The 115,343-nt window shown below is 62.2% G+C and carries 90 protein-coding genes and 1 pseudogene (1 of these 91 running past the window's edge); 39 read left to right on the top strand and 52 right to left on the bottom strand.

Features of this window, described 5'->3' with window-relative positions:
* The 4 genes from tssM to AC1VWL_RS00440 all read right to left on the bottom strand — a co-directional run.
* On the bottom strand, positions 1-2,054 hold the 5' portion of the coding sequence (tssM, locus tag AC1VWL_RS00455) for a type VI secretion system membrane subunit TssM (RefSeq protein ID WP_482985358.1). 1,672 nt of this gene lie to the left of the window's left edge; only the first 2,054 of its 3,726 coding nucleotides appear in the window; the start codon lies at positions 2,052-2,054; its stop codon lies off the left edge, out of view.
* A 16-nt stretch (positions 2,055-2,070) separates the two neighbouring features.
* Positions 2,071-3,456 carry a hypothetical protein gene (locus tag AC1VWL_RS00450; protein ID WP_482985357.1) on the bottom strand — a complete coding sequence of 462 codons (1,386 nt, stop codon included), beginning with the start codon at positions 3,454-3,456 and terminating at the stop codon, positions 2,071-2,073.
* Between the two features lie 80 nt (positions 3,457-3,536).
* Positions 3,537-3,797, bottom strand: a complete 261-nt coding sequence (locus AC1VWL_RS00445) for a PAAR domain-containing protein (RefSeq protein WP_303749871.1) — start codon at positions 3,795-3,797, stop codon at positions 3,537-3,539.
* Positions 3,798-3,898: 101 nt separating this feature from the next.
* Complete coding sequence (locus AC1VWL_RS00440) at positions 3,899-4,783, bottom strand: M15 family metallopeptidase (protein ID WP_482985356.1); 885 nt, start codon at positions 4,781-4,783, stop codon at positions 3,899-3,901.
* A gap of 198 nt (positions 4,784-4,981) precedes the next feature.
* On the opposite strand from AC1VWL_RS00440, the gene AC1VWL_RS00435 reads away from it, so the two are divergent.
* A complete protein-coding gene (locus tag AC1VWL_RS00435; protein WP_482985355.1) occupies positions 4,982-5,737 on the top strand; it encodes a hypothetical protein in 756 nt (251 codons plus the stop codon).
* 139 nt (positions 5,738-5,876) lie between these two features.
* Here the strand turns inward: AC1VWL_RS00435 and AC1VWL_RS00430 are convergent, their stop codons facing one another.
* The 19 genes and pseudogenes from AC1VWL_RS00430 to AC1VWL_RS00340 all read right to left on the bottom strand — a co-directional run bounded on the left by AC1VWL_RS00430 (position 5,877) and on the right by AC1VWL_RS00340 (position 29,234).
* On the bottom strand, positions 5,877-6,542 hold the full coding sequence (locus AC1VWL_RS00430; protein WP_482985398.1) for a DUF6708 domain-containing protein: 666 nt from the start codon (positions 6,540-6,542) through the stop codon (positions 5,877-5,879).
* Positions 6,499-6,894 carry a hypothetical protein gene (locus AC1VWL_RS00425; RefSeq protein ID WP_482985404.1) on the bottom strand — a complete coding sequence of 132 codons (396 nt, stop codon included), beginning with the start codon at positions 6,892-6,894 and terminating at the stop codon, positions 6,499-6,501. The genes AC1VWL_RS00430 and AC1VWL_RS00425 overlap by 44 nt, the downstream gene beginning before the upstream one ends.
* A gap of 141 nt (positions 6,895-7,035) precedes the next feature.
* A complete protein-coding gene (locus tag AC1VWL_RS00420; RefSeq protein WP_482985354.1) occupies positions 7,036-7,770 on the bottom strand; it encodes a putative type VI secretion system effector in 735 nt (244 codons plus the stop codon).
* A gap of 130 nt (positions 7,771-7,900) precedes the next feature.
* Positions 7,901-8,136: pseudogene (locus tag AC1VWL_RS00415) on the bottom strand (IS3 family transposase); the annotation flags it as partial.
* Positions 8,137-8,562: 426 nt separating this feature from the next.
* On the bottom strand, positions 8,563-9,669 hold the full coding sequence (locus AC1VWL_RS00410; RefSeq protein ID WP_482985353.1) for a hypothetical protein: 1,107 nt from the start codon (positions 9,667-9,669) through the stop codon (positions 8,563-8,565).
* Between the two features lie 114 nt (positions 9,670-9,783).
* Complete coding sequence (locus AC1VWL_RS00405) at positions 9,784-10,773, bottom strand: hypothetical protein (RefSeq protein ID WP_482985352.1); 990 nt, start codon at positions 10,771-10,773, stop codon at positions 9,784-9,786.
* Between the two features lie 257 nt (positions 10,774-11,030).
* Positions 11,031-11,942: a DUF6708 domain-containing protein gene (locus AC1VWL_RS00400; RefSeq protein ID WP_482985351.1), complete on the bottom strand. Its 912-nt coding sequence runs from the start codon at positions 11,940-11,942 to the stop codon at positions 11,031-11,033.
* A gap of 2 nt (positions 11,943-11,944) precedes the next feature.
* On the bottom strand, positions 11,945-15,424 hold the full coding sequence (locus AC1VWL_RS00395) for a T6SS effector BTH_I2691 family protein (RefSeq protein WP_482985350.1): 3,480 nt from the start codon (positions 15,422-15,424) through the stop codon (positions 11,945-11,947).
* Complete coding sequence (locus AC1VWL_RS00390; RefSeq protein WP_482985349.1) at positions 15,421-16,392, bottom strand: DUF4123 domain-containing protein; 972 nt, start codon at positions 16,390-16,392, stop codon at positions 15,421-15,423. Before AC1VWL_RS00390 ends, AC1VWL_RS00395 begins: the two co-directional genes overlap by 4 nt.
* 3 nt (positions 16,393-16,395) lie before the next feature.
* Positions 16,396-19,125, bottom strand: a complete 2,730-nt coding sequence (locus tag AC1VWL_RS00385; protein WP_482985348.1) for a type VI secretion system Vgr family protein — start codon at positions 19,123-19,125, stop codon at positions 16,396-16,398.
* A gap of 126 nt (positions 19,126-19,251) precedes the next feature.
* Positions 19,252-19,602 carry a hypothetical protein gene (locus tag AC1VWL_RS00380; RefSeq protein WP_303749862.1) on the bottom strand — a complete coding sequence of 117 codons (351 nt, stop codon included), beginning with the start codon at positions 19,600-19,602 and terminating at the stop codon, positions 19,252-19,254.
* Positions 19,603-19,623: 21 nt separating this feature from the next.
* On the bottom strand, positions 19,624-22,374 hold the full coding sequence (tssH, locus tag AC1VWL_RS00375) for a type VI secretion system ATPase TssH (RefSeq protein ID WP_482985347.1): 2,751 nt from the start codon (positions 22,372-22,374) through the stop codon (positions 19,624-19,626).
* Positions 22,375-22,440: 66 nt separating this feature from the next.
* On the bottom strand, positions 22,441-23,526 hold the full coding sequence (gene tssG, locus AC1VWL_RS00370; protein ID WP_482985346.1) for a type VI secretion system baseplate subunit TssG: 1,086 nt from the start codon (positions 23,524-23,526) through the stop codon (positions 22,441-22,443).
* On the bottom strand, positions 23,490-25,325 hold the full coding sequence (tssF, locus tag AC1VWL_RS00365; protein ID WP_481533815.1) for a type VI secretion system baseplate subunit TssF: 1,836 nt from the start codon (positions 25,323-25,325) through the stop codon (positions 23,490-23,492). Before tssF ends, tssG begins: the two co-directional genes overlap by 37 nt.
* The gene (gene tssE / locus AC1VWL_RS00360; protein ID WP_481533814.1) at positions 25,325-25,816 is read right to left on the bottom strand and encodes a type VI secretion system baseplate subunit TssE; all 492 of its coding nucleotides are present in this window, start codon (positions 25,814-25,816) and stop codon (positions 25,325-25,327) included. Before tssE ends, tssF begins: the two co-directional genes overlap by 1 nt.
* 120 nt (positions 25,817-25,936) lie before the next feature.
* Positions 25,937-26,434 (bottom strand): Hcp family type VI secretion system effector, encoded by a 498-nt coding sequence (locus AC1VWL_RS00355; RefSeq protein ID WP_057628616.1) that lies wholly within the window; start codon positions 26,432-26,434, stop codon positions 25,937-25,939.
* Between the two features lie 146 nt (positions 26,435-26,580).
* Positions 26,581-28,071: a type VI secretion system contractile sheath large subunit gene (gene tssC, locus AC1VWL_RS00350; RefSeq protein WP_482985345.1), complete on the bottom strand. Its 1,491-nt coding sequence runs from the start codon at positions 28,069-28,071 to the stop codon at positions 26,581-26,583.
* A gap of 3 nt (positions 28,072-28,074) precedes the next feature.
* Positions 28,075-28,575, bottom strand: a complete 501-nt coding sequence (tssB, locus tag AC1VWL_RS00345; RefSeq protein WP_313172269.1) for a type VI secretion system contractile sheath small subunit — start codon at positions 28,573-28,575, stop codon at positions 28,075-28,077.
* 32 nt (positions 28,576-28,607) lie between these two features.
* A complete protein-coding gene (locus tag AC1VWL_RS00340) occupies positions 28,608-29,234 on the bottom strand; it encodes a tetratricopeptide repeat protein (protein WP_482985344.1) in 627 nt (208 codons plus the stop codon).
* Between the two features lie 239 nt (positions 29,235-29,473).
* On the opposite strand from AC1VWL_RS00340, the gene tssJ reads away from it, so the two are divergent.
* The 5 genes from tssJ (at position 29,474) to AC1VWL_RS00315 (ending at position 37,679) form a co-directional block, all read left to right on the top strand.
* Positions 29,474-30,085: a type VI secretion system lipoprotein TssJ gene (tssJ, locus tag AC1VWL_RS00335; protein ID WP_482985343.1), complete on the top strand. Its 612-nt coding sequence runs from the start codon at positions 29,474-29,476 to the stop codon at positions 30,083-30,085.
* A gap of 224 nt (positions 30,086-30,309) precedes the next feature.
* A complete protein-coding gene (gene tssK / locus AC1VWL_RS00330; protein ID WP_303749854.1) occupies positions 30,310-31,644 on the top strand; it encodes a type VI secretion system baseplate subunit TssK in 1,335 nt (444 codons plus the stop codon).
* A complete protein-coding gene (icmH, locus tag AC1VWL_RS00325; protein WP_481533811.1) occupies positions 31,644-32,435 on the top strand; it encodes a type IVB secretion system protein IcmH/DotU in 792 nt (263 codons plus the stop codon). The genes tssK and icmH overlap by 1 nt, the downstream gene beginning before the upstream one ends.
* A 103-nt stretch (positions 32,436-32,538) precedes the next feature.
* On the top strand, positions 32,539-37,038 hold the full coding sequence (gene tssI / locus AC1VWL_RS00320; protein ID WP_482985342.1) for a type VI secretion system tip protein TssI/VgrG: 4,500 nt from the start codon (positions 32,539-32,541) through the stop codon (positions 37,036-37,038).
* Positions 37,035-37,679, top strand: a complete 645-nt coding sequence (locus AC1VWL_RS00315; protein ID WP_482985341.1) for a DUF7738 domain-containing protein — start codon at positions 37,035-37,037, stop codon at positions 37,677-37,679. The genes tssI and AC1VWL_RS00315 overlap by 4 nt, the downstream gene beginning before the upstream one ends.
* A gap of 212 nt (positions 37,680-37,891) precedes the next feature.
* Here the strand turns inward: AC1VWL_RS00315 and AC1VWL_RS00310 are convergent, their stop codons facing one another.
* From AC1VWL_RS00310 to AC1VWL_RS00235, 16 genes are all read right to left on the bottom strand, one after another.
* The gene (locus AC1VWL_RS00310) at positions 37,892-38,488 is read right to left on the bottom strand and encodes an imm11 family protein (RefSeq protein ID WP_481533808.1); all 597 of its coding nucleotides are present in this window, start codon (positions 38,486-38,488) and stop codon (positions 37,892-37,894) included.
* 15 nt (positions 38,489-38,503) lie between these two features.
* Positions 38,504-43,033, bottom strand: a complete 4,530-nt coding sequence (locus AC1VWL_RS00305) for an RHS repeat-associated core domain-containing protein (protein ID WP_482985340.1) — start codon at positions 43,031-43,033, stop codon at positions 38,504-38,506.
* An 18-nt stretch (positions 43,034-43,051) separates the two neighbouring features.
* Entirely contained in the window at positions 43,052-43,183 is a 132-nt protein-coding gene (locus AC1VWL_RS00300) for a hypothetical protein (RefSeq protein ID WP_275452865.1), read from the bottom strand.
* Positions 43,180-44,796 (bottom strand): hypothetical protein, encoded by a 1,617-nt coding sequence (locus AC1VWL_RS00295; RefSeq protein ID WP_482985339.1) that lies wholly within the window; start codon positions 44,794-44,796, stop codon positions 43,180-43,182. The genes AC1VWL_RS00300 and AC1VWL_RS00295 overlap by 4 nt, the downstream gene beginning before the upstream one ends.
* Before the next feature lie 18 nt (positions 44,797-44,814).
* Positions 44,815-47,061 (bottom strand): type VI secretion system Vgr family protein, encoded by a 2,247-nt coding sequence (locus tag AC1VWL_RS00290; RefSeq protein WP_482985338.1) that lies wholly within the window; start codon positions 47,059-47,061, stop codon positions 44,815-44,817.
* Between the two features lie 462 nt (positions 47,062-47,523).
* A complete protein-coding gene (gene recJ, locus AC1VWL_RS00285; RefSeq protein ID WP_482985337.1) occupies positions 47,524-49,251 on the bottom strand; it encodes a single-stranded-DNA-specific exonuclease RecJ in 1,728 nt (575 codons plus the stop codon).
* Positions 49,244-50,167, bottom strand: coding sequence for a phosphoglycerate mutase (locus AC1VWL_RS00280; RefSeq protein WP_481533803.1), 924 nt, complete (start codon positions 50,165-50,167; stop codon positions 49,244-49,246). Before AC1VWL_RS00280 ends, recJ begins: the two co-directional genes overlap by 8 nt.
* A 2-nt stretch (positions 50,168-50,169) precedes the next feature.
* Positions 50,170-50,634, bottom strand: a complete 465-nt coding sequence (greA, locus tag AC1VWL_RS00275; RefSeq protein WP_481533823.1) for a transcription elongation factor GreA — start codon at positions 50,632-50,634, stop codon at positions 50,170-50,172.
* An 8-nt stretch (positions 50,635-50,642) separates the two neighbouring features.
* A complete protein-coding gene (gene carB, locus AC1VWL_RS00270) occupies positions 50,643-53,885 on the bottom strand; it encodes a carbamoyl-phosphate synthase large subunit (protein ID WP_482985336.1) in 3,243 nt (1,080 codons plus the stop codon).
* Between the two features lie 54 nt (positions 53,886-53,939).
* On the bottom strand, positions 53,940-54,500 hold the full coding sequence (locus tag AC1VWL_RS00265) for a DUF2059 domain-containing protein (protein WP_482985335.1): 561 nt from the start codon (positions 54,498-54,500) through the stop codon (positions 53,940-53,942).
* Positions 54,497-55,627, bottom strand: coding sequence for a glutamine-hydrolyzing carbamoyl-phosphate synthase small subunit (gene carA / locus AC1VWL_RS00260; protein ID WP_482985334.1), 1,131 nt, complete (start codon positions 55,625-55,627; stop codon positions 54,497-54,499). Before carA ends, AC1VWL_RS00265 begins: the two co-directional genes overlap by 4 nt.
* Positions 55,628-55,864: 237 nt before the next feature.
* Positions 55,865-56,596 carry a 4-hydroxy-tetrahydrodipicolinate reductase gene (gene dapB, locus AC1VWL_RS00255; protein ID WP_482985333.1) on the bottom strand — a complete coding sequence of 244 codons (732 nt, stop codon included), beginning with the start codon at positions 56,594-56,596 and terminating at the stop codon, positions 55,865-55,867.
* A gap of 51 nt (positions 56,597-56,647) precedes the next feature.
* On the bottom strand, positions 56,648-57,154 hold the full coding sequence (locus AC1VWL_RS00250) for a hypothetical protein (protein WP_482985332.1): 507 nt from the start codon (positions 57,152-57,154) through the stop codon (positions 56,648-56,650).
* 264 nt (positions 57,155-57,418) lie between these two features.
* On the bottom strand, positions 57,419-57,673 hold the full coding sequence (locus AC1VWL_RS00245) for a DUF6587 family protein (protein ID WP_482985331.1): 255 nt from the start codon (positions 57,671-57,673) through the stop codon (positions 57,419-57,421).
* The gene (gene feoB, locus AC1VWL_RS00240) at positions 57,673-59,529 is read right to left on the bottom strand and encodes a ferrous iron transport protein B (protein ID WP_296252137.1); all 1,857 of its coding nucleotides are present in this window, start codon (positions 59,527-59,529) and stop codon (positions 57,673-57,675) included. Before feoB ends, AC1VWL_RS00245 begins: the two co-directional genes overlap by 1 nt.
* A complete protein-coding gene (locus AC1VWL_RS00235; protein WP_296252135.1) occupies positions 59,526-59,774 on the bottom strand; it encodes a FeoA family protein in 249 nt (82 codons plus the stop codon). The genes feoB and AC1VWL_RS00235 overlap by 4 nt, the downstream gene beginning before the upstream one ends.
* 124 nt (positions 59,775-59,898) lie before the next feature.
* Between AC1VWL_RS00235 and AC1VWL_RS00230 the strand changes: the two genes are divergently transcribed.
* From AC1VWL_RS00230 to yeiP, 5 genes are all read left to right on the top strand, one after another.
* On the top strand, positions 59,899-60,687 hold the full coding sequence (locus AC1VWL_RS00230; protein ID WP_482985330.1) for an enoyl-CoA hydratase-related protein: 789 nt from the start codon (positions 59,899-59,901) through the stop codon (positions 60,685-60,687).
* 48 nt (positions 60,688-60,735) lie between these two features.
* Positions 60,736-61,629: a hydroxymethylglutaryl-CoA lyase gene (locus AC1VWL_RS00225; RefSeq protein ID WP_282270784.1), complete on the top strand. Its 894-nt coding sequence runs from the start codon at positions 60,736-60,738 to the stop codon at positions 61,627-61,629.
* Positions 61,626-64,211 carry a sensor domain-containing protein gene (locus AC1VWL_RS00220; protein WP_482985329.1) on the top strand — a complete coding sequence of 862 codons (2,586 nt, stop codon included), beginning with the start codon at positions 61,626-61,628 and terminating at the stop codon, positions 64,209-64,211. The genes AC1VWL_RS00225 and AC1VWL_RS00220 overlap by 4 nt, the downstream gene beginning before the upstream one ends.
* Positions 64,212-64,477: 266 nt before the next feature.
* Positions 64,478-65,248, top strand: a complete 771-nt coding sequence (locus tag AC1VWL_RS00215) for an SDR family NAD(P)-dependent oxidoreductase (protein WP_296252128.1) — start codon at positions 64,478-64,480, stop codon at positions 65,246-65,248.
* 140 nt (positions 65,249-65,388) lie between these two features.
* Entirely contained in the window at positions 65,389-65,955 is a 567-nt protein-coding gene (yeiP, locus tag AC1VWL_RS00210) for an elongation factor P-like protein YeiP (protein WP_282270790.1), read from the top strand.
* 166 nt (positions 65,956-66,121) lie between these two features.
* Here yeiP and AC1VWL_RS00205 read toward each other — a convergent pair whose 3' ends face one another.
* From AC1VWL_RS00205 to AC1VWL_RS00190, 4 genes are all read right to left on the bottom strand, one after another.
* Positions 66,122-67,240, bottom strand: coding sequence for a two-component system sensor histidine kinase NtrB (locus tag AC1VWL_RS00205; protein ID WP_482985328.1), 1,119 nt, complete (start codon positions 67,238-67,240; stop codon positions 66,122-66,124).
* Positions 67,237-69,120 carry a DUF7844 domain-containing protein gene (locus AC1VWL_RS00200; protein WP_482985327.1) on the bottom strand — a complete coding sequence of 628 codons (1,884 nt, stop codon included), beginning with the start codon at positions 69,118-69,120 and terminating at the stop codon, positions 67,237-67,239. The genes AC1VWL_RS00205 and AC1VWL_RS00200 overlap by 4 nt, the downstream gene beginning before the upstream one ends.
* Entirely contained in the window at positions 69,120-69,419 is a 300-nt protein-coding gene (locus AC1VWL_RS00195; RefSeq protein WP_282272621.1) for a DUF2388 domain-containing protein, read from the bottom strand. Before AC1VWL_RS00195 ends, AC1VWL_RS00200 begins: the two co-directional genes overlap by 1 nt.
* 166 nt (positions 69,420-69,585) lie before the next feature.
* Positions 69,586-70,974 (bottom strand): FAD-binding oxidoreductase, encoded by a 1,389-nt coding sequence (locus AC1VWL_RS00190; protein ID WP_482985326.1) that lies wholly within the window; start codon positions 70,972-70,974, stop codon positions 69,586-69,588.
* A 204-nt stretch (positions 70,975-71,178) separates the two neighbouring features.
* Here AC1VWL_RS00190 and serA point away from each other — a divergent pair, with 204 nt between their 5' ends.
* Positions 71,179-72,420: a phosphoglycerate dehydrogenase gene (gene serA, locus AC1VWL_RS00185; protein WP_482985397.1), complete on the top strand. Its 1,242-nt coding sequence runs from the start codon at positions 71,179-71,181 to the stop codon at positions 72,418-72,420.
* Between the two features lie 226 nt (positions 72,421-72,646).
* Here serA and AC1VWL_RS00180 read toward each other — a convergent pair whose 3' ends face one another.
* Positions 72,647-73,231, bottom strand: coding sequence for an NUDIX hydrolase (locus AC1VWL_RS00180; protein WP_482985325.1), 585 nt, complete (start codon positions 73,229-73,231; stop codon positions 72,647-72,649).
* A 149-nt stretch (positions 73,232-73,380) separates the two neighbouring features.
* Here AC1VWL_RS00180 and AC1VWL_RS00175 point away from each other — a divergent pair, with 149 nt between their 5' ends.
* The 6 genes from AC1VWL_RS00175 to AC1VWL_RS00150 all read left to right on the top strand — a co-directional run bounded on the left by AC1VWL_RS00175 (position 73,381) and on the right by AC1VWL_RS00150 (position 79,405).
* Complete coding sequence (locus AC1VWL_RS00175) at positions 73,381-74,856, top strand: amino acid permease (protein ID WP_481533789.1); 1,476 nt, start codon at positions 73,381-73,383, stop codon at positions 74,854-74,856.
* Positions 74,857-74,934: 78 nt separating this feature from the next.
* Positions 74,935-76,380, top strand: coding sequence for an amino acid permease (locus AC1VWL_RS00170; protein ID WP_481533788.1), 1,446 nt, complete (start codon positions 74,935-74,937; stop codon positions 76,378-76,380).
* A gap of 262 nt (positions 76,381-76,642) precedes the next feature.
* A complete protein-coding gene (locus tag AC1VWL_RS00165; protein ID WP_282269952.1) occupies positions 76,643-77,290 on the top strand; it encodes a methylthioribulose 1-phosphate dehydratase in 648 nt (215 codons plus the stop codon).
* A gap of 28 nt (positions 77,291-77,318) precedes the next feature.
* The gene (locus tag AC1VWL_RS00160) at positions 77,319-77,873 is read left to right on the top strand and encodes a 1,2-dihydroxy-3-keto-5-methylthiopentene dioxygenase (RefSeq protein ID WP_296253868.1); all 555 of its coding nucleotides are present in this window, start codon (positions 77,319-77,321) and stop codon (positions 77,871-77,873) included.
* 131 nt (positions 77,874-78,004) lie between these two features.
* Complete coding sequence (gene mtnC / locus AC1VWL_RS00155; RefSeq protein WP_481615764.1) at positions 78,005-78,703, top strand: acireductone synthase; 699 nt, start codon at positions 78,005-78,007, stop codon at positions 78,701-78,703.
* A gap of 192 nt (positions 78,704-78,895) precedes the next feature.
* Positions 78,896-79,405, top strand: a complete 510-nt coding sequence (locus tag AC1VWL_RS00150) for an MgtC/SapB family protein (RefSeq protein WP_282269961.1) — start codon at positions 78,896-78,898, stop codon at positions 79,403-79,405.
* A gap of 139 nt (positions 79,406-79,544) precedes the next feature.
* Here AC1VWL_RS00150 and AC1VWL_RS00145 read toward each other — a convergent pair whose 3' ends face one another.
* A complete protein-coding gene (locus AC1VWL_RS00145; protein ID WP_482985324.1) occupies positions 79,545-80,702 on the bottom strand; it encodes a metallophosphoesterase in 1,158 nt (385 codons plus the stop codon).
* A 564-nt stretch (positions 80,703-81,266) separates the two neighbouring features.
* Complete coding sequence (locus AC1VWL_RS00140) at positions 81,267-83,084, bottom strand: DUF885 domain-containing protein (RefSeq protein WP_482985323.1); 1,818 nt, start codon at positions 83,082-83,084, stop codon at positions 81,267-81,269.
* 219 nt (positions 83,085-83,303) lie between these two features.
* Here AC1VWL_RS00140 and AC1VWL_RS00135 point away from each other — a divergent pair, with 219 nt between their 5' ends.
* The gene (locus AC1VWL_RS00135; RefSeq protein WP_296250587.1) at positions 83,304-84,572 is read left to right on the top strand and encodes an amino acid permease; all 1,269 of its coding nucleotides are present in this window, start codon (positions 83,304-83,306) and stop codon (positions 84,570-84,572) included.
* Positions 84,573-84,725: 153 nt separating this feature from the next.
* On the opposite strand, the gene AC1VWL_RS00130 is transcribed toward AC1VWL_RS00135, so the two are convergent.
* From AC1VWL_RS00130 to AC1VWL_RS00105, 6 genes are all read right to left on the bottom strand, one after another.
* On the bottom strand, positions 84,726-86,363 hold the full coding sequence (locus tag AC1VWL_RS00130; RefSeq protein ID WP_482985322.1) for a family 43 glycosylhydrolase: 1,638 nt from the start codon (positions 86,361-86,363) through the stop codon (positions 84,726-84,728).
* A 114-nt stretch (positions 86,364-86,477) separates the two neighbouring features.
* Positions 86,478-87,974: an efflux transporter outer membrane subunit gene (locus tag AC1VWL_RS00125; protein WP_482985321.1), complete on the bottom strand. Its 1,497-nt coding sequence runs from the start codon at positions 87,972-87,974 to the stop codon at positions 86,478-86,480.
* 10 nt (positions 87,975-87,984) lie between these two features.
* Positions 87,985-89,130, bottom strand: a complete 1,146-nt coding sequence (locus tag AC1VWL_RS00120) for an ABC transporter permease (protein ID WP_482985320.1) — start codon at positions 89,128-89,130, stop codon at positions 87,985-87,987.
* A 2-nt stretch (positions 89,131-89,132) separates the two neighbouring features.
* Positions 89,133-90,254 carry an ABC transporter permease gene (locus AC1VWL_RS00115; RefSeq protein ID WP_482985319.1) on the bottom strand — a complete coding sequence of 374 codons (1,122 nt, stop codon included), beginning with the start codon at positions 90,252-90,254 and terminating at the stop codon, positions 89,133-89,135.
* Positions 90,254-92,014 carry an ATP-binding cassette domain-containing protein gene (locus tag AC1VWL_RS00110; RefSeq protein ID WP_482985318.1) on the bottom strand — a complete coding sequence of 587 codons (1,761 nt, stop codon included), beginning with the start codon at positions 92,012-92,014 and terminating at the stop codon, positions 90,254-90,256. The genes AC1VWL_RS00115 and AC1VWL_RS00110 overlap by 1 nt, the downstream gene beginning before the upstream one ends.
* The gene (locus AC1VWL_RS00105) at positions 92,014-93,012 is read right to left on the bottom strand and encodes an HlyD family secretion protein (RefSeq protein WP_481614684.1); all 999 of its coding nucleotides are present in this window, start codon (positions 93,010-93,012) and stop codon (positions 92,014-92,016) included. Before AC1VWL_RS00105 ends, AC1VWL_RS00110 begins: the two co-directional genes overlap by 1 nt.
* Before the next feature lie 110 nt (positions 93,013-93,122).
* On the opposite strand from AC1VWL_RS00105, the gene AC1VWL_RS00100 reads away from it, so the two are divergent.
* The 20 genes from AC1VWL_RS00100 to AC1VWL_RS00005 form a co-directional block, all read left to right on the top strand.
* Positions 93,123-93,809 carry a TetR/AcrR family transcriptional regulator gene (locus AC1VWL_RS00100; protein WP_482985317.1) on the top strand — a complete coding sequence of 229 codons (687 nt, stop codon included), beginning with the start codon at positions 93,123-93,125 and terminating at the stop codon, positions 93,807-93,809.
* A 151-nt stretch (positions 93,810-93,960) separates the two neighbouring features.
* The gene (locus tag AC1VWL_RS00095) at positions 93,961-94,230 is read left to right on the top strand and encodes a flagellar biosynthetic protein FliQ (protein ID WP_282269983.1); all 270 of its coding nucleotides are present in this window, start codon (positions 93,961-93,963) and stop codon (positions 94,228-94,230) included.
* 4 nt (positions 94,231-94,234) lie between these two features.
* A complete protein-coding gene (gene fliR / locus AC1VWL_RS00090; RefSeq protein ID WP_296250570.1) occupies positions 94,235-95,026 on the top strand; it encodes a flagellar biosynthetic protein FliR in 792 nt (263 codons plus the stop codon).
* 170 nt (positions 95,027-95,196) lie between these two features.
* Positions 95,197-97,317 (top strand): putative bifunctional diguanylate cyclase/phosphodiesterase, encoded by a 2,121-nt coding sequence (locus AC1VWL_RS00085; protein ID WP_482985316.1) that lies wholly within the window; start codon positions 95,197-95,199, stop codon positions 97,315-97,317.
* Between the two features lie 230 nt (positions 97,318-97,547).
* Positions 97,548-98,678, top strand: a complete 1,131-nt coding sequence (gene flhB / locus AC1VWL_RS00080) for a flagellar biosynthesis protein FlhB (RefSeq protein WP_482985315.1) — start codon at positions 97,548-97,550, stop codon at positions 98,676-98,678.
* Complete coding sequence (flhA, locus tag AC1VWL_RS00075) at positions 98,675-100,783, top strand: flagellar biosynthesis protein FlhA (RefSeq protein ID WP_482985314.1); 2,109 nt, start codon at positions 98,675-98,677, stop codon at positions 100,781-100,783. Before flhB ends, flhA begins: the two co-directional genes overlap by 4 nt.
* A gap of 152 nt (positions 100,784-100,935) precedes the next feature.
* Positions 100,936-102,768 carry a flagellar biosynthesis GTPase FlhF gene (gene flhF, locus AC1VWL_RS00070; RefSeq protein WP_482985313.1) on the top strand — a complete coding sequence of 611 codons (1,833 nt, stop codon included), beginning with the start codon at positions 100,936-100,938 and terminating at the stop codon, positions 102,766-102,768.
* Positions 102,755-103,639 carry a MinD/ParA family ATP-binding protein gene (locus AC1VWL_RS00065; RefSeq protein ID WP_282271271.1) on the top strand — a complete coding sequence of 295 codons (885 nt, stop codon included), beginning with the start codon at positions 102,755-102,757 and terminating at the stop codon, positions 103,637-103,639. The genes flhF and AC1VWL_RS00065 overlap by 14 nt, the downstream gene beginning before the upstream one ends.
* Positions 103,636-104,385: an RNA polymerase sigma factor FliA gene (locus AC1VWL_RS00060; protein WP_481510679.1), complete on the top strand. Its 750-nt coding sequence runs from the start codon at positions 103,636-103,638 to the stop codon at positions 104,383-104,385. The genes AC1VWL_RS00065 and AC1VWL_RS00060 overlap by 4 nt, the downstream gene beginning before the upstream one ends.
* A gap of 13 nt (positions 104,386-104,398) precedes the next feature.
* A complete protein-coding gene (cheY, locus tag AC1VWL_RS00055; protein ID WP_282271267.1) occupies positions 104,399-104,791 on the top strand; it encodes a chemotaxis response regulator CheY in 393 nt (130 codons plus the stop codon).
* Entirely contained in the window at positions 104,791-105,411 is a 621-nt protein-coding gene (locus AC1VWL_RS00050) for a protein phosphatase CheZ (RefSeq protein WP_282271265.1), read from the top strand. Before cheY ends, AC1VWL_RS00050 begins: the two co-directional genes overlap by 1 nt.
* A 3-nt stretch (positions 105,412-105,414) precedes the next feature.
* Positions 105,415-107,280 carry a chemotaxis protein CheA gene (locus AC1VWL_RS00045; RefSeq protein ID WP_482985312.1) on the top strand — a complete coding sequence of 622 codons (1,866 nt, stop codon included), beginning with the start codon at positions 105,415-105,417 and terminating at the stop codon, positions 107,278-107,280.
* A 240-nt stretch (positions 107,281-107,520) separates the two neighbouring features.
* Positions 107,521-108,261, top strand: a complete 741-nt coding sequence (locus AC1VWL_RS00040; RefSeq protein ID WP_296250550.1) for a flagellar motor protein — start codon at positions 107,521-107,523, stop codon at positions 108,259-108,261.
* A 3-nt stretch (positions 108,262-108,264) separates the two neighbouring features.
* Positions 108,265-109,212 carry a flagellar motor protein MotD gene (motD, locus tag AC1VWL_RS00035; protein ID WP_482985311.1) on the top strand — a complete coding sequence of 316 codons (948 nt, stop codon included), beginning with the start codon at positions 108,265-108,267 and terminating at the stop codon, positions 109,210-109,212.
* The gene (locus tag AC1VWL_RS00030; RefSeq protein ID WP_482985310.1) at positions 109,212-109,994 is read left to right on the top strand and encodes a ParA family protein; all 783 of its coding nucleotides are present in this window, start codon (positions 109,212-109,214) and stop codon (positions 109,992-109,994) included. Before motD ends, AC1VWL_RS00030 begins: the two co-directional genes overlap by 1 nt.
* Positions 109,991-110,971 carry a chemotaxis protein CheW gene (locus AC1VWL_RS00025; protein ID WP_482985309.1) on the top strand — a complete coding sequence of 327 codons (981 nt, stop codon included), beginning with the start codon at positions 109,991-109,993 and terminating at the stop codon, positions 110,969-110,971. Before AC1VWL_RS00030 ends, AC1VWL_RS00025 begins: the two co-directional genes overlap by 4 nt.
* A 332-nt stretch (positions 110,972-111,303) precedes the next feature.
* A complete protein-coding gene (locus tag AC1VWL_RS00020) occupies positions 111,304-111,612 on the top strand; it encodes an STAS domain-containing protein (protein WP_282272997.1) in 309 nt (102 codons plus the stop codon).
* Complete coding sequence (locus AC1VWL_RS00015) at positions 111,609-111,974, top strand: response regulator (RefSeq protein WP_038688521.1); 366 nt, start codon at positions 111,609-111,611, stop codon at positions 111,972-111,974. The genes AC1VWL_RS00020 and AC1VWL_RS00015 overlap by 4 nt, the downstream gene beginning before the upstream one ends.
* A gap of 36 nt (positions 111,975-112,010) precedes the next feature.
* Positions 112,011-113,972, top strand: coding sequence for a chemotaxis protein CheA (locus AC1VWL_RS00010; RefSeq protein WP_482985308.1), 1,962 nt, complete (start codon positions 112,011-112,013; stop codon positions 113,970-113,972).
* 297 nt (positions 113,973-114,269) lie between these two features.
* Positions 114,270-115,343: MCP four helix bundle domain-containing protein (locus AC1VWL_RS00005; RefSeq protein ID WP_482985307.1), on the top strand; the 1,074-nt coding region annotated here is incomplete at its 3' end.

The raw sequence follows: 115,343 nt of genomic DNA, 5'->3' as shown, positions 1-115,343 counted from the left end.
AATACGCGTTCCATCGCCGGCTGGCCCTTCATCACCTGCGACAAGGCCTGGCGTGAATCGGTGACCAGCGTCACCTTGTTCTGCACCTGCGGCCAGCCCGGCTTGCCTGCTTGCGCCACATAGAAGGTCATCAGCTTCTCAGCAGCCCGGACCATTTCCTCGCGGCTCATCTGCCCACGATTGGCTTCCAGCCAGTTGCGCCAGAACAGCGTCAGTTGCTGCGACAGATGTGCGCCTTCCACGTACTTGGGATTGCCCAGCATCAAGTAGGTCTTGAGCGCGTTATAGGCGTCGTTGGTGCTGGTCGGCGATGCGTTCTGGTACAGCGTCTCGCTCTCCGCAGCCCCAGCGTTGGCCTGGCCGAGCTTGTCGCGTTCGGCAACCACCTGCCCAAGATAGTTCTCGAGGTTGGAAACGGTGGGCGCCAGCATTACCTGCTGCATGCCGTGGTTGTACTCACGCAGCAGCTTCTCGCGGATCGCGTCGCCCTGGTACAGGCCGAGGCTGGTGGTGATGCCGCCTTCCTTCTTATAGCGGTCCAGCTGCTCCATGCGGTCCTGCAACAGCAGCAGCGCATCGACGCGGGACTTCAGATCCATGCGGTCCTTCTGCACGCGCACGGCCTGGTCCAGATCCTTGGTGGCATTGGCCACCAGCTGCGCATTGGTGGTGTAGGACCAGGTCCACAGGCCAAGCCCGAGCGCCAGCACACCCACCGCGCCCAGGAAAACGCCGTAGCGCAGGCGGTTCTGGTGCGGGCTCGCGTACTGCCGTACCAGATCGCGGTCGGCAAAGATCACCTTGCGGAACAGGTCCTTCAGGAAGAAGGCGGTCTGCCCGCTTGGTGCCTCGTCCACGTTCGAACCGCGTTGCAGGCCAAACTGCCTGCCCACGCGCTCGGACGCATGGTGGACCGAGCGACCCTCCTGCAGCGCACTGCTGAAGTAGAAGCCACGGAACACTGGCTTGAACTGATAGGGATTGTCTTCGAACAGCGTGGCGATGAAGGTCCGCAGCGCTGGTTTGATGCCGACGAACTCCAGCGGCAAGGACAGCAGGCCCGGCGATACTTCGCGCCCGCGCTGCATCGCCATGTGGGTCAGGCTCATTTCCTTGATGCCGTCGGCCAGCTCGTCAAAATGCTTGTCGAAGGCCGTCAGTGCATCACCCTGCTGCAGCACATCGGCCGGCAACGTCGCGCCCCAGACGTTCTCGCGTTCGCCTGGATCCAGATTGCCAAAGAACTCGCTGAAACCGGCAATCAGGTCGGCCTTGGTGAACAGCACATACACCGGCGCGAACACTTCCAGTTGCTCGGTGACTTCCTGCACACGCTGGCGCAGGTTCTTGGCCAGCTCCATCGCGAACTCTGGCTTGCTGCCAGACAGCTCGGCAATGCTCACCGCGATGATGACGCCATTGATGGGTGCGCGCGGACGGTTCTTCTTCAGCAGCCCGAGGAAGGTCAGCCACTCCATGCGGTCTTCGGTACTCACCGAATAACGACCGGCCGTATCCAGCACGATGCCATTGGTGGTGAAGTACCAATCGCAGTTGCGGGTACCACCGATGCCCTGGATGACATTGCTGCGGTTATCCTCGAACGGGAACTGCAGCCCGGAGTTGAGGATCGCCGTGCTCTTGCCTGCTGCCGGGTTACCGATGATCACGTACCAAGGCAACTCGTACAGCGCAGCTTTGCCTTTGAGCATGCCCATCCGCGAGGACTTGATCTGCTTCACCGCATCCAGCATGCGCTTGCGCAAGGCTTCGGTATCAGCACGCTGCGACGGTTGCGCGTTGGCCACAGCCTTGTCGGCCTCGCCCTGCACCATCGCCTCCACACGCCGCGCCGCGCGCCGCGCCATGATCCGCTTGATGATCCAGACGATCAGCGCAATGACCAGCAGCGCTGCAAGCACGATCGCCGCCCATATCCCGATCTGCCTGGCCTCGGCCTCACCGTATTTGGCCAGCCCAGCGGCGCCGATAAGACCAATCACCATCCACAAGCGATAGTCGCGCAGGTAGTAGCTGAAATTGCTCAAACTCATGCAAGGAATCCAGGGTTCAGGAGACTGCCGGCATTGCAACCGCCAGCGTCGGGGAAGGAAGCGGCTCTACGAGACCAAACAACCGTTGCTGCGCGTCGGCAACGCCCAGCAACACAACTGCCTCGGACTGGCGCTGCAACTGCGCTTGGGCCAAGGCCAACAAGGCGACCGGCAACACCGGGCCGAGTTCACCAGAGCACAATGCCAGGGCAAGACTCTGTGAACTGAAATCAAGATCAGGGTTGATCGCAGCCGTGACTGCCGCTGTATCAACCAGCGATTCAGGGCGTTGATCGGAATCGTGCAGCACGAACTGCACCCGCGCCGCATCGGCAAGCAAAGGCTGCAACCACTGCGATGCCGCGCTGGCGAGCTGACGTCGGAGCTCTGCAGGACGCGCGCCGTGAACCGGCTCCAGCCGCTCAAACTGCGGCCGCCAGAAACGCGCTGCGCCCTCACCTGCAAGCTGACTGCTGGCCAGCAACACACCAGCGGCACCCTCGCCCGGCACATGACCGTCGGCGTGTTGCGCGGTTGCAAGCAGGCCGCGCGCCAACCAGTTGTTGATGACTGCAGCGTCTATCGCCGAATAGCAGGAAGCGAGCAAATGCCAGCGCGGCGTGCCCGAGCTCAAGGCATCCACAACCCGCTGCAGATGTGGCCACACATCACCGGAGCGCTCGAACACGCTGATGCGCACATCAAACCGCCGCGCATCCAACCCGGCCTGCAGTGCCTGTTCTTGCAGCCATGTCTGCGCCCAATGACGCAGACCGTCCGACCAGGAAGGCGAAACGACGAGCTCTACGGTAAGGACATTCTCGACCCGATCTTCTTCGCGCCGGCGCAGACCAGCAATCACAACTTCTTCACCACCAACAATTGCCGGCATCGCGCCATAAGCCGCGTCGAGTAATTGTTCGAGAACGGGCTGCAACAACGCCATCGCGCGCCGCTCATGGGCAGCGGTATCAATCGTTCCTTCGCGCTCGGACAACACTGCCCACTCGTCAAGACCAGCGACGGCACTCACACGAATCGGAAGATTGTTGGCGTCGCGGAAACGCGTGTCCAACTGCGGCCGTGGCAACGCCGAGGCGACGGCCAACACCGCGTTCGCATCGTTGCCCGCAGGCAAGTGAACGCTTCCTGCGGTGATTGCCACCGAGGAAACATGCGTGCTGTTGGACTCAACTGCTGCAGGTGCGGCCTCTTCGGCATTCGCGCCTGCTGCAACCGCCTTGTCAACGCCACGTGAAAGCATGCCGCGCAGCATGTAGCCCGCACCGCTCAACCCCACCGGCAATACGCCGAGGTAGGCGAGCATCTGCATGCCATTGGGGGTGGTGCCACTGCTACGCCAGTACATGATGGCCGCCGCCCAGGTGGCGACAAAAACCATCATTACGCTCCCCGCGTTCTTCAACCATCCTGCCATCAGTCGCTGTGCTCCATGCGCTGCTCCTGTACCGCGTGTTGCGCTCAGCCCAACCCAGTGCTGCTCTGTGTGGCCATCAACGTGGCCCCACATGCAGTGCGATCTCCGTCACGTGCTACAGGCTGCCCGTCGATTACGACGGTAGCGTCACCACTGATGATTGAAGTTGCCCCGTGCACCGCGCAGATGGCGCGGTCCCCGATGCGGGAAACTGGCTTTCCATTCACGTCTGTCTGGGCAGTGCCAGACACCACGCTACCGCCATGACTTAACTTGTCGCCGACAACGATAAACGGTCGTGCCATGCATCACACTCCTTGATTCGCCGTGACCCGGTCTTTCCATCGCCCCTGTCCAACGGCGACCCGAGTCATCACCGGCGTACGATACCAGCACTTGTTCGCGCTTATAAGCCTTGGCGTCGCAGTTCATCACGCTTCGCGTTGCGTGCCACCTTGCATCGCGCCGTGGCCTCTACGTGCACATAGTCCTTGATGCTGCGCCAGTTGCCGCCCCAATCCAGACCTGCCTGTTCAGCAAGCTCACCGTACAGAAAATAACCGCGGCGGGTCCACGGATCTTCCATGTCCCATTGCAGACGTCCGTCACGAATTGGCGCACTGTCCACACCCAAACCGTACTGGTGACAGCTTTGCCAGGCGCCTGCACGAGTCGCCTTGCCACCGGCCATCAACTCGGCCTGTCGCTCGGGGCTGCGATAGCCTTCGATCAACACCATCTCGTAACCATACTGACGGCGCATGACTTCGTAGATAGCCAGAACGCGTTGCTGCAGATCCGGATCAATCTGGTTCCATTTGCGATCAGCAGTGACTATCTCTGGTCGCAGGCGGCGAATTTCAGTTGTCGTGAACACTTCCGGCGGCGGCGCAGGCGGCGGCGTCAAGCGCTCACCGCGCAACAACTGCGCAACCATGGAACCGGACTCGGCAAGATCATCACCGCGGAAATCAGACAGCACCACTGTCTGTCGTGACATCAGAATTATCACCGGAGGGATACACAGCAAGCCTATCGCGATGGCCAGCACGGGCCAGTGACGACGCAGCGTGCCACGTACACTCACAACTTCTTCACGAACCCCACTGCGTACACGCGCAGCACCTGCGCCAGCGCGACTGCCTGCACGTCCCGCCCTTTGTCGCACTGCAACCCAGCGCGCCCGCAGACGCGCAAACACCGGACCCAGCGACTCAGGGAACAACAGGCCCCAGCAAAGCAACGCAACAAGCAGCAACAGCACAATGGCTACAACGACAATTACAGTCACCGGTCCTCCATGACGACAATGCTGGTTGACGCATCGAGAGGCTTACTCTACAAATGCGCGTATTCGTTTCGGCACTAGCCGACTCAAACCAAGGGCTGGAAGCACTTGAATAATGGCGGAATAAATCGGCCGAGTCTGCTCTCAGGGGGAGCGCAGAACAACGGCCCGGCACCGAACACGGGCCGCATTCTCGCAGACATGGAAGGTCGACAGGTTGCCGCATCATCGCGCGCCACCAAAGACCACTCCCCCCAAAGCCGGCGCGTCTGGTTGTGGGTTGGTGCGGGTTGCGCACTGCTGCTTGCATTCACAACCGCAACACTGTGGTGGCTCTCAAGCAGCACCACACAGGACGATGCCGAGTACTCGTTGAACCCTGACGCAGTTCCAGATTCGTCTGCAACTTCTGTCACCGGACACCCGGACGCACCCGCAGCTGCAGGCAGCAATGGCGCCGCGATGATTGTTGATGCACCGGACACCACGGACGCAAACAGCCGCAATGCAGCCACACCGACGCAGGCGTTGCCTGCGACAGCAAGTACAAGTTCAAGTGCAACGACTGCAGCTCCTGCAAGAGAAGCGCGTGCGCAGCGCGCACCAGCAGCTGCACGCACTGCTGCTGGCAGCAGGACGCAGGATGAAAACCTGCTCGGCACGCTGCTGGGCATCATCAAGGAAGAAGAAAGCAAGAAGAAGAAAGCTGCTGCAGCGCCACAGCCTCAGACCATGGACGATCTGATCGCGAAGATCGAAGCAGACGACAAGAAGCGTGCCGATGACGAACGCGTCGCATTCGAGCAGGTGGCAACGCGGAAGACTGCTTCAACAGAATCGACCATCCAGACCCAGCTGCGTGCCTGCCCTGGTGCGAACACCACCAAGGGGCTGGAGTGTCGCGCGAAGATCTGTGCAGGGGTGCGTGGGAGGGATCCTGCTTGTCCTGCTATGTGATGGCGTGTGTGCTGCGCTTGGGCATCGACGGGAAGTCAGCAATTCCCGAACGACGCTGACTCAGCCATCGGGAGGCTCTACACTGCTTCTCAACGAGCCCGCCTAGGCGGGCTTTTTCTTAAGCGAAGCAGGCATCGAACTACAAGGGGTCTGTACCGCCCCTTCCGCGCTTCCGCTCACGATGAAGCTGCCTCATTCTCGCCACTACGTCCGGGCGCTCACCAAACTGGTCGATGTACTCAGGCTCTTCCCAACGCCCCTCGTCATTTGGATCAAATCTACTCTCCGCAACGGTCGCGGGCGAAAAATGGGGCGTCGCACATGTTGCCATAACCAGCCAACGACTTAGCGCCAATACCCCATACCAAGGAAACAGGAAGTGCCTTAAGGGAAACAACGACCTGCCAAGCAAGAAGCAGGTCCAGCGATATGAGTTCCTAAAGCTGTTCTTCATGGACAGCGTAACGATCTTATCCGACTCGTGAGCAACAGCATAATCGGGCCCGCCGTCCATGTACCTATTAATAAATTCCCAACGACCACGAACTCGCGAAGGATCGTCAGTGAAAGTCCCTACAGTAAACGTATCTACGATGATCCTATTTTTATCTAAAATATGGCAACGAAGGTCGCACAACTCCTTGTTTTGATTGCCCCAACCCACAAAGAAGAAGAGACGTTCACTTCCCCAAGAAACAACAATCTCGCCATTCGCGCCGTTATTCCTAAAAATATGAACCTTCTTCGTCAGCCTATTGAATCTAATCGGATAATAACGGCATGCAAATAAGTCGTGTCGAAGCACCAGGTTCCAAAAAAAAAAAAAATACCAACCCGCCCACCAGCAATAGAAATAGAACCACAACCGTGAACTCGGTCAATGTTGGATTCACCGGAAAGACCAAAACCACGGCACAAATAGCAACAACGGCAATGAAAAGGCTAAGAGCACCTGCGGCGAATGTCGGGATGAAGCCTTTCATTGAAAAGGTTCGATCCACGAAGTCCGCATATGTCGAGTTAAGGGATATCAGTGATGCGGAGTCATCTGGATGGAAATCACCGCTCACACCCCGAGCAAGATGCTCCTTCTTCTCAACACTGAGTATCCCTCTCTCAGTCTCAAATTTTGGATACCAACCTGTCAACATATCCACTCACTCCATATGCGCGTAAATCTCCATCCGCTGCTTGCATAACTACCAATACAGCATTGAAATTGACGCCCCTCGATCATTCATAGGAAGACCGCGATCGATTGTAGAATATTCAATTAGCAATACTGCTTCTGATGCCGATTAATAGCGAAAATAGAAAGGACCGAGCGCTGGCGGATCATTCGGCCGAATTGAAATCATAGTCTTCTTGCGCAAATTTATTTCCTCAGGGTTCTTCCAACCAACCGAAGTGAAAACAATCTCCGCCATCTTCACAAACGGAAGATACTTTCTTGAAACATTCCAACCAATAAGTGAAAAAATAGCGACAACCGCCAAAATCACCACGCCAATAGTTACGATCAGCATAGGCAAATCCCCTCCACCACCTAGAACCCAGAAAAAAGTTAGCACGACATTAGTGACGATAACGACAGCCAATGACATCCACAGCAAACCCCTGATTGTGGTCTTAATATGCGCCGTTCTACCGGACACAACGTGAGGGAAGAGAGCGATGATCCGGTCACGTGGACGAAGCACGGCGAATGCTCGCATGTAGCCATCGGCCTCTTCCGCCACCACTTCAACCTCATCTCCATCCTGAAATGGGTTCCCCCATAAAACCGCACGCACTTCCTCATCACCCAACTGAAAAGTCAGCGCAAAAGCCTCCTCGCGCATCTCTTCCATAGACATAGCCACCATCCCAGCAGCTAGCCCGCTCAATCCGGCAGCAGCTGCCAGCGTTCCGGCAAGCGCACTGCGCTTTTGCAACTCCTCCCCCAGGAACGCGTCAACCGTTGTTACTTCAACTTCAAGGTTGCGCATGGTGCCAACCAGAACTCGTACCGATGACGCCGCTTCAGTGTTCATCTTTATCCTCCACCGACATCCCCGCCCCGCTGATCGAAGTGCAGCGCGCAACCAGAACTTGCGCCGGAAGGATTGCTAATTTCCAAGTGATTCGTTATCCACGGCCTACGGTCAGCCGACAGCGGGGCGCCCCCCCCCAAAGCGCGTCGAACATGAAGTCGATCGACCAACTACCGTCGATATGCTCACCGGCCACCAACAGCATCGGGTGTCGATTTGTAAGACGCTTCTTCCCTCGCCGACGCTGATTGAGCTTCATCAGGCAATACACACGCCAGACGCGTTTGTGATTCCAGACCAAACCGCGGCGATGAACCCTTGAAACAGCTTGCCGAATTTGCCCGGACATCTCCAAGAAAGCCTGGATCAAGTTTACGGGCAGGCGACACCTCGCCCCAAACCTCAACCGTTGTTCCCTTTAATGCCATCATCACCTTTGCAGCCCACAAGTTTCCCGTCAGAATAACAATTAGCTCTTGGCGATCCGGTGCGCTGGACGGGCCCGGCGAGCAGTTCGTTCTAGGCGAATTTGCTCTTGCGCATCGGAGGTCTCCTTGGGGCTAGTTTGCCCGGACACCTCCAAGAATGCCTTGATCAAGTTCACGGGCACGTGACAATTTCTTTGCTAGGCCGAGGCCGTCGCCTATTACGACGGTACTACATTTATTTTTTTGGCCATCAGTGCCTTGTGATATGACCCTCCATTACTAGCATGGGACATACGAACTCGAACTTGGCATGCTCGGCTCCAACGTTGCGGAACTGCTATGCACTAACATTATCAAAACAGCTCTAGTTGTTCACCATATCTGCACTATCGGCCCCAAAAATAAACATAGCGGACTTCAGCGCTATTGCACCCCACAACACGCCACCAGACATCATTGAAACCCAATAAAGAAACTTCTCCGCAGGTTGCAATCGCGATGGTGCTTTGATCTTGTCCTGAAGCGATGCCGGCATTGGCTCCGCAGTGCCATCGTGTGCTTTCCCAATCTCGCTTATATCAAATCGCAGAACACGACCGGTGCGCGTACCTGCAATTGTTAACACTACCAAAGGCCAGAAAATTGCCGTCCACAGGGGAGTAAGCACCCACATCCAACGACGGGACGCTTCAGAGCGTTCATCCCAGCGCGGGACACCAATCCAACCGTTAAAGAAACCGTAGCGGTATGCGTCCCAGAACCTAGGGCGGACACCTGGAATCAAATGTATATCAGGCAAACCTTCCCAGTCACCCTCCATATACCTCGCCAAGAACTCATATGTAGCCAAGCAATCGTATAAACCCAGTGCGTTCTGCAACAAAATTTGCCGGCGGGCATTGCGTCCGTCTTCAGTAGGCTCAATTAAATGAACATTACAGGACGTTGATGCGCCCACAGAACTTACGCTCGTCACAGGTTCAATGTAGGGCCTAAGACGTTCCCAATCGGCCTCAACACGAACACTGCCCTGCAACTGAACAACCTTACGTTCTTTACGAAGCGCTAATAGCGGAAAGCCAATCACCTGCCGCCTCAACGATTTGATGACTGCAACATTTCCAACCCCGAACAGGATAAACCCAAGCACGCAGGCCGCTGTTATAAACCAGTCGCCACTTCCTTTTCCTACCATCGCCAGGAATATCCAGCCACCAAAGAACAACATCGTCACCGATAGCAACATGACCAAAAGAATATGAATTCCATTAGCCGCACTTGCCGATGTCCCTGCAGAATTCAATAATGCGAATCCCTCATTGATATCTAAGACGAGGTCGAAAGATCTTCCGTATCGCCCCTTTACCGGCAGGGGATACATCGCTCCTCTGCCTTGAACAAACAACGGCATGTCGTGATTAACGTCGACCCTGTCCGCCGGCTGAGCTAGGGCGCGAGACATAGTTGTCATTCGGAATGCATCATTGCAATCAACCCAATAAGTAGGCCTAGATAACTCGGAACGTTTTATCGACGACCAACGCCTCAGTGCATTCCGAATCAGATCAGGAGCCAATCCTCTTACTCACTCAAACATGAAAGACAGCATGGCCAATGTTAGAGCACACCACAGAGCCCCACCAGAGACAACAGAGAGGCGATAGAGAAATCGCTCATCCTCCGCTAGTGGAAGAGGCGCCTTGATTTTCGAACCAAGTAATTCAGCGACGACACCCGACGAATCCAGACCAGCAAGTGCAACCTTTTCATCGCTAAATCTTGGCAGACTGCCCATCCTGCTGCCGAGGATAGTCAGCATAACAAGCGGCCAAAATATTATTGTCCAGAGGGGCGTAAATATCCACATCAGTCTCCGAGAGGCTGATGATCGATCCCGCCAGTGCGGAACCCCTATCCACGGATTAAAGAATCCGTACCGATAGGCATCCCAGAAAGCGGGGCGCTCAGCCGGTAAAAGATGAATGTCCGGCAATCCATCCCAATCGCCTTCCATGTATCGCGCCAAGAACTCATATGTTGCCAGACAATCGTAGATACCCAGAGCGTTTTGGAGCAGAATCTGACAACGCGCACTACACCCGTCCTCAGCGGCCTCAATGAGATGAATATTGCATGACGTTGATGATCCAACTGAACTAATGCTGGTAACAGGTTCAATATACGGCCTCAACTTTTCCCAGCTTGCCTCGACCCTCTTTTTCCCTTGCAACTGCACGAGCAAACCCATTTTTCGACTTATCAGAATTGGGTAAGTGACAGGCGATTTTATTGCAGTTCGTACCAACGCAACTATCACCCAGACCAGAAGTGCAGCCACACCTCCCGAGAAGAGGACGATAAATAAACTCGCACCACTACCTTTCATAAGCTCAAAAATAACCCACTGGCAAAGGACTCCGGCTATCAGCAACAACATCAGAGAGAGCATAATGAGCCCACCATTTGCCGCACCCACCGATCCCCCGCCGGGATTAAATCTGGCCGCGCTCTCGTTACCGGCCAAAACCAGATCACTCGAACGTCCATACTTGCCTTTAATCGGCAAAGGATACATTGGCCTGCGCCCCGGAACGAAAAGAGGGCTCCCTACCGTCAGATCTACCCGCTCTGCGGCCAACGCCGCACTGCGCTCATTCGTAGCCATACTGCATCTACCATAGCTATCGTCTTTTTCAACCCATTCGGCGCGGGAATTATCAAAGAGGTGTTGGCTCCGCGATAACGACAAAAAATTCTGAAAATCTGAGGGAGTACTGCTACTGCAACATTGTGCGGACCGCCTGAAATCTATGCTCGCAACCGTAATGGTAATCACTGGCTTCGCTTCGCCTGGACCAACTGGTCAATTGCATCTTGGTCCAAGGCGGGGCCACCAGCCTCTTCGATGATCTCTGCAGGAAATTCTGGAACGCGAGATAGATCAGTTGCGCGCAACTTGTCGCCTGGCTGTAGCGGGGGGCCATCTTCTTCCATGTACTGCCTGATGTGCTCCCATAGCGCCAACTGCGTGCTGTCGAAACCGTTGGATTGAACACCCAGTTGGATCAGCTGCTCCACTTCGTTCGCAGTGCCTTGACGAATAGCAAGCAGGCCGAGTTCAAAACCCTCCGATGCAAGATTCGCTCCTCGGAAGTAGATATAGTTGTAGATGCGCGCTCGAATCTGATCATCCCATCTGTATGCTATAGGTGTGCCATGAGAGCCGTTCTTCCAGAATCTAAAAAAACCTCCCTTTAGATACGGAAGGATATAGACCAACTTTGTTTTTTTGTTAAATAGCACCGGATCATCCAGCGAGTTCTTTGTCGCTAGGCGCCAAAAATAGGTCCCGAAGCAAAAAAGAAAATATGACGGAAACCCAAAAAAAGCCAGCGTGAACAGAAGATCAACTGTTATAGGGATTTCGACCTCCACCAGCGCCATCAATAACAAAACAAAAAAAACGCCCCCAATTGCCCACATAAAATATGCGGAAAGTCTCGACCAGCCAACACTCTTAGCGTATTCGCCACGAACGCTACCAATCTCCAGGCCTTCAGGATAGATTCGCAGTACCGCATCGAACGCAACAGGATCAACATCAAGCGGCACCGAATGATCCAGCGGAAGAATACGATAAGGCGCACGTCGCGCATGCGCGTTATCTTGCGAAAGCGCAGAACTAAATACCACCTCAGGCTCTGCCTTACTCCAAACCTCAACTGTTGTTTCCTTCAAACCCATATTCAACCCCCACCGTCGATTAACTTAATCTTAAACCCGTTATCGATGGCATCCTCTCCATCTCTATCCAATCCCCGCACCCAAACAATTGCGTGAGCGTCCTTATATTTAAAAGTTGGGACCCCACACGCCTGAACCAGCTCGAACAATGCATTTTCTCGTTTCTCGCTTCCCACCTGAATCACTTCATCTCGAATATCCAGCACGTCCGGATACTCGCTCGTCAGTACGCCTAGACTCCCCCCCTCAGACATATATGCGCCAAGCAATGCTATACCCCTACCCATACGTTCCGCAGCGTATACGCCAATGTAGATGTTTACCGATTTCCGCAATTCTTCGGGCATGACAACCCTAACCCAGCCCTCGCGCGCGCCGCCACGCTTGCTGCGATCCTTGTCATTGATCATATTCCAAATAAGCATCCATGGCGTCGCGTTTGCGAAAATTCCTTTGCCGCCTGGACTATTTATATCCGTGAGCAATCTTAGCTCGAACTCAATCTTCACGCCCGCTTGCAGAAGATCTAGCTGGACCTGCTCAACTTGCATATTTCTAAACCCACCGCTACCACCAACTCCCCAGAAAGATCTAGCCCCCCACTCTTCCATGGGAGAATCTTTGAAGTAATAGTAGACGAAAGTCAGTCCGATACCGACAAGCGCGAGAATCAGCCCCCAACCAGTCATGCTAATTCCAAGGATCGTCGCAGAAGAGCCAACTGCAGCAGCCCAAGCCGCCGCGCCTGCGCCGAGCAGAACCAAGGACTGTAGGCCCAAAATGCCAAACGAGGCACTATCCCCCCTGGTTCTCGCAATGTTTGCTTTAACTGCGTTCACAACAGCGTCAACAAACGACGCTGCCGCAACCAATCTACCTGCCAACATCTTCATATTAGCCGCCAGCAGGTCCTTGCCTTGTGCCCGGTAGATTTGTTCCTGCAAAGTGAGTGCAGCCCCGGCGAATACAACCGCTCCGGTCAAAATACCAATTACCGCATCTACACGTTCCGCCCCGTTGCCCTTGGAAAACTGCTCATAATTCTTCATTATCGAGAATATCGAAAGCACTCCAGCGCCGCCAGCCATAACCGCGGTCCCGTTAGTAAGAACCTTGGTTGACGCACCTGCCAACCGGGCCAAAGTGCTTCCCGATATATAGCGCACTGCTTGCGTCCAACTTGCAGTTGCAACGCCAGGCATCAGACGGATGGCATAATGTGCCGCTTGACCTCCCCGACGAATCGTACCGGTCAATGCTACTGCCTTTAGAGCGTTCGCCTGCGCCCAAGCTTCCATCTCGCGAGGCGCCTTATCCACCCACAAAAAAACCTCGACGATAGTGTCGGCCGCCGTAGTTGCACCCATGCTTTTCAACATACTACCGAAATTGACAACAGCAGCTCTATTCGCGCTTGTTATATGGCCCGCTGCAATAGCGGCGTCTTGAACATCGATCATCATACGACGCCAAACGCGTAGCGCCTTATAGAGTGGCATGGTGACGCCGACCAGCGTAGCACTTGCCCGACGCGCTCCGGCATTGCTCAACACAGATACCAGCGTCGACATTCGAGCCAAAGCTGCTGGCGCGAGCCTTCCACTCAATTGCAGAACACAGGCGACACCACCTGTGATTGGAAGCAACGCCGATACGTAGCCAGCAGCCAGTATGCGTAGCGCATTAGCTGACTTACCTCCCAGTTTCACCCATCCTGCAGCCCCAGGGTTCTTGGCCAACTCCTCTATGTTATCTAGGACGTTACCCATCAAGCCGTAATGGCCGTCGCGCTTTTCGAGCCATTCCTTGAAACCCTGAGAAGTATTGCCAAGCAATGCCCGAAGTAGAATGTTCTCCTTCAGATCTGGGTTATCACTGAGATACCGAGCATACCAATCGGCACCCTTGCCTCTTCCAAGATCGGAAGCACCCGAGTCCACAGCTTGCGTACCACTGTTTCCGGTGATGTGCCCACCCGCGAGGATACGCGCCGTAGTAGCTGCGTAGAAAAACCCGCTAAGCGCGTCATTCTCGTCGAAATCATATCCATACAGAAATTTTCGTGGCGAGCAATCCAGGCAATCAAAATGATCGCCCTCCATCGCCAACAAACCGTCAGAGTCCCTGCGGACGTGAGTTTGGTACGCTTCCAGGAACGAGAGATACTCTGGCTTTGACTTACTTCCACGTAGTTTGTTGCGCAATTTTCGACACTGCTCCTCCGCTTGTTTGACGGGAGAAGGGAGGCGAACCGTACCCGGAACAGAATAGTCTGGCAATGGCGGCAAGCCTCCACCAGGAGAGATTGAGCTCCCCTCCAGAAACTCCGCCTCTGGCGGAAGCATCTTGGCGCCCTGCATCTGATTGAATACATCGTACATCATTGCCGTCTTGTCATATTTCGAATAACCGGCGTCTTCGTACTCCTGTTGCTTGCGCGCTCCAGCCTGTCTCAGGCTGGCCATCACACCCTCAACGCTCAAAGCCGACTTAAGCATCCAATCCGCTTTTTCCGCATCACCATCCGCCCTTCCTAAAACATATTCAGACGCGCTCTTGAAGTGCGTGGTCCGTAAAACAGCAGTTTCATGACTGACACCAACTATGTCGTCAACCATGACCATCAACAAATCAGACTCTGCGTACTGATTACCTCCGCGCGACAAAGTGGTCTTTGCAGCATCAATGAGATCAAAGGCGTTCTCAGATCGTACCTTACCTGTTTTCTGACCTGGCACGTTGAGCTCAAAGGCTAACCCACTGGCTGATCGGGGCGTCCACCGCTTGTGTGGATTGTTCTCGTCCGCCAGCGAACCAAAGCTGACGGCATAGTCATAAACAAATCTACTTACGGATTCACCAGTGAGCGGGAGCGATATATCGCACGCGGCAGACCGGGCATTTATGCATACCATCCGCTGACTTCGTAGCTTTTCGTCCTTTGCGTAACGCTCCAGAACTTTGGGCGCCCAAGGACTTTCACTAAACGCAAGCCATACCCGGCCAGTATTCTTTGCATCAGGAATAACAAACAGCATTGCTGCTGCGTAACCTTCGGTACGCTGGCAGGAAAAGGCTGGAACATCACCTATACCCACCAGTGGAATTGGGGAAAGCTGTGTTGGCGTTAAATAGCCCCCTTCATCCACCAAATTCACCTGCCAACCATTCTGCGCCTTTATCTCTGGGGTATGTGGCCGCTCATAAAACGCGTAAAGATAGCCTTCGCGAAGCGTACGCGCAGCGTAATCAAGATATTTCAGCTGTGGCATACCTAGACGGCGCAGCATTGGCGCAAGATGACCTTGAATAGGTGCCAAATAGGGTTTGGCGACAACACCCGGTCTCACCACAAGAATCGGCAACCCCGCCTTCACACAAGATGGACATCCACCTTGGTTGCATCGGCTACCTGCGCTTGCCGCCTGAGCGGCTTTAGCGCTGTAGGTCATTATAGGTTGATTGCCAATATCCATATTCATGATCCTAATTTGTTTTCCATTTCATATGAACGCCCAGCGGATGCTATCCCACTCAAATCGTTCTTGATTCGCTCCCAGCCGTCCGGATCGGGAATTTCGGCTAAAACATCCATCAATGGAATCTGTTCTTCTATTGATCTTCGCAATGACGCCCGGACCGTTGGATGGATTGCAAGGCGAGGATGGATCTGCAAGGTATAGGCAGCAAGAAGTAACACATCTTGATTCTCAGACAGCCCGGCACTGATAGCGCCATTAAGTGCTGAGCGCACCCTACCAAGGTAATCCGGAGGTAAGTCTTCGACGATGCTTCGCCAACCGCGCAACATTTCCTGAATCTGCTGGCACTGACTCAACTCAAAAATTTGCGCCTCAGACACTTGCAACGCGCAACGCAGGAGGCTCCGACTACTCTCTGCAGCTGGGCGAACCAAACTCCTCAGGTGTCCGCGCCTGTCGACCATGTGCCACCTTGATATCGGCCCCAACAGAACGGACTTCTGCGCAGTGTTGAATACCTCCCAAGCAAGCTCAAGAACCCGCCGATCACAAAGGCGAAATACCCCGGCCTTACTGAGACCACCGCCACGCTGTTCCATCATGGCGGCGAGATGCTGCGCCAAAACCTCCAAAGTCACGTCCGTCTCCAACCAACCCGAGACAGTCAAACCATTGGTCGCTTCTGCAACTTGGTACCTTTGCTCCGAAAGCGCTACGTCCAACGCTAGCCCGAGCAAATCGGAATCTTCCGATCGGATGCGAAAAAGAACTGGCGTACGTCCGATATCGTTATATGCAGGATGCTTCAAGCGAACATACGCGCTGTCGCAGCCACGCGTCTTGAATACTTCTTCATCCAAACCGGAACCAAGGAACCGATCGAACAGAACAACAATCCCTCCGGTCGCCTCAACGGCGCGCTCAGCGAGAAATCTTCTAATCACTTCACCTTTCAACTGTTTGCCCATAATTCAGATAAACGCTGCGCCAGCGGCTGCGGCAGCGTCGTCCTTGGTTGGGCATGCTTTCAACTCAGCCTTGGGTAGCGACTGAACGTCGCTCGCACTAGCCGGCCCCACCCAATCCCTCTGGCTAGCTTTGAACTCAATCTTCCCGGGCGCACCCAGCTCGATATTGTCACCTTCAATCCGAATGTAGGCACCAGCCGCAGTGGCCAGCAGATGCTTGCTCGGCGCTGCCATCTCGACATCGGCTTCAGTACTAGCGATGCGGACATTGGTCTTCGCAGCGATCGTGGCCTGGTTCTTGTGCGCCCTTGCGCTGACTTTGCCTTGTGCTGCGTGCAGGGCGATGCCGCGCTCCTGGTTGGGGCTGTCTTTCCTGCCCTCGCTGCCCACTGTGTAGAGCACCAGACCTTGCGCGACTGCCAGGCTCAGCGAGCCCTGCGTCATCCAGTTCAATGCGACACCACTGCTCAGCAAGGTGTGGGTACCGCTTACCCATGCTTGATCGGCCGGGGTCAGGCTCATCACGCCGGCTACGCCGCTGCCGAGTAGTACGGGCGCGCTCCAGCCAGGCGCTTCGCCATCGCCACCATTGATGCTGCCGGCGCTGCTGCCACTATGCGTTGCTTTCAGCTGTTCCTGCAGTTCGGTCAGGGTTTGATCGATGGGCAGTTCGGCTGGATCTTTGGGCAGCTGCGCAGTCTGATCAGTTGCGGAGTCGGCGAGACTTTTGAGCAGGTCGTGGCCTTGCTGCAACTGTGCGATGGCTTGTGGTGCAGCCATCTGCGGCGTGCCTTCCTCTGTTGTCAGCAGCAGGCCACGACCGGCACGCAGGCTGCCGTGTGCTTGGGTTGAAAGCTCGACGCCGAAACCGCGCTCGCCTTCGCGCACGTTGTCGTCGCCACCTTTCAGGTGGCCGAGGGTCAAGGTGGTGTCGTGCTGCGTTGTCGACAGCTGGGCGCGGCCCTGCCCCGGCGTGTCGTCGAAGCGTAGCTGCTGATAGCCGCCGGTGCCGCTTTGGCTTTCTGCCAGCGCCTGGCTCTTGAAGCCGGTAAACACGGCGGCGTGGTCATTGCCTTCGAACCATGCGGCGGCATTGCCAGTGGCGTTGGCGCCACCGCTGTTCAACTTGTTGTGCTGTGCGTCCTGTTGGCCGCGGCCGTTATAGAGCGCGCCAACAATCACGGGGCGGTCGATATCGCCTTCCAGGAACGCGACCAATACTTCCTGGCCGCGCCGCGGCAGCACTACGCCACCCCAGTTGTCGCCGGCCCACGGGGTCATGACGCGCACCCATGTCCAGGCGTTACCGCTGGCGGGCGCGTTGTCGTCGCCGGCCGGGTGCGCCAAGCCGTTGCTGGCATTGCCGCCTCGCTGCCACGGGAACTGCACTTTGATGCGGTGGTCGCGGTCAGACAGCAAGGGATCGCCATCACTGACCACAACTGCACTCAAGGTGCCGGTCACGCTGGGGCGCGGGTGCAGGTGTACGCCATGCCCATCTTCGGTCTGCGGACGGTAGATGACCTCGGCCGGAATCACCGCGAACTGATTGTCGTAGAAACCTGTGTTGATGTCATTACGGCCTGCACCATTACGGATGCCCGCCAATGCCGTTGGCAGCTCCAGGGCGCGCTGGTTGATCGGCCCCAACGTCTGCTCGAGTGCATCGAATACATCAGCATCCAGGTTATTGCGGGCCTGGTGTCGTACCGAGATACAGAGGAATGCGGCGTCCTCGGCCACCTGCGGGTGCTGTGACAAAGCGAGCTTGGCGCCCGGCGCAAGTGCGCGCCACTGGCCGCCGCCTTCAATCAGGTGCGAGCGCACGCGCAGTGCATCCAGATGCTGTTGCGCGCGACGTTGCCCGCGCGCATTGTCCTGCCAGCCATAAGGCCCGCTGGTGTCCTGGTCAACCACACCGAGGTCGGCACCCTGCTCTGCTTCGGCGCTTGCCTGGCGACGCTCAAGGCTGCGGTAATCCCAGGTTGCCCGCTCCACCTTCGGCGTGCACCAGCTGCGAGCTTCCTGCCACTGCTGGATGGTATCGCTGCGTTCGCTTTCATTGCTGCGATGGAAGCGCACGCTACCGAGATCGGTAACGTCATGCGCGTGATCGGCCAATACCAGGGTGTGTTTGCCGAAAGCTGCCGCATCCGGGTCGCCTTCATGCTCGAACCAATAGAAGATGCCTTCTTCGGCCAGCAGCCGCTGTACGAACGCCAGATCGCTCTCCTGGTACTGCGTGGTCAGGCTGCGCTTGGCGTATTGGCTGGCATCGTTAAGCACCCAGCGCCACTCGGGCGCCAAGCCGCCGTAGTCGGCGAAGATGTCTTCGATGATCTCGACCACGGTCTTGTCGTGGAATACGTAGCTGTCCACGCGCTGCGACAGAAATGCCAACCATGGTTGCAGGCGCAGGCGATAACGGGCGAGGCCGCCATTGCTACCAATCCGTTCGGCGGCGGTGATGCGTCCGTGCAACGGTCGATGATTGCCGTCGGCCTGCTGCAGCTGGAGCAAGGCAGGCTTGCCGATCAGCGGCTGCAATTGCAGGCCAGCATCAACGGATAGCGCGGTGATCGTCCATTGAAAGCCGATACCGTCGATCTGCTCGACGCCATCCAGGGTTTCCGCAACCAGCACGTCGCCGCCCAGCGCGGTATGCAGCCGCAGGAAGCGCTGTGTCTGTGCGGGCCCGGCCAGGGCTGCCAATACGTTGTTTACCAAATCCATGGTGTTGATCTGCCTTCATGGGCTGTAGTGCGCACTACGGCCCGGACTGAAAACTGCTGGATGCATCTGTTTGTTGCCATCCATTCCGGTACCCGCCAGCACCGGAATGGCGTTGTTACCGTTGCATCAAGCGACCTGCGCGATTTCCTCAAGGCGCAGACGCACGCCTTCGCTGACCTGCAGGCGATAGTCACGCCCACCAGCGGAAATAAGCACCTCACGCATATTGCTCACCAGCTGCGGCTTGCCGACCGGCGCGCTATCCATGTGGATGCGCCAGGAGCCACGGCTGATCTGGCCAGCCACAATGCGTGCATCCTGGCGCGCTGCCGGCACTGCAGTTTCGAGCAGTTCGACGATGTGTTCCGGGCGCAGGCGATTCCATGCGCGCACGCGGTCGAGGTCGCGCCCCAGGCCCAGCTCGAGGCTGTCGCAGTGGTTCAGTGCTGCCTGGCGGTCAAATCCGAAAAATTCCATGCTGTTCTCCTTCTTCCGTAATCAAGAAACTTTGTACTTGAAATCGCCCTTCTTGCCGGCGCTGACTTTGATGCTGTTGATGCGGGTGCCTTCGGCCATGGCAGTCAACACGTTCTCCGCAATCTCCGGCAACAAGGTGCCGTTGAGAATGTGATCGACATTGCGTGCGCCCGAGTCCACCTCGGTGCAGCGCGCCAGTACAGCTTCAACCAGACCTTCGTCCCAGCTGAAGCTGGCCTTGTGGTTTGCGCTGACGCGGTCACGAATGCGGCCGAGCTTGAGGCTGATGATGCGCACCAGCACGTCATCGCTGATCGGGTAATACGGCACCACCTTCAAACGACCAAGGAAGGCCGGCTTGAAGCTGCGCATCAGGATCGGCCGCAGGGCTTCGGCAAGTGCGTCTGCGGCGGGAATTTCTTCTGCCGGCTTGTTCAGGCAGGACTGCATGATCTGCGAGGAGCCGATATTGGAGGTGAGGATGATCAAGGTATTGCGGAAGTCGATCTCGCGGCCTTCGGCATCATCCATCACGCCCTTGTCGAACACCTGGAAGAACATTTCCAGCACGTCCGGATGCGCCTTCTCCACTTCATCGAGCAGCACCACGCTATACGGGTTGCGGCGCACAGCTTCAGTCAGCACGCCGCCTTCGCCGTAGCCGACGTAACCCGGCGGCGAGCCCTTCAAGCCGGACACGCTATGCGCTTCCTGGTACTCACTCATATTGATGGTGATCAGCTTGCGCTCACCACCATACAGAATGTCGGCCAAGGCCAGCGCGGTCTCCGTTTTGCCCACGCCGGAGGGCCCGACAAACATGAACACGCCGCGCGGCTTGTTCGGGTCTTCCAATTTCGCGGTCGCGGTACGCACGCGCTGGGCGATGGCGTCGAGCGCGTGATCCTGGCCGATGACCCGTTCTTCCAGCAGGCTGCCCAACGAGCGGATGGTGCGGATCTCATCCTTGACCATGCGACCAAGCGGCACGCCGGTCCATGCCGACACGATCTCAGCGACGACGGTGCCATCCACCTGCAGCGGAACCATCGGGGTCTCGCCCTGCAGGTCACGCAGCTCCGCCTGCAACTTCGCCAGCTCTGCATGTTGTGGCGAGAGCTCACGCGTTGACTTGCTGCGCTTGCCAGTTGTTCTTGCGACAGCGACGTCGGCCTGCTCGTCCGCGGAGGAATCCGCATCACCCTCGCCCGCCAGGCCTTGTTCAAGCTGCTGGCGCAGCGCTGCAACCCGCCCGGCCAGTTCGCGCTCGACACTCAAACGCTGCTCATTACTGGCAAGCACAGCCTGCGCTTCAAGCTGCTGCGCCTTCAGTTCGGCAAGACGCTCCTCATGCAAGGTGCTGCCGCCGGCAGTCTCGCGCTGCAATGCAGCCAGCTCGGCCTCGATCCGATCCAGGTGCTTGCGAGTGTCTTCGATGATCGCGGGCGTCGCGCTCTGCCCAAGTGCGACCTTTGCACAGGCGGTATCGAGCACGCTGACGGCCTTGTCCGGCAGCTGGCGGCCGCTGATGTAGCGGTGCGACAGACGCACGGCTTCGGTCACGGCTTCATCCAGCACGCGGATGCCAAAGTGCGCCTCCATCAGGCTGACCATGCCGCGCAGCATGGCGGCGGCCAGCACTTCGCTGGGCTCCTCCACCTTCACTACCTGGAAACGACGCGCCAAGGCGGCGTCCTTTTCAAAGTATTTCTTGTACTCGCTCCAGGTGGTGGCGGCGATGGTGCGCAGCTCGCCTCGCGCCAGGGCCGGCTTGAGCAGGTTGGCGGCGTCGTTCTGGCCAGCGGAGCCGCCGGCACCAATCATGGTGTGGGCTTCGTCGATGAACAGGATGATCGGGTGCGGGCTCTTCTTGACCTCATCGATCACGTTCTTCAGACGGTTCTCGAACTCGCCCTTGACGCTGGCACCGGCCTGCAACAAGCCCATGTCCAAGGTGTGCAGCTCAACGCCTTGCAGCACGTCGGGAACATCCTTCTCAGCAATGCGACGGGCAAGGCCTTCGACGACGGCGGTTTTACCGACGCCAGCCTCACCGGTGAGGATGGGATTGTTCTGGCGGCGGCGCATCAGGATGTCGATAACCTGACGGATCTCGGCATCACGGCCGATCACCGGGTCGATCTTGCCGTCACGCGCACGCTGGGTAAGATTGGTGGTGAACTGGTCCAACGCGGGAGTCTTGGACAGGCCGCCCTTGGCCTCGCCCGGCACTGCATCCGCATCTTCGCCAGCACCTTCGCCCGTTGCCGAAGCATCAGCGAAGCGAACGGTCTGTGCTTCCTGCGAGCCTTCGGTCAGCTTGGCAAAATCGTGCTTGAGCTCTTCACGCTTGAAGCGCACGAACAACTTGGAGCCGCGGTAGGCCAGCTGCGCTAGATCCGGCTCGGTCAGCAGCGCCAGCAGCAGGTGGCCACTGCGGATGCGGGTGGTTTCCGAATCCAGCGAGGCGATCAGCCAGGCGTGCTCGAACAGGGCCGGCAGATGCTGGGAGAACACCGGCGTACGCGTATTGCCTGTCTTGAACTGGCCGATCTCGTCGCTGAGATCGCGCTCGAGTGATTCGGGGGATATGCCACTGCGTTGGGCGATCAGCACGAAGTCGCTCTTGGGCTGCTCCAACAAGGCGAGGAACAGATGTTCCAGATCCACCTCGTAGTTCCCACGCGCCATGCACAGATTGGCTGCACGCTGGGTCGCCTGACGGCAGGTGTCGTCCAACTTGCTGATAAGTGTTTTGAGGTTGATGCTCATTCGGAACCACGCACTCCCTGCTGAAACCGTTCAATTACCGGCAGCGTCATCGCTGCCGGCGCCTCGTTATTGCAATGTATGGATGCCATAGGTGGTGTCGTCGCGCGCGCCGTCCTGCCCGCGTGTACACATATAACTGTCCCAACCCAAGCGCGCTCCTGTTCCCAGTGCGCTGCCTTGGACGTCCTCGGCACGCAGTACCAATCGAACTTCGTACTCGAGCGTCCCGCCGGTAAGCAGCGACAGCCACTTGGCCAAGGCCAGGGCTGCAGTTCCGCCGGGCAGGAAATCGTCAAATGCCGTCTTCGACAGCGGGCCGATGCGCAGGCGCAGGCGTAGATCCCGCTGCCAGACGCGATCACCTGCCAACGCGCTGGCACCCAGTACGGCATTGGCTTGCCCCAGACGCGTCGCCTGCCCTGCCGGTACGCGGTACCAGGCGCCGACGAACTGCTGCACTTCGAGCGGCACCTGGAAGTAGTCCGAGAGCACGCGCTGCATCAGCGCTGCAGATACCGGCCGCTGCCGGATCGCGCCCGCGTAGTACGCCACTGCCTGATCGAAGATGTCGCCTTCGCCGTCATGCAGCCGGTCGCGCAGCTCGTGCATACCCATGCCGAGTAGCGACAGCACCAACGGCAGAAAGCGCTCGCGCCGGTCCAGCTCGTACTGCAGCGCCAGCCGGTGCTTCTTCCAGGCCGCGTAATGCAGCGCTACGGCGCGGGTTGAGAAAATATCGAGGAAGGCACGTGCGGTGCGATCGCGCTCGTACAGCTCGCGGATCTGCAACGTTTCGGTGTAATGCAGCGGCAATGCACCGGAGGTGCCGAGCAAGCCCATGAACTGCGGGGTCAGATGCACTTCGCCCAGGGTTTCGGCAGCCAGCGCCTGCTCGATGTCTTCACGTTCCTGCAGGCGATCGCCGGCGAGCGAGTACACCTCACCTTCGGCAGACAGCTCGGTCGCAGGGAAACCCAGGGACAGGCTGTTGCGGAAACGCAACCGCATCGGAATTGCCTGCCCCGATTTCACTCCTTGTCGCTCGAACACCTGCTCAAGCAGGCGCACCGCCTGGAAGAACTCGAAGCGGTGCGGCTCGGCCAGCAGCTGCTGGGCTACGCCAGGATCGATTCGCCGCTGCGCGCTTCGCATCGGACGATCTCCTCCCCGCTGTCGCCGGAAATCAGCACCAGTCGGGTAAAGCTATTGGCATGCACATACAGTGCGAAGAAATGATCCATCACCTGCGCGAATGCAGCCACGCCGGTGCCGACAAAATGGGCCTCATTGATGGTCAAGCGGATTTCAAGACCGCGTACGACAGATGCGAACTGGCGACCGGACATCCAGGTCGTCGCCGGCACCTGCTCAAGTGCAAGAATGCCGTCCACCTGCCGTGCGGAAACATTGCTGCCAGACAGGTCGTACAGGCGCAGCATTTCCTTCAGCGCTGCCAGGCCGCTGCCACTCAGGGACAGCTGGTTCAGCGACAGATGCGAGATCAGGCGCCATTGCGCACTCCGCCCGTGGCGGAAGCGCAGTGGTCGGGTTGGCTTGCGCAGCAATGTGATGGCCTTGGCAGGGCTGCCGCCTTCGATGCTCAAGTCGCCACCCGCCACGCCATAGGCGAGCTGATGCGGTAGATCGCGGTTGCTGCAGGTCAACTCCAGGCTGACCGTATCGGTCTGCGGCAACACCGGGTTGAAAGAGAGATCGACGAAGCTGATCTCCATTTCGAAACCGGGGCTTTGCCTTGCAATGTCTTCGTCGTGGCGGGCGACCCAGTATTGCCCGGTACGATCCGGGTCTTCGCCGTGATGCAGCGAGTAGAACGGACGGAACTCATGGATGGCCTCGCCCTGCGGTGTCTGCCGGATACGGTAGACCGAATCGATGGAATGCACTTCAAAGGCATAGGCACGGCGTGCGTCCGCCAACACCGGATAGTTCACCGTGCGATGGGTGACCCGGATCGGCTCACCGTTGATCTTGAACAGATTGACGATGGGCGTGCAGCCCAGCCGCACGTTGTGCAGGCCGATGTCCTCCAGCACCATTGCATTGGCCCGCTCCTGCTGCCCGGCGGGCAGGATCAGGTGCAAGGTGAAACGGCGGCTGGCGCCTGCGCTGGTGGCGGTCAGGTCCAGGTCGACGAAACCGAACTTTTCCGGGTAGCCGAACAGTTCTGTCAGCAAGCGATACGCAGGGTGCGAACGCGCCGGGAAATCAATCAGCGCTTCGCTGTCAGCAAAGCCAACCGGGCTGATCGGCACTGACTCAAGCCGACGCCAGCGACCATCGCCGTCCGACTCAACATACGCGGCCTTTACACCGAGCAGCAGTGCGTCACGCAAGGCGGCGCGCACCGACGGCTCCCCATCGAGGAACAGACGCAGTTTGTCGGTGCCCAACTGGGCGAACCCAAGCTGATCGGAGAGCAGATTGAAGCTCAGTGAGATTTGCCCCCCACTACCGCTCGGCAATGCGGTTGCCATGGGCGCGTCGGCCACCGCCCGATAGGTGACGGCGGAGATACCGATGGGTGCCAGCACCACATCGTAACTGGTGCGGAAATCACAAGGGACGCCGCGCACCGCGCGGCTCTGCAAGGACGTGCCGCGCGGAATCCGCACCGGTGCGCTCAGCTTGGAAGCGACGCCGTCCATATCGAAATAGGCGATCGAGCAGGCCGGGAATGGTCGCAGGTAGTGCGGGTACAGCACATCCAACAGCGCGTCGGTGAACTCAGGGTAGTCGTCGTCGATACGCTTGGATACGCGCGCACTCAATAGCGCGAATGCCTCGATCAAACGCTCAACGTGCGGGTCCTGGCTGCCATCTGCGGACAACTGCAGACGGCCGGCGATCTTGGGGTAACGCTCGGCGAACTCGCGGCCATAACGGCGCAGGTAGGCCAGTTCGCGCTCATAGAAGGGCAGCAGATCCTGCATCAGAGCGCCTGCTGGGTGCGACGGGCGCGGGTAACCTGGTACTGCAGCGTGGACGGCTGCAGCATCGCGTCGAAACTTACCGGCTCGCGCGCAGGCTCGAGATCCAGCAGCGCATGAATGGTGAAATGCAGGCCACCGGCGAACTGGTTGCCGGCATCAAGCTGCACATTGACGTTCTTCAAACGGCGCTCATGGCGGCCGACCGCCTGCTCCAACGAGCGGCAGATGGCGGAACGGTCATAGGCATTGGCAAGGCTCATCGCCGAGAAATCGGCAAGCCCATAGGTCAACAGGGATTGGCGGCAGTTCGGGAACTCCGCCATATCGCTTTCCTGGAAAGCGGCGCGCGAGTTCAGCAGCCCCTCCAGGTCACGCGCAATGGACTCCTTGTACTGCTCCAGCGATACGGACTTGAAGATCGGCCCGGCACCCGCACTGCGCGGGTTATCGTCAAACAGCTTTTCCAACAGGCTGGGTTCGAGTCCCTTCATCGTTGTTTCCGGTAGCTGGGCATCCGTGCGTCAAGGCAGCGATGCAACTGCAGGGCCGTTCCTGGCCTTGCCGGGATTGAGACTGCGATGGCGCTTATCGCGCCATCGCAGAACACATCATCAAACGGTGTAGTTCGGGATGTTCTTGGTTGCGCTCCACTGTGCCACGGTCTTGCCACCAACTCCGCCTTCCGGCTTCTGCTGCTGGTAAGTCCACTTGATTGCACCGAAGCTCAACTGAACCACTTCCTGCGGCATACCTTCCTTGTCAACCGTGGTGGTGACGCGGTGTACCAGCACGTTCAGCAGCTCGACCAGGTAGTAATTGATCGCGTTGCCGTCCTTGTCCGCACGCATGAACTCAACGCGTGCCTTCGGGAAAGTGGTGCCGTTTGCGGCGGCCTGGTTAAGGGCCGTGGAAGCGAGATCGATCGACTTGATGATTTCGATCGGCGACAGATTCACGCGGGCTGCCGTGGTACCACCGGAGGTGGAGGCAGTGGCCGAGCGAGGCTGCAGCAGATCCTGCGAGAAGGACTGGATTTCAATCCAATCCTTGTGCTTGTCGTCGTGCGACTCACCCTTGATGGTGTCAATGGAAAGAAAAGCATGTTGCATATCTGGTCTCCTAAATTCCGTTCTTCCGTGAGATTGTTTGCCGGGCGGGGGCCCGGCGGTTGAGGGGGGCTTCGCCCTCTAGAAATGTGCGCCGCCGCTAGGCAGGGACCGAGGTCCCTACCCGACGCTAAAGCAACATCAAAACGTTACGACTTCTTTGCCGACGCCGGCAGTTCAGCAACAAGACGCAACGAAACAGACAGCTCATCGAGCTGGAAATGCGGCCTGATGAAGGCCACAGCACGGTAGACACCAGGCTTGCCCGGCACTTCCGAAACCTGCACAGATGCTTCGCGCAACGGGAACTGCGCCTTGGCTTCCTGGCTGGCGTTGTCGTCCAACAGTACGTATTGGGCGATCCACCGGTTCAGGAATTCCTCGACGTTGCCCGCGGATGCGAAGCTGCCGATCTTCTCGCGCATCATCGCCTTCAAGTAGTGAGCGATACGCGAAACCGCGAAAATGTACTGCAGCTGTGCAGACAGGATCGCGTTGGCATTGGCCGAATCGGTGTTGTACTTCTTCGGCTTCTGTGCCGACTGCGCACCAAAGAAGGCGGCGTAGTCGGTGTTCTTGCAGTGCACCAGCGGCATGAAGCCGAGGTCACTGAGTTCTTTTTCACGACGATCGGTGATGGCGACTTCGGTCGGGCACTTCAGCGCCACTTCGCCGTCATCGGTGCGGAAGGTATGCGTTGGCAGGTCTTCGACCAGGCCGCCACCTTCAACACCGCGAATCGCCGCACACCAGCCGTAGCTCTCGAATGCCTGGGTCAGGCGTGCACCGGCCGCATAGGCGGTGTTGCACCACAGGAACTTGCTGTGATCGGCGGCTTCGATCTCTTCAACGAAGTTGAAGCCTTCAACCGTGGTGCCGTCCTTCGGGTTGTACGGCAAACGACCAAGGAAGCGCGGCAGCGTGAGGCCAACGTAGCGGCTGTCCTCGCTCTCGCGGAACGACTTCCACTTGGCGTACTCAACCGTATCGAACACCTTGGCCAGGTCGCGCGGCTTGCCCAGGTCGGTGAACGACTCCAGGCCGAACATGCCTTCACTGGCGGCAGACAGGAACGGCGCGTGTGCAGCGGCTGCCACATGCGACATCTGCTCGATGAAGTACATGTCTTCCGGCTGACGACCAAGGAAGTAGTCACCGATCAGGGCACCGAACGGCGCACCACCGAAGGTACCGAACTCCTCCTCGTAGACCTTCTTGAACAGCGCGCTCTGGTCGAAGTCGATGGCCGACTTGAAGTCCTTGACCAGATCCTTCTTCGGCGAATTGAAGACCTTGATCTTCATGTTCGGGCCGGTGGAGGTCTGCGAGCACAGGTAGTGCAAGCCGCGCCAGCTGCCTTCCAGCGCCTGGAACTCCTGGGCATGCATCACCGCGCTGAGCTGCTCGGAAATGATCCGGTCAATCTCGGCAATACGTGCATCCAGGGTCAGGTTCAGGTTGTCGGACACCACAACCGTACCTTCCATCACTTCCTGCGCCAGCGCAGAGATGATGTCCTTGGCACGCTCATGCTCGGTCCGCGACTTGGCGACCTTGCTCTTCTCTACGATCTGGTCGAGCAGATCGATTTCTTCGGTAACCGCGACAGGCGCGGACAGTTGACTGGCTTCAGACGCCATCGCTTATTCCTCCTTCGCCGCGCCGAGCTTCTTGAGCTGCTCGGTGTTGTTGAGCACGTCGGTCAACAGGTCCTCGAGCTTTTCATTGCCCGCCAACTTGTTGCGCAGATCAGCCAGCTTGGTGCGCGACTCGAGCAAACGGCGCAGCGGATCAATCTGCTGCACCACCGACTCCGGACGGAAGTCTTCGATCGAGTTGAATTTCAACTCGACGCCGAACTCGCCACCGCTCTCGCTGATCTTGTTCGGTACGCGATAGACCGCGCGTGGGCCGGCCGCTTCCATCACCTCGTCGAAGTTGTCGAGGTCGACGTTGACGAACTTCCGGTCCTTGACCTTGGGCAGCGGGTTTTCCGGCGTACCACTGAAGTCACCCATCACACCGACCACAAACGGCAGCTCTTTCTGCTCGATCGCGTCGCCCTTTTCCACGTCATACGTAAGCTGCACGCGCGGCGGCCGGATCTTCTGCAACCGCTTTTGAACGCTGTCCTTCTTGGCCATGAGTGTCTCCTGACTGGTCCTGTTGATCCGGCTTAGTTGCCAATGTTCTGGAAGGGGTCCGCGCCGTTGTCACGCGCCGGACGCGCCGGTGCAGGCTGGGCGGCTGCAGGCTGTGCGGCGCGACGACTCGCTCCCGTTGAACGTGTTGCCTGTCGCGTCGCACGCGGCTTCGGCTTGCCGGTTTCAAGAATGGCGTCGCCCATGGTGCTACGCAGCGTGGTCACCAACGTCTGCGCTTCACGCTGCGCCGTTTCCGACGCCAACGCACCGCGCCCATCCAGGCGCTGCAGCGATTCATTGGCAATGCGGAAGCCAGCGACGGTCAGAACGCCGTCGGCAACAAGGTCATCAGGATCACGCTGCAATACTTCTTCGGCAGCGACGATCGCGCGTGCATAGCGATTCTGGTCGAACTGCAATTGCGCAATGCGTACCCACGGCTCCTTGCGCGTTGGATCAGCTTTCGCTGCAACCTCAAACGCACTGATCGCTGCATCCGCACCCGCGGTAGCGACCTGCGCCTCGGCATTCGCCAACGTTACATCGAAAGGAATTTCTGCTGCCTTCTTTGGTGTCGATGCACATGCGCCCAACCCCGACAGCAGTGCCAACGCCAAAACCGAACGACGTGTTGCCGCCCCAAACACCTTCACATCCATAGTGATTCCTTCGTCGAAATAAGTTCCTAAAGGGAGCCGCATTTCCGCCGATACAACTTGCGGGAATCCAGTCCCAGCGGCGGCAGTGTACATTCGCAAATGCGCGTGGGTATAGTTATTTTCAAATCCGCGATTTGTTTTCTCTAGACATTTCCTTCACATCGTCGTGCTGCACTTGCACCGACATGTCGTCACTTCCCCGCTGTTTTCTTGGCGCCCATCACTAAATGAATGCGTACATGAGCAAACTTCCGCGTGTGGTTTCCGTCACAACTTTCGTCCTTGTTAGCACCATTGGATTAGGTGGTTGTGCGTCCGGTGGCAAGTTGAGCAAGGCGATGGACAGTACACTGCAAGCCGTTGGGCTGCGTGAAAGCAAACCTGAGAAACCCCCTGTAATACCGCTGAAAATCTACGCTGGGACAAATCTCAATGCTGGCAATGACAAGCGCGCCAGCGCTGCCGTGCTGAAGATCTATCACCTGCGCAGTGCACAACGCTTTGAACAAGCCACCTTCAATTCTTTCCTTGACCAGGCCGGTGAACAGACCGCGCTTGGCGCGGACCTTCTTTCTGTGAACGAAGTAGTACTGACACCGGGTGTACGACAGGAATTGTCCGAACAACTCAGTGATGGCACCGCTGTCATTGGGGTCGTCGCGTTGTTTCGTTCACCTGCAGAAGCACGATGGCGCATGGCCTTTGATGCACGCAACAAGACTCTTCCCAATGATGGCCTGACAATCGGCGTACACGCATGTGCACTAACAACTGATAGCGCAGCTTTAAGCTCACGCATCTCAGGTGATCCAAGCAGCCTGGCTTCCATACGCTGTGCCGGTGCTCGCTGAACGACTGTGCGTTTTTGCTGTAACCACAACATTGCAGCGCAGGCATGCGCTAGTATCTGCCGCGCTCGAACCACAAGATGTGACGAGAATCAGGATGTGAATGGAGTTTTCACATCAAGCTGCGAAGCTGCCGGTGCAGTAGCAATGCACCAGAGGGCAAAGAAAGCCTGAAGCAACGCGCCAACGAAATTTCCAAGGACTGAAATGTGGCTTACGTAAGCAGGATGTCGAAGGTCTTATGGGGTGAAGGTCTGTTCCTTCGCCCGCAGCACTTCCAGCGTCAAGACGCCTATCACGAGGCGCGCCTACAAGACCTGTCCCAGACATTGCATCCCTATGCCTGGGGCGCCCGCCGCGTGCGCTTTGATACGCATGCACTGACAGGCGGCACGCTGCGTCCCCTAGATCTATCCGCGGTATTTCCTGACGGCGAAAGCTACGATGCTCCGGTACACGACGGCCTGCCGGATGCTGTATCGCTGCAAGATCTTCCACCGGGGATACAGTCAACGATTGTGTATCTCGCATTACCGCTATTGCGTGATGATGGTCGCAATTGCGCTGATGCAGAAGGCACCGCGCTTGCGCGCTATCGGCAGGCCAACCGGGTTTCGGACGACTTGTTCACGGATGCTGCCGAAGCTGAATTGGCATATCTCAGCAAAGCAGTGAAGCTGCTTACCGACGACCAGCCCAAGGATGCCTACGCAACGGTTCCTGTTGCGCGCGTGCGCAGGACCTCGAGTGGCGGCTTCGAGCTGGACGACGAGTTCATTCCTCCGTGCGCACAGTTGCAGGCGTCGCCATTCCTGCATCGCGAACTGCGTTCCGTGCTGGATGCACTGCAGGCAAAGGTCGACGCGCTTTACGGCCTGCATCGGCAGACCTCGCAGAACATCATTGAGTTCCGCTCGGGCGATATCGCATCGTTCTGGCTGCTGCATACGATCAACTCTTCGTTCAGCGCACTGGCGCACCTGCTGCATCATCCGCAGCTGCACCCGGAACGCCTGCATCAGGAGTTGCTGCGCATGGCCGGTGCGCTACTTACCTTCTCCAACACCTACCAGCTCAACGACCTGCCGGTGTATCGCCACGATCAACCGGAGGCATCGTTCCGCAAGTTGCTGGAGATCGTGCGTGCCTTGCTGGAGACGGTGATCTCCACGCGCTATTTCAAGATCGCGCTGAACGAAATCAAGCCGTCCTATCACCTGGGCCGGCTCGACTCGCAGCGTATCGATGGCGAGGCTTCGTTCTACCTTTCGGTATCGGCATCGATGCCGGCACAGGACCTCATCCAGACCGTCCCGATCCGCTTCAAGATCGGCGCGCCGGATGACGTCGAGAAGTGCGTGCTCTCCGCCCTGCCTGGCGTGAAACTCACACACGCGGCGCAGGTTCCTGCGGCAATCCCGGTACGACCGGGCAGCCACTATTTCGAGATTGATCCGCGCGGCGCGCTATACGAGCGCATGCTGAAATCACAGTCGCTGATGATCTACGTCCCGGCCGGCATTGCCGACCTGAAGCTGGAACTCGTTGCGGTGACCACCTGATGAACTCACACCTGCCACCAACCCCGGGCCCGATGCCGTCACTGACCGGCAACGCTGCCATGGCCAGCAACACACCGATCTCGACAGCGCCGCAAAGCCTGCAGGATCTGATGTCCGACGGCTTCTACCTGCTGTTGCTGCTGAAGCGCGGCCAGCTGCCAAATGACGCTGAAGGCTTCGTGCAGACCGTGCAGAAGTTCCTCGACAGCGTCGAGCGCAATGCGATGCGCCTTGGCATAGCAGCTGAAGATGTGTACGCCTCCAAGTACGCGTTCTGTGCGGCCGTTGACGAGGCCATCCTCTCGCAGCCTTCGGCACTGCATGAAGTATGGGAGCGAAGCCCGCTGCAGTTGCGCATGTTTGGTGAGCATCTTGCCGGTGAGCACTTCTTCGAAAAGCTTGAGGAGCTGCGTCGCCAGGGCGGTCCGCGCCTGCCGTCGCTGGAGGTGTACCACTACTGCCTGCTGATGGGCTTCGAGGGCAAGTACCGCCTGGAAGGCACCGAGAAGCTCGGCTATCTCACTGCGCGGCTGGGCGATGAAATCGTCTACCTGAAAGGCAAGCGCCACGGTTTCGCGCCGCATGCGCTACCGCCGGACAATATCCGCAACCAGCTGCGGCGGGTGATTCCTCTATGGCTGCCCGCTGCGGTAGTTGGCTGCGTCGGTGTGCTCGCCTTCATTGGCCTGCGCACCTACATGGCCCACGACACCCGCCAACAGCTGGCTGCTTACAACAACGTTGTGCAGATGCCAGAACGCACTGCACACATCACGATCACTTTGCCATGAGCCTGTCGATATGGACGTCCCGAGCTCCTCGTTGTCTACCGCGCTCGCCGCGATCTCACATAACAATCGGCTGATCAAGCTACAAGCACCGAATGAAGGTTTGGTGGTTGAACGTTTCGAGGGCGAAGAAGCCCTGTGCGGCGATATGCGCCTGCAGATCGACTGCCTCAGCACCGATGCGTATCTGCAGACGGACAGTTGGTTGGAACAAGCACTGACCCTGCAACTGCAGCTACCCGATGGTTCACAGCGCCAGTGGAACGGGCTGTGCACCGACGTAGCGCAGCTCGGCAGCGACGGCGGCCTGGCGCGTTACCAGCTCACCCTCGAGCCCTGGACTGCACTACTGCGCTTGCGCCGCAACGCGGTGATCTTCCAGGAGCTGGATGTACGTGCGATCTGCGGGCAGATATTTGATGATTATCCGCAGGCAGCGTATCGCTTCGACGTCGAATCAAGCCTGCCACAGCGCGCCATCACCACCCAGTATCGCGAGACCGACTGGGAATTTGTCAGTCGGCTGTTGGCGGAAAGCGGGCTTGCCTGGCGTATCGAGCAGAAACAGGATGGCGACGGCGCCCATACCCTGGTCATGTTCGATCCACAGGCCGAACTTCCCGATATCGGAACGGTGCGCTTCCATCGCATCGCGGCCAGCGAGTCCAGCGATGGCATCACCCATTTCGGCGAGCAGCGGAAATTGGTGCCAAACAGCAGCACGGTTGCGAGCTGGCATAGCGACAAACTTACGGCCATTGCTGCACAGGCAAACGCTGAAACTGGCGACGTTCCATCGCTCGAAGTCTATGTGCAACCACGCGCCGGCCGCTTCAATGAATCGAGCTGGGCGCAAAGCGAGGCGCAGGCAAGGCTGGATGCGCTGCAGCTTGCACAGGTTCTTTACAGCGGCAGCAGCAGTGAACGGCGCATGGCTGCCGGTTCCCGCTTCGCGCTATCCCAGCATCCGCAACACGAAGGCAGCGAGTTCCAATTGCTGGTCGTCGCTCATACCGCAGTCAACAACCTCGACAGCGGCATCGCCGAACTGCTTGGCAACAGCGCGCTTGAGCGCGGCAGCTACCGGAACCATTTTCTTGCAACTGATGCCAGCGTCCCGGTGCGTGCGCTGCCGCACGATCGCCCTGCCCTGCACGGCCTGCAGACCGCACGCGTCGTTGGCGTCGCCGATGCCGCTCTCAGTCCGAACCGCGAGCACCAGGTACGTGTCCAGTTCTCGTGGCAGCGTGGCAGCACGCCCAATGCGGGTGGCCTGAGTGAAACAGGCAGTGCGCAGGCCGGACACGCTCCCGGCGATCAAACCAGCGGCAGCTGGGTCTCGGTTGCCGAATGGGTTGCCGGCCCCAACTGGGGCACTGCATTCCTGCCGCGTATCGGCAGCGAGGTACTGGTCGAATTCCTGCACGGCGATATCGACCAACCACGCATCACCGGCCAGCTTTACAACGGCAACGTAGCACCGCCGTTTGGCGGCGGCATCGATGAGAACGCAAAGCATCCCGGCGTTCTCAGCGGTGTGCACACGCGCGCGCATGACGGCGGTGGCAGCCAGCAATGGATGATGGACGACACACCCGGACAGTTGCGCACGCGCCTGCACAGTTCGCTTGCCGACAGTCGCCTGGAGCTTGGCTACCTGGTCCAGCATGAGGACACCGCGCGCGGTGCACTGCGTGGTGAAGGCTTTGAGCTGGCAACACAAGGCTGGGGCAACGTACACGCCGCGCAGGGCTTGTTGCTTTCCGCCAGCACACAAGAGCGCGCTGCTTCCACGGTAATGGACAACGCCGAGGTTGTTGCGCAGCTGAAAGGCGCAGAGCGTAGTCTTGAGCAGATGCAGCAGACACTGCAGCAACAGCAGGTGCCCGGGCTCAAAGCCTGGCAACAAACCGGTCAACTGCGCGAGCAGGTGGATCCAACTGCGGAAGGCAGCTTCAAGTCCGTGGTAAACGGTCAATCGCAGTTCAAGCCCAGCGATGGCCGCGCAGCTGGTGATCAACCGGTGGAGCGTTTCGCCAAGCCAGTGCTGCTTGCCGAGGCGCCGAACCATATCGCATGGACCACACCAGCAAGCGCGATTGCCTTCGCCGGGCAGAATCTGCAGCTCACCGTGCAGCAGGACCTGCATGCAAGCAGCGGCGAAACCATTGCTGCGGTTTCAGGCGGCCAGGTGTCGCTGTTCGCGCAAGCTGGGCCGGTGCACTTGATTGCCGCCAACGGCCCGGTCAGCCTGCAGGCCAACGATGGCGAGCTGGAACTGCTGGCTGATCAAGCCATCACCGTTACCGCTACGGACCAGCGCATCGATGTGCTCGCCAAGAGCAAGGTCGTGCTTCAAGCCGGCAGCAGCGCGATCACGCTTGAAGGCGGCGACATCACCTTCAGCTGCCCGGGTGAGTTCAAGGTCAAGGCCGGCGAGCATCCGTTCAAGAGCGGCAGCAGTGCATCGCCGCGACTGCCGCCGCTGCCTGCATTCAAGATCAATCCCGATCCGGCACGAAAGATCGAAAGCACTTTCGCCTACGACCAGCTGCGCAGTGCTGCCGAGAAGTCCACCACCATCGAATTCGTGATGATGATGGCACCGACATTCGGCTTCGACATACCTGCCAGAACCTATATGAAGCTGCAGGAGGCATTGAAGGGCGGCAGTTTCCCACAACCCAAGCACGAAGTGCTCAGCGGCGGTCCCTACCCTGCCGACTACGACAACAAGAAGCGTGTCATCCGCGTACATGCCTCGGCGGCTGATCAGGCATCGACGTCGATCGAGGCCTCACGCGAATTGCTGGCCGTACTTCTGCACGAATTTGGTCACCACGTCGACAACGTGCTTCGCAACGACCTTGCGGAAAAGGACGCCAGCGGAAAACCGAGCATCGCCGGCGACAGCGCACATGAAGAAGGTACGAGCATGGCGTATCGGTTCGCCTTCTTCGATCTCGAAGGCAGCCATGAAGCAACCTACGCCGACTATACTTCGCCCGAATTCAGCGGCCCGCTGAAGGTCAACTATGCCGAAGTGCAGGCTGCACTGCGACAGCAAGGTCCGGTTGCCGCCCAGGACAACCAGTCCCACGACGGTCGTTACGAAGGCTTCAGCGCAGGCGATGGCGAGAACCACGCCAAGAACCCGGGGCAGTCATTTGGCCACCGCTCGATCGAAGCCGTGCTGGGCAGGGTCGGCTTCAGCCGCAGGGACCTGGCGGCGATCTACTTCGGCAACTGGCTACGCGACTATTCGCAGCTGCTGGATCCGAAGATCGTACGCCCGCCGAACATGCCGAAAGACCTCGGCAAGTATATTTCCCGCGAGGCGCTGACCAAGATCGTCGACATCCTCGCCGGCGGCGAATTCCACGAGCTGCGCTACCGCGACAAGGCGCATTACGAGGTCACGCCTGCGCGACTTGGCGTCTACCGTCCCAGCGAGCACATCGACAACCCAAAGAACATAAAGCCCGATCCAGCCGATCCGAAAACCATCGACAAGGACTTCGAACCCTGGGTCACTGCCAACAGCCCGCTGCTTGGTGTCGACAAGAACACATCGCTGAAGCGCTACATCAGCAGTTCCAGCGCCTTCATGGCTTCGGAACTGAGGCAGGCCATTTCCCTGGGCCGCACTGCCGACGGTATGCGTCACTTTGGCTCCGCGCTGCATGTGCTGGAGGACTATTTCGCCCACTCCAATTTCTGCGAACTCAGCCTGCGCAAGATTGGGCACAGCAACGTGCTGGTCTGGACGGGCAAGGCGGACTGCAAGCACACCTACCCGGTGGTTACCGGCATGTTCGGTTCCACCGACGTGATTGCCAGCCTGGCCGAACCCATCGCGCACAAGCTGTTCAGCGTGGAGAGCTGGGAATTCAAGGCCAGCAAACCAGGTGACCGCTCGGACAGCGAGAAAATCATGCTTGTCCTGCTTTCCGAGCAGAGTGACCAACGCTACTACAACGCTTTCCAGAATTTCCTGAAACTACGCGATCGCATGCTCAACATTCCAGGCCACGAATACCTGGAACGCGCCGGCTGGATCGCCTCGGCACCAATGCGGTTGATACTGAACAGCTACAACCTTGTCTACCAGCAGTTGCTGCTGCTGATCGGCAACAGCGTCGACGATGCCCAGACCATGTTCGACTCGGACCCGAACAAGAATGGCTCGACCGATCCAAGCCATTCGCAGTTGGCCAAGGATCACGACGTGCATCCACTGCATACCCTCGCAGCGAAGCTGGCCCAGCAAGCAGTAACCGAAGTTGGCAAGGCCATGCTTGCTCGCTGGAACGGGAATGGGCTCTGCGATCCTGTGAAAATTGCACAGGACTACCTGGTCCACCCCTACGACAGCAGCTGGCAATGCCCTCATGTCTCGGCCTGGGCCAAAGACCATGCGGCCAATATCCGCAGGGCTGCATCGGCGACCGAGATCGAGCACCTGCACGAAGAGCATGGCAAAGATGCACTCGAGGGTATCCGCCGCGTTGGCCGCTACGGCACCGACAGCTGGGATTACATCACCAAATTCTATGAAGATCTTTTCGGCGAGAAGAACCAGGTCAAAGGGAGCGGCAAGAAGTGAAGAAGCGCGCACTGGTCACCGCACTGCTCGGCTTGGCACTCATCGGCTGCGATGTCAGCTCATCGCATGCAGTGTCGTCGAAGGCCACAAGCACCGCGCCGGCCAGCACCGCGAAGCCCGTACTTGAAACCACGCCAACGGGCCTGATTTACCAAAGCAAGGCGCTGGAGCTTGGCGCACCAATGAGCGCGTGGATCCAGGCACTGGGCCCAGACCATCGAAGCACGCAACCCAACCCCAGCCTGACGGTTCTGGTCTGGGACAAGCTCGGCATCCGTGTCTATCCCGACAACGCCAAAGAGCCCAACGCCAGCATCGTCACCATCGTCCTGAATCACATGGACAGCGAAGCAGCCGGCTTTGAGGTACCCGCGCCCGGCACCGAGCTGGAACCACGGAGCGTCTTCAACCAGACACTCTCTTTGCAAGGGCTGCCGATCACCAACCGGACCACGGTACGCGAGCTACGCGCTGCCGGTGGTGATGTCTGGGATGTCAGCTGCACCAAAGGCGTGGCCACCTGCTTCACCCACCGCACCGATCTTGCAGCGGACCAGCTGTCCATCGCCTTTGCGGTTGATGGGCGGATCGAAGACAGCGTGATCTACACAGTGGAACTGCAGATGGCAGATAAGCGATAACCACGCAATCGGCGTTGGCAAAGCGCTGGGAAGTCGCTACTGCATCATGCCGACAAAACGCTCGACGGCAGCTTGGGAACTGAACACCGTTGACCAAGGCGACGCCAGCGACTGGCCATGGAAACAGATACACCTCCACCCGCCCCTTCTTCACCATCTCTAGCGCATCAATGCTGCGAACGGCGATTCAAGGGCAGCAGGCGTCTACAGCCTCAATCCCAGAAGTCACTCTTGGTATACGACGTGATTTCTTCGAAACCCATGCCTTGCAAGCCAGCATCTTCACACGCCGCACGAAACAACGCGTTGCACACCAAGGTGTGGCCGAGATCCAAGCAAAGAAAGGCCGCACTTCCAGGCACCTTTTTCTCATCGACAACAAAACTCTCAATCGACTCCAGGACCGGCGCATCCGGAAAATACTTTTGATACAAGACTTCGCCAGTCGCCAGGTCTTTCTCGAGCTCATAGCGAGAACGATCCAAGTCGATGACAGAAGCCCACGCGGACCATCTTAAATAGAAGTATTTCTTAACCGACGATGCGCCATCGGAAAGCACTACATCCACTGGAACGGCATCAACGCCAACATCAAATTTCCGGCATATCTCGACAAACTGCTCCGACGCCATCCAGTTCAGGTCCCAGTAGTCGAAGTTCAGAAACTTGTGCTTGGCTTCGTAAACATATCCGACCTCAAATCCGGCATTTGACAGATCCGGATCGAACGCATTCCACGCCCAAGGCTTGTTCAACTTCCCTTTCAAGACTACAGGGCATCCAACGTTGTCAGGAATGTAACGAACCATGTAAAGCATAATCAATCACCCCATCCTGCATGCATTTGATAGCGCGCGTGCCACCTTGCCGCTTTCAATATCGGCAAAAGCCCGCGACTGAACATTGCGAATACCTAACAAAAGCTGCATATCCGACAACTTTCCACTCTTCCAAGCGGTATTCAGCTTATCAATTTTTGCGGAGATATCGGCGGTATACATGTCATGATTACTCCAGTGCCCTACCATGCCTGTCCTTTTTGAAAGACTCTCAGAGCCCGGCATATGTATGCCATTTGCAGCGCCATTTCTATCAAAGCCCATCGACTCCAGGTGATCAAACATATCCTTGAAGGCGGGATTGTCCATCACCTCCTCAGGGATTAGATGATGCGCCTGCATGCCATCACCGACCCTGCCACCGATATTTCTGTCGAGCTCGGTACTCCCCCCCTTCAGGCCAAGTGGATCGGCCCACCTCAGCGTATTGACTGCGTACTCATATATGTTGATACCGCCGAGTATCCTGATGGGATCCTTCGAAACAAACGCGCAGATGTCAGAGGAAAAGTATCTATGCCTGGCATACGCAAGCCCGGTCTCGTCATCGTGGTACTGCCCTTGCAGGCCAATCCGGTTGGCTACCCGGCCATGATAGGTGCCTGACGAACCGCAAGTACCAGAGCCTGCGGACCAAGCAATGGCTCCGAACCTGTCAATCAGGGCATGCGGAGCTCCATTCGGGTCACATTGGTAGATGTAGACCCGGTGCAGCCCCTTTCCCACCAGAACCGACCCACTGTCTGGACGGGATCCCACTACCATGGCTACGGGCGCGGATTTGGAGTTCTCGACTCTACCAATACGCTGTGGCGTCGCCAAAGACATCCCCATCGAACGCGACGGCCCCACCCCAACAGGGGGACCAAGCTCCTTGGCTCTCGCCCCCAGAACCATCCCACCCAATCGACCAATCGATGATTGATCTATCGATGGACCGATTTGCGCTCGTTGTTCCAATGACGTAGACGAATCGACAGCGTCAATTTCGCGGATGGCGCCCGCCTTGATCTCGGCCTGAGCGACTGGTGCGAGCCCATCGTTGGCCGCTTTGCCAGGTTCAATCAGGGCCAGGGGAACAAACGATTTGGCGCAGTAAACATACTCCCGCACCCGTTCATGCAACCTGGAGAGCTGCTGCTGTCGCGCCCTCACCTCCACCAGACTTGCAACATTTCCGACCCAGATCGGTGCGACCTCATCTTCATCGTTGGCCTGCTGGACTTCGCCCAGCAACGCGTCACCATCCCAGAAGAACCAGGTTGTGCAAGCCTGATTCCGTTTGAATACCCGTCGCCCAAGGGGGTCGTATCCATAGTTGGTCGTTACGTGATTCTTTGTACTTTCAGCAAGCCGATGATTCGCATCCCAGACAAGAGTGAGATCATCCGATCCACCTTGCGGACTCCCCCTGCGTACCAGGTCACCGCCCCTATCGAACACATAGTGCACTCCCTGATAGGTCCCCTCGCGCGTCCATGTTCCTTGAGCGTCGCTTTCACTACCCACGATCCTGCGCGCTTGCACCTGTTTGATCTCTGTCCGCAGACGATCACCCGCCGGATCAGTGAAAAATCGCTCTATCTTGCCCTTTGGATCGGTGTGCTGCAGCAGCCGCCCAATGACGTCGTACCGATACTCGTCAACGCCTTGGTCACTGTCATTGCGCCGTACCAGGTTACCGCTTCGATCGTAGTCGTAGCTTGTTTCAAGCAGCGGCGCCGCGTCCTTCAGGATGGACTGGGAGGTCATCAGGTTGCGACTGTTGTAGCTGAAGTTGCGCAGCAGATGCGGACTTAGTACTTCCTGCGTAATCCGACCCAACGCATCGCGCTGCATCAGGATTGGCGACTCATCATTGATCGCGATCGACACCGCTTGATCGAGAAGATCGTAGACAATCGCCACACAGTTGCCGGCGGAAGTCCGCCGCGAAACGCGATTTCCAACCTCGTCGTATCCATAGCTGACCTTGAAGCCGTCCTGCAGCTCCTCCAGCATTTTCCCGGCAGGATCGTAGCGTCGCCTTATGCTTCTCGCCGGATTCCGCAGCTCAATCAGGCGTCCGATCTTGTCGTAGCCGAAATGCTCCTGCACCTGCCTTCCTGGATGCCTTACATCGAGCATTGTCTTGCGGACGATGCGCCCCAGCTTGTCGTTTGAGAAAGAGATCCGCTGCCCAAGCGCATCCACCACGCTTTTGAGGCGCCCCGCCGCATCGTAGTCATAGCGGCGCTCCTGACCCCAATAATCGACCTCATTGACGATACGTCCAAGCGCGTCGCGTACCAGCTGATAGGACTCTCCGCGCTGGTTGATCACCGCGATCAGTTGTTGCTCGCTATCGTAACGGTACTGCACGCTATGGCCATCAGCCTGCATGCGGGTAGACACCTGCCCGACACCCACATACTCCAGACGAGTCTCCGTACCCGCCTCGTCGACGTACCGGATCAACTGGTCTTCAGCATCGTACTCGCATCGAATGCTGGTTCCTTCTGGAGCTCGGACAACCAACAGGCGACCCTTTTTGTCGTATTCGTAATGATTGGTCTGCCCTAGCGCATCCACCTGTTCCAAAAGATTGCCAAGAGGGTCGCTTGCATAGCGCGCTTCGGAGCCGAGCGCATCAATCACCGCACAGACCAGACCGTGCCGATCGTAACGCAACCGTGTCATCGCCTGCCGGGCATTCTGCTGGGCTAGAAGTTGACCTTTCGGGCTGTACTCGAAGCTTGTTCTCGCACCGAGTGGATCCACCTGTGCCACCAGCTTGAACTTATCGTCGAATTCCTGCTGCCACGTCGCGCCGTCTGGGGTCCGCAGAACAACCATGTTGTCCAGCGGATCATAGTCAAACTGAAAGCTGCTTCCGTCTGCCCGTGTCAGGCAGCACAAGTTGCCGTGTGCATCGTAAGCGAAGCCCGTGCGCAGGCCTTCCGGATCCGTGACCGCGACCGTGCGGCCGAAATCATCGTACTCGAAGAAGGTGACGCCATCGAGCGGATCAATTTCGCACAGGGGCAGCTGGTTTTCATCGAACTTGATCACACTCAGGTGGCCGAGCGAATCAGTCACGCGCGTCTCGCGCAGCAGTGCGTCGTACTCGAAATGGTAGTTGTACAGGCCGCCATCGCCCCAGGAGTGCACTACCCGCCCCTGCGCATCGAACGCGTAGTAGAACGACAGCCCGACCCGGTCCGTGTGCTGCACCAATCGATGCTGTTGATAGACAAATGTACGCGCCGCACCCAAAGCGTCCAGCGCTGCAGCCAGATCACCTTCACTGCTGTAGCGGTAACTCACCAGCGGATGCACCAGCCCGGTTGCCGGGTCGTGCAGTGCCATCCGCTCTATGCGGCCATGGCGCGTATCCACGTCGATGAAGCGGCCTTGCAGGCCGTCGGCACCGCTTTCGACGATACGTACCAGATGGCCATCATTGCGTTCGAAGCGCCAGTAGTTGCCACTGGCGTCTTCGATGCGTTCCAACGCCAGCAGGCCATGCACTGGTAGCGCAGCAACGCCACTCCGCAGGTCCCCGCCGAACACATATTGCAGCCCGCCCTTGAAGCGCACCCGCAGCTGACCGTTCTGGCGCAGCAGGCGCGCACCATCCACAAGATCGAGTATCGCTGCCGCTTCACCATCAACCGGTGGCAGCTCGGGGAAGAACGCCACCTGCCCCGGCCCCGACATCCATACCGACCCATCAGCCAGCACTTCCAAGGTGATATCGGCAGGCGTCTGCCAGCCGATACCACAGGCACCGCCACGCCCGATCTGGGCGGAGCTGTAGCTGCGCTGCCATGCGAACGGCAGACGGCCTGGAATATCAAAATCCTGGTGACTGATCACGACGCTGCCGTCACGTATATCTACCGGCTCGGCGCGCAGGATCTTGCATTTAAGCGTGCCAGACGGCAGATGCCCCCACTTTCCTTGACGCCACTTCTTGAAGGCATCCATCTTGCCCTGGAAGAATTTGCTCTTGCGCAGCTTGCCCAATCCGGCAAACGCGGCGCGGAACGCCATCGCTGTCCACGAAATCGTTGGCGGCCCGCCGACTGTCACGCTGCTGGGAATGGCCACGTTCAAACCGGTCGGCAGGGACATCGCGCGCAGCGGTTTCTTCGGCTTCTTCATCCGGAAGGGATTGATCATCCCGGCCAGGTTGCAGTCCAGCACCGGCATCGCCAACCGGGAGAACGGTTCGCCATCCGCAGATACGGTGCGGCTACCCATGAAGATTTCTTCGCCGTCGAACTGCGGACCCATTGGTGCAGCCAACGGCGGCGCCCAAACGCCGAGCGGAATGTGTACGTCCAGCCCGCCAGTTCCGGCGGTGGCGCGATGCACACCATTGACCTTGATCGTCGAGCCGATAAACGGGATGTAATCGAAGGGATCCAGCACCAAGCCGATATGCGGCGTTGGCAGTGGGCTTGGCGGCACCGCATACATGTGGATGTCGATGCCCAACTGCGGATCGAGGTGTTTGGCGGCGATGCTCATGGCAACACTCCTTGTCGCTCAGATCGCGCGCAGCAATGCACGCAGGAAGGCTTTGACCTCGTCGCGATAGTCGGCACTGATCCAGGCCACGACGATGATCCCGATCACGATGGCCACCGCCATCACTGCTGTTTTCCTGCTTGGCGTCATGCCAGTGCTGCTCCTACCGTTGTTGATGCGTCACGTGTCACAGCCGATGGCTGCAGTAGTGTTGATGGATCGGGCAGTGGCTGCATTGCCGGCGGCTCGCTCCATACCGGCACTTCATGGTCGAGCGGATGTTCGATCGCGGGAATCCCGTTCCAACCGGGGTCCAGAAAGTCGCGCCCCACCGCAACAATCTTGCGGAAAAACTCATCACCGGCCTGGATCAACCGCTCACGTTCCTGCTGGGCGCGATGGAATCCCTGCTCCAACGCTGCGTCCAACTGCACCTCGATGGCGTCGAGCGCAGCGCGTGCGGGCCGCGGGCCCAACGCCATGGCGTTGCTCTCGGCATCAACAAACACCTTGGTACTGGCCTGCACATAGCCTGCCGAAATCTCCTGCAGCTTCTCGCAGCGTCGTGCGTCCTGCAGCAACAGCAGATCCCACAATGCCTGCGGCAAGGTCGTCGTCTTGCGGTCTGCCGGCGACAGCGGCTTTGCGATGCGAATCGCTTCCAGCAGCTCGGTGCGCGCGATTTCTTTGTTACCCGCCTGCAACTGGCACCAACCGGCCATGCGCTGCCCTTCCAGCTGGAACATGGGATTGGGGATACTGGCAGCCGACGCCGATGCCTGTAGATAGGTCTGTGCGGCGCGTTCTGGCTGCTTCGCAGTCAACCAGCAACCGGCTTCGCCGAACCAGCTCTGCATCACCAGATCCGCGCCTGCGGCATTGCCGCCTGAGCGGGCACTCTCAGCAGCGCTGCGCGCAGTGCGGTAAGCATTGATGGCATTGGCGTGGTCGCCGTGCTTGAGCCAGCTGCCCGCCACCATCATCTGCACTACCGATTGCTGGTCGTGCCAGCCGCTGCGTGACGCCAGCGCCTGCGCGCGATCGGCGCGGGCTAGCACCTGTGCGGGGCTACCGCGTTCGATCAGCAGCATCAGGTCAGCAAGCAACTGACGGTACAGCACCTCTGGGCCGCGTCCACTCGCCTGCGCGGCGGTGTCACGGGCAATGGCGAACATATCGACGCCGCCGCCGATCAAGGCAGCCGTGTCACTGTGTTTCTCCAGCAGTGGCTGCCAACGCGGATCTTCCTGGGTGTCGACCAACACCAATCGCAGGCGCTTGCCCGGGCCGGCGCTGAGTGCCGCCGAGACCCAGCGCTCAAAGCCGTCACCCGGGGCTTGGCGTTCTGGTTCCAACACTGCCGCCATCAGGCGCATATGGTCACCATGATGCGCAACAAAGCTCTCAAGCACCTCGACCACGCCGGAAGCCGAGTCCGGGTGGGTTTCATTGGGGCCGCGCCATCCAAGTGAAACACCCTGCTCCCGCAGTTCATCCTGACTGCCGAGATAGCGCTCCAACAAGTCCTGCTTGATCTGCCGGCTGTAGCGGAAACCGAGCTCGTAGCGCGCGTCGATACGCAGGAAATAGTCCGGCGTATTGCGTCCTTCGTCGTGCCGCTGCATCTCGAAGAATGCAGCAAGCAGGCGGCTTGCGTTGGCTGGCAAACGCCATATCAGCAATCGCCTGGATGGATCGGAACTGGCCTGTAACCAAGCTTCGCGCAAGGTGTCGAGGCCGCGCAACATGGGGGTGTCCTGCACGCTGAATCTCCGTTCTGCTTAGCAGTTGAGCTTGATCTCGCTACCATTGACCGAAACGCCACTGGCGTTGATCACTACCTCTGAACCACCGGCACTTATCCTGATCTCACCGGCGGTAATCTCGATGGCGGACGATTCGCCCACTGCAGCGATCAGCTTGGCTGCGGACGACAAGGTCATGTCGCCGGTCGAGAACTGCGAGTGGGTTTCGGTGACACCCTGCTCGAACGTTCCCTCCACACCGATGGTGCGCGAGCCCTTGTTTGCATCCTCCACCGCACCGGTGACTCCGCGCTTGTCCAGGCCCGTAATCGTGGTTTCCCGCCCTGCCAGGTATTGCTCGGTAACTTTTCCCTGCACCTGTTCCCACGAGGTCGAGGTGATGGTCTGCTTCCACGTGCCGGTGCGCTGGCTGATGTAGTTGCCGGTCAACGTGGTGGTGAAAGGACCAGTGATGGTTTCGGTATAGCCGGCAGCGAGAATCGTCTTGGTCTGACCGGTGTGAAAGGTCTCGGCGACTGCGCCGGTGACATCAGTGGTGCGAGTGCCGGTGACGGTCGAGGTATCGGTACCGGTAACGGTGATGCCGCGATTGCCGGTGATACCGATGGTCTGGTTGCCGCCCACAGTCATGCCGTGGTCAACCGCCACACTCGTGGTCTTGTTGTTGAGGATGCTCGCGGTCTGGTCATTGAGAACGGTGGTGACCATGTCGCGCTGCGCACGCATGTTCAACAGCTCGCCCCCCGCACCATCGTGCATGGAGACTTCGTTCCAACCACCGCCTTTGACCGTTTTCGACTTCAGGCCGCTGACTTCCATGCCGAACGGCGGCATGTTCTGCTCGTTGTAGACACGGCCGGTGATGATCGGGCGATCCGGATCGCCATCAAGAAAATCGACGATGACTTCCTGGCCGATACGTGGCGGCGACACACCGCCCATGTCAGCGCCCGCCCAAGGGCTGGAGCTACGGATCCAGCATGAGGCGTTCTCACGTCGATCCAGCTTCCTGTCCCAGTGGAACTGCACCTTCACCCGGCCATAGGCGTCGGCATGCAGCTCCTCGCCCGGCGGGCCGACCACCGTTGCGGTCTGCGGTCCAGGCATGCGTGGCCACGGTGTCTGTCGCAAGGGACGGAACGGAATACGCCTGCGCAATACCTGCGCCTGCATCTCAACGCTGGGCAATTCCGCACTGGAAAAATCGCTGGCGAAATTATTGTGACCCTCGCGCTGCATCGACACCACGAAGAACTCACGGTCTGCCTCATCGCGACCAATGAAATCAGGATGCCGTTCGAGACTGAAGCAAGCACCAGCCCCCAGGTCACCGGCATTGCCAGCGCATTCGAACAACTTGGTCGGCCAGCTCACTTCCTCGTTACGTACTGCCGCCAAGGCTTCACCAACGCGGCTGTTTGCAAAGCGTGCTGCGCCGTCATAACGGTATTGCTCCAGCGGCGGCAACAAGCCCATTGGCACCTGGTTGCCCTGGTTTCCATCAAGTTGCTGCTTGGGCTGCTTGAAATCGAAACTGCGCAATGTCTGCGCACTCGGCCCTACCCTGCGCCGCGCGCCCCAGCGATGCAGACCGGTACGCGCCAGGGTTCCCTGATCGGACACATACGCGATTGCAGCCGGTTCACCGTGTACGACACTGAGTGTGGAGTCATCGCTGATGACCAGCGTGTGCCCCTCATCATCATGTACGAAGCTGTAGTACAGGCCCGCGTCTTCCAGCAAGCGACTGACGAAAGCAAAGTCAGACTCGTTGTACTGCACGCAATAGGACAAGGGCTGCAACTTGCCGGCATTGAGATCGTAGCGGTAACGCGCCAACTGCTCGTAACCAGCAAACACTTCTTCGATGATCTGCAGAACAGTCTTGTCCTGGAAGATGCGGCAATTGCTGGTGTAATCGAGGAAGGCGAACCACGGCGCCACCTCGGCGCGGTAGCTGTTGAATTGCGCCTGTTGCCCGGTGCTGGCGAACTCGCGCACATAACCGTGCACACTGCGGCCACCAAATTCATCGCCAAGCAGCAGACGCAGCGGCTGCCCAACCAGCTGCTTCAACTCCAGCCTTGGCTGGGTAGACAGCAACTCGACGTGATAGAGGAATGGTGCGGAGACCGATTCATGGCCGTCAAAACGTTTGACCAGAAAGGTCTCTGGTGAAAGCGCGGTTTCCACTCGAACCAGGCGGCGGTCTTGATGCAGGCGTTGCACGCCGCCTGCTGCTGAAAGTGATTCTGCAAACATCGGGCGTTCCGTCGTCCCATGCGTTGTCGAGAACCCGACTGTGCCATTGCTTTATGTAACGCGCCAGTTTTCTGACACCCATATCGGGTCGTTGAAAGCTGAATTCGTAGGAATGTATTAGCCCAGGACCGGCTTCATCACGCAGTCCTCACGCAACCAAATCGCGGCTTTGCGGTGAACTGCGCGGATTCTGCTATCGGCGGCTTACAGAAGGTGTTTGTTGTCTGGACATTCGAGACACGTCTTTAGCGATGTAGATCACATAAAGCCGTGCAGACAAGTGTTGTCGCCCGGGTAAGCGCAGCGCAACCGGGGAAAGGAACCAGAATTTCTTCAGGCTTTCTGCCTGCGCTCCCAGATGCGCTGCCCACACCCGGGGGGCGTGCTACGAGTATTGATGGATCGTGGGTGAAGCCCCTGCCGAGCATGGCTCGGCACTACGGGAGGTGCGCACGCGTCAGGTCAAACGGATGCGCAGTGCTCGACGATCAATTGGATGGCTTTGCCGCCGCGATAGTCGTCGCTCACCAGTCGGTAGGCGACCTGTACATGCTGCGCGGGTGCGGTGCCGGTCCAGCCGCTGAAATGGATCGCATTGATCCGCGCCGCGCTGCCGGTCTGACGCAATACGAACTTCAGATGGCGCTCCTTGAGTACGCGCCATTCAAGCACTTCGAAAGCACCGTCAAATAAAGGTTCAGCGAAGCCCTGCCCCCACGGGCCGGCAAGACGCAGTGCTTCGGCGTGCTGGAAATCCAGTTCGGCAGGCGACAACTCGCCATCGCTGAGCAACTGCTGTTGCAGCAATGCCGGGTCCAGACTGCGCTGCACCTGCTGTTCGAAGGCCGCCTTGAATGCATCCAGATTTGCCAATGGCAAACTCAGCCCCGCAGCCATCGCGTGGCCACCGAACTTCTCCATCATTCCCGGATGGTTGGCGTTGATCGCAGCCAAGGCATCACGGATGTGGAAGCCGCTGATCGAACGCGCCGAACCACGCAGCGCATCGCCACCGGGTTCAGCTGGTGCAAAGGCAATCACCGGCCGATGCAGGCGATCCTTCATCTTCGATGCAACCAGGCCCACCACGCCCGGGTGCCACTCAGCGTCGAACAGACAAGCCGCGACGGGGCGCTGCATGTCGTCATCCAACACGGCGCGGGCAACCGCACGTTCGGCATCGTCGGTCATGATCTGCTGCACGGCGCGGCGCTCGGCATTGATCTCTTCCAGCAGCGTGGCGATCTCCCGTGCCTGTGCTGGATCTTCGGTCAACAACAGCTCAATGCCCAGCGCCATGTCTTCCAGACGCCCTGCCGCATTCAAACGCGGCGCAACGGCGTAACCGATGTCGCTGGCGCTGAGCCGACGCGGGTCGCGTCCACTCACCTCGATCAAGGCCTGCAGGCCGACGCTGGCCTTGCCAGCGCGCAGACGGCGTAAGCCCGCTGAAACCAGGGCGCGATTGTTCTCATCCAGTGCCACCAGATCGGCGACAGTGCCGACGGCGACCAGGTCCAGCAGCGTCAGCAGATCAGGTTCCGGCTGGGTCCCGAATGCTGCCTGCTCGCGCAGGTGCCGACGCAACGCCATCAACACGTAGAAGATGACGCCGACACCGGCCAGCGCTTTGCTGGGGAATGCGTCACCGTCCACATTCGGATCGACGATCGCGTCAGCCGGTGGTAGCTGCTCACCAGGAAGATGGTGATCGGTGACCAGCACCTGCCAACCCAAGGCTTTTGCTGCGCGCACGCCGGCATGACAGGCAATGCCGTGGTCGACCGTGACCAGCAGGCCCGGCTTCAACGCGGCAAGTTCTTCGACCAGCGACGGCGATAGGCCGTAGCCATGCACCATCCGGTTCGGCACGGCATGCACCACATCGCGTGCGCCCAGCATACGCAGACCACGCACGCCTACCGCACAGGCCGTGGCGCCGTCGCAGTCGAAATCACCGACGATGAGAATGCGCTTGTCGTTGGCGATTGCAGCGGCCAGCAACTGCACCGCAGCCTGCATGCCGCCGAGTAGATCAGGTGCATGCAACTGGGCCAGTCGTGGCTGCGCCTGCTCTGGCGTGGTAGCACCGCGTGCTGCATAGATGCGCCGCAGCAACGGCAGGGTTTCATCGTTCCAGCCGTCGACCGCGACCATGTCGCGGCGAACGATCTTCAAACTGTCACTCATCAGCAAGCGTCATGATCGGTTTCTTCCACAGGAGCCAACGCTGCCCGCGGGTGATGCGATAGCCGGTACCGTCTTCGAAATCCAGCTGCAACTCGCTGAGTTCGCCACGCTTGAGTGCATCGAGCAAGGGGGCGATTGCATCCCGAGCGAGCTGCTGCAGCGAACGCAGTTGGCGCAGATCTACCAACGCATCCACGCTCTGCTCGCCGCCCAGGCGCACCCCGGCCATCGCAGCCAAACCCTGCACCAGGGCATCACGGCTGCGCACCTGCGCGTGCGCGGTATGTACCGATGCCGGCAGGCTGCCAGCGCCCCAGAACCACAGTGAATTGACCGCACGCTGGCCTTGCGCCACGCGTTGTTCATTCCATGGATGCTGGTGCAGGACCACCTGCGTTTCGGTCAACAACGCGCGCCAACGGCGTCCGTTCTCTCCGTTGGGCAGATGCGAGAACAAATCGTCGCCGAGCACCACATCCGGCTCTGCAAACTCGGGCAGTGGCGTGTCAGCCGGCAGACGCAGGTACCAACGCGAGGGCGTCGGTGCATCCAATTGGTAGCCGAAACCAGCGAACAACGGCTGCAGCGCGGGTAACAAGGCGTCAACGTCAGTCTGCTCCAAGCGCAGCGTCTCGGCCGCCGCCATTAGACGCGCCCCCTGCATGTCCGGCACGATATTGGCTGGATCGGCACGCAGCCAGAAGCCGCCCGCGGCGTCGCCGGCATCGGTCTGGCGGGTCAAGGCGGCAGCCGACCAGGCGGCCGGCTGCACGCTGAAGTGACGCCGCAGCTGCGCCGATTCACCGGCCGTACCGAGCGAGCGCTCGGCACGGCCCAGGGCCATGGCCACCTGCGCCGGCAGTTCGCCTGCCGGAAAACGGCTGCGCGCGGGCAGCAGCAGCGTGGCTTTGGCCATCGTCAGTCGAGGTACTCGACGCTGACGATTTCGTACTCGCGCTGGCCAGCCGGCGCGTCGATGGCGATGGCGTCGCCTTCGTGCTTGCCAATCAGCGCACGCGCCACCGGCGAGGAAATGGCGATCAAGCCCAGCTTGATGTCCGCTTCCAGGTCACCAACGATCTGGTAACGCTTTTCTTCGTCGCTCTCGACGTCGGCCAGGGTCACCGTTGCACCGAACACCACCTTGCTGCCAGCGTTGAGCTTGCTGATGTCGATGATTTCCGAATGTGACAGTTCACCTTCCAGCTGCTTGATGCGGCCTTCGATGAAGCCCTGCTCTTCGCGTGCGGCGTGGTACTCGGCGTTTTCCTTCAGGTCACCGTGCTCGCGTGCTTCGGCGATGGCGGCGATGACCTTCGGGCGCTTCTCCGACTTCAGGTGATCCAGCTCGTCACGCAGGCGCTTGGCGCCCTTCATCGTGATGGGGGCTCTCATGCATTCAACTCCTTGTGCAGTTCCTGCAGCGACAACACCGGACCGGTGCCACGGAACTCCAGCGACTGCACCAGCGCCTTGGCGCCAGCAACGGTGGTGGAGTACGTGATGCGGTTCTGCAGTGCCTCGCGGCGGATCGAGAACGAGTCATTGATCGCAGCACGGCCTTCGGTCGTGTTGACGATGTAGACGATCTCGCCGTTCTTGATGCTGTCCACGATGTGCGGACGGCCTTCAACCACCTTGTTGACGACGTCACAGGTATAGCCGTGCTGCTGCAACCAGGCGGCGGTGCCACGGGTGGCCACCAGCGAGTAGCCGCGTTCGACCAGCCCCTGCACCGCCGGCATCACGCGCTGCTTGTCAGCGTCGCGCACCGAGATGAAGACCTTGCCGACCGGCGGGGTCTTGATGCTGCCGGCTTCCTGCGCACGTGCGAACGCTGCGCTGAAGGTACGGCCTACACCCATCACCTCACCGGTGGAGCGCATCTCCGGCCCGAGGATCGGATCGACGCCCTGGAACTTGGCAAACGGGAAGATCGCTTCCTTCACCGAGTAGTAATCCGGCACGATTTCCTTGGTCGCGCCCTGCTCGGCAAGCGTCTTGCCGGCCATGCAGCGGGCAGCGATCTTGGCCAGCGCCATGCCGGTCGCCTTGGACACGAACGGCACGGTGCGCGAGGCACGCGGGTTGACTTCCAGCAGGTAGATCACGTCGTTGCCATCGGCATCGGCCTGGATCGCGAACTGGGTGTTCATCAGGCCGACGACCTGCAGTGCCTTGGCCAGCTCGGTGACCTGGCGGCGCAGTTCGGCCTGGGTTTCAGCCGACAGCGAGTACGGCGGCAGCGAGCAGGACGAGTCACCGGAGTGCACGCCGGCTTCTTCGATGTGCTCCATCACGCCGCCGATCAGGACCTTGCCGTCCTTGTCGCAGATGATGTCGACGTCGGCTTCGACCGCCGCATCAAGGAAGTGGTCCAGCAGCACCGGCGAATCGTTGGACACCTTGACCGCGTCGCGCACGTAGCGGGCCAGGTCGGCTTCGCTGTAGACGATTTCCATTGCACGGCCGCCAAGCACGTAGCTCGGGCGCACCACCAGCGGGTAGCCGATCTCGCGGGCCAGCAGCAGGGCTTCCTGGTCGTTGCGGGCGATGCGGTTCGGCGGCTGCTTCAGGCCGAGCTTCTCGACCAGCTGCTGGAAGCGCTCACGGTCTTCGGCCAGATCGATGGAGTCCGGCGAGGTGCCGATCACCGGCACGCCATTGGCTTCCAGTGCACGCGCAAGCTTCAGCGGGGTCTGCCCGCCGTACTGCACGATCACGCCCTTGGGCTGCTCCAGCTCGACGATCTCCAGCACGTCTTCCAGCGTCAGCGGCTCGAAGTACAAGCGGTCGGAGGTGTCGTAATCGGTCGAAACGGTTTCCGGGTTGCAGTTGACCATGATGGTTTCGAAACCATCCTCGCGCAGGGCGAGCGCAGCGTGCACGCAGCAATAATCGAACTCGATGCCCTGGCCGATGCGGTTCGGGCCACCGCCCAGGATCATGATCTTGTCGCGGTTGCTCGGCGCGGCCTCGCACTCGTCCTCGTAGGTCGAGTACAGGTAGGCGGTGCCGGTGGCGAACTCGCCGGCGCAGGAGTCAACGCGCTTGTAGACCGGACGCACCTTGTGGGCGCGACGCAGTGCACGGATGGCCGCTTCGTTGGTGCCGGTCAGCTGCGCCAGGCGCGCATCGGAGAAACCGGCGCGCTTGAGCTTGCGCAGGCGCGCTGCGTTCAGCGAATCGATACCTTCGGCATGGACCTGCTTTTCGTCAGCGATGATCTCTTCGATCTGGTCGAGGAACCACGGGTCGATGTGCGACAGGCCATAGATTTCTTCCACGCTCATGCCGGTACGGAAGGCATCGCCGACGTAGAACAGACGCTCCGGGCCCGGGGCCTTGAGCTCGCGCTTCATGGTGGCGACGTCGTCTTCGTTGCCCAGGTCCAGCTCGGTCGGGTCGAGGCCGACCTTGCCGGTTTCCAGGCCACGCAGTGCCTTCTGCAGCGATTCCTTGAAGGTGCGGCCCATCGCCATCACCTCGCCCACCGACTTCATCTGGGTGGTCAGGCGCGCGTCGGCAGCAGGGAACTTCTCGAAGGCAAAGCGCGGAATCTTGGTGACGACGTAGTCGATCGACGGCTCAAACGAGGCCGGGGTCAGGCCGCCGGTGATTTCGTTCTTCAATTCGTCCAGGGTGTAACCGACAGCCAGCTTGGCGGCGACCTTGGCGATCGGGAAGCCGGTGGCCTTGGAGGCCAGTGCCGAGGAACGCGATACGCGCGGATTCATCTCGATCACCACCACGCGGCCGGTGGTCGGGCTGATGCCGAACTGCACGTTCGAACCGCCGGTATCCACGCCGATCTTGCGCAGCACGGCGATGGAGGCATCGCGCAGGCGCTGGTATTCCTTGTCGGTCAGGGTCTGCGCCGGTGCCACGGTGATCGAGTCACCGGTGTGCACGCCCATCGGGTCCAGGTTCTCGATCGAGCAGACGATGATGCAGTTGTCCGCGGTGTCGCGGACCACTTCCATTTCGAATTCCTTCCAGCCCAGCACCGATTCTTCGACCAGCACTTCGGTGGTCGGCGACAGTTCCAGGCCGCGACCAACGATCTCGATCAGCTCTTCGCGGTTGTAGGCGATGCCGCCGCCGCTGCCGCCGAGGGTGAAGGACGGCCGGATGATGGTCGGGTAGCCAACGCGGGTCTGGATTTCCAGCGCCTCTTCCAGCGTGTGGGCGACGGCTGCAGTCGGGCATTCCAGGCCGATCTCGCCCATCGCCACGCGGAACAGCTCGCGGTCTTCGGCCATGCGGATGGCTTCGCGCTTGGCACCGATCAGCTCGACGTTGTACTTCTCCAGCACGCCGTGGTCAGCCAGGTCCAGCGCGCAGTTCAGCGCGGTCTGGCCGCCCATGGTCGGCAGCAGCGCGTCGGGGCGCTCCTTGTCGATGATCTTCTCGACCGTCTGCCAGTTGATCGGCTCGATGTAGACGGCATCGGCCATCTCCGGGTCGGTCATGATCGTGGCCGGGTTGGAGTTCACCAACACCACGCGGTAACCCTCGTCACGCAGCGCCTTGCACGCCTGCGCGCCGGAGTAGTCGAACTCACAGGCTTGGCCGATGACGATCGGGCCGGCGCCGATGATCAGGATGGTTTTTAGGTCGGTGCGCTTTGGCATTTTCTTCTCTAAGTCAGTACAGCGTGTCTGGGGGAAGTGATCGCACGCTGTCGATCAGGAAAACTCTTCTGGATCAATCGTGACACCGCATTGGCTCTGGATGCGCTCGCTCATGCGCAGCGGCAGGCCATCGGGCATCTCGCCCAGCTCCGCAAGCACGGCACCCAAGGCTTCATAGGAACCACTCGCCATGAACTCACCTACCTGCTTGCGCTCCAGCTCGCTGGGCTCGCCCTCGAACTCGGCGGGCAAGGCGGTGCCGTACATCATCTGGCGCTGGGTCGCGACCATGCGCTTGCCGCCCTGGCTTGAATAGAACGCCTGCCAGCGCTTGAGGTGCTGCTGCCCGTCGTTGCCAAGATTGGCGACCAGGCGATCCACCAGTGCTTCATTGAGCACCTCACCGATCGGCGCGGCCAGGCACGCGCGTTGTGCTGCCGGAATCTGCTGGAAGAGCGTGACATTGGCCAACATGGACGTGGCCGCGTCATTGCCCATGCGCTCGAAGCCGGTCAGCGGCAGCAGATCGCGGATCTCCTGCGCGGTCACTGGCGCCGCGCTGGCCACCGAGGTGACCAGCAGCGCCGGCAACATCAGCCAGCGCGCCTGGCTCACGCCTTGGCCCCTTCCATCAGGGTGATGAAGCGGTCAAACAACGGTGCCACGTCACGCGGACCCGGCGAGGCTTCCGGGTGGCCCTGGAAGGAGAACGCCGGCGCATCGGTCAGCGCGATGCCCTGGATGGTCTGGTCGAACAGCGAGCGGTGGGTGACCCGCACATTGGCAGGCAGCACGCTTTCGTCGATGGCGAAGCCGTGGTTCTGCGAGGTGATCATCACCCGGCCGTCGTCGATGTCCTGCACCGGGTGGTTGGCACCGTGGTGGCCGTGGCCCATCTTCATGGTCTTGGCGCCTGCGGCCAGGCCGAGCAGCTGGTGGCCGAGGCAGATACCGAAGGTCGGAATCTTCTGCTCGACGAAGGTCTTGATCGCGCTGATGGCGTAATCGCAGGGTTCCGGGTCGCCCGGGCCGTTGGACAGGAACACGCCATCCGGCTTCAGCGCCAGCACTTCGGCAGCCGGGGTCTGTGCCGGCACCACGGTCAGCTCGCAACCGCGCTCGGCGAGCATGCGCAGGATGTTGGTCTTGACGCCGAAGTCATAGGCCACGACCTTGAACTTCGGTTCGGCGCGCACGAATTCGTTGCGATCCAGGTCCAGCTGGCCTTCGGTCCAACCGTAGGACGTGTCGGTGCTGACCACCTTGGCCAGATCCATGCCCTTCAGGCCGGGGAACTTGCGGGCGGCTTCCAGCGCCTTCTCGACATCGATGTCGGGGCCAGCCATCAGCGCAGCGTTCTGGGCGCCGCGCTCACGCAGGATGCGGGTCAGCTTGCGGGTATCGATGCCGGAGATGGCCACCACGCCGCGCTGGATCAACCAATCCTGCAGCGACACCTGGTTGCGCCAGTTGCTTGGGCGACGCGGCACATCGCGAACGATCAGGCCCGATGCCCATACCTTGGAGGCTTCGTCGTCCTGGTCGTTCATACCGGTGTTGCCGATATGCGGGTACGTCAGGGTGATCATCTGCCGGGCGTAGGACGGATCGGTCAGCATTTCCTGGTAACCGGTCATGGCGGTGTTGAACACCACCTCACCCACGGATAGGCCGGGCGCGCCTACGGATTCGCCCTCGAATACGGTGCCGTCTTCGAGCACGAGAATTGCGGCTTGGGTCACGGGAATCTCACTTTGGCTACCGGGGGACTCCGAAGCCACGCCTGCGTTCACGGTCAAAAACCGGTTGCAAAAAAGCGCGGACGGCGGTCTGGGAACCGGTCCGGCTAACGTGTTTCGGCGAGCCGGAATTGTAAAGGCAAGGGGGCACCAACGCCAGCGCCCCGTTCGCCTCTCTTCAGCTGTTCAGTGGTGACAAAAGCCATGTTCCGGAAGGAAAGTGCCGCGCATTCAGCTGTTTCAGGCCAACTCGGACGTCCCGACCAGATCCCGCACCCGGTACTGCGCCGGACCGCGCTGGCGCAGCTGCTTGGCCGCATGCAGCGCCCCGCGCGCGAAAATGTCGCGGTTGGTGGCACGGTGCACCAGCTCCACCCGCTCGCCCAGGCCGGTGAACTGCACGAAGTGCTCGCCGATGATGTCGCCAGCACGCAGGCTGGCGTAACGCGGCTCCGCGCCGCCGTGCTGGGCCGATTCCCCCAGTGTCAGCGCGGTACCGGAGGGGGCGTCCTTCTTGTGCACGTGATGGGACTCGACGATGTCGCAGTCCCAGCCAGGCAACGCTGCCGCGGCACGCTCCACCAGCTCGGCCAGCACTGCCACGCCGAGACTGAAATTGGTCGCCCAAACCAGAGGGATCTTGTTCGCGGCTGCAGCTAAAGCGGCCTGCTGTACCTCACTGATGCCGGTTGTGCCCGATACCAGTCCCACACCGCGTTCCACGCACAGTGCCAGCACCGGGTCAAAGCCCTCCGGGAGGCTGAAATCGATCGCCACATCAAATGCAGGCGTACCAGACAGCTCGCTGGCGGCGAAATGCGGAATGCCATCGATCACGCGCTGGACTGGCGGTTTGCGCACCACCGCGGCGACCACCTGCAAGGAGGAATCTTCTGCCGCAAGGCGCAGCAGGGCTTGGCCCATGCGGCCGGAGGCGCCATGGATCAGCAAACGGGTTGGAGTCGTATTCATGCCCGCACGCTAACGCTTCAACGGCCCAGCGCACAAGCACACAGCGCGCGATTACATCCTGCCGACATGGGTGATCGAACGACTGCCGGTCATATAGGTCCGCCAGCGGCTGCGTTCCACCGTGTCGCGGCCGCGGCTGACCATGCGCACGCCCGCCATTTCGACAATGGCCGACACCTCAACCTCGGCCGAACGGCCATCACTGGCAATACTGATGCTGTTCACCTTCTGCTCGTAGCGCAGCGGCATGCGACCACCGAAGGTTTCCCGGAACTGGCGCAGCTGGCTCATGCTTTCAGCCAAGGAGGCGCAGTACTGCTCCCTGTCATAGCGCTGCTCGGCCTGCTGGGTTTCGGTCTTGGTTACCGTGGTCTGCACATAGTCTTTCGACAACATCTCGCACAGCGGCTTGTCGTCGCCTGCCGCAAGCGCCTGGTCGGCGCGCATGTACAGCGCGCGCACCTGGGACTCCGTGATCTTGTTGCCACCACGCAGATAGAACGACCCACCTGCAGCCAACACCACCACACACAGCACAACGCCAATCAATGACTTCATGTCTTCCCCCTGTTTGCTCCGTGCAATCGACGCAGTGTACAGCCACGAGGCTTCAGCGAGCATCCAAACCTTGCCTGCACCACTGCCAGCCCCGCGGTCCGGCCGAACGACCCAGCGATGCGCAGCCAGAACCGCAGCCCTGGTAAGCGCAGCGCACCCGGGCTCCGCCTCTACCGAGCCTGGACACCGCTGCAACGCGCGCCATCCAATTGCTCCTGCCTGCAAAGGCAACAACGCCGGGTTTCCCCGGCGTTGTCGTATTGCTCAATGCTGCTTGGGCTCGCTTGGCCCGCAGCTGTTGCAGCCACCGCATGCCCCTGCAGCGCTGGCTGCCGGCGGCGCCAGACGTCGCCCCCAGGCCTGCAGCCGCGGCGAACGCTGCGGCTTCACCAGCCACAGCGCCAACACGCCGCGCAGCTTGCGCAGTACGCCCGGAAACTGCTTCTTCAGCACCACCCAGGCACTGACCAGCACCGCCACGGCGATGACCAGGTATTGCAGCAGCAGGCCCTTGTCCATCAGCCGGCTCCCAGTGCCACCGCCACCTGGTAGGTGACGAACGCCGCCAGATAGGCTGCGCCGAACAGGTAGACCGTGGCGAAGGCCATCTGCTTCCACGAGTTGGTCTCACGCTTGATCGTGGCCAAGGTGGAAATGCACATCGGCGCGTAGATGAACCAGACCATCAGCGACAAGCCGGTCGCCAAGGTCCAGCCATCGCTGATCACCGGGGTCAGCGCCTGGATGGCAGCGTCGTCATCGGCCGCCGACAAGGCATAGATCGTGGCCAGCGAAGACACCGCCACCTCGCGCGCACCCATGCCCGGGATCAAGGCAATACAGATCTGCCAGTTGAAACCCAGCGGGGCGAAGATCACCGCCATCGCATGGCCGATCTGGCCGGCGAAGCTGTAATCGATGGCCGGCATGGTCGCGTTCTCGGGTGCGCCCGGGTACGAGAGCAGGAACCACAACAGGATGGTCAGCGACAGGATGATGCCGCCCACGCGCTTGAGGAAGATCATCGCGCGCTCGTACAGACCCACCAGCAGGTCGCGCGGATTGGGCAGACGGTAGGACGGCAGCTCCAGCATCAAGGGATGCTCGCTCTTGTCGCGCCGGAACTTCTTCATCGTCCACGACATCACCAACGCACTCAGGATGCCGGCCACATACAGGGCAAACAGCACCAGTCCCTGCTGGTTGAACACGCCCCACACAGTCTTGGCCGGGATGAAGGCACCAATCAGCAAGGCGTACACAGGCAGGCGCGCCGAGCAGGTCATCAGCGGCGCCACGAGGATGGTCGCCAGGCGATCACGCGGGTCCTGGATCGAGCGGGTGGACATGATGCCCGGCACCGCGCAAGCGAAACTCGACAGCAGCGGGATGAACGAGCGGCCGGACAAACCGGCCGAGGCCATCATCCGATCCAACAGGAAGGCAGCGCGCGGCAGATAGCCCGACTCCTCCAATGCCAGGATGAAGGCGAACAGGATCAGGATCTGCGGCAGGAATACCAGCACGCCGCCGACACCGGCAATGATGCCGTCCACCAGCAGGCTGCTGAGCGGCCCTTCCGGCAGCTTCTCGGCCACCACCGGCCCCAGCCAGCCAAAGGCGGCCTCGATGCCATCCATCAATGGCGTCGCCCAGGCATACACCGCCTGGAAGATCAGGAACATCACCACAGCCAGGGTCAGCAGACCGAAAACCGGGTGCAGCAACCAACGGTCCAGCGCATCGTCCACCTTGGCGGTGGGCGCGGGCATGCGCACGGCGGAAGCCAGGATGTCGCGCACCTGCGCGTGGTAGTCAGCACCGGGCTCGGCCGCATGCACCGGCATGGCGTCGAGCTTTGGCATCAGCGTATCGATGCGCTCGACCAGCGCGCGCGCGCCGTTGTGACGCACCGCGACGGTTTCCACCACCGGCACGCCCAAGGCTTTCTCAAGTGCAGGTACATCGATCTCGATGCCACGCTTGCGCGCGGCATCGACCATGTTCAGCGCCACCACCATCGGCTTGCCGAGCTCGCGCACTTCCAGCGCAAAGCGCAGGTGCAGGCGCAGATTGGTCGCGTCGATCACGCAGATCAGCGCATCCGGCGCAGCTTCGCCAGGGTAGAAACCCCGACAAAGATCACGAGTGATGGCCTCGTCCAGGCTGGCCGGGTGCAGGCTGTAGGCGCCCGGTAGATCCAGCACCGCATACTCCTGCCCGGACGGCCCGCGCATGCGGCCTTCCTTGCGTTCGACGGTGACGCCGGTGTAGTTGGCCACCTTCTGGCGGCTGCCGGTCAGCTGGTTGAACAGCGCGGTCTTGCCGCTGTTCGGGTTGCCAACCAACGCCAACCGGGCAATAGCGGTACTCATGGCTGTGCTCCTTCGGCGCTGATCTGGACGCGCGCGGCCTCGCTACGACGCAGCGCAAAACGGGTAAACCCGACCTGGAACAGCAACGGCTCACCGCCGACCGGACCACGCGCAACCAAGCGGACTTCCTCTCCGTTCACGAAACCCAGCTCGCGCAGACGGCGCGCGATTGCATCGTTTGCATGCAGGTCCTGAACGCTTTCTACGCGCGCTGAAGCATGCAGCGGCAAATCTGACAACGTCACTGAATAGCGCCTATGGAGTGGTGATAAGAATGGTTATCAATTCTAGCATCGCCGCGCTGCGTCATGGCGTCCCACCCCTGCACCGCTATGATTCGTGGGATTACCGTTCAAACAGGCATTACCAATGAGCGATGCACTGCTCGTGCAGCAGCAGGGCGCGGTAGCGACCCTTTCCATGAACCGGCCGGACCTGCACAACGCCTTCGACGCGGCGCTGATCCAATCCCTGACCGAGACCCTGTCCAGCCTGGGCGCCGACCCGGCCGTGCGTGCCGTGGTACTGGCAAGTACCGGCCCCTCCTTCTCGGCCGGTGCCGACCTGCAGTGGATGCGTTCCATGGCCAGCGCCAGCCAGGAAGAGAACCGCATCGACTCACTGGCGCTGGCACGGCTGATGCGCACCCTGGATGAGCTGCCCAAGCCGACCATCGCCCGCGTGCAGGGCGCAGCCTTTGGCGGCGGCGTTGGCCTGGTCGCCTGCTGCGATATCGCCATTGCGGCCGAGGGCGCGCGCTTTGGCCTGACCGAAAGCCGGCTCGGCCTGCTGCCCGCGGTGATCTCGCCCTATGTGATCGCCGCGATCGGTCCGCGCCAGGCTCGGCGCTGGTTCGCCACCGGCGAGCATTTCGACGCAACTACCGCGCAGCAGATCGGCCTGGTCCACCAGGTCGTAGCCGCCGATGCCTTGGACGCCGCGGTGCAGACCCAGCTCAACCTGCTGGGCAAGGCCGGCCCGGTTGCCGCCGCCTCCGCCAAGGTACTGGTCCGCGAGGTCCATGCTGCACTGGGCGACCGCGATGGACTGGACCGTGCCAATGCTGGCCTGATCGCCGCCCTGCGCGCATCCGATGAAGGTCGCGAAGGGCTGACCGCCTTCCTCGAGAAGCGCCCTCCCCGTTGGACCGCGCAGTAATCCGCGCTCCTGCCCAACCTGCGCCCACCTCCAGCCGAAGACCGCTCCATGAATGATTTCGTCCGTATCGTCGAGGTAGGCCCGCGTGACGGCCTGCAGAATGAGAAGCAGCAGGTCGCCACCGCCGACAAGATCGAATTGATCGACCGGCTCTCGGCTACCGGCCTGCGCAGCATCGAAGCCACCAGCTTTGTCAGCCCGAAATGGGTGCCGCAGCTGGCTGACGCCGCCGAGGTGTTTGCCGGCATCCAGCGCAAGCCGGGCGTCAGCTACCCGGTACTGGTGCCCAATGAACAGGGGTACGAGCGCGCCCTGGCGGTAGGGGTTACCGAGGTTGCCGTGTTTACTGCCGCCTCCGAGCAGTTCAACCGCACCAATACCAATGCCGGCATCGATGAGTCGCTGCAGCGCTTCGAACCCATCCTGGCCCGCGCCAAGGCTGACGGTGTGCGGGTGCGCGGCTATGTCTCCACGGTATTGGGCTGCCCCTACCAGGGTGAAGTGCCGTTGGCCGACGTGGTCCGGGTGGCTGTTCGCCTGCACGCCATGGGCTGTTATGAAATATCACTGGGCGACACCATCGGCGTCGGCACCCCGCTCAAGGCCCGTGCGATGCTGCGGGCGGTGGCCGCGGAACTGCCGGTCGCCGACCTGGCCGTGCATTTCCACGACACCTACGGGCAGGCCCTGGCCAATATCGCCAGCTGCCTGGAGGAAGGCGTGCGGGTGGTGGATTCAGCCGTGGCCGGCACCGGTGGCTGCCCCTATGCGCGCGGTGCTAGTGGTAATGTCGCCAGCGAAGATGTTATTTACATGCTGCACGGCATGGGGATGCGTACCGGCGTGGATCTGCCGGCGCTGGCCGCTACGGGGAACTGGCTCGCAGAACGACTGGGCCGGCAGACAGGCAGCAAGACAGGAAGGGCATTGACAGTGTCATGACCGGAACCAGCCAGCTTGGGATATCTGACGACGGCGATCACCGCGCCGCGCATGTCGACGCGCTGGCTGGACTGGACAATGCACTTCAGCAACCGCTGCCGATCAGCCTGCAACAGGCCCTGCTTGCTGCCCGTTCAGCCTTGACCGAGGCCATGGCCGAGCGAAGGCTGGCACAACGTCGCTACGCCGCCCTGTTCAACGCAGTGCCCGACCCGGTCAGCATCCTCAGCGCTACCGGCGTGGTACTGGACGTCAACAGCGCCGGGGTCCGCGCCTATGGTCGTACCCGCGAGGAGATCGTCGGCCAGCCCATCGAGCTGCTCAATCCCGACCTGCCGGCCGACCACCTTGAGCCGGTCTGGGAAACCCTCAATCGTGGCGAAACCTATGTGGTGGAAGTCACCAACATGCGCGGTGACGGCAGCCGCTTCCCGGTGGAGGTGCATTCGGCCACCATCGAGCACGACGATGCACATTGCATCGTCGCCGTCGCCCGCGACCTGAGCCGGCGCTGGCAGGCCGAAACCCGTTACCGCCTGCTGCTGGAGTCCATCGACAAGGGGGTGATGCTGTTTGACCGCCACCTGGGCATCATTTCCGCCAATCCCGCGGCACACCGCATTTTCAACCTCGGCAGCATTGCCCCGGCCAAGGTGCCACTGCACAGCGACGAGTGGATCAGCGTCGATGAGCACGGCCGTCGGCTGCGGCCCGAGCACTGGCCGGTAACCCGCTCGTTTGCCGAAGGCAGGACCATCCCCAGCACCATCATCGGCCTGTACCACCGCCCCAACGGGCGGATGATCTGGATCTCGATCACCACGGTGCCGGTGTTCTCGGCCGGTTGTGACCTGCCCGACCATGTATTTTCCCTGTTCAGTGACATCACCGAACTCAAGCGCGACCACGCCCTGTTCGACCGCGCCCAATCGCTGGCGCATATCGGCGGCTGGGAGTGGGACCGTGGCCAGCAGCGGCTTTACCTCACCGGCGAGGCACAGCGCATTCTTGGCCAGCAATCCCCTCCCACCGATCTGGAGCAGCTACTGGCCTGCCTGAACAGCCTGTCGCGCCAGCAACTGCGCGATGCGATGGAACGCGTGGTCGAGCAGCGCACCGGGTTCGAACTGGAACTGCAGGGCCAACGCGCCAGCGGCCACAGCTTCTGGATCAGGATGATCGGCGAAGTGGAGCTTGGCGACCTTGCCTCGAACCGTATCGCCGGCACCCTGCAGGACATCACCGAGCCCAAGCACGCTGAGCAGACCCTCAAGAACCAGGCGCGCACCGACCCGCTGACCGGCATCATGAATCGCGATGCCGCACTTACCGATCTGGAAGCCCGGCTGAGCAACCCCTCGCACGCCGAGGTCGCAGTGCTCTACATCGATCTGGACCGGTTCAAGACCGTCAACGATGTGCTTGGCCACAACGCCGGCGACCTGCTGCTGATCGAGGCCACCCGCCGTATTGCCGATGCGATCGGCACCGAGGGCCTGCTGGCCCGCTTCGGCGGCGACGAATTCGTGGTGACCTGCGACGCCCGCGAGCTGCCAGGACGTCCCGAGAAGCTGGCCGAGGCCATCACCCGCGCCTTCGTCCCGCCGTTCCAGTTCGGCAAGGACGAATTCCCGGTCACTACCAGCATTGGTATTGCCCGCGCCCCCAAGGATGGCGTGCGCCCTCAGCAACTGATCCAGAACGCCGATCTGGCCATGTACGAATGCAAGCGCCGCGACCGCAATGGCTGGCAGCTGTTCTCGCCGGAACTGGCACGGCGCCAACGCGACCGCCTGCAGATCGAGCGGCGCCTGCGCAAGGCCCTGGACCGCGACGAGTTCCGGCTGGTCTACCAGCCGCAGGTTGACCTGCGCAGCGGCCAGACCATCGCCTGCGAAGCCCTGATCCGTTGGCGCAGCCGCCAGCTCGGCGAGCTGCGCCCGGATATCTTCATCAGCCATGCCGAGAACACCGGCGACATCGTGCGCATCGGCGAATGGGTGCTGCACCAGGCCTGTCGGCAGATCCGCGAGTGGCAGCGCGAGGGGCTGGGCATGATGCGGGTGGCGATCAACGTCTCCTACCGCCAGTTCAGTGGCGACCGCCTGGCGCGCCAGGTGCGCGAGGTGCTGGACCATTACGGCCTGCCCGGCAGCGCGTTGGAACTGGAGTTCACCGAGCGGGTATTGATCGAGGACGCCCCGGCGACCCTGCGCACCTTTGCCGAGCTGCGCGCCATGGGCGTGGTACTGACCATCGACGACTTCGGTGAAGGTTATAGCGCGCTCAACTACCTGCGCACCCTGCCGATCCACGGCCTCAAGCTCAGCCAGCTGTTCATCAGCGGCGTACCTGGCAACCCTTCCGACGTCGCCGTCTGCGAGGCGGTCTGTGGCATCGCCCGCAGCCTCGGCCTGGGTCTGGTCGCCGAAGGCATCGAGTCCGAGGCGCAGCGCCAGTTCCTGCTTGGGCTTGGCGTGCCGGTTGGCCAGGGCTTCCTGTTTGCACCTGGCCTGTCGCCGCCTGACTTCAGCCGGCAACTAACCAGGGCCGACATCGCCGGCCCGGTACCACAGGTCTGATCACCCCCAACCTGGCACAGATCGGAATCACCCCGTAGCCCGGGTAAGCGCAGCGCACCTGGGGCTTTCGGCAGATGCTCCAGCCCCCCCCAACTATCCCGCTCCCCGGGTGCGCTGTGCTTACCCGGGCTACCTTCATGGCAAGGACAGGATTCAATTGCCCATGGCCTCGCTGCATCAGGTCCTGGGCCACAGGTCTGCCCGCAGCCGCTGGCCGCGGATCGGCATCAGCTAGAATCGGCGGATCACTCAGCAGGATTGTTCCGATGCAGCTGTCTTCCGTTCGTGCCGTCATCACCGGCGGCGTCTCTGGCCTCGGCCTCGGCGTCGCCCAGTTCCTGGTTGCCAATGGCGGCAAGGTCGCCCTGTTCGACCTCAATGATGAAAAGGGCGCCGCTGCGGTCGCCGAACTGGGCGCCGACAATGCCCGCTACTTCACCACCAATGTCACCGACGAAGCCGGTGTCGCCGCCAATCTGGCTGCCGCGCGTGAGTTCCTGGGCGGCTTGAACGTGGTGATGAACTGCGCCGGCATCCTTGGTGCCGGCCGCGTGCTCGGCCGCGAAGCGGCGATGCCGCTGGCCAACTTCCAGACCACGGTGATGGTCAACCTGGTCGGCAGCTTCAACGTCGCCAAGGCCGCCGCCGAACTGATGCAGCACAACGAGGCCAACGCCGACGGCGAGCGCGGTGTGATCATCAACACCGCCTCGGTGGCAGCCTATGAGGGCCAGATCGGCCAGGCCGCCTATTCCGCCTCCAAGGGCGGTGTGGTCGGCATGACCTTGCCGATGGCACGCGAGCTGTCGCGCTTCGGCATCCGCGTACTCACCATTGCCCCGGGTGTGTTCTGGACCCCGATGGTCGACGGCATGCCGCAGAACGTGCAGGAATCGCTGGCTGCCTCCATCCCGTTCCCGTCGCGGCTGGGCCAGCCGGCCGATTTCGCCAGCCTGGTCGGCCACATCATTGGCAATACCTACCTCAACGGTGAGACTATTCGCCTCGACGGTGCGGTACGTCTGGCACCGAAGTAATTGAGCCGGGGATGGGGAATAGAGAGTGGGGAATTGAACCCCGCTATCGCTTCGCCATTGCCTGAACCTCATTGCCTGTCCGTTGGATGGAAGGCGGTTGACCTTCCATTCCCGATTCCCTATTCCCATTCCCTGCATTTATGAAAGCCAACGACATCAAGAAAGGCAACGTCGTCGAGTACAACAACGGCGTCTACCAGATCCGCGACATCGAGCGCAGCTCGCCGCAGGGCCGTGGCGGCAACGTCCGCTTCCGCTTCATCATGTACAGCGTGCCGGGCGGCAACAAGCTCGATGCCAGCTTCGATGCCGATGACAACCTGCCGGAAGTCGAGCTGCTGCGCCGCCAGTCCACCTTCTCCTACATGGACGGCGACGCCTTCGTGTTCATGGATGACGAGGACTACACCCCGTACACGCTGGACGCCGAGGTCATCGGCGACGACGCCGGCTACATCACCGAAGGCCTGACCGGCATCTACGTGCAGGTCATCGACGACCAGCCGGTTGCCGTGCAGATGCCGCAGCATGTGACCCTGGAAGTGATCGAGACCCCGCCGGAACTGAAGGGCGGCACCGCCACCAAGCGCCCGAAGCCGGCCAAGCTCAGCACCGGCCTGGAAATCATGGTGCCGGAGTACATCGTCAACGGCGAACGCATCCTGGTGAACACCACCACCGGTGAATTCGGCGGCCGCGCTGATTGATTGACGACAGCCTCCCGCCAAATGGCGGGAGGCTGCAGCAGCTGGTTTGTGGGAGCGGCGTTAGCCGCGAAGCCGATATGGGTTGAGATCCAAAAATCCCCAGAATGCCGTGTCTTGGTAGATAGCCAGCTTCGCGGCTTACGCCGCTCCTACAAAAACCAGCCGGCTACGCCACGACCGGGAAATACAGCGACACCGCTGCCCCACCCAGCGCCGACGTACCAATGGTCGCCGTGCCGCCAGACTGCGCTGCAAAGCCATACACCTGGCTCAGCCCCAGTCCGCTGCCATCACCCACGCTTTTGGTGGTGAAGAACGGCTCGAACACGCTTTCCTGGATCTCGGCCTGGATACCCGGCCCGCTGTCACCAACGCAGATGCAGACAAACTGCCCCGCCTCACCCGCGCCCGACGGCACAATGATGGTTTCAAGCCGTGCCGACAACAGCACCTTGCCGACGCCGTGCATGGCATCGCGGCTATTGCTCAGCAGGTTCAACAGCGCCGCTTCCAATTGACCGATGTCCACCGAAATCGGCGGCAGTTGCTCGGCAATGCTCACGTTCAACTGGATGGTTTCGCCGCAGACGCGGCGGTAGAGCTCCAGCGAGGCATTGAGCAGATCATCCACCTCGCTCAGCTGCGGCACCAGGGTCTGCCCGCGCCCGAATGCCAGCATCTGCCGGGTCAACTGGGTGCCACGCCCGACCGCGCGGTGGGCGATGTCCAGGATTCGGCGCACGCTCTCGTCGCCGGAGCGGCGCAACGACAGCATGTCCAGGCTGTTGCCGATCACCGACAGCAGGTTGTTGAAGTCGTGCGACAGCCCCAGGGTCAACTTGCCCACCGCGTCCAGGCGCTGCGCGCGCAGCGCGACTTCCTGTGCCTCGCGCACCCGCTTCTGGGTCTGGAATGCCTCGGTGACGTCACGGATCAATACCAGCACCCGCACGCCACGCTGGTCGGCTATCCGCTCCAATATCATCGATGCGCGAAAGCGGCCCCCGTCCTTGCGCACCATCGCCAGGCTGAGCTGGTCGCTGCCCTGCTGCAGCGTGCGCGCAACGGCCTGCTGGGCTATGCCGCGCTGCGTATCGGCAGCGCTGAACAACTGCGAGAACGGCAGCCCGCGGATCTCTTCGCCGGGATAGCCAAATACCGTTGCCACCCCGGCATTGCAGTTGAGCACCTGACCATCAGGGTCAAGCTGGAGAATCGCGCAGGAGCGCAGCTTCAACACATCCTCGGCCATCGCATCGACCGTCTGCTGCCCAGTACCAATCAACCGCGCTCTCCTGAAAACCGATCCGGACGGCGCTCATCGAGCGTCGCCGCCTCCCCTGATGGCGTACCGTACCCTAAACGCAGCCGCTGCCGCAGGTACAGCAGGTTCGACTCGATCTGCTCCATCCGCGCGCGCTGTGCTCCAGGCAGCGCGGCCAATGCGGCCTCGCGCAGGGCCTTCCATTGTTGCCGGGCGGGCCCAGCCCCGGCGGCGGCCTCGGCGCTCAAGCGCTCTCGTTCATCCACATCGGGAATGCCATAGCCCTGCCCCGGCCCCAACAGGCCGCCCGGCGCCAGCAGCACCGCAGACCGCTCCATCAGTGCCTGGAAGTCCGCCATTTCCGGCCGCCGCTTGCCGCCGGCAAGCAGGCTGCGCTTGAGCACATCGGCTGCAGCCACCTCCCCGCGTCGCCACGCAGCCTGCTCCAGCAACAGCATGGCAGCCAGCACCTGATCATCAGCCTGCTGCATCCACCTCCAGCGTTGCGCGGGCGGCAGTGCCAGCCATGCCTCCACGTTGTCGGCCGGCAATGGCAGCGCTTTGCGGGCGATCTCGAACACCAGCGCGTAGTGGGCGGCCGCCGACTCGAAGTAATAGCCGCCGCGCAGCGCCTGTGCACGGTCGCGCGGCGGATCGGCCAATGCTTCGCCGCGCAGGCTGTGCAGCAAACCGGTTGGGGTGATCGACAGCAGATCTGCGGAGCCAAGCCGCGGCGCCCCATCGCCCAGCAGCTTGCCGGTTTCCACCGCGCAATTGTTGCTGATGAAGTAATAGCGCCCGTCGTAGTCCCAGTGCAGCCGCGCCGCCTGCTGCAGCACCGCGTTGATCTCATCACGCTGCAGGCGCAGCGGCGTGGATGACACCCCGCGCAGCTCGACCTTGGTGTATTCCTCGATCACCCGGCTAAGCGGCAGCACGAACAGCCGCGACGGATAGGACCCGGTCAGGCCACGCCAGCTGGATATCTGCACATCACCGACGAAGGCACGGAACGACAGCACCAGGTGGTATTGCAGATCCATACGACAGGCGGGACCAGGTGTACGGCCCGGCGCGCACACCACCAGCCGCAGCATGCTGTGGCCCCAGCGGCTCATCAGCTTCTCGTTGCCTTCGGCCAGCAGGTAGTCGATCTCGTAGACCCGCGCCGGGTCGAGATCGAGCAGGTCGGCCAGACCTTCCTGCTCGCCAGCCTGCATGAACGGCAAGGCCTGCGGGCACTGCAGCACATCCAACTGACGCGGCGTGCCAAGATTCTCAACGAACCAGGCATGCAGAAGCGGACGCCGGCAGGCGTACTCCGGGTCAAGCAGATAGTGTTCGAGGTTTACCGCGAAGAACTCGGTCGGGCTCTCCAGCTCGTAGCGATCGGGGCTGCGCAGGCTGAAGTGGTTGCGTCCACGCCCCGGCCACAATGGCCGTTGCTGCCAACCGGCCAGGTCCAGAAAGCGCGGTTGAGCTGACCAGCCGCCGATGGCGGAACGGTCCAACGCATGTCCCAGCTCGTGGATCAGCGCGGCACGTGCCTGTTGCCACATCGGGGCCGAGGCGTCCGCAGATGCGGAATCGCCCTGCAACAACAGTGGCAACAGACGTTTATCCAAACCAAGTTCAGGCCCGCGCGCCCTACCCTGCACATGCTCGGGCAGGTCGTCACGCCAGCGCAGCTGCAGCGTCAATGCGCTGCTGGCTTCGATACCGGCGGGAATACGCGCCAGTACATCGTCGATCAGTTGCTGGCTGGCCAGTACCTGTGCCGAATCCAGCGTCGGTGCGGCTGCCTGCAACTCGATGCGCAGTGCCGCCTGCAGGGGCGCTGCCGCGCAGAGCAGCAGCAACACCGCCAGCCACCGCGCGGGCGGCAGCCGGCGGAGATCCATCACAGGGCCAGGATCTTCCGGGCCAATTCCATGTCGCTGGCATCGCGCGCGGCAGCATCACGTTCGCGCAGCTGGATCAAGGCCGCTTCCAGCCATGCGCCACGGATCTCGCCATTGCTGGCCACAAAACCCGCCGCGTCTTCGCGTGCGTCCAGCAACACCTTGTCGTCACCCGAGGAGCTACCCGAGGAATTGGACGATGCGCCAGATGCGGAACCGGCCGACGTGCCTGCAAAGCTGGAGGCGAATGCCGACATCGGCAGGGCAATCAAAGCGCAGAACAGGATCGAGCGGATCATTGGCGTGTCAACGTCGGATGAGCAAGGGCGTCAAGAGTACCGACCGTCGCCGCCGGTGGGAACCACCAGCCATGCTGCCCACCAGATCCATTCATGCTGGACTGCGGGCGCACATCTTCGACCCGTTCGCGCGGCGGCTCCGCCGCACATGCGGGCAGCTGCGCGACTACTGATCGAACAGCTTGCCCGGGTTCAACAACCAGTTCGGATCGAAGGTGCGCTTCACCCCACGCATCAGCGCAACTTCGGCCTCGCTGCGGGTGCTGGAAAGATAGGCCTTCTTGACCAGGCCGATGCCGTGTTCCGCCGAGATGCTGCCATCAAACCGTAGCAGCACCTGCGCCAGCAGCTTGGTCACGTGCTCGCACTGGCTGAGGAATTCGGCGTCACTGGTGTCGTCGGGCTTGAGCACATTGATGTGCAGGTTGCCGTCGCCGATATGGCCAAACCAGACCACCTCGAAGTGCGGGTAGGCACCATTGATCAGCGCCTGGGTTTCGGCCAGGAAGGCCGGCATCGCCGAGATCCGCACCGACACGTCGTTCTTGTACGGTTTGTAGCGCGCCACCGATTCGGTGATGCCTTCGCGCAGACGCCATAGCTGCTGCGCCTGTGCTTCGCTGGTGCTGATCACGCCATCCAGCACCCAGCCCTGCTCCATGCAATGCTCGAACGCCGCCAGCGCGGCGGCTTCGCCTGCCTCGTCAGCCGAGGCGTATTCGGTCACCACGTAATACGGGTGAATCTCCTCGAACGGATACTGCGCGCCATGCGCGGTGACGTGCTTGACCGCCAGGTCGGTGAAGAACTCGAAGGCCTCAAGCTGCAGGCGCTCACGGAAGGCGGAGAACACCTGCATCAGCACTTCGAACGACGACAACGCCAGCACCATCACATTGGTGGTCGGCGGCGGATCGGTCAGCTTCAAGGTTGCCTCGACCACGATGCCGAGCGTGCCTTCCGAGCCGACCATCAACTGGCGGAAGTCGTAACCGCTGGAGTTCTTTATCAAGCCCTTGTTGAGCTCCAGCAACTCACCGTTACCGGCAACCACCTTGAGCCCGGCGATCCACTCGCGGGTATTGCCATAACGGATCACGCGGATACCGCCAGCATTGGTGGCGATATTGCCGCCGATGGAACAGGAGCCACGCGCGGCGAAATCCACCGGATAGATCAGCCCATGTTCCTTGGCGGTGTTGTGCACCGCTTCCAGCGGCATGCCGGCCTGCACCACCAAGGTACGATCCACCGCGTCAAAACCGAGCGGTTTGTTCATCCGTTCCAGGCTCAGCACCAGCTCGCCATTGGCCGCGACTGCACCGCCAGACAGGCCGGTGCGGCCACCCGAAGGCACCACGGCCACCTTGTGCTCATTGGCCCAGCGCACCACCGCCTGCACTTCCTCGACACTGCCCGGCAAGGCAATGGCCAGTGGCGACGGCGTCCAGCGCCGGGTCCAATCGCGCCCGTAGTGCTCCAGATCGCCCGGCTCGGTCTTCAGACGCAGCTCGGGACAGGACTGCAACAGGGTTTCCAGGCGCGGATCGGTCATGGCGGTGTTTCGGCGGCGTGAAAGCCGCCAAGCGTGACAGCCCCGCCGCGCGCCGTCCAGTCGCCGCGGCGGTCCGCTGCGACAGGATCTGGATTTCATATGAAACCTTTTCCCATCAATGCCTTGCCGCGTTGCGCAGCGCACAAAACAGCGCGCCGTTCTGGCATAGTTGGCGACCTACCCACCTTCGCCGCCGTACACGACATGTCGCCCAAGAAGACCTCGTTCCCGAAGCAGGACATCCGCGTTTTGTTGCTTGAGGGGGTCAGCCAGACCGCCGTGGACGTCTTCAAGGCGGCCGGGTACTCGCAGATCGAGCTGTACAGCAAGTCCCTGCCCGAAGAGGAATTGAAGGCGCGTATCGCCGAAGCCCACATCGTCGGCATCCGCTCACGCACCCATCTCAGCGCCGAGGTGCTGGCCGAAGCCAAGCGCCTCATCGCGGTCGGCTGCTTCTGCATCGGCACCAACCAGGTCGACCTGGAAGCCGCCGAGCTCGCCGGCATTCCGGTCTTCAACGCGCCCTACTCCAACACCCGTTCGGTCGCCGAACTGGTGATTGCCGAGGCGATCATGCTGACCCGTGGCATCCCGCAGAAGAACGCCGAATGCCACCGCGGTGGTTGGTCCAAGTCGGCTGCCGGCAGCCATGAAGTACGCGGCAAGACGCTGGGCATCATCGGCTACGGCCATATCGGCACCCAGGTTGGCGTGTTGGCCGAGGCGCTGGGCATGCACGTGATCTTCCATGACATCGAAACCAAGCTGTCGTTGGGCAACGCCCATCCGGCCATCAGCCTGGATGACCTGCTGGCGCGCTCGGACGTGGTCACCCTGCACGTGCCGGAGAACGGCTCCACGCAATGGATGATCGGCGCCGAGCAACTGGCCAAGATGAAGAAGGGCGCGCACCTGATCAATGCAGCGCGCGGCACGGTGGTCGATATCGCCGCGCTGGATGCAGCACTGGGTTCGGGTCATCTCGGCGGTGCCGCAGTGGACGTGTTCCCGGTCGAGCCCAAGGGCAACGGCGACCTGTTCGAGTCCCCATTGACCGCGCATGACAATGTGATCCTGACCCCGCACGTCGGTGGCTCCACGCTGGAAGCACAGGAAAACATCGGTGTGGAAGTTGCGGCCAAGCTGGTGCGTTACAGCGACAACGGCTCGACCCTGTCGGCCGTCAACTTCCCGGAAGTGACCCTGCCGGAGCACGAGCAGAGCCTGCGCCTGCTGCACATCCACCGCAACGTGCCGGGCGTGCTGTCCAAGATCAACGAGATCTTCTCGCGCCACAACCTCAACATCGACGGCCAGTTCCTGCGCACCGACCCCAAGGTCGGCTACGTGGTGATCGACATCACCGCCAGCGAAGAACAGGCCTCCGCCATCCGCGAAGAGCTCGCCGCGATCCAGGGCACCCTGCGCACCCGCATCCTCTACTGACGCCCCCGGTAGCGCCGAGCCATGCTCGGCAGGGGCTTTACCAGCAGCGTTGCAGCTGCAAAAGGCACCCCCTCCCCACCCCTCCCCTCGCCCGCAGCAAAGGGAGGGAGCAAAAACGTAGTGCCGAGCCATGCTCGGCAGAAGCTCTACCGGGAACGCTCCAGCCGAGCATGGCTCGGCTCTACCGATACACCTTCCGGCAGCGCGGCATCGCTGCGCGTCGCGTCTATCTCTGCAGCCACCGGTTTGCCATCCGCCGCATGGATTCATCTTGATCCTTGGCGATCTCGTCTACCGGCCGCCATGCCAGCTCCAGCGATTCCTCACTGACCACGAAGGCCTCGTTGTCGCCGGCGACGACCACATAACGCACGTCGTAGTGCCAATGCCCGGGAACATCCTTGCGCTCGGGAATCCAGTGCCGGTCCAGGTCAAAGATGTCAGCTGAAGCCAGCGTCAGGCCCGGCAGCCCGGATTCCTCCTCGGCTTCGCGCAGTGCAACAGCCGCCAGATCGTGGTCACCATCGGCATGCCCACCCAACTGTAACCAGCGTTGTAGCTTGCGATGGTGGGTGAGCAGCGCGCGTTTGCCATCGGCGCTGACCAACCAGGCGCTACCGGTGAAATGCCCGGCCAGCCGCTCGCGGGTGAAGGGATCCACCCCGCCTTCGTCAAGCAGGGTCAGGAACGCCTGCGTCACCTGCTCATGTTCCCGGTGGCGCTGGGAATAGTCCACAAATGCCTGACGGAGCAGTAGATCTTCACCGTGCATGACTGTAAGCACATCCAATTCAAACAATCCGGCGGCCATTATCGCTGTCGATGTTGCAGTTGCGCTTGTCGAGTTTCGCCAGCTTTGGCAAGGTAGAGCAGTTGCCGACCGTTCAGCTTGCGTCGCCATACAACCGGCCCCGTCGCCCCAGCGCGTTCGGGCCAATACACAGCTCGGGAATTTGCGGAATGCTTAAAACACTGTTGAGGGTCAAACCGGTCGAACCGGCCGCACATGTCGATGCCGGCGAGCCGATCGAAGGCAGCCTGCAAGGCGAAGCCACGCTCAAGCGGACCCTCACCGCCAAGCACCTGATCCTGCTCGGCATAGGTGCGGTGATCGGCGCGGGCATCTTCGTGCTGACCGGCCAGGCTGCGGCCAACCACGCCGGACCGGCGGTGATGCTGTCCTTCGTCTTCGCTGGTATCGCCTGCGCGCTGGCCGGCCTGTGTTACGCCGAGTTCGCGGCGATGATGCCGGTCTCCGGCAGCGCCTACTCCTATTCCTACGCCACGCTGGGCGAAGGCATGGCCTGGTTCATCGGCTGGTGCCTGGTACTGGAGTACCTGTTCGCCTCGGCCTCGGTAGCGGTCGGTTGGTCGGCCTACCTGATCAGCTTCATCACCACCACGCTGCACATGCCCTTCCCCGATGCCTTGTCGGCAGCGCCGCTGGCCTGGACCGGCAGCGAGTTCGTCAACTCCGGCAAGCTGTTCAACCTGCCTGCGGTGCTGATCGTAGCCGCCATCACCGGCCTGCTCTACGTCGGTGTCACCCAGTCCACCTTCGTCAACGCAGTGATCGTCGCGATCAAGATCACCGTGATCTGCCTGTTCGTCGGCTTTGGCATCCAGTACATCGACCCGGCCAACTGGCAGCCGTTCATTCCGGAAAACACCGGCACCTTCGGCGAGTTCGGTTGGAGCGGCGTGTTCCGCGCGGCCACCATCGTGTTCTTTGCCTATATCGGCTTCGATGCCGTTTCGACCGCCGCCGGTGAGACCAAGGACCCGCAGAAGAACATGCCGATCGGCCTGCTCGGCTCGCTGGCCGTCTGCACCCTGGTCTACATCGTGGTCTGCGCGGTGCTGACCGGCATGCTGCCCTACAACCTGCTGGGCACCGACAAGCCGGTGGCCACCGCCCTGGAAGCCTATCCCAGCCTGTCCTGGCTGAAGACCGCGGTCGAGATCGGCGCCATCGCCGGCCTGTCCTCGGTGGTGCTGGTGATGATGATGGGGCAGTCGCGCATCGCCTACACCATCTCCCGCGACGGTCTGCTGCCGAAGATGTTCGGCAAGGTGCACCCGCGCTTCCGTACGCCCTACATCAGCACCCTCGTGGTCGGCGTGCTGGCCGGTGCACTGGCCGGACTGGTACCACTCAACGTACTCGGCGAACTGGTTTCGATGGGTACCCTGCTGGCCTTCGCCACCGTCTGCATCGGCGTGCTGGTGCTGCGCCGTACCAAGCCGGACATCGTGCGCCCGTTCAAGGTGCCGGCCGCATGGCTGATCTGCCCGCTGGGCGCGCTGGCCTGTCTGGCCTTGTTCATGCAGGCCTTCGTGGTGCATTGGCACCTGTTCGTCGGCTGGACCGTGCTGGGCCTGTTCATCTACTTCGGCTACGGCATCCGCAACAGCAAGCTGAACAAGCAAGCCTGATCCACACCCCGACCGGCGCCTGGCGCGCCGGTTTTCTTTTGCGCGCCCGCCGCGCACCGATGAGCGAAGACCCGAAACATGTTCAAGCAACTCTGGGCCACCAAACATCCGCACGCCGCACATGAGGAAGCCAATGGCCTGAGCCTGCGCCGAACCCTCGGCCCCTGGGGGCTGACCGCGCTGGGCATTGGCGCGGTGATCGGCGGCGGCATCTTCGTCATCACCGGTCAGGCCGCGGCCAACCACGCCGGCCCGGCCATCATGCTGTCCTTCGTGCTGGCAGCCATCTGCTGTGCGTTCTGTGCGCTGGCCTATGCCGAGTTCGCCTCGATGGTGCCGGTCTCCGGCAGCGCCTACACCTATACCTACGCCACCTTCGGCGAGCTGTCGGCCTGGTTCATCGGCTGGATGCTGGTGCTGGAGTACGGCGTTTCGGCTTCGGCAGTGGCTGTCAGCTGGACGGGCTATTTCCTCAGCTTCCTCGCCCATTTCGACATTCACCTGCCAGCAGCGCTGGTCAGCGCCCCGCTGGACGCCCAGCTCAAGCCCACCGGTGCCATTGCCAACATACCGGCGGCGATCCTTGTGCTGCTGCTGACCTGGCTGTGCTACGTCGGCATCAGCAAGTCCTCGGCGATGAACATGGCCATGGTGGTACTCAAGACCGGCCTGATCCTGCTGGTGATCATCGCTGGCTGGAAGTACGTGGATACCAGCAACTGGACCCCGTTCATCCCCGCCAACGAAGGCCCGGGCAAGTACGGCTTTGAAGGCGTTCTGCGCGGCGCGGCGATGGTGTTCTTCGCCTATATCGGCTTTGAAGCGGTATCGGTGGCCGCGCAGGAATCGCACCGCCCGCAGCGCGACCTGCCAATCGGCATGCTGCTGTCGCTGGTGATCTGCACCGTGCTGTACATCGCCATGGCCGCGGTCATGACTGGCCTGGTGCCTTACCAGTTGCTGGGTACCGCCGAGCCGGTGGTCACCGCCGTTGCCGCGCACCCGCAGCTCGATTGGTTGCGCATCATCGTCGAAGTCGGCGCGCTGATCGGCCTGGCCTCGGTGGTGCTGGTGATGGTGATCGGCCAGCCGCGCATCTTCATGATCATGGGCCGCGATGGCTTGCTGCCGCCGGTGTTCACCAAGATCCACCCCAAGTACCGCACCCCGCACATCAATACCGTGATCACAGGCATCGGCATTGCCCTGCTGGCGGCGCTGTTCCCGCTGGACATCCTCGGTGAACTGACCTCGATGGGCACCCTGATCGCCTTCGCCGCGGTCTGCGCCGGCGTGCTGGTCCTGCGCCGCACCCAGCCGGACCTGCCGCGTCCGTTCCGCATCCCGATGGCCTGGCTGGTCTGCAGCCTGGGCGTGCTCAGCTGCATCGCCCTGCTGACCGCGATGACGCTGCACAACTGGATGCTGATGGGCGTATGGACCGCGACCGGCTTCATCATCTACTTCCTGTACGGCGTGCGTCACAGCAAGCTCAATGCGGCCAACAAGGCCAGGAACGGCTGAGTTGCCAGCGGTGAACGAAACTGAAGCCCGGGAGTGATCCCGGGCTTTTTCGTTATCGGATAGTCCGTACCGCCCGTAGCCCGGGTAAGCGAAAGCGCACCCGGGAGTTTGGAAGACAGGTCTCCGAGAACGGCCCCGGGTGCGCGTTCGCTTACCCGGGCTACGGGGACGGAGCTCCTCGGTCCCCCCATATTCCATGGCGGCATCAGTTCCATCCGGATACATGCATGAACCTGCGGGCGTTCTTAGTAGAATGGACCCCATGAACGCGCCTACCGTCCCCTACGACGCCCAGCGACTGAGCGAACTGGCCCAGCTGCTGATCGACAACATCCGCGAGCTGGCCCACGCCGGCTGGACACCTGCCACCAGCAGCAACTTCTCGCACCGGCTGGATGACCAGCATGCGGCCATCACCGTGTCCGGCAAGGACAAGGGCCGGCTGATCGAAAGCGACATCATGGTGGTGGATTTCGACGGCAAGGCCGTGGGCCGACCGCTGCGTCCATCCGCCGAGACCCTGCTGCATACCCAGCTCTACGCTCGCTTCCCGGAAGTCGGCTGCGTGCTGCACACCCATTCACCGGTGCAGACCATCGCCTCGCGCCTGTATGGCAGCGACGGTCATATCCGCCTGGAGGGCTATGAGCTGCTCAAGGCCCTGCACGGCAATTCCACCCACGAGACCGCCGTCGATCTGAAGGTGTTCCCCAACACCCAGGACATGGATGTGCTGGCCGCCCAGGTCGAGGCCGAACTCGACAAGGGGCCGATGTGGGGCTATCTGATCGACGGCCACGGCCTGTACGCCTGGGGCCGCGACATGGCCGAAGCCCGTCGCCACCTGGAGGCCTTCGAGTTCCTGCTGCATTGCGAGCTGGAACTGCGCCGCCTGCGCGGCCACGCCTGATCCTTCCTTCTACTACGTCGAGTCCCCCATGAGCCGACTGCGCATTTTCAACGACACCGCCCCGGACGCACCGCTGTTCGACAGCCGCGACGGCGAGGTCATCGCTGCCGAACTGAACAAGATCGGCGTCACCTTCGAACGCTGGCAGGCCAAGCACCCGGTCACGCCGGGCGCCAGCCAGGAAGAAGTGTTCGCCGCCTACCGCGAGGACATTGATCGCCTGGTCGCAGAGCATGGCTTCAAGAGCGTGGACGTGGCCTCGATCGCCCCGGACAACCCGGCGCGCGCCGAGATCCGCAAGAAGTTCCTCGACGAGCATTACCACAAGGAAGACGAAGTCCGCTTCTTCGTCGCCGGCTCCGGCCTGTTCACCCTGCACGTGGGCGACAAGGTCTATGAAGTGGAGTGCGTGAAGGACGACCTGATCGCCGTGCCCGACAGCGTCAACCATTGGTTCGACATGGGCGAGGAACCCAGCTTCGCCGCGATCCGCTTCTTCACCGAGCCGGACGGCTGGGTCGGCCACTTCACCGGCACCGACATCGCCCAGCGCTTCCCCCGCTACGAGCCCAGCGCGGCATAGAGCCCGCTTTTGCCTGAAGCCCCTCTCCCGTCCACGGGAGAGGGGTTGGGGTGAGGGCAGCTCCTGGCTCTTTCCCCTATCCTCGCCAACCAAGCATTCGTGCCCCTAGAAGCACCGTGCAGGAAAACCGCATGACCATCAAAGCCATCCTCACCGACATCGAGGGCACCACCTCCAGCATCTCCTTCGTCAAGGAAGTGCTGTTCCCGTATGCCCGCAATGCCCTGCCCGGTTTCGTGCAGGCACACGGCAACGAACCGCAGGTCCGCCAGTGGCTGGATGCGGTGGCCACCGAAATTTCCGCCAGCGCCTGCCAGGACGAGGTCATCGTCGAAACCCTGCAGGGCTGGATCGACCAGGACCGCAAGCACACCGCGCTGAAGGCGCTGCAAGGCATGCTCTGGGACGTGGGTTACCGCAACGGCGACTACACCGCCCACCTGTACCCCGAAGTGGCCGACGTGCTGCGCGGCTGGCACGCCAGCGGCCTGCCGCTCTACGTCTACTCCTCCGGCTCGGTGCCGGCGCAGAAGCTGTTCTTCGGCTTCAGCGATGCCGGTGATTTGAACAGCCTGTTTTCGGGCAACTTCGACACCGAGGTTGGCGGCAAGCGCGAGGCGCCCAGCTATGCGCATATCGCCAAGGCCATCAACATCGCCCCGGCCGAGATCCTGTTCCTCTCCGACGTGGTCGAGGAATTGGACGCCGCACGCGAGGCCGGCCTGCAGACGGTGCTGGTCGACCGCCTCAGCGATTACCCGCAGCCGCGCAGCGGTGAGGCCACCCATGGCCACACCCGGGTCGAGCGCTTCGACCAGATAGCGCTTTGATTCTCTGATCGATACACAGAAAGACGGCCCCTCACAGGGCCGTTTTTTTTTGCAGGACCCACCGCACATGCCTGAATGCGCAGCACCGCTTTTCACACCAGCAGCACATCGGCATCACTACCGGTAAAGCAAACCCTGCGCAGGATCAGCACTCCATCGCCAGCCCTGCCATCACACCAAGGACGCCCTCGCATGAGCATCACCGAAGAAATCGGTCAGGCGCTGGCCGCCGAGTTCGCCATTCCCGATGTCGGCACACTGACCGTCATCGTCTCGCGGCTGGCCACCGCCATCGTGCTCGGCGGACTGCTTGGCCTGGAACGCGAGCGCAAAGGACGCGCCGCCGGCCTGAAGACGCACATCCTGGTCTCGGTGGGTTCGGCGCTGTTCGTGTTGGCGCCGTTGCAGATGGGCATTTCGGGCGCCGATGTGACCCGCGTGATGCAGGGCATCGTTTCCGGCATCGGCTTCCTTGGTGCCGGCGCCATCCTCAAGCTCGACAACGAAGAGCGCATCCAGGGCCTGACCACGGCGGCCGGCATCTGGATGACCGCCGCCATCGGCATGGCCGCCGGCATGGGCATGGAAATGGTGGCCTTCATCACCACGATTGCCGCCTTGGCGGTCGTGAGCACGCTACCGAAGCTGATGCCGGATAAACGGAAAAACGTCGATGGCAGCGAAGCAGACCTCGATACCTGACCAAACTGGCATCAACGCCTGCTTCTTTTTTGTGGGAGCGGCGTAAGCCGCGAAGCGAGCGAATCACCCGATCGCAAAGCTGCCAATAGACTAAGCAATACCAGCTTCGCGGCTTACGCCGCTCCCACAGATCCGGTGGTTACCTGGCTGGGCTACGCAGCACCAACACATCAATGCTGGAGCGCACGCCCAGGCGTGCGGTGAAACCATCCCATTGGCCGACGCCGCTGCTGACGAACAAGGTCATGTCCTGCACCCGGTACTCGCCACGCACGTAGCCGTGGTTGAACGGAGCTACCACCCAGCGATCGAAGCCCAGCATATGGCCGCCGTGGGTATGGCCGGAGATCTGCAGGTCAATCGCGCCAGTCGCGGCAGCCGCCCGCGCCTGCTTCGGCTGGTGCGCGAGCAGGATGTGTACATCGCTGCCCTTGCCTCCGCTAACTACCGCTGGCATGTCCGGCGGCAAACCGCCGTGCATGTACGGGGTCTGCTTCAAGGCAGCCAGATCGCCAATACCCGACATCGCCAACGTACGCCCATTGATCGACAGGGTCGCGGTCTGGTTCTCCAGCACGCCCAACCCCATCTGCCGGAAGTGCGCCATCCAAGCGGCGTAGTCGTAGTAATACTCATGGTTGCCCGGCGCCAACCAGACGCCGTAAGGCGCCTTGAGCTGCGACAACGGCTCGGCGAACCGACCGCTGTCCTCCAAGCCGCCGTCAGCCATGTCGCCGGGCAACACGATCATGTCGGGTTTGACCGCAAGGGTTGCGTCGACGATGCGCTGGGTGCGCCAGGTGCGCTTGACCGGACTGATATGCAGGTCAGCTAATACCGCCACGCGCACGCCATCCATTTCCTTGGGCAGGTTCGGCACGACCAGATCGCGCTCGTGTACCTGCGGTGGCTTGAGGCCGTTGTAGATGGCAAGCGTGGCCAGCAACACGATCAGCAGCGCCGCACCCTGATTGAAACCGACGCCATGCCACAGCATCGCGATGCGTGAGCTGCGCGGCAGCAGGCGTGACAGCAACCAGCCGGCTTCGCGCAGCAGCACGAACACCAGTACCAGCATGAACATCACCAGCACCCAACCGAACACCAGCTGGATCCAGGCTTCGACCGTGTAACTGAAGATGTCCAGCCGCCACAAGGTGGCGAAGCCCAGGCCGATCAGGGCAAGCAGCACACTGATGCCCGTCCGCCAACGGCGTTGTTGTTTGGACAAGGGATGGACCGGCCACCAGAACAGAATGGCGAGCAACGGCAGGATCAGCGATACGATAAAAGTCATCAGCGGTACGCGGTAAGTAAACTGAGAACGCCCGCGATCAGACCGCCTGCGGGCTCAAGAGAGTGCCGTGCACTGTGGCACAGCAACATGGCAGACCGAGCGCCCACAGCTGGAACACTACGTAGCCCAACCATAGCGCCGAGCCATGCTCGGCTGGAGCGCACCGGCCGCGCCGATTCGCCACCGCTTCAGCCGCGAAGCCCGCAATCATTCTGATTGCAGGCCCTACTGCGGTTCCATTGTTGCCAGCTTCGCGGCTGACGCCGCTCCCACACCCCCCCTGTAGAGCCGAGCCATGCTCGGCTGAAGCTTTACCGGTGAAGCCCTTGCCGAGCATGGCTCGGCACTACGCCCCTGCCCCCTCCCTTTGGCCAAAGGCCAAGGGGAGGACTGGGGAAGGGTTGGTCTTTCGAGGTAATGCCTCTGCCGAGCATGGCTCGGCACTACGCCCCTGCCCCCTCCCTTTGGCCGAAGGCCAAGGGGAGGGCTGGGGAGGGGTTGGCTCTTTGCAGTAATCCCTCTTGCCGAGCATGGCTCGGCACTACATGTAAGCGGCTGCGCCGCTTACTTGGACTTCTCGGCAATCCAGGCGTTGACCTTCTCGTCGAGCACGTCCAGCGGCACCGAGCCATCCTTCAGCACTTCGGCATGGAACTCACGGATGTCGAACTTGGCACCCAGCGTGTCCTGCGCGCGCTTGCGCAGTTCCTGGATCTTCAGTTCGCCGGTCTTGTACGCCAATGCCTGGCCCGGCCATGCGATGTAACGCTCGGCTTCGGCAACCGCATCCGGCTCGCTCACCGAGGAATTGGCGAACATGTAGTCCAGCACCTGCTGGCGGGTCCAGCCCTTGGAGTGCAGGCCGGTATCCACGACCAGACGCACCGCGCGCCACAGCTCACCCTGCAAGCGACCGAAGTAGCTGTACGGGTCGGTGTAGACGCCCAGGTCCTTGCCCAGGCTTTCGGCATACAGGCCCCAGCCTTCGATGAAGGCCGTCTCGCCACCAAAGCGACGGAACGCCGGCACGCCCTTCAGTTCCTGCTGCAAGGCCAGCTGGAAGTGATGGCCCGGGATGGCTTCATGCAGGAACAGGTCTTCGGCGTCCCAGGTCTTGCGCGTCGGCAGGTCGTAGGTGTTGACGTAGAAGATGCCCGGGCGGCTGCCGTCTTCGCTGGGCTGCATGTACTCGCCGCCAGCGGCCGACTTGGCGCGGAACGCCTCGATCGGGCGGATCTCGAAACCGGCCTTCGGGGTCAGCGAGAACAGCTTGGGCACGTTCGCGTTGATCTTGGCTTCCAGCCCGCGGTAATGCTCCAGCAGCTCCGGCTCGGACTTGAACTCGAACTGCTTGTCGTTCTGCATGAATTTGAAGAAGTCCTGCAGCGAACCCTTGAAGCCCACCTCGGCCATCACCTTCTGGATCTCGCCGTGGATGCGCGCCACTTCAGCCAGCCCGATCTCGTGGATCTGCTCGGGGGTCTGCGCGGTGGTGGTGCTCTGCTTGGCGTTGAAGGCGTACCACGCCTTGCCGTCCGGCAAGGAATCCAGGCCGACCGTGTCACGGGTGGCCGGCAGGTATTCGTTGGCGATGAAGTCACGCTGCTGCTTGATCGCCGGCATCAGCTTGTCGTTGATCACCGCGCGGAAAGCTACGGTCAGGCGATCCTTGTCGGCCTGCGGGAAGTCGGCCGGCAGCAGCTTGATCGGGCCCCAGAACTGGCTGTCCTCCGCCTTGGCAGTGATGATCTCGTCGAACTGCGGCACCACTTTTTCCATCAACACGCGCGGCTGTACCACGCCGGCCTTGATGCCTTCACGCATGTTGGCGTTTTCAGTCTCCAGCAGTACCGGAATGCGCGCCGCACGGGCCAACCAGTTGTCGTAGTCCTTGACTGTCTTGAAAGGCTGCGCGACCTGGCCCGAACCCAGCATCACCGCATAGCTGACGGTGGAGCCCATCTGGTTGACCGGCATCATCCAGCTCGGGAATTTCTCCCCTTCCAGCGACTGCTTCTGCTCTTCAACGAAGATGCGGTAGCTGAGCAGGTCCTGCCCGGCCAGCCCGGCATCGCCGATCTTCTCGGCCTTGCCCAGCCACTCCTGGGTGAAGTCGTGGCTCTGCTTGCGGAACTCGGCTGAACCGAAGTCCGGCAGCTGGTCGTTGTAACGGTTGTCGCCCTGGAAGGTGGCCTGCAGCGGGTTCAGCTTGAGCACGCCTTCCCAGTAGTCGGCGTAGAGCTGGTTCAGCTGCGCGGCCTTGTCGGCCTGCGGCGCCTGCGCGGTGCTGTCACCAGCCGCTGGCTGCGATGACGGTGAACAGGCGGCCAGCACGGTGGCCAGGGAGAACGAAACGGCGAGCGCCAGCGGTCGAACGGTCATCGGGGGTGTCCAGAACAGGGAACAAGGCCGCCAGCGTCAGCGCTACTGTGCCCTGTCGAAAGGGCCAAAGGTCATTACCGGCAGGTTTCACATCGCGGTCCGGGCTGCAAACCGTCATAATCCCTACCCTGCTGCGGTCGCCACGGGCGCCTGCCACCTTCTCTCACGCTCTCCCGGGGCATCCGTACTCCGGCGCGAGCCTTTGCCGTTGCTGTATCTATGACTACTTCGCGTCGCCCCCTGGGCTTCTGGTCCGCCACCGCCCTGGTTGTGGGCAGCATGATCGGCTCGGGCACCTTCCTGCTACCCGCCACCCTCGCCCCCTACGGCGCGGCAACGCTGATTGGTTGGAGCATCACCTTGTGCGGCGCGCTGCTGCTGGCGATCACCTTTGCCCAGCTGGCCAAGCGCTGGCCACAGACTGGCGGCCCCTACGTGTTCGCCCGCAACGCCTTTGGCGAGCTGCCCGGCTTTCTGGTCGCCTGGAGCTACTGGATCTCAATGTGGTGTGCGATTGCCGCGATCGCCGTTGCCTTCGCCGGCAGCATTGGCGCCATCTTCCCGGCTCTGACCGCAACCCCGGTACGTGCTGCGGCCTGCGGTCTTGTCGCGCTGTGGCTCTGTGCGGGCGTCAACCTGATTGGTGTACGCGAGGCCGGACGCCTGCAGCTGGCAACCACTGTATTGAAAGTCGTCCCTTTGCTGATGTTCGGTCTGGTCGCGCTGTGGCTGGTGGATACCAGCCACTACGTGCCCTTCAACCCTTCCGGCGAATCGTTGGGCAGCGTTGCCGCCGCAACCGTCGCGCTGACCCTGTGGGCGATGATCGGCCTGGAGGCAGCCACGGTCCCGGCCGAGTCGGTCGACGACGCACCGCGCACCGTTGCCCGCGCCACGGTCGCCGGTACCGCCATCGCCGGTATAGCAACCGTGCTCGCCTGCACCACCGTACTTGGCCTGCTGCCTGCCGATGTGCTGGCCAGTTCCAGCGCACCGATGGCCGATGCCGCTGCCGCGCTGTGGGGGCCAACCGCCGGCATGCTGCTGGCCGTGGTGATGGCCATCTCCTGCGTGGGCGCACTGAATGGCTGGACGCTGCTGGCAGCACAGCTGCCGATGGCCGCCGCCCGCGATGGTGTGCTGCCGCGCGCCTTTGCCCACGAGAACAAGCGCGGCGCACCGGTCTTCGGCGTCATCGTCAGCTGCCTGCTGGCCACGGTGCTGGTGATCTGCAACTACAACCGTTCGTTGGTCGACCTGTTCAAGTTCTCGGTACTGCTGTCCACCGCTGCCACCCTGCTGCCCTACCTGGCCGGTGCTGCCGCATGGCTGTGGCGCGGCAGCGGTATTGCTTCGCGCATCGCCGCTGCCGGCGCATTGCTCTTCAGCCTGTACGCGATTGCCGGCATCGGCAGCGAGGCCCTGTTGTGGGGCGTGGCCCTGATCGTGGCCGGCCTGCCGATCTACTTCTGGTTGCGCCGTCGCTGAATGCTGGCCGTTTGTTCATCTGTGGGAGCGGCATAAGCCGCGAAGTCCGCACACCATCAGGTGACAAAGCTGGCAGGAGCTGAGCAACATCAGCTTCGCGGCTTACGCCGCTCCCACAGGAGTCCGATACCAGCGCCGGTATCGGCTTCCCAATCAAATTCTGTTTTTGGCGCTCTCGGCAAGTGCCCGATAACGGAAGTCACTGATAGCCACTTCACCACGTCCTGCAGCATAGATGCCGATCTTCAGGCTCAAGAAGCCACCGAACACATTGTGGTGCAGGCCGGATACTTCCATCCGGGTCGGGTGCAACTGCCAGCTGCGGCCACCGTCATGTGAGTAGTGGAAGGTCACCACGTTGTTGCTGTTGTTCAAGCGCACCCGTACCGGGCCAGCGGCGCGTGGCGCACGTGCCCACACCAGCTCTTCGGCGTACTGGAAATTCTTGATGGTGGTGTCGTCAAAGCCGACACCGATAAATGCCTTGTTGTTGTAGAACAGCAACAGGCCGGCTTCCGCACCCATGCCAGGTGCCAGGGTTACCTCCACCTCGTAGGAGCGGTCGGGCACCACGCAGGTCAGTGGCGAGCTGTCGATGGGCGAGGCACCGCTGGCTTCCAGTCGCAGCGCGCCATTGTCATAGCGGGCACGCTTGCGCTCGTCCGGCCCCGGATTGTGGAACGCCCATTGCGTGCCAAAGCGATCAGCCGAGAAGTCGTCAGACAGTGCAAATCCCGCCGCGCTAGCCTTGCCACCTGCCGGCTTGCGCAGCGGCCGCGACAGATCCCCGCCCAGCGCCCGGAACCATCCATCAGCGGTCCACTCGATAGGCTCCAGCAAGGTCTGTCGACCCAAGGTCCGGAAGCCGTTCTCATAAGCGTGATAGACCATCCACCAGTCGCCAGCCGGACCTTCCACCAGCGTTGCATGACCACGCGACCACCAAGGCTCCGCTTCTGATTGGGTGCGCACCAGCGGGTTCTGCGGGCAATGCTCCCACGGCCCATGGATGGAGCGCGAACGTGCGGCGATCACCATGTGCCCGGTGACGGGGCCGGCGGTCCCGCCTACCGCCGTGATCAGATAGAACCACTCACCGTGGTGCAGCAGCTTCGGGCCTTCGGGTGCGAAGTTCTCGGTGACCCAATCATCGGGATAGCGCCACGGGCTGTATGCCGCTTCCAAAGCGCCATCGGTAGCCAAACCATCATCGCGCAGACGCACGCGGCGGATGCCGTTGACGAACAGATAGCGCTTGCCGTCCTCGCCGACGATATGGCCCGGGTCGATGCAACCATCGATCTCCAGGTCAATCGGCTCGCTCCACGGCCCTGCGATATCGTCGGCCCAGATAACGAAGATCGACCAGCCCTTGCCAGTCGGATTGGCCGGCAGATAGATGAAGTAACGACCGTCGTGCTTGCACAGGTCCACGGCCCAGATATCGCCGAGTGTCTTGTGCAGCGCTGGCCCGATCGGCGCCCAGTTGACCAGATCGGTGGAGTGCCAGATGACCAGACCCGGATAGGAATAGAACGACGAGAAGGTCATGTAGTAATCGTCGCCATCCTTGAGGATGGTCGGGTCTGGATGGTCCCCGGCGACGATGGGATTGAGATAGGTGCCATCCCCAAGGTCAGCGATGCGCTGGCCTTCAGGCCCCTGGCCCCAGCGCGGCGGTGGGCTCGCGCTGGCGCCAGCGACAGCCGGCTGCGCCAACACGGACAGCGGCGCAACCATGGCACCGGCAGCAACGGCTTTGAACAGCTCCCTGCGGGAAGTATCTGGCATGCAATTCACTCTCGGTCAGCGAAAGGCCGTCGCGACATCCTCACGGCCGGAACTGATCGAGTGTAGCCGCAGATGGGCGCGGGCCATCCATCTGGCCCACAGCCGCGTCTTCAGTCACCTGTGTGCGGGCGGTGCATTGCCCAAGGCCTTGTTGAGCGCGATGAACTGGCTGCGCAGCAATGCCTCGCCATCCACCAGGTCACGCCGCGTCTGCAGATAGCCTCTGCGTGCATCCAGCACCGCCAGGAAATCGATCAGACCAGCATCGTGGCGAGCCTGCGCGATCCTGTAAGCGTCCAACGTGGCCTGCTCGCGCACACGCAGCTGCGCGCGTTGCTGTTTGGCAGCGGCGTAGCCGTTCAGGGCATTGTCGATCTCCTGCCAGGCCTGCAGCACGGTCTTCTGGTAGGCCACAGCGGCTTCCTGCTGTTCCAGCTCACGCAGCTGCACCACACTTTTGCGTCGGCCGTGATCGAACAGTGGCAGGTTCAGCACCGGGCCAATCGACCAGGTGTGGCTGCCCCAGTCCGAGAACTCACCGGACAGATACGACTCGTAGCCGAACTTGGCACCAAGCCGGATGCTGGGATACAGATCCGCCTGGGCAACACCGATGCTGGCCGTCGCCTGTTGCAGGCGCGCCTGCGCGGCACGTATATCCGGGCGCCGCTGCGCCACTTCCGACGGCAGTCCCAACGACAGATCCGGCAGCGCGTCGCTGGCGGCAACCACCGGCGCTGCAAGCTGGCTGCGCAATGCGCCGGGGCGCTCGCCGAGCAATAGCGCAAGTTGGTTGCTGCTGCTCGCTTCCTCGGCCAGCAGGCCGGGCAAGCGCGCGCGCACAGCCGCCAGATCGGCCTGCTGACGGTCCAGATCCAGATGGTCCTGCAAGCCGCCGTCCACCCGTGCCTGCAGCAGCGACAGGCGTTCTTCCAATGCGCCAATGTCCTCGTGTGCCAGTTCGATCTGGCGCTGTGCAGCACGTAACTGCACATAGCTGCGTGCCACTTCGCTGCTGACGCTCAGCCTTGCAAGATCCAGCAACGCGGCCTGCTGTGCCACGCTGGCATCGGCCGCCTCGATCGATCGCCGCACCCTGCCCCACAAGTCCAGCTCCCAGGATGCATCGAAGCCTGCCTGGTACAGATTGAATGGCTCGGCCAGCAGCTGTTTCAGTGCGTCACTGTCATTGCTGACGATGTCGAGCATGCGCGTACCCGCGCCGTTCTCGCTTTGGCGCTGGCGATTGACGCCTGCAGATGCGTTCACATCGACACCGCGCTGCGCGGCAACCGTGCGCCGCTGCGCCCGCGCCTGGGCGAAGTGCAAGGCAGCCGTGCGCAGGTCCGGGCTCGCCTGCAAGGCGCGTCGTTGCAGTTCATCCAGGGTCGGGTCGGACAGCTGCGTCCACCACGCCGGCTGCAGCGCCTGCATACCGACGTCGGCATTCAGTGACGCGTCACCTCCCCGCCATTGCGTCCAGTCGGCAGGGGCCACCGTGTCCGGACGCACGAAGTCCGGTCCGACCGCGCAGCCGCCGAGTAGCAGGCCAGCAGCAAGCGGCGACAGCAGCAGCGGCACGTTCAACAGTGAGCGCAATTGGGGAAACATGCATCGCATCCTAGGTAAGCCGATTACGGAACAACCACGCCGCCAACGGCAAGGTGATCGCCGCCACCGCCAGCATGGGGATGAAGTTGAAGCCCACTTCCTGCAGGCCCGCCCCTTCCAGATAGACCCGTCGCACCAGATCGATGCCGAAGCGCAGCGGATTGGCATAGGTCGCCACCTGCAGCACCTTGGGCATGTTGGCCACCGGCGTCATCAGGCCCGACAACAGCATCAACGGCATGATCAACAGGAAGGTGTAAAGCATCGCCTGCTGCATGTTGGCGGCCACCGCCGAGATGGACAGGCCGATCCCTACCGAGGCCACCGTGAACACCGCCAGCGCCAGGTACAACACGCCCACCGAGCCGGCCATCGGGATCTGGAACCAGAAACGGATGATCAGCAGGATGATGGTGGACTGCACCAGCCCCACCAGAATCGACGGCAAGGCCTTGCCAATCAGGATCTGCATCGGCGTCAGCGGCGTGACCAGCAATTGATCGAAGGTGCCCTGTTCGCGTTCGCGCGCCACCGACAAGGCTGCGATCAACAGGGTCTGCAACATGCTCAGCGCGGCGATCAACGCTGGCATCAGCTGCCAGCGCGACTCCAGGTTGGGGTTGTACCAGCTGCGTGTGACCAGCTGCACCGCCTGCCCGCCGGCGGCACCCGCCTGGTTCAACTGCGCTCGACTGGATTGTTCCCGATTGAAATCGGCGACGATGGAGCCGATGTAGCCGGCAGCGGCACCCGCGGTGGTGGAGTTGCGGCCATCCATGATCAACTGCAACGGTGCACTCTGCCCAGCGGCCAGTCGCTGCTCGAAATCAGCTGGAATGCTGATCACCAGCAACACTTCATTGGCGTCGATCACGCCAGCAATCTGCGCCGATGAAGCCAACGTTGCCGTGCGCTCGAACATGCCCGCACCATCCATCCGCGAAAGCAACTCGGTCGACGCCTGTCCACCGCTGAGGTCGAGCACCGCGTACGGCACATGACGCAGATCAAAGGTCGCGCCGTAGCCAAACAACAACGCCTGCATCAGCGCCGGCATGAACAGCATGGCACGACTGGAAGGCTCTTTCAGCAGGGTGATCAGCTCCTTCCTGCACAGGAAGGCAATACGCCTGAAATAGATCGCGATGGCGTCCATGCCTACACCAGCCTCTTGCGCAGCTTGGAGCGGGTACCCGCAAACAACACCAGCGCGTACAGCAACAGGATGGCCGACTTCTGCAGGAACAGCGGCCAGTTATCGCCGGTCAGGAACAGCGACTTGATCAGCCCCATGAAATGCGTGGCCGGCAGCAGCTGGCTGATGACCTGCACCGCGACCGGCATGTTGCGCAGGTCGAATACGAAGCCGGACAGCATCATCGCCGGCATGAAACTGGTCAGCAGTGCCACCTGGCTGGCCTGGAACTGGTTGCGTGTCAGCGCGGAAATGAACAGGCCCAGCAACAACGACACCGTCAGGTAGAGCAGCGAGCTGACGACGATCGCCAGCAACGAGCCGCGCATCGGCACCTCGAACAGAAAGCGCGCAGTCAGCAGGCAGATCGCCAGATTGATCGCACCGATGCCGAGATACGGCAGCAGCTTTGCCAGCACCAGTTCGGTCGGTCGTACCGGCGTCACGAACAGTGCTTCCAAGGTGCCACGCTCCCATTCGCGCGCAACCAGCAGCGAGGTCAGGAAGGCACCGATCAAGGTCATCACCAGAACGATCAAGCCCGGCACCAGGTACCAGGTGCTGGTGCTTGCCTCGTTGAACCACATGCGCTGGACAACACTGACACCGCCACCCGCACTGCTGCCGGCTTGCCTATCAAGCGTGGTTTGCAGCTGCGTCGCCAGCGCGCCGCCCACGTAGCCTTCCAGCGTACGCGCGGTGTTGGCATCCACGCCGTTGAGGATCAGCTGCACCTGCGCATTGCCTTCAGCCCTGCGCCGGCTGAAATCCACCGGCACATGCACGATGCCGCCAACCTTGCCTTGCCGCATCAAGGCCACCGCGGCAGTCATGTCGCCGACCTGCACCGGCGCCAGATACGGCGAACCCTGCAGCCCGGCAACCAGCGACTGCGTGGTCGGCGAGCGCTCATCCAGCACCACCGCTACCGGTGCGTGGTTGACATCGAACGACAAGCCATAGCCAAACAGCAGGATCAAGGCCGCCGGCAACAACAGGCCCACCGCAAGACTGCTGCGTTCACGCAGCATCTGCCGGGTCTCCTTGCGCACCAGCGCCGATAGGCGGGACAGGAACCCGGACATCACGCAGCCCTGCCACCGGCAGCGGCACTGCGCTGCGCGCGGCCCTGCTCGACGATGCCAATGAAGGCGGCATTCATGTCGATGCCGCCAGCGCCGGCCTGCTCGCGCACCTGCTGCGGCGTTCCCAGGGCCAGCAGTTCACCGGCGTCCTGGATGGCGATGCGATCGCAGTATTCCGCTTCCTCCATGAAATGGGTGGTGACGATGATGGTCACGCCCTGCTGCGCCAGCCCGGTGATGGTGCGCCAGAAGGCGCGCCGCGCCAGTGGGTCGATGCCGCTGGTCGGTTCATCCAGGAACAGGATCTCCGGCGCATGCAGCAAGCCCACCGCCATTGCCAGTCGCTGTTTGTAGCCTGCAGGCAAGTCGCCACTGCGGGCATCCGCCTGCAGGTCGAAGCGTTTGATGGCATCGGCAACACGCCCGCGCAGTTGCGTGCCGGCAAGACCATAGGCACCACCGAAGAACTCCAGGTTCTCACGCACACTCAAATTGGCGTACAGCGCGAATTTCTGTGAGACATAGCCGATGCGTGCGCGGGCCTGGGCTCGGGCAGTGCGCAGATTCAGACCAGCCACTTCCAGATGCCCACTGCTGGCCGGCAACAGACCGCAGAGCATGCGGAAGGTAGTGGTCTTGCCGGCACCATTGGGGCCGAGCAGGCCAAAGATCTCGCCGCGGTGCACATCGAAGCTGGTGCTGGCCACGGCGGTGAAATCACCGAAGCGACGCACCAGATCACGCACCACGATGACCGGCGCATCATCCTGCGGGATCCTGCTTGCTGCGACCTCGGCCGCCGGCAATGATGCTGGCGCCTCCTGCGCACGCAGCAGCATCATGAAGGCGTCTTCCAACTCCGCCGGTCGTCGGCTCGGCGGCTCGCCTTGCAGCAATCCGGCGATATCCGACGGCGCCACACCAGGCTGCAGGATGAAACGTACGGAACCGGCACGCGGCACCGCATCCAGCACGTGCCGGGTATCGTCGATCAGCTGCGCCTGCAGGTCGCGCGGCTGCCGCGTCGGCGCGGGCGCTACCGCCCAGGTCAGGCCCTGTGCCTTGTCGGTCAGCGCGGCAGGATTGCCTTGCGCCAACAAACGCCCCTGATGCAGCACGAAGATCTGCTCGCAGCGCTCAGCCTCGTCCATGTAAGCCGTGCTGACCAGCACGCTGAGCTGCTCCTCCTGCACCAGCTGCTGGATGATCTTCCACAGTTCACGCCGCGACAGTGGATCCACGCCGACACTGGGCTCGTCCAACAGCAACAGCTGCGGTGAACGCACCAGGGTGCAGGCCAGGCCCAGCTTCTGCTTCATGCCACCTGACAATTTGCCGGCCGGGCGTTGCCTGAATGCAGCCAGGTCGGTCATCTGCAACAGTCGTTCGAAGCGCGCACGGCGTTCGTCCGCAGGCACACCATGCAGATCCGCGTACAGATCCAGGTTCTCCTGCACGCTGAGGTCTTCATACAGGCCAAAGCGCTGCGGCATGTAGCTGATGCGATCCTGCACCTGCTGCGGCTGCCGTGCCACGTCATGGCCAAGCACCTGCAACTGGCCAGAATCGGCGGGCAGCAAACCGGCAACCATGCGCAGAAAGGTGGTCTTGCCGGCACCATCCGGCCCAACCAGTGCAGTCAGCTCGCCCTTGCGCACGCGCAGGGAAATCCCGGCCAGCGCCTCCAACTGCCCGCCACCGGCGGCCGGAAAACACTTGCGCAGGTCGACCGCGACAACCGTGGCAGTCGCCGCTTCCATCAGCGCGCGGTCTCCTGCAGGCGCACGCTCACCGGCTGACCCATGCGTAGCTGATCCTGCGGATCCTCGACCACCACGCGCACTTCGTAGACAAGGCTGGTGCGCAGCTCTTCGGTCTGCACGGACTTCGGGGTGAACTCGGCCACCGAGGAAATGAAGCCGACCTTGCCTGTCACCGGCTTGTCGGGGTGGCTGTCGCTCGTCACCTGCGCAAGCTGCCCGCTGCGGATACGACCGAGCTCGGTCTCGCTGGCAAACACCCGTACCCACTTCGGCTGCGTCAACGCCAGCGCGAACGCCGCGCGTTGCGGACCGGCCATGTCGCCGACTTCCACCAGCCGCGAGCGCACCACCGCCGCCACCGGCGCCTTCAGCTGGCCTTGCGCGATCTGGTGCTGCAGCAAGGCGAGCTGGGCATCGGCCGCCTGCAATTGCGCCTCGGCTGCCGCAATGTCTTCCTTGCGCGGGCCTTGCTGCACCAGCGCCAACGCCTGTTGCTGCAGTTCGGCAGTCGCTGCCGCCACTTTCGCCACGCTACGCGCGCGGTCCATTTCCTGCGCGCTTACACCACGACCGTCCGTCGCGCTGGCCACGCCCTGCAAGCGCTGCAGGTCCTGCGCTGCACGCGCTGCATCGGCCTGCGCTGCGGCCAGCTGGCTCCTGGCCTGCACGACTTCCTGCGGCCGCGCGCCGTTGTGCAGCCGCGCCACCGTCTGCCGCTGCGTCTCGATCTGTGCCTTGGCTTGATCTGCCTGCAGTTGCAGGGTGCGGGTGTCGAGCGTGGCCAGCACATCGCCGGCCTTGACCTTGTCGCCTTCCTCCACCCGCACTTCCTGCACCCGGCCGCTGCCATCAAAGGCAAGCGACACCTGGCGGATATCCACATTGCCCTGCAACTGCAGGCCATCGCCAGCCGGCTTATCCCGGCTGCTCCACCACAGCAGCAGCACGACCAGCAACGCAACGGCGGCCACCACGACAAGGACGGGCTTCTTCATCAGGACGCTTCCGCAAGCAGGACTGTATCTGCCGAACAGCCTAATTCAAATTAAATTTAATTTAAAGTAGTGCCGGACGGGGCGATGAAGCAGGCTAAACTTGCCACGCAATGAGTACTCAGAAAACCACCCCACGCGGACCACGCACCGACGGCGAGGCCACCCGTGCCCGCCTGCTGGAGGCGGCCGGCCAGCTGTTCTCGCAACAGGGCTTTGCCGAAACCACCAGCAAGGCCGTGGCCCAGCTGGCCGCTGCCGACCTGGCATCCATCAACTACCACTTCGGCAGCCGCAACGGCCTGTACCAGGCGGTGCTGCTGGAAGCCCACCGGCAGCTGCTCGATCTTGATGACCTGCAGCGGATCGCCGGCAGTGCGCTGAACCCCGAGCAGCGCCTGTACGAATTGCTCGCCGGCCTGGTCCAGCGCGCCCAGCAACCCGAGGCCTGGGCACCACGCGTGCTGGCACGCGAACTGCTGGCGCCCTCTTCGCATCTACAGGTGCTGATGGAAGAAGCGGTTCCGCCGAAGATGATGGCGGTGGCGCAGATCCTCAGTGAGATCTCCGGCATTCCCGCCACTGAACCGGCCCTGCTGCGCTGCCTGCTGAGCGTCGCCGCGCCCTGCATGATGTTGATCGTGATCGGCCGAGACGTACCCGGCCCGTTGCAGGCAGTGGCGCAAGGCCCATCGCAGCCGCTACTGGCACATCTGCACCGCTTTGCGATCGCCGGCCTGCAGGCGGTCGGCGAGGACTACCGCAGCAAGCCAGCAGCAAGGAATGTGGGAGCGGTGTAAACCGCGACGCTGGACTTGTTCGGCCGGTAATCCAGCCTCGATCTGGTAGACCATCAGCTTCGCGGCTTACGCCGCTCCTACAAAAGCACGCCGTCGCCCCGCCAAAAACCCGCCGCTAACGCAGTGGCACCGCTCTTGCATCTGCACCGGCATGAGTCCCGAACTTGCCCTCACCGAACTCCGCGGCGGCCTGGTTGCCACCTTGTGGATCGCCGGCCCCTTGCTACTTGTCGTGCTGGTCGTCGGCGTGGTGGTCGGCGTCATCCAGGCCGCTACCCAGATCAACGAGCCGACCATCGCCTTTGTCGCCAAGGCCGCGGCCCTGACCGCGGCGCTGTTTGCGCTGGGCAGCCTGCTGCTGGGTCACCTGGTCGAGTTCACCGTCATGTTGTTCCAGCGCATTCCACACCTGATCGGTTAGCGCGATGGACTCGGTCACCCAGACAGTCATCGACGGCCAGCAGGCCTTTGCCATCATCGGCAATACCCTGTGGATCATGCTGCGCATCGGCGCGATGCTGATGGCCATGCCGATGATCGGCACCCGTGCGGTACCGGCGCGGGTGCGGGCGCTGCTGGCGGTGGCACTGTCCGTGGCACTGTCGCCGGTCCTGCCGCCGGTGCCGATCTTCAACGGCTTTGACTCGATGACCGTGCTCAGCATCCTGCGCGAGGTAGCCGTGGGGGTCAGCATCGGCTTCCTGCTGCGGCTGATCTTCGAAGCCGGCGCCATGGCCGGCGAAATGATCGCGCAGAGCACCGGCCTGGCCTTCGCGCAGATGGCCGACCCGATGCGCGGCGGCAGCTCCGGCGTGATCGGGCAATGGTTCTACCTGATGTTCGGCCTGCTGTTTTTCACCAGCAATGGTCATCTGGCACTGATCTCATTGCTGGTGGACAGCTACAAGGCACTGCCCATCGGCACCGCCCTGCCCGATCCGCATGCGGTCGCCACGCTGGCGCCGACCCTTGCCCTGCAGATCTTCCGGGGTGCGCTGTCACTGGCGCTGCCGTTGGTGGTGGCGATGCTGGCGATCAATCTGGTCTTTGGCGTCCTTTCCCGTGCGGCACCGGCACTCAACCCCATGCAGCTGGGCCTGCCGGTTGCCCTGCTGATTGGCCTGTCACTGCTCACCCTGCTGGCCGGGGAAATGGGGCCGCCGGTACAGCGCCTGTTCGACACCGCCTTTGATACGGCGCGGCAAGTAACAATGTGACGCCCTACACAGCTCACGTTTTTGGATTTCACATTGCCTGAAGGCCCTCTTGCCGGTTCCCCTATACCGGTGGATAGTCCGGGGTACAGCACGGGCCGCAGGGGAATGCGGAACCGCGTACGACATCTCGCTTCCGCGACCGCGGCGCGACAACCTTAGGGAGAGGTTTGATGCTCGTTGGCAGCTACAACCCGTTGTTTGTCGTGCTGTCGATCCTGGTGGCAATCCTCGCCTCGTTCACGGCGCTGGACATGGCCTCACGGGTATCCGCCTCGCAACCACGTCGCGCCGCCGCCCGCTGGCTGCTGGCCGGCGGTGTTGCCATGGGGGCGGGCATCTGGTCGATGCACTTCGTCGGCATGCTGGCGTTCCGCCTGCCCATCCCGCTGGGCTACGACCTGTGGCTGACCGTGGAGTCACTGCTGGTAGCGGTCGCCGCCTCGATCTTCGCCCTGTGGCTGGTGTCGCGCCCCACCCTGCCGCACCTGCGCCTTGCACTGGGCGCATTGTTGATGGGCCTGGGCATCGCCTGGATGCACTACGTCGGCATGTCGGCGCTGAAGATGACCCCGGAGATCGACTACGACCGGGTCTGGTTCGTGCTTTCGATCGTGATCGCGGTGGCTGCTTCATGGAGCGCCTTGTATATCGCCTTCCGCCTGCGCACGGTCGAACATGCGTTGCCACCGCGCCTGATCGCGGCCGCGGTGATGGGCCTGGCCATCGTCGGCATGCACTACACCGGCATGGCGGCGGCACGCTTCCCCGCCAATTCCGTCTGCACCGCGGCCACCACCGGCGGCGTTCCCACCGAATGGCTGGCTGCCTGCGTGGTGCTGCTGACCGTTGGCGTGATGGGCGTGGTACTGACCATTTCCCTGTTCGAGCAGCGCATGCAGGCGCGCTTGCTGCATCTGCGCAATTCGATGCTGGCAGCGTCGCTGGACGATGCCCGCAAGGAACTGTTCCATGCCAGCCAGCACGACTCGCTGACCCGCCTGCCCAACCGCCAGCTCTCGCATGAGCGCATCGAACAACTGTTGCAGGGCAAACAACCGTTCGTGGTGATGTCCATTGACCTGGATGGCTTTCGCCATATCAATGGCGCATTTGGCTCGCAGACCGGCGATGCCGCCCTGGTCGACATCGGCGAACGCCTGCGTCAGCTGCTCCCAGCCGATGACCTGGTCGGCCGCCTTGGTGGCGACCAGTTCGTCATCGCCACCCAACTCAGGCATGCCGAGGAGCTGGACTCGCTGGCCGACCGCATCATGATGGCGGTCAATTCCGTGCGCGTTGGTGGGCGTGAGCTGCGCATCACCGCCAGCCTGGGCATCGTCGAGCACCCGCAGGTCGGCAAAACCGCCGCGCAGCTGATCGCCATGGCCGAGACCGCCATGGCCTATGCCAGGCAATCCGGGCGCAACACGCATGCGGTGTTCGCCGATTGGATGAACGACAACGTCGAGCAGGACCGGCGTCTGCTGGAAGACCTGCGCAAGGCCCTGGGCACGCCGCAGCTGTCACTGCACTACCAGCCGCGCGTGCACGCCAACAGCGGCCGCATCAGCGGTGCCGAAGCGCTTATCCGCTGGCGTCATCCAGAACACGGCTATGTGCCGGCCGAGCGCATCATCCGGCTGACCGAACAGAGCGGCCTGATGGATGTGATCGGCAACTGGGTGCTGGACGAAGCCTGCCGGCAGATGCGTTGCTGGCAGGATGCCGGCAACAGCGAGTGGCGGGTGGCGGTCAACCTGTCGGGGCGCCAGCTGGGCTCGCCGAAGCTGATCGAGGATGTGCGCAACGCGCTGGAACGCAACGATCTTGAGCCCTCGCGCCTGATTCTGGAGATCAGCGAAGGCGCGGTGATGCGCGACACCGACAATGCCATCGCGGTGCTGCGCAGCGTCGCCGCGCTCGGCGTCGGCATCTCCATCGATGATTTCGGCATCGGCGTGTCCAGCCTGCTGCACCTGAAGCGCTTGCCCGCCACCGAAATCAAGATCGACCGCGCCTTCGTGCTGGCGTTGGAAGAAAGCGACGAAGACGTGGTGATCGTCTCGGCGATTGTCGCCCTTGGGCACGCGCTGAACATGGAGATCGTCGCCGAGGGCATCGAGACCCAGGGGCAACGCTCCTATGTGGAACGGCTTGGCTGCGATCACCTGCAGGGCTACCTGCTCGGCCGCCCGGTCAGTGCGGAGAACTTCATGCGCCTGCACGGCGGCGACGCCCAGCATGCGGCCCTGGAAGCACGGCTGGCTTCGTTCAACACCAGCCAGGAGTAGCCCCGTAGTGCCGAGCCATGCTCGGCAGAGGCATTACCCATGAACCCAAACCTGTAGTGCCGAGCCATGCTCGGCATGGGGATTTACCGGTAGAGCCCTTGCCGAGCATGGCCCGGCACTACAGTGGGATTGCTTGTAATGCCCCAGCCGAGCATGGCTCGGCACTACCAAAGCCCATTTTGGAATGATTTTTGCACGGCCATGGAAGAACCCTCCTTCCATGCCATGCAATGTCCGAGAACGAACAGGCCGGGGAAAAAACCGAACTCCCCACCGAAAAACGCCTGCGCGAGGCCCGCGAGCAAGGCAATATCCCGCGCTCGCGCGAGCTGGCGACCGCCGCGGTGTTCGTCGCCGCCGTGCTGGCGCTGTACGCCATGGCCGGCTCAATGGGCAACTCGGCCCGGCAGTGGATGAAGGCTGCGCTGTCGCCTGAGGTCGGGCTGCTCAACACCCCGAACGCCCTGTTCGGCCACGCCGGCTGGATGCTGCTCAAGCTGATGCTGGCCTTCAGTCCACTGATCGTGGTGTGCCTGGCGGCCGGCATGATTGCCCCGGCCTTGATGGGCGGGCTGCAGTTCTCCAACAAAGCGCTGATGCCCGATCTCAAGCGCATGAACCCGCTGACCGGGATCAAGCGCCTGGTCGGCGCCGAAGCATTGGCCGAGCTGGTCAAATCGATGCTGCGCGTGGCCTTCGTCGGCACGGCCGCCGGCCTGTGCATCTGGCAAGGTGCCGACGGCCTGCGCGGGCTGCTGCACCTGCCACTGGAGAGCGCCATTGGCCGCGGCCTGGGCTTCACCCTCAAGCTGCTGCTGGCCACCGCGGGTGCCATGGCCCTGCTCGCCGCCATCGACGCGCCCTACCAGAAGTGGAACTGGCTGCGGAAGCTGAAGATGACCCGCGAGGAGCTGCGCCGTGAGATGAAGGAAAGCGAGGGCAGCCCTGAGGTCAAGGGTCGCATCCGGCAGATGCAGATGCAGCTGTCACAGCGGCGGATGATGGAAGCCGTGCCCACCGCCGACGTGGTGCTGGTCAACCCCACCCACTATGCGGTCGCCCTGAAGTACGAGAGCGGACGCATGAGCGCCCCCACCGTGGTCGCCCGCGGCGTCGACGAACTGGCCCTGCGCATCCGCCAGGTAGCCGACGGCAACAAGGTCGCCGTCGTCTCGTCACCGCCTTTGGCACGCGCCTTGTATCGGGAAAGCCAACTCGGCAAGGAAATCCCCGTGAGACTGTATTCGGCTGTTGCCCTGGTCCTGTCCTACGTCTACCAGCTGCGCCAATGGCGCACGGGCCCGATGCCGCAGATGGCACCCATCGATATTGACGAGTTCGGCAAGGGAGGCACCCGATGAACGCCCAGACCTCGGGTTTCTCCGCACGCCGCGTGCTGGACATGCTGCGCCACGGGCTTGGCGCGCCATTGATCGTGCTGGCCCTGCTGGCAATGGTGGTGGTGCCGCTGGCCGCGCCGGTGCTGGATGCCCTGTTCACCCTGAACATCGCCATCTCCATGCTGGTGCTGCTGGCCGTCGTGTACGTGAAGCGACCGCTGGACTTCACCATCTTCCCGATCGTGCTTTTGGTCACCACCATGCTGCGGTTGGCGCTGAACGTAGCCTCCACCCGCGTCATCCTGCTCAATGGCCAGGACGGCCACGAAGCCGCCGGCAAGGTGATCGCAGCGTTCGGTGAATTCGTCATCGGCGGCAACTACGCCGTCGGCATCGTGGTGTTCGCGATCCTGACCATCATCAACTTCGTGGTCATCACCAAGGGTGCCGGACGCGTGTCGGAAGTGACCGCGCGCTTCATCCTGGACGCCATGCCCGGCAAGCAGATGGCGATCGACGCCGACCTCAACGCCGGTTTGCTGACACGCGAGGAAGCCAAGGTCCGCCGTGAAGAAGTCCGCGAGGAAGCCGACTTCTACGGCGCAATGGACGGCGCCAGCAAATTCATCCGCGGCGACGCCATCGCCGGCATCCTGATCCTTTTCATCAACATGCTCGGCGGCCTGGCCGTGGGTGTACTGCAGCACGGCATGCCGTTCGGCGACGCAGCGGCCACCTATACGCTGCTGTCGATCGGTGACGGCCTGGTGGCGCAGCTGCCGGCATTGCTGGTTTCCAGCGCCGTGGCCATGCTGGTCACCCGCGCCTCGCGCTCGCAGGACATGAGCGAAGCGATGATGGGCCAGGTGTTCGGCCAGTACCGTGCCCTGGCCATCACCGCCGGCATCATCGGCCTGGTCGGCCTGGTACCGGGCATGCCGAACCTGGCCTTCCTCAGCCTGGCCGCCATCCTCGGCTTCATCGCCTGGAAATTGTGGAAACGCGAGACCAGTGCTGCCGCCAAGACCTCCGCCAACGACACCACGGCCAACGAAGGTGGCTTGAACGCCCTCGGCCAGCCGCAACCCGCCCCTACCGCTGAACTGACCTGGGACGAACTGCGCCCGGTCGATCCACTGGGCCTGGAAGTCGGCTACCGGCTGATTCCGCTGGTCGACAAGGCCCAGGGCGGCGAGTTGATGACACGCATCAAGGGCGTGCGCCGCAAGCTCACCCAGGACCTGGGCTTCCTGATTCCGCCGGTCCATATCCGCGACAACCTGGAGCTGCCGGCCACGCATTACCGCCTGCTGATCCACGGCGTGCCGGTCAGCACGGCCGACATCCATCCGGACCGCGAACTGGCGTTGGACCCGGGCAGCGCCATGGGCACGCTGGAAGGCATTGCCGGCAAGGACCCGGCGTTCGGCCTGGACGCCACCTGGATCCAACCGCATCAGCGCGCCCATGCCGAGTCGCTGGGTTACACCGTGGTCGATCCCGCCACCGTGGTCGCCACCCACCTGTCGCACCTGATCCGCGAGCACGCGCCGGAACTGCTCGGCCATGAAGAAGTCCAGCAGCTGCTGGCGACCCTGGCCAAGAGCGCACCCAAGCTGGCCGAAGACCTCTCGCCCAAGGCGCTGCCGCTGTCCACCGTGGCCCGGGTGCTGCAGAACCTGCTGATCGAGCGCATCCCGATCCGCCAGCTGCGCAAGATCGCCGAAGCGCTGGTCGAAGCCGCACCGGTCACCCAGGACCCCGCCGCGCTTACCGCCTCGGTACGCGGTGCGCTGGGCCGCTTCATCGTGCAGGAAATCGCCGGCTCCTCGCCGGAGCTGCCGGTCTTCACCCTCAACCCGCAATTGGAACGCGTCTTGCAGGAGTCAACACAAGGCAATGGCGCCGCACTGGAACCTGGTCTCGCCGAACGCCTCCACCAAAGCCTTGCCGACTGCGTCGGCAAGCAGGAGGCCCGCAACGAGCCGGCTGTAGTGCTGGTACCGGCCCCGGTCCGCGCCGCGCTGGCGCGCCTGGTCCGCCACAGCGTTCCCTCGCTGTCGGTCCTGGCCTACAGCGAAGTGCCGGAAGACAAACGCCTGAAGCTGGTCGGCACGATCAGCTGAGGCAGCCCGAAAACCGACACCGTCAGCAATGCCGGTGACGGAAACCAGACACCTGCTGCACCGCACCCATTCCGCAAGAAGGAGCCCGCCACGCCATGTTCGACATCGCCAACGCCACTCCTTCGCCGCAGCCTCACTCCCGGTACCAAAGCATGAAGATCAAACGTTTCGTCGCCGCTGACATGCGCACCGCCATGAACCTCGTGCGCAAGGAACACGGCCCCGATGCCGTGATCCTGTCCAACCGCCGGATCGAGGAAGGCGTGGAGATCGTGGCTGCCGCGCACTACGACGAGACCGCAGTGAAGCAGGCGCTGGAAGCCAGCCGCCCGGCACCGCCGGCCCCGGCCAAGCCGCGCAGCGCCGCCGAAGCCATCATGGCCGCGATGACCCGCCGCAAGGCTCCGGAACCGGAACCGGTCACCGCCACCACCTCGGCCGTCGCCGCCCTGGCACGTTCGGCGGTTGGCGCCACCGGTCGCTCCATCGACAACAGCATCGAGCTGGCACCGGGCAGCCGCTTCGCCGGCCTGCTCAAGTCGGCCGAGGTTGAACCGGTCGCTCCCCGCACGCCGGCCCCGCAGACCTTGTTTGCCACCCAGCCGGCCAGCGCCGACGAACTGCCGATCGTGCCGGCGTTCCGTCCGGTCGGCAGCGCCGCTGCGGTCGCGCCGCTGGCCGCCGCACCCGCGGTCACCCAGCAGGCCAGCTTTGCCGACGCCATCGCCGCCGTCACCATCGAGCCGCCCGCACCGATGGAACGCGCGCGCTTCGTCATCGATCCGCCGATGCCCGAGCCGGAGCTGCTGCAGCCGACCATTGCCGCAGCCATCCCCGCGATTCCTGTCGCACCGGTGTTCAACCCTGTTCCGGTCGCCGTGGCACCCGTCGCAGTCGCGCCCGCAATCGAGGCAATCGCAGCCCCGGTCGCTGCGGTAGCAGTCATCGCCGCCGTCGCTAGCCCGCAGCCAGCGGAAGCGCCGGTCACCCGCGCTGTTGAAACCACCGAAACTGCGGCCGTTGCGGCCAGCTCCCCGGTGAGCGCAGTGACCAGCGCCCCGGTGATCATCGCCCGCGACGACGAACAGCTCAGCCAGCTGCGCCAGGAAGTGGCCGGCATGCGCCACCTGATCGAGCGCGAGATGAACCGCTTCACCGATGAACGCCTGCGTGGCAGCGCGGTGCGCGCCAATGCGCTGGACCTGATGGACGAATACGGCTTCGACGCAGGTCTGGCCCGCGACGTCGCCACCCAGATCCCGGCCGACATCGATCCCAGCCGCGCCCGCGGCCTGATGCTGGGGCTGATCTCCAAGAAGCTGCCGATCGCCCCGGTCGACCCGATGGAAACCGGCGGCGTGATCGCCCTGGTCGGCCCCACCGGTGCCGGCAAGACCACCACCATCGCCAAGCTGGCCTCGCGTTTCGCCGAAGCCCATGCCGCCCGCGACGTGGCCCTGGTCACCACCGATACCCAGCGCATCGGCGCCCGCGAGCAGCTGTACGGCTTCGGCCGCCAGCTCGGCATCGCCGTGCACGAGGCCAATAGCGGCACCGACCTCAACCAGCTGCTGCAGAAGCTGGCCGACTACAAGCTGGTGCTGATCGATACCGCCGGCCTGGGCCAGCGCGACCGCGCCCTCACCGCCCAGCTGCAGTGGCTGCGCGCCGCCGGCCAGATCCGCACCCTGCTGGTGCTGCCGGCCAATACCGCCTTCCAGGACATGGACGAAGTGGTGCGCCGCTTCAGCGCCGCCAACCCGCAGGGCGTGGTGCTGACCAAGCTGGACGAGACCGGCCGCTTCGGTTCTGCCCTGTCGGTGGCGGTCGATCACCGCCTGCCGATCACCTGGGTGACCGACGGCCAGGACGTCCCGGAAGACCTTTATCGGGCCTCTGCCGCAAATCTTGTACTCCGCCTTGAAGATTTGCGCCGCGCGGCCGATATGCCCTGCAACACGGAGTTGAACAATGCAGTCGCGTGAGTACGCCAAGCTGACCAACACCTTCCCGCTGTCGGCAACCCGGCACGAACCAGCCGGCCCGGTACGCACCATCGCGGTCACTGGCGGCAAGGGCGGTGTAGGTAAAACCAATGTCTCGGCCAACCTGGCCGTGGCACTGGCAGGCATGGGCAAACGTACCCTGCTGCTCGACGCCGACCTGGGCCTGGCCAACATCGACGTGGTGCTGGGCCTGCAGCCCAAGCACACCCTGGCCGACCTGGTCGCCGGACGCGCTACGCTGGAAGAAGTCATCATCGAAGGCCCGAACGGCGTGCTGGTCGTGCCCGCCGCCTCGGGCCGCCGGCACATGGCCGAGCTGCAGCCGGCCGAACACGTCGGCCTGGTCAATGTGTTCTCCGAGCTGGAGCGCGAGCTCGATGTGATGATCATCGACACCGCCGCCGGCATCACCGACAGCGTGCTGACCTTCTGCCAGGCCGCCCAGGACACCGTGGTGGTGGTCTGCGACGAACCGGCCTCGATCACCGATGCCTACGCATTGATCAAGGTACTCTCGCGCGAGCGCGGCGTGGACCGCATCCAGGTCGTCGCCAACATGGTGCGCGACCCGAACGAAGGCCGCGCCCTGTACGAAAAGCTGGTGCGGGTCTGCGAGAAGTTCCTGATCGATGTCTCCCTGAACTACCTGGGCTGCGTACCGCAGGACGACTGGCTGCGCCTGTCGGTGCAGCGCCAGCAGCCGGTGGTCAAGCTCTATCCTTCCGCGCCAGCCTCGCTGGCCATCAACGAAATCGCCCGTCGCACCGCGCGCTGGCAAGCCCCAACCGCCCCGCGCGGCGGCGTTGAGTTCTTCCTGGAACGCATCATCCAGCAGAAGGTGAAGGCATGAACAATGCAGCCGCCCAATACCGTGAGGTCCAGCGCAACGCGGCCAATGACTGCATTGCCCGCCACGCCGACCTGGTACGCCGCATCGCCCACCACCTGGCCGCGCGCCTGCCCGCCAGCGTCGAGGTCGATGACCTGATCCAGGCCGGCATGATGGGCCTGATCGAGGCCTCGCGCAGCTATGACGCCGAACAGGGCGCTTCGTTTGAAACCTACGCTTCGATCCGCATCCGCGGCTCGATGATCGACGAGATCCGCCGTGGCGACTGGGTGCCGCGCTCGGTGCACCGCCGCGCCCGCGATGCCGCTGCCACCATCCGCCGCCTTGAGCAGAGCAGCGGCCGTGCGGCCAGCGCCAGTGAAGTGGCCGAAGCGATGGAGCTGCCGTTGCCCGAATACATGCGACTGGTTGAAGACGCCTCGCGTGGCCAGGTCTTGAGCCTGGAGTCGCGGATCGAAGACCAGGGCGAGCTGGACACCCCCAGCACCGGCGGCCCCAACCCGCAGCAGGTATTGGAGCGCAGCCAGTTCGGCGCCGAGCTCGGCAAGGCCATCGGCCAGTTGCCCGAGCGCGAGCAGCTGGTGCTGTCGCTGTACTACGAGCAGGAATTGAACCTGAAGGAAATCGGCGCGGTATTGGGCGTGAGCGAATCCCGCGTCTGTCAGATCCACGGCCAGGCCACGCTGCGCCTGCGTAGCCGACTGAAGATTTTCGAGGCGGCCGACGCCGGGCTCGAAGAACCATGAAGAGGAAAGTCTTTTGAACAAGAACATGCGCATCCTGATCGTTGACGACTTCTCGACGATGCGCCGCATCGTCAAGAACCTGCTCGGCGATCTGGGCTTCACCAATACCGCCGAAGCCGAGGACGGGCATGCCGCGCTGTCGATGCTGCAGACGCAGTCGTTCGATTTCGTCGTCACCGACTGGAACATGCCGGTGATGACCGGCATCGAGCTGCTCAAGGCGATCCGCAACGATGCCAAGCTCAAGACCTTGCCGGTACTGATGGTTACCGCCGAGGCCAAGCGCGAGCAGATCATCGAGGCCGCACAGAGCGGCGTGAACGGCTACATCATCAAGCCGTTCACCGCGCAGACCCTGGAAGAGAAGCTCGGCAAGATCTTCGAACGCCTGGCAGCGAGCGCCTGATGAACCAGCCCGGGGAAGCATTGAGCGACAAATCGGCCCTGGTGCAGCGCCTGCAGGACGCACTGGCAGCATTGGAAAGTGGCGATGAGGCTGGCTGGCGTCGGGAAATCGACGCGCTCGCCGCCCTGCGCACGCAGCCGATGATGTCCGGCCTGGGCAGGCTTGCACGCGAACTGGGCCAGGCGCTGGGGGAACTGCCCAGCGTGCCCAGCGAAGCCGGTGAGCTGGACGACGCCTGCGCGCGCCTGGACCACGTGGTGCAGATGACCGAGCAGGCCACCCATCGCACGCTCGATCTGGCCGAAGAATGCCGCGCGCTGACCGAGCGCCTGCGTGCGGACGGGCTGAATGCCGAACAGGGCGAGATCCTCGAACGCATCCGCCACAACCTCACCGAAGTAGCGCTGACCCAGAGCTACCAGGACCTGACCGGGCAGATCATCCGCCGCGTGGTCGGCATCGTCCGTCGCGTGCATGAAGGTTTTGGCGCGCTCGGCCTGCCGCCGCCGGAAGAAGAAGCGCGCAACCAGGGCCTGGCTGGCCCGGCCGTCAATGGCCTGGACCGTCATGCCGTGTCGCAGGTGGACGCAGACGACCTGCTCTCGGACCTGGGGCTGTAAGCCATGAGTGCTTTTGCCGACGACATCGCCGCTGACTTCATCATCGAAGCGCAGGAGATCCTGGATCGCCTCGGCGAGCAGCTGGTGACGCTGGAACAGGCACCGCACGACAGCGACCAGCTCAACGCCGTGTTCCGTGGCTTCCACACACTGAAAGGTGGCGCCGGTTTTCTGGCGATCCATCCGATGGTGGAGCTGTGCCACGCCGCCGAAGAAACCCTGGGCATGGCACGGGCAGGCAAAGCCGAACTGCTGGCGCATCACTTCGACGCCGCCCAGCAATCGCTGGATTGGCTGCAGGCCATGCTCGACGCAGTGTCATCAGGCACCGAACCGGAGCATGCACCTGCTGCGCTTATCGCACAGTTCGATGTTGGCGCCGCCCCCGTGGTCGCAGTCGTGCAAGCGGTCGCTGCGCCTGCGGGTGACAGCGACCTGATCAGCGAAGACGAGTTCGAAGCCCTGCTCAACGAACTGCACGGCAGCGGTACGCCCGGTGCCCAGCCGATCGCTGCGGCAAAGTCCGGCGACGACCTGATCGACGAAGACGAATTCGAAGCCCTGCTGGACAAGCTGCACGGCGGTGCCGCACCGGGCGCCGTTCCCGTCCAGCCCGTTCCCACCGCGCCAGCCAAACCCAGGCCGGCCGCACCGCCGACCGCAGCACCCCGCGCTGCCGCCGGCGCCGCCAAACCGGCAGCGGCAAAAGCCGCCGAACCCGAGCACACCGTGCGCGTGGACACCAAGCGGCTGGACGCCATCGTCAACCTGATCGGCGAACTGGTGCTGGCCCGCAACCGGCTCAAGACCTTGCGCATGCGCCTCAAGGACGAAGAGCTCGACCGTGCAGTCTCAACCCTGGACATCGCCACCGCACGCCTGCAGTCGGCGGTGATGCGCACCCGCATGCAACCGGTCGGCAAGGTGTTCTCGCGCTTCCCCAAGGTTGCCCGTGACGTCGCCCGCTCACTGCAGAAGGAAGTCGATCTGGAGCTGATCGGCGCCGATACCGAACTGGACCGCAACCTGGTCGAGGCGCTGGCCGATCCCTTGGTGCATCTGGTCCGCAACGCCATCGATCATGGCGTCGAATCGCCCGAACTGCGCGAAGCCCAAGGCAAGCCGCGCATGGGCCGGGTGCGCCTGTCCGCACAGCAGGAAGGCGACTACGTCAGCATCGAAGTGCAGGACGATGGCGCCGGCATCGACCCGGAGCGTCTGCGCGCCAAGGCCCGCGACAAGGGCCTGCTCGACCCGGAAGCCGCCGCCCGCCTGAGCAGCGAAGAGTGCCTGCACCTGGTATTCCTGCCCGGTTTCTCGACCAAGCAGGAAGTCACCGACATCTCCGGCCGTGGCGTCGGCATGGACGTGGTGCAGTCACGCATCCGCGAACTCAGTGGCCAGATCCAGATCCAGTCCGAGCTGGGCCGTGGCAGCCGCTTCCTGATCCGCGTACCGCTGACCCTGGCGATCCTGCCGACCCTGCTGGTGCAGGCTGGCGAGGACGTCTACGCCCTGCCCCTGGCCCGCGTAATGGAAGTGCTGCACGCACCGGCCACCTCGCTGGGTTGGTTCGATGGTCGCGCGGTGCTGGACCGCAAGTCCCACACCCTGGCCCTGCTGGACCTGCGCCAATGGCTGGGCATCACCCCTGCACCGTCGACGCTGCTGACCATCGTCGTGCTGCAGATGGGCGAAGCCCGCTTCGGGCTGGTGGTGGACCAGGTTCGCGGCCGCGAGGAAGTGGTGATCAAGCCGCTGCCACGTGCACTGCGCGGCCTCAACGGTTATGCCGGCGCCACCTTGATTGGTGATGGCCGCATGGCGCTCATTCTGGATGTAGATGGGTTGCGTGGAGTGCAGGGGTAAGCAATGCAGCAACACCCTCGGCAAAGCCCGCAATCACGCAACCCGACAGCCCCAGCGATGCTGACTGTCCCCTCTCCCGCAAGCGGGAGAGGGCGGCCCCGCGAAGACGGGGCGGGTGAGGGGCGCTTCTAGCTTTTAAAGCCAAGAGCGCCCTCACCCCAACCCCTCTCCCGCGCGCGGGAGAGGGGCTCAAGCAAAGCCCTGATTCAAGACCGCTACAACGAGGCCGATATACGCACCATGGACCGACTCAGCATCATTGGACTCTTCCTCGCCCTCGCCTCCCTGGTGGGTGGCAGCATCCTCAAGGGCGCCGGCCTGTCCTCGCTGTGGTCACCTGCTGCGTTCGTGATCGTCATCGTCGGCACCCTGGCAGCAATCCTGCTGCACACCTCGCCGGCCGTGTTCAAGCACGCCTTCAAGATCGTGCGCTGGGTGATCCGCCCGCCAGCCAGCGACCGTCGGGCACTGGTGCAGCAGATCGTCGACTGGAGCAACATCGCCCGCCGCCAGGGCCTGCTCGGCCTGGAGCCGCAGGTCGAGCTGCAGGACGATCCGTTCATCCGCAAGGGCCTGCAGCTGGTGGTCGATGGCGTCGAGCCGGACACCATCCGCCACATGCTGGAAATCGAACTTGGCAGCCAGGAGCAACAGGATCTGGCAGCCACCAAGGTATTCGAAGGCATGGGCATCTATGCCCCCACCCTGGGCATCATCGGCGCGGTGCTCGGCCTGATCGCGGTGATGAAGAACCTTGCCGACCCTAGCAAGCTCGGCCACGGCATTGCTGCCGCGTTCACTGCCACCATCTATGGCATCGCTTCGGCCAACCTGCTGTTCCTGCCGGTGTCTGCCAAGCTCAAGGGCGTGATCGCCAGCAGCTGCCGCGAGCGTGAAATGATCATCGAAGGCCTGATCGCCATTGCCCAGGGCGAGAACCCGCGCAATATCGAGAACAGCCTGGCCGGCTTCGTGAACTGACCCATGGCCCGCCGCAAGCACCACGAAGAGCACGCCAACCACGAAGCATGGGCCATCCCCTATGCCGACCTGATGACGCTGCTGCTCGCTTTTTTCGTGGTGATGTACGCCATCTCGTCCTTGAACGAAGGCAAGTACCGGGTCATGGCCGATGCCCTGACCACCGCCTTTGGCGGCGCCCCGCGCACCATCAGCCAGGTGCAGGTGGGCAACAAGCAATTGCAGGGCGGCGGCTTTGATTCGCCTTCGGTGATCAGTGCGCCGAGCATGACCGGCGGCGCGCTGGCAGATCCCACCCAGTTGCCATCGATGGCATCGCATATGCGCATGCCTGTGTCGGCACACAATCAGGAACAGCTGCAGCGCGCCGAGCGCCAGCTCAACCAGATCGCCGACCGCCTCAGCCAGTCGCTGGCGCCGCTGGTCAAGCAGGGCGTCATCACCGTGCGTCGCACCGAGCTGTGGATCGAGGTCGAGATCAACAGCGACATCCTCTTCACCACTGGTTCGGCAGCCCTGGACGCCAGCGCTCGCGACACGCTCGGCACCCTGGCCGATGTGCTGCTGGATGCGCCCAACGGCGTGCGCGTCGAAGGCCACACCGACAACCTGCCGATCGCCACCGCGCAGTTCCCATCCAACTGGGAACTGTCGGCCGCACGTGCCGCCAGCGTGGTGCACCTGTTCGCCGACCATGGCGTGCAGCCGCAACGACTGGCGATGGTCGGTTACGGCCAGTTCCGTCCACGCGAGAGCAACGATGCGCCCGAAGGGCGCAACCGCAACCGGCGGGTGATGGTGATCATCCTCGCCGATTCGGCAGCGGCGGCCGATCTGCCGGCTGCCGGTAACACCACAGCCAGTACCAGCGACGAGGACGACAACGGCGGCACCTCTGCCGCAGGCGCCATTCGCAGCGCGGTACCGGCGGTCATCGAAGGAGTCCAATGATGCGCATCTGGGCCATAGCCAACCAAAAAGGCGGCGTCGGCAAAACCACCACCACTTTGTCGCTGGGCCGCGGCCTGGCCGCTCGCGGGCACAAGGTGCTGCTGATCGACCTGGACCCCCACTCCTCGCTGACCCGCGCCTTCGGCGTACCGGTTGAGCCGGTGCCACAGGGCGTGCAGGAACTGTTCGCCACGCCACCACATGAGATTGCTGCGCTCGCCCGCCACAGTGATATTCCCGGGTTGGACTATCTGTGCGCGCAGGCCTCGCTGGCCACGCTGGAACGTCGCAGCGCCAACCAGCCTGGTCTGGGCCTTGCCCTGCAGCAGGCGCTCGCTCGGCACGGCGAGCAGCACGATTACATCCTGCTGGATTGCGCACCGACGCTGGGGTTGCTGATGATCAATGCCCTGGCCGCCGCTGACCGCCTGATCATCCCGACCCAGGCCGAGCCGCTGGCCCTGCACGGCCTGGACGGCATGGTCCGCACTGGTGAGATGGTCGAGCGCTCGCGCAAGCGCTCCCTGCCGATCTCGGTGCTGCCGACGCTGTTCGACCGCCGCACCCGCGCCGGCAATGAAACCCTGAAGCTGATGCAGGATCGTCACGGCGAGCGTGTCTGGGAAGACGCCATTCCGGTCGACACCCGCATCTGCAATCCCGCCGCCCTGACCGTGCCTGTGCTCGGCGACGATTACCCAGGGCGCGGCATGGCCGCTTACCGGCACGCCCTTGAGTGGCTGCTGCTCAACGAGGCCGCGCAGTTGGAGCGCGCCGCATGAGCAGCGACGTACTCGACGACTATCTGGGCGAACTGCTGCTGGAGGCAGTGCCCCCAGCGGTAGCCCCCGCACCCGCAACGCCTGCCAAAGCGGCGGCGATCGAAGTGCCGGGCGACAGCGCTGAACTTGAAGCAGTGTTCGAAGCCGCACTGGCCGAAGCGCAAGCCAAGCCTTCAGCCGCCCCGGCACCTGCTCCGGCAAGCATTGCGTCCGGCGATACCGCAGCTTTGCAGGCCGCGTTCGACGACGCAATGGCGGCCACCAGCGCCGCCAATGCCGGTCGTCCTCCTACCTGGGATGACCTGCCGGATGAAGTGATCTACGAAACCGGCCCGGCCGAAAGCCGCAAGCTCGCCCATAGCGACAGCGCCAGCTTGCAGGCTGCGTTTGAGACCGCCGCAGGTTTGCCGGCAAGCCCGGTCCCGGCGCCGCGCAGCACTCCGAACGTCCGCGCCCTGGCAGAGCCTTCGTCGGATGCACGCCCCAGCACCTGGCAGGAACTGCAAGCGCAGGCACAGCGGCCAGCGAGCAGTCCACAGCAACGCCGCGCCGCCGAGCGCAGCTCGCGCTGGCTGCGCCTGCGCTGTGGCCAACAAACGTATGCACTGGAGCTGCTGAAGGTGCAGGAAGTCGTCCTCCCGGTACCGCTGCTGGCACTGCGCGGCACCGGTCCGGCCATGCTCGGGATCATGAACCTGCGCGGCCAGGTCGTCCCGGTGATGGACCTGTGCCGTCATCTCGACGTGCAGAGTGCCCCGGAAGACGCGCAGACCCGCATCGTCGTACTGGAAGAAAACGGCGAGACCCTGGGCCTGCGCGTATCAGCAGTGGAAGACGTCGCCAACCTCAACGACTCGCAGATCGAGCCACCGGACACCGCGCGCATCTGCCAGATCTCCAACGAACTGTTCCGCGGCATCGCCCGCGTCGGCCAGCAACCGATGATCCTGCTGGACGCCGCCCGCCTGCTGCGCTGATTGCCTCCTCTGTTTTGCGCGTCAAAGGGGAACGAAGCAACGGTGGTGCCGAGCCATGCTCGGCAGAGGCTTTACCGGTAAGGCTCCAGCCGAGCATGGCTCGGCTCTACCTAATCAAAAGCTACCCCTCCCCAACCCTCCCCTCCGCCTTCGACGCAAGGGAGTGAGCAGAGCTCACCCCTCCCCAGCCCTCCCCTTCGCTGCGCGAAAGGGAGGGGGCAAAACTACAAAACCGTGCGCCCGTTAACACTATCTGCTGCAGCGCATCGCAGCCCTAAAGTTCGCCAGCGCATCGCCGCTATCTCTCCCAGTAACGTTCGTTCGGAGCAACGATGAGCACTGTGGCCCTCGCCCAGGATCTCGGCATCGAGTCCACCAGCGACTTGAAGCAACAACTGGCAACCCACCTGCCGCAAGCAGGCGAATTGCGCGTGGATGCCGGCCAGGTCGGCCGCGTGCACACCGCCGCGATGCAGGTGCTGTGCGCTTTCGTGCTGGCACGCCAACACGCCGGTCACGCCACTGTCTTTGACAACGCTACCGATACCTTCCGTGACGCCGCGCGCCTGCTCGGTGTCCTCCGGACCCTCGGTCTGGAAGCAACCCCTGACACAACGAAATCTGTGGAGAACGCTGCATGAGCGCACGAATCTTGGTGGTGGACGACTCGGCGTCGATGCGCCAGATGGTCTCTTTCGCCCTCACCTCGGCCGGCTTTTCGGTTGAAGAAGCCGAGGACGGCGCGGTCGCCCTGGGGCGTGCCAAGGGCCAGCGTTTCAACGCCGTGGTCACCGACGTCAACATGCCGAACATGGATGGCATCTCGCTGATCCGTGAACTGCGCCAGCTGCCGGACTACAAGTTCACGCCGATGCTGATGCTGACCACCGAGTCGGCCGCCGACAAGAAATCCGAAGGCAAGGCCGCCGGTGCCACCGGTTGGCTGGTCAAGCCGTTCAATCCAGAACAGCTGGTTGCCACCGTACAGAAAGTCCTGGGCTGATCAGCCCACCTGCCCCACCGATCGGATACCGCGCCAATGAGCATGGACCTGCAGCGTTTCCACGCCACCTTCTTCGAAGAAAGCCGCGAAGGGCTGGATGCAATGGAGGCCGGCCTGTTGGCACTGGAAGACGGCCAGCACGACCCTGAAGTCATCAATTCGGTGTTCCGCGCCGCCCACTCCATCAAGGGCGGCGCCGGCACCTTTGGCTTCGACGCCATTGCCGCACTCACCCACGTGCTGGAAACGCTGCTCGATGAGCTGCGCGCGGGCAAGCGCGCACTCGAAAGCAACGCGGTCGACGCGATGCTGGGTTCAGTGGATGTCCTGCGCGCATTGCTTCGCGAAGTCGAACACGGCCAGCCCGCCGACCCGGCAGCGGTCAAGGCGATAACCGACCGCTTGCAGGCAGTGCTGTCGGGCGCGGCACCGGTTGCCGTGGCGGCAGTCAAACAGGAAGAAACCCCGGACGCCTGGCAGATTGGCTTTGCCCCGGCACCGTCGCTGTTCATGAGCGGCAACGACCCGCTGCGCATCATCCGCGAGCTGGAAACCCTGGGTTCCCTGCACGTCGAGCCGCGCATGGCGCGCCTGCCCAGCTTCGACCAGCTCGATCCGCTGGAAGCCTACCTGGCCTGGGATCTGGGCTTGGTTGGCAAAGTGCCGCGCAGCCGCATCGAAGACACCTTTGCCTGGGTGGTCGATGATTGCGAGCTGGATATCCGTCCGGCCGCTCCCCCCAGCCTTGCAGTGGAAGCGCCGGCCGCGGCCGTTGCCAACATCGCCGAGGCCGCCGTCAAGGCACCCGCCAGCGGCCAGCAGCACGAAGCTGAAAGTTCGATCCGGGTCAGCGTCGACAAGGTCGATGCGCTGATCAACCTGGTTGGCGAACTGGTCATCACCCAGGCCATGCTCAAGCAGGTTTCCGGTGGGCTGGATCCGGCCCACGCCGAACAACTGCTGGCTGGCCTGGATCTGCTGGAGCGCAATACCCGCGACCTGCAGGAAGCCGTCATCGGCGTGCGTATGCTGCCGGTGGATGCCGTGTTCCGCCGCTTCCCGCGCCTGGTCCGCGACCTCTCCAGCCGCCTCGGCAAGCAGGTGCGCCTGCGCACCATCGGCGAAGGTACCGAGCTGGACAAGGGCTTGATCGAAAAGATCGCCGATCCCCTGGTGCATCTGGTCCGCAACTCCATCGACCACGGCCTGGAAATGCCGGACGTGCGTCGCGAGTCCGGCAAGGACGAGACCGGCACGATTACCCTGGCCGCATCGCATCAGGGTGGCCACATCGTCATTGAAGTCAGCGACGACGGCCGCGGCCTGAACCGCGACAAGATCCTGGCCAAGGCACTGGAACGCGGCTTGAGCGTGCCGGACAACCCCACCGACGCCCAGGTCTGGGACCTGATCTTCCAGCCCGGCTTTTCCACCGCCGATGCGGTCACCGACCTGTCCGGTCGTGGCGTCGGCATGGATGTGGTCCGTCGCAACATCCAGGCGCTGGGTGGCGAAGTGCAGCTGGAGAGCCGCACCGGTGCAGGTACCCGCGTACTGATCCGCCTGCCGCTGACGCTGGCCATCCTCGATGGCATGACTGTCTCGGTTGCCGGCGAAACCCTGATCCTGCCGCTGGCCTACGTGCTGGAGGCACTGCAACCGCAGCCCGACGACATCCGCACCATGGCCGGCGAAGGCCGGGTACTGCGCGTTCGCGGCGAGTACCTGCCGATCCTGTCGCTGGGCGAGTACTACGGCTACCCCGACAACCCGCAGGCCGAACCGCTGGTCGTGGTGGTCGAAGGCGATGGCCAGAAGATCGCACTGGAAGTGGATGAGTTGATCGGCCAGCAGCAGGTCGTGGTCAAGAACATCGAGAACAACTACCGACGCATCAGCGGCGTCTCCGGCGCCACCATCCTCGGCGATGGCCGGGTTGCGCTGATCGTGGACATTGGTGGTTTGGTACGTTCACTGCGTACCCAGCAAGCCGCCTGATCGCGCCGTAACACGCAACCGACGCCGCTCGCCCAATACCTGGGTGGGCGGCGTTTTGCTGCGCGTGCGTTGCTGCCGGATGCAGCGATTGGTGGCGTACCTTCGCCCGTTACAGCAGGCTGAATCGCTGCTGCAACACGTCTTCAAGAAGCTCGAAAAGTTGCCGATACCGCATCGCAATGCAATCAGGTGGTCAACCAACCTGGGTCGCCGTCGCGGCCAGCAGCACGCACGACATTTCACAGGAACGCCGGACCTGTGGATAGCCCCCCATGCCCGCCTACGGAGATGTCTGCAATGAAGTGGTTCCAGAACCTGTCGATCACGCGAAAGCTGGTGCTTGCGTTCTGCAGCACCAGCCTGCTCACCTTGCTGCTTGCGCTGTTTGCGCTGTGGCGGATGAACGTGGCCGACGTCCAGATACAGCAGGTCAACAACAACTGGATGCCTGCAGTCCAGCAGCTTGGTGAAATGCGCGCCCAGCTTGGCGAATACCGCACCTTCGAGCAGGCCCAGCTCAACTACCAGGGCAACCCGGAACAATTGGCCGACTACGACAAGCGCATGGCCGACAGCCGCAAGCTGATCGAAGCGGCAGAGAAGGCCTACGACGACATCGAAGCCGACTACAGCGCCACCGAGCTGGCGATGTACGACAAGATGAAAGAGCTGCGTGCCGGCTATTTCGAAGCACACGACCGCATCGCCGCCGCGATCGCCGTCGATGACTTCGTCACCGCCAACGCCATCTCCAGCGGTGACTCGCGCAAGCTGCGCCGCGCCCTGTTCGACCAGCTCAAGCAGATGTCGCAGTACAACCAGGAACAGCTGACCAAGCAGACTGCCGAGTCTCGCAGCGCACACCAGCGCTCGTTGATCGCCATCGTGATCGGTCTGGGTCTTGCACTGCTGCTGGCCGCCGCACTGGGCTGGGCCATCATCCGCGCCATCATGCTGCCACTGGCTGATGCCGTGCGCGTGGCCGACGATGTCGCCGCCGGCAAGCTCGATCGCCGCATCGACGCCTCGCGTCGCGACGAAGTCGGCATGTTGCTGCAGTCCATGCAGCGCATGCAGGCGCAGCTGCAGTCGGTGATCGGCGCGCAGCGTGAGATGGCGCGCCAGCACGAGACCGGCATGATCAGTTACCGCATGGACGAGACCGCCTTCCCCGGTGACTACGGCGTGATGGTCAAGGAAAGCAACGCGCTGGTCGCTTCGCACATCCAGATGCTGCTGTCCGCATTGGAGATCATCAAACGCTATGCCAATGGCGATCTGTCCGTCGATATCGAACGCCTGCCCGGCGAGAAAGCCGTCATCACCGAGACCGTGGATGCGGTCAAGGCCAGCCTGTCGGCGATCAACAGC

Source organism: Stenotrophomonas sp. STEN063 (genome assembly GCF_056854515.1).
This window is presented reverse-complemented; position numbering and strand designations above follow the sequence as displayed.

Coding starts and splice junctions, on each gene's coding strand:
- AC1VWL_RS00450 (WP_482985357.1), bottom strand. CDS start 3,456: ATGGTTTTTGTCGCCACCTGGGCGGCGGCCATCATGTACTGGCGTAGC.
- AC1VWL_RS00445 (WP_303749871.1), bottom strand. CDS start 3,797: ATGGCACGACCGTTTATCGTTGTCGGCGACAAGTTAAGTCATGGCGGT.
- AC1VWL_RS00435 (WP_482985355.1), top strand. CDS start 4,982: ATGGAAGGTCGACAGGTTGCCGCATCATCGCGCGCCACCAAAGACCAC.
- AC1VWL_RS00420 (WP_482985354.1), bottom strand. CDS start 7,770: ATGAACACTGAAGCGGCGTCATCGGTACGAGTTCTGGTTGGCACCATG.
- AC1VWL_RS00410 (WP_482985353.1), bottom strand. CDS start 9,669: ATGACAACTATGTCTCGCGCCCTAGCTCAGCCGGCGGACAGGGTCGAC.
- AC1VWL_RS00405 (WP_482985352.1), bottom strand. CDS start 10,773: ATGTATCCTTTGCCGATTAAAGGCAAGTATGGACGTTCGAGTGATCTG.
- AC1VWL_RS00400 (WP_482985351.1), bottom strand. CDS start 11,942: ATGGGTTTGAAGGAAACAACAGTTGAGGTTTGGAGTAAGGCAGAGCCT.
- AC1VWL_RS00395 (WP_482985350.1), bottom strand. CDS start 15,424: ATGAATATGGATATTGGCAATCAACCTATAATGACCTACAGCGCTAAA.
- AC1VWL_RS00390 (WP_482985349.1), bottom strand. CDS start 16,392: ATGGGCAAACAGTTGAAAGGTGAAGTGATTAGAAGATTTCTCGCTGAG.
- AC1VWL_RS00385 (WP_482985348.1), bottom strand. CDS start 19,125: ATGGATTTGGTAAACAACGTATTGGCAGCCCTGGCCGGGCCCGCACAG.
- AC1VWL_RS00380 (WP_303749862.1), bottom strand. CDS start 19,602: ATGGAATTTTTCGGATTTGACCGCCAGGCAGCACTGAACCACTGCGAC.
- tssH (WP_482985347.1), bottom strand. CDS start 22,374: ATGAGCATCAACCTCAAAACACTTATCAGCAAGTTGGACGACACCTGC.
- tssG (WP_482985346.1), bottom strand. CDS start 23,526: ATGCGAAGCGCGCAGCGGCGAATCGATCCTGGCGTAGCCCAGCAGCTG.
- tssF (WP_481533815.1), bottom strand. CDS start 25,325: ATGCAGGATCTGCTGCCCTTCTATGAGCGCGAACTGGCCTACCTGCGC.
- tssE (WP_481533814.1), bottom strand. CDS start 25,816: ATGAAGGGACTCGAACCCAGCCTGTTGGAAAAGCTGTTTGACGATAAC.
- AC1VWL_RS00355 (WP_057628616.1), bottom strand. CDS start 26,434: ATGCAACATGCTTTTCTTTCCATTGACACCATCAAGGGTGAGTCGCAC.
- tssC (WP_482985345.1), bottom strand. CDS start 28,071: ATGGCGTCTGAAGCCAGTCAACTGTCCGCGCCTGTCGCGGTTACCGAA.
- tssB (WP_313172269.1), bottom strand. CDS start 28,575: ATGGCCAAGAAGGACAGCGTTCAAAAGCGGTTGCAGAAGATCCGGCCG.
- AC1VWL_RS00340 (WP_482985344.1), bottom strand. CDS start 29,234: ATGGATGTGAAGGTGTTTGGGGCGGCAACACGTCGTTCGGTTTTGGCG.
- tssJ (WP_482985343.1), top strand. CDS start 29,474: ATGAGCAAACTTCCGCGTGTGGTTTCCGTCACAACTTTCGTCCTTGTT.
- tssK (WP_303749854.1), top strand. CDS start 30,310: ATGTCGAAGGTCTTATGGGGTGAAGGTCTGTTCCTTCGCCCGCAGCAC.
- icmH (WP_481533811.1), top strand. CDS start 31,644: ATGAACTCACACCTGCCACCAACCCCGGGCCCGATGCCGTCACTGACC.
- AC1VWL_RS00310 (WP_481533808.1), bottom strand. CDS start 38,488: ATGGTTCGTTACATTCCTGACAACGTTGGATGCCCTGTAGTCTTGAAA.
- AC1VWL_RS00305 (WP_482985340.1), bottom strand. CDS start 43,033: ATGAGCATCGCCGCCAAACACCTCGATCCGCAGTTGGGCATCGACATC.
- AC1VWL_RS00300 (WP_275452865.1), bottom strand. CDS start 43,183: ATGACGCCAAGCAGGAAAACAGCAGTGATGGCGGTGGCCATCGTGATC.
- AC1VWL_RS00290 (WP_482985338.1), bottom strand. CDS start 47,061: ATGTTTGCAGAATCACTTTCAGCAGCAGGCGGCGTGCAACGCCTGCAT.
- recJ (WP_482985337.1), bottom strand. CDS start 49,251: ATGAGTGACAGTTTGAAGATCGTTCGCCGCGACATGGTCGCGGTCGAC.
- AC1VWL_RS00280 (WP_481533803.1), bottom strand. CDS start 50,167: ATGGCCAAAGCCACGCTGCTGCTGCCCGCGCGCAGCCGTTTTCCGGCA.
- carB (WP_482985336.1), bottom strand. CDS start 53,885: ATGCCAAAGCGCACCGACCTAAAAACCATCCTGATCATCGGCGCCGGC.
- dapB (WP_482985333.1), bottom strand. CDS start 56,596: ATGAATACGACTCCAACCCGTTTGCTGATCCATGGCGCCTCCGGCCGC.
- AC1VWL_RS00250 (WP_482985332.1), bottom strand. CDS start 57,154: ATGAAGTCATTGATTGGCGTTGTGCTGTGTGTGGTGGTGTTGGCTGCA.
- AC1VWL_RS00245 (WP_482985331.1), bottom strand. CDS start 57,673: ATGGACAAGGGCCTGCTGCTGCAATACCTGGTCATCGCCGTGGCGGTG.
- feoB (WP_296252137.1), bottom strand. CDS start 59,529: ATGAGTACCGCTATTGCCCGGTTGGCGTTGGTTGGCAACCCGAACAGC.
- AC1VWL_RS00230 (WP_482985330.1), top strand. CDS start 59,899: ATGAGCGATGCACTGCTCGTGCAGCAGCAGGGCGCGGTAGCGACCCTT.
- AC1VWL_RS00225 (WP_282270784.1), top strand. CDS start 60,736: ATGAATGATTTCGTCCGTATCGTCGAGGTAGGCCCGCGTGACGGCCTG.
- AC1VWL_RS00220 (WP_482985329.1), top strand. CDS start 61,626: ATGACCGGAACCAGCCAGCTTGGGATATCTGACGACGGCGATCACCGC.
- AC1VWL_RS00215 (WP_296252128.1), top strand. CDS start 64,478: ATGCAGCTGTCTTCCGTTCGTGCCGTCATCACCGGCGGCGTCTCTGGC.
- yeiP (WP_282270790.1), top strand. CDS start 65,389: ATGAAAGCCAACGACATCAAGAAAGGCAACGTCGTCGAGTACAACAAC.
- AC1VWL_RS00200 (WP_482985327.1), bottom strand. CDS start 69,120: ATGGATCTCCGCCGGCTGCCGCCCGCGCGGTGGCTGGCGGTGTTGCTG.
- AC1VWL_RS00195 (WP_282272621.1), bottom strand. CDS start 69,419: ATGATCCGCTCGATCCTGTTCTGCGCTTTGATTGCCCTGCCGATGTCG.
- AC1VWL_RS00190 (WP_482985326.1), bottom strand. CDS start 70,974: ATGACCGATCCGCGCCTGGAAACCCTGTTGCAGTCCTGTCCCGAGCTG.
- serA (WP_482985397.1), top strand. CDS start 71,179: ATGTCGCCCAAGAAGACCTCGTTCCCGAAGCAGGACATCCGCGTTTTG.
- AC1VWL_RS00180 (WP_482985325.1), bottom strand. CDS start 73,231: ATGGCCGCCGGATTGTTTGAATTGGATGTGCTTACAGTCATGCACGGT.
- AC1VWL_RS00175 (WP_481533789.1), top strand. CDS start 73,381: ATGCTTAAAACACTGTTGAGGGTCAAACCGGTCGAACCGGCCGCACAT.
- AC1VWL_RS00170 (WP_481533788.1), top strand. CDS start 74,935: ATGTTCAAGCAACTCTGGGCCACCAAACATCCGCACGCCGCACATGAG.
- AC1VWL_RS00165 (WP_282269952.1), top strand. CDS start 76,643: ATGAACGCGCCTACCGTCCCCTACGACGCCCAGCGACTGAGCGAACTG.
- AC1VWL_RS00160 (WP_296253868.1), top strand. CDS start 77,319: ATGAGCCGACTGCGCATTTTCAACGACACCGCCCCGGACGCACCGCTG.
- mtnC (WP_481615764.1), top strand. CDS start 78,005: ATGACCATCAAAGCCATCCTCACCGACATCGAGGGCACCACCTCCAGC.
- AC1VWL_RS00150 (WP_282269961.1), top strand. CDS start 78,896: ATGAGCATCACCGAAGAAATCGGTCAGGCGCTGGCCGCCGAGTTCGCC.
- AC1VWL_RS00145 (WP_482985324.1), bottom strand. CDS start 80,702: ATGACTTTTATCGTATCGCTGATCCTGCCGTTGCTCGCCATTCTGTTC.
- AC1VWL_RS00140 (WP_482985323.1), bottom strand. CDS start 83,084: ATGACCGTTCGACCGCTGGCGCTCGCCGTTTCGTTCTCCCTGGCCACC.
- AC1VWL_RS00135 (WP_296250587.1), top strand. CDS start 83,304: ATGACTACTTCGCGTCGCCCCCTGGGCTTCTGGTCCGCCACCGCCCTG.
- AC1VWL_RS00130 (WP_482985322.1), bottom strand. CDS start 86,363: ATGCCAGATACTTCCCGCAGGGAGCTGTTCAAAGCCGTTGCTGCCGGT.
- AC1VWL_RS00125 (WP_482985321.1), bottom strand. CDS start 87,974: ATGTTTCCCCAATTGCGCTCACTGTTGAACGTGCCGCTGCTGCTGTCG.
- AC1VWL_RS00120 (WP_482985320.1), bottom strand. CDS start 89,130: ATGGACGCCATCGCGATCTATTTCAGGCGTATTGCCTTCCTGTGCAGG.
- AC1VWL_RS00115 (WP_482985319.1), bottom strand. CDS start 90,254: ATGTCCGGGTTCCTGTCCCGCCTATCGGCGCTGGTGCGCAAGGAGACC.
- AC1VWL_RS00110 (WP_482985318.1), bottom strand. CDS start 92,014: ATGGAAGCGGCGACTGCCACGGTTGTCGCGGTCGACCTGCGCAAGTGT.
- AC1VWL_RS00105 (WP_481614684.1), bottom strand. CDS start 93,012: ATGAAGAAGCCCGTCCTTGTCGTGGTGGCCGCCGTTGCGTTGCTGGTC.
- AC1VWL_RS00100 (WP_482985317.1), top strand. CDS start 93,123: ATGAGTACTCAGAAAACCACCCCACGCGGACCACGCACCGACGGCGAG.
- AC1VWL_RS00095 (WP_282269983.1), top strand. CDS start 93,961: ATGAGTCCCGAACTTGCCCTCACCGAACTCCGCGGCGGCCTGGTTGCC.
- fliR (WP_296250570.1), top strand. CDS start 94,235: ATGGACTCGGTCACCCAGACAGTCATCGACGGCCAGCAGGCCTTTGCC.
- AC1VWL_RS00085 (WP_482985316.1), top strand. CDS start 95,197: ATGCTCGTTGGCAGCTACAACCCGTTGTTTGTCGTGCTGTCGATCCTG.
- flhB (WP_482985315.1), top strand. CDS start 97,548: ATGTCCGAGAACGAACAGGCCGGGGAAAAAACCGAACTCCCCACCGAA.
- flhA (WP_482985314.1), top strand. CDS start 98,675: ATGAACGCCCAGACCTCGGGTTTCTCCGCACGCCGCGTGCTGGACATG.
- flhF (WP_482985313.1), top strand. CDS start 100,936: ATGAAGATCAAACGTTTCGTCGCCGCTGACATGCGCACCGCCATGAAC.
- AC1VWL_RS00065 (WP_282271271.1), top strand. CDS start 102,755: ATGCAGTCGCGTGAGTACGCCAAGCTGACCAACACCTTCCCGCTGTCG.
- AC1VWL_RS00060 (WP_481510679.1), top strand. CDS start 103,636: ATGAACAATGCAGCCGCCCAATACCGTGAGGTCCAGCGCAACGCGGCC.
- AC1VWL_RS00050 (WP_282271265.1), top strand. CDS start 104,791: ATGAACCAGCCCGGGGAAGCATTGAGCGACAAATCGGCCCTGGTGCAG.
- AC1VWL_RS00045 (WP_482985312.1), top strand. CDS start 105,415: ATGAGTGCTTTTGCCGACGACATCGCCGCTGACTTCATCATCGAAGCG.
- AC1VWL_RS00040 (WP_296250550.1), top strand. CDS start 107,521: ATGGACCGACTCAGCATCATTGGACTCTTCCTCGCCCTCGCCTCCCTG.
- motD (WP_482985311.1), top strand. CDS start 108,265: ATGGCCCGCCGCAAGCACCACGAAGAGCACGCCAACCACGAAGCATGG.
- AC1VWL_RS00030 (WP_482985310.1), top strand. CDS start 109,212: ATGCGCATCTGGGCCATAGCCAACCAAAAAGGCGGCGTCGGCAAAACC.
- AC1VWL_RS00025 (WP_482985309.1), top strand. CDS start 109,991: ATGAGCAGCGACGTACTCGACGACTATCTGGGCGAACTGCTGCTGGAG.
- AC1VWL_RS00020 (WP_282272997.1), top strand. CDS start 111,304: ATGAGCACTGTGGCCCTCGCCCAGGATCTCGGCATCGAGTCCACCAGC.
- AC1VWL_RS00015 (WP_038688521.1), top strand. CDS start 111,609: ATGAGCGCACGAATCTTGGTGGTGGACGACTCGGCGTCGATGCGCCAG.
- AC1VWL_RS00010 (WP_482985308.1), top strand. CDS start 112,011: ATGAGCATGGACCTGCAGCGTTTCCACGCCACCTTCTTCGAAGAAAGC.